This is a genomic window from Pseudomonas svalbardensis, assembly GCF_030053115.1.
In the GTDB taxonomy this organism is placed as follows: Bacteria; Pseudomonadota; Gammaproteobacteria; order Pseudomonadales; family Pseudomonadaceae; genus Aquipseudomonas; species Aquipseudomonas svalbardensis.
This window is the reverse complement of record NZ_CP125619.1, coordinates 182,672-296,025: the sequence shown is the minus strand read 5'-3', so window position 1 is coordinate 296,025 and position 113,354 is coordinate 182,672. Positions and strand designations below refer to the sequence as shown.

Genomic DNA, 113,354 nt, shown 5'->3' with positions numbered 1-113,354 from the left:
ATACAGACCTCCGTCGAAACCGCCCCACGAGTTGAAGTCCCAATTCACACCACGGACTTCGCCACCGTTATTGATGACAAACGTCGGGCCGGTGTCGCGAACCCAGGCGTCGTCGCTGGACATTTCCACCACACGAATATTCGGCACGTCCAGACGGGCACGGGCGTTTTCGTATTGGCCGGCGGAAACCGCCACCGTCACCGGTTCGAAACGGGCAATGGCTTTGGCCACCGCGACGTGCGCGGCTTGCGCCGGTTTACCACCCAAACGCCAGTTGTCCGGGCGCTCGGGCCAGATCATCCAGGTCTGGGTTTGTGGCGCCCACTCGGCCGGCATGTAAAAGCCATCAGCGCGAGGGGTGCTGTTCAAAGTGGTCATAGCGATCAGGACTCCAGGGAACCGTCGAGGGTTTTGATAGCGCCGTACAGGTTCGGGCGACGATCACGGAACGAACCCCACGCGCTGCGGATGTGCTCCAGCTCGTCGAGGTCGAAGCTCTGAACCAGTATGCCTTCTTCGGTTTCGTTGAGCTCTTGAACCTTCTCACCGAACTGGTTGGCGATGAACGACGAACCGTAGAAGGTAATGTCGTAGCCGTCCTGCTCTTCGTTGCCGATGCGGTTGCTGGCGATCAGCGGCATCAGGTTGGCGCCGGCATGGCCTTGTTGCACGCGCTGCCAGTGATCGCGGGACGAAATGGTCTTGTCGTGTGGCTCGCTGCCGATGGCGGTTGGGTAGAACAGAATTTCTGCACCGAGCAACGCCATGCTGCGAGCGCATTCCGGGAACCACTGGTCCCAGCAGATACCCACGCCGATTTTCGCGTAACGGGTGTTCCAGACTTTGAAGCCGGTATCGCCCGGATTGAAGTAGTACTTTTCGTGGTAGCCAGGGCCGTCCGGGATGTGGCTTTTACGATAAACCCCGAGGTTGCTGCCATCGGCATCGATGATCGCGATGCTGTTGAAACGCGCGCGGCCCGCCAGTTCGTAGAAGCTGATCGGCAAAACGACTTGCAGTTCTTTGGCGACTTTCTGGAAGTGCTTGATGGCGACGTTGTCTTCAACGGTCGTGGCCAGCTGCAGGTAATCCGGGTTCGGCTTCTGGCAAAAGTACGGAGCCTCGAACAGTTCCTGGATCAGGATGATCTGCGCGCCTTTCGCCGCGGCCTCACGGACCAGCCTCTCAGCGGTCTCGATGTTGGCTTCAAGGTCCCAGGAACAAGCCATCTGGGTGGCGGCGACGGTAACGATACGGCTCATGAATCATCTCCGGGGCAATTGCTTTAGGGTCGAAGGTGGCATCGACCAATGACAGAAATGGGAAGCGCCGGGCGTGGTGAGTCCACACCGGGGCAGCGGTGACTTTATAGCCGATAATAATCGGCTTTTAAAGCGATAAATATTCCTTCTGTCTTATTTTTTGCGTAATAACCAGATAATAATCGAATTAAACATGTTCCTTGTGGGAGCGAGCCTGCTCGCGAAAGCGGTGGATCAATCAACACAGATGCTGAATGATTTACCGCCTTCGCGAGCAGGCTCGCTCCCACAGGGGTATATGTTTACAGACCTTCTGCGAGCACCCTCGACAGCATGTCCACGAAGAAATCCACGCTCCGGCGCGAGGTGACCATCGGCGGTTTGATTTTGAGGACGTTCAAATAATCCCCCGTCGGCTGCATGAAGATCCCCAGTTCGCGCAACCGATCACACAGCGCCGTGGTTTCTTCGGTCGCCGGTTCCAGGGTTTCGCGATTGCGGATCAACTCGACGCCCAGATAGAAGCCGGAACCATGCACCGCGCCCACCAACGGATGAATATCGATCAACGCTTCAAGCCGTTCCTTGAAATACCCGCCCACGACCTGAGCGTTTTCCCAGAGCTTTTCTTCCTCCATCACATCCAGCACTGCCATGCCGATCTGGCAACTGACCGGGCTGCCGCCGGCCGACGAGAAGAAGTAACCCTCGGCTTCCAGCGCTTCGGCGATTTCCCGGCGAGTGATCACCGCACCGAGCGGCTGGCCGTTGCCCATGCCTTTGGCCATGGTGATGATGTCCGGCACCACGCCCTGCTCTTCGAAACCCCAGAAAAAGTTGCCCATGCGACCGTACCCGACTTGCACTTCATCGGCGATGCAGACACCGCCCTGGGCACGAACCAGTGCATAAACCTGTTTCAAATACCCCGGCGGCAGCGAAATACCGCCGGCATTGCCGTACACCGGTTCGCAGATGAAACCGGCCAGCTGACGCTTCTGCTCGGCGATTTTCGCCAGGTTGTGTTCGACGCTGCGCACGTAGTCCGGCGCGCTATCCGGTCCACGGAATTCGCCGCGATAGGTGTTCGGCGCGGTGACCGGATGCACCCAGTCCGGGCGGCTGCTCAAGGCCTTGGGGTTGTCGGCAATCGAGGTCGAGACCGCGTCCGCGCCCACTGTCCAGCCGTGATAGGCCTCCAGCACGCTGAGCATGTCGCGACCGCCGCTGTAGGCCCATGCCAGGCGGATGGCCAGGTCATTGGCCTCGCTGCCGCTGTTCACCAGGAACACTCGGTCCATGGAATCCGGCGACAGTTTCAGCAAACGTTCGGAGAACTCGGCAATCGCCGCGTAGTTAAAACGCGAGTTGGTATTGAGCAGCGACCACTGACGACTGGCGACAGCGGCCATGCGCGGATGACCGTGGCCAAGCACCGCGACATTGTTGAGCATGTCTAGGTAGGAACGGCCTTGCATGTCGATCAGGTGATTACGCCAGCCGCGTTCGATACGCGGCGGGTCGACGTAATAGTGCTTCTGGGTACGGGCGAAACTGGCGTCACGACGCTCCAGCAACGTCTGCGAATCGAGTTCCACTTCGGCGTCACAGGCCAATCCCAGCAGCACCGCCGGTGACGGGCACAACGCTTGCCAGGCCGCGGCGCGAGACGGCGTACAAAACAAGGGTGCATTGAACGAAGCGCCTCGGCACAACTGGACGATCAGTGGCCCGCTGACCGAACCCAGCACCTGACCTTTGACCAGCGCTGCGCCCGTGTGCAGCGACGGCGTCACGCCCCACAGACGCACGCTCAGTTGCGGGCCGTCCAGTTGCAGCACACCTGCCGTCGGCTGATGCACCACCCCGGCAAACGGCGACTCGACCGCCGTGCCGTGGGGCACTCGCAACTCAACGTGCAATGGGCACGTGTCCGGCTCAGTGGCGCTGTCCGGCCGGGTGCGGGACAAGCGATATTGCCCATAACGACTGGCCGCCAGACCATGAGCCGCGGCGGCCTCGGTCAGCAGACGCTGATCGATCCCTTCCTGCTCCCAGTTACCGGCCTCGAAATGCGGACTGAGCACGCCCAAATCGATTAACGCAAACTCACGCCCCACCAGGCTCGGCAGCAGCGGCGCGAAGCCTTCGCTACCGATGCTCGGCAGGTTCTGGCCGACCGAGGCCAGGATCGCCGCTTCCATCAACGCCAACGGCACCGATGTGGCGACGCGGAAAATCTCCCATTCGTGGGTGAGGTTGTCGCGGCTGTATTCGTTGCCCGGATCAATGTTGACCTGCTGCTCGCCGCTGAGCACCAACACCGCCGCACGGGCAACGATCAACGGCCAGAGCGCCAGTAGCTCTTCATGCGTGAGCGGATTGACAGCGTGATAGGCCTGAACCGCCGGCAAAATGTAGAACGGATCGCCATCAGCGTGGTGCAGCAGCGCCGCGCAGGTCACCGACAGATCAGTGATGCGCCAGGTACGAACCAGGTCGCCGAAATCGATCACGCCCTGCAATTGCCACTGGCGTTGCGAATCTCGCTGCCACACCACGTTGTCGTCGGTGATATCCATGTGAATGGCCTGCACCGGCAGCTTATCCACAAGCGCCTGCAAATGACGCTCGGCCTGTTCAGCCACATCGGCGATCAGCCGGCGTTGCTGCTCGTCCTTGATGACCGGCAGCAAATGAGCGATCAACGCATTGGCGTGACGGGCGTCCCATTGAAGGGTGCGCTCAAGGCCCGGATGGTCGAAACCGGCCAGGGCCAGGTCCATTTCACCGCAGAGCCGACCGAAGCCGGCCACCACTGAACCGGGCAGATGATCCAGGTGTGTGAGCGACTGGCCTTCGATGTAATCGAGCAAGCGCACATGCACCGGTTGGCCGCCGACTTCCAGGGAGAGAAGGTCTGCGCCGTTTTTAGCGGGAATCACTCGCGGCACATGCACATCAGGGTGTTCACCCAAATGCTTGAGCCCAGCGTGCTGGGCGTGCAGCTCCAGCGCCGAGTAGTCGCCACGGCAGATTTTCAGGACAAAACGCCCCTGGTCGCTGTCGACCCGAAAGTTAAGATCCTGCTGGCTGCCAAGGGCCTGCAACCTTCCACTCAGGCCGTAATGTCCCTTCAACAGCTCAAGCGCTTGCTCCGCAGACACTTGCGGGCTGGGCAAACTGGCGCGATGAATCAACGTGGCGAGTGGCATACAACGACCCCTGAAATTTTATTAGGCGCTTATATCGCCACTGCTTGGGGCGATACGCAACCCCTTCGCCTGCCTGAAACCCTCCTGAGGCTCGACAAATCAGTTACCGGATCAGGAAAAAAAATCACTCCACTCGCACCGGCTGCCACTTTGCGCAAGAATGTCGCCCATCAACGCCTATTGCTGGAGAAAGACCATGAAAGTAGTCACCACCGACCTGCCCGGTGTTCTGATCATCGAACCCAGGGTATTTGGTGACGAGCGCGGTTTCTTCTATGAAAGCTTCAACGCCAAGGCTTTCAAAGAAGCGACTGGCCTGGAGACGAGTTTCGTTCAAGACAACCATTCCCGCTCGCAAAAAGGCGTATTGCGCGGCCTGCATTACCAACTGGAAAACACTCAGGGAAAACTGGTTCGCGTCACAGTTGGTGAAGTACTCGACGTGGCCGTAGACATTCGCCGCAGCTCGCCACATTTCGGCAAATGGGTGGCCGTGCGTCTGTCCGCCGAGAACCATCGCCAACTCTGGGTCCCGGAGGGTTTCGCCCACGGTTTCGTGGTGCTGAGCGAGTTCGCCGAATTCCTCTACAAAACCACCGACTACTACACCCCGTCCGCCGAGCGCTGCATTCGCTGGGACGATCCGGACCTGGCCATTGATTGGCAACTGGACGAAGCACCGAAACTGTCCCATAAAGATCAGGCCGCCGCGTTCTTCAAGGACGCTGACGTCTTTTCCTGAAACACCGTCTGAATCTTCGCCGCACAGGCGTGCCTGACCCACGGCGCGCAGACTGCGCCCGCAAGCCTAGGCATAATGCGCCTGTACCCACAGGCGCTCGATGCTCATGACTCCGACCCTCCCCCGCAGACCCCGCTGGCGCAGCCTGGCCCTGCTCGCGCTGTGCCTGGCGCCATTGCTGTGGCCGCTGGAGCATCTGGCCGAGCGTTACTACCGCAGCGAACTGGCCGGGCAGAACCGTCAGACCCTCGACCTTTACGTCGCCAACCTGCTGGGCACCCTGCACCGTTATGAAGTGTTACCGCAGATCCTCGGCGATCTTCCGGCCCTGCGAGCCGTCCTCGGCGCGCCCGACGATGGCGTCACTCAGGGCAACGCCAATCGCTTGTTGAAAAACATCAGCGCCCAGACCGGCGCCGAAGTCATGTACCTGATGGACACCACGGGCAAGACCCTGGCCGCATCCAACTGGGACAAACACGACAGTTTCGTCGGGCGTAATTTTTCCTTCCGGCCGTATTTCAGCGAAGCCATGGCCGGCCGGCTTGGGCGTTTTTTCGGTTTGGGAACGACATCGGCCAAGCGCGGCTATTTCTTCGCCGCCGCCGTGCGTAACGGCGAAAAGATCATCGGTGTGCTGGTGGTCAAGGTCGACCTGGACCATACCGAAAGCCTCTGGGGCAAAACCCCGGAACAACTGCTGCTGACTGACCATAACGGCGTGGTCATTCTCACGTCGCGGCCCGAGTGGCGATTCCGCTCGACCCGCCCGTTGAGCGAAGAAGAACGCAAGGCTATTACGGCGATGCAACCCTATCCGACTCGCGATCCCAAACCGTTGGAGCTCAACCCCAGCGCCTGGCTGACGCAGACCCAGCCAATCGCGGAAACCGGTTGGAACGTCAGCATCCTCGCCCCACGCACCTTGATCGATCGCCCGGTACGCACGGTCGTCGCCATCGGCGGCGCGACGTTGTTGGTGTTGATGTTGCTGCTGGGTCTGATGATGCAGCGACGCCGTCATTATCTCGAACGAATCGCCTTCGAAGCCAAGGCCCGTCGCGAGCTGGAAGGTCGGGTAGCCGAGCGGACCAGCGACCTCGAAGGCCTCAACCGTCGACTGAAACAGGAAGTGCTGGAACGCGAACAGGCTCAGCAAGAGCTGGTGCGCGCTCAGGATGATCTGGTACAGGCCGGCAAACTGTCGGCCCTTGGCACCATGTCGGCGAGCATCAGCCACGAATTGAATCAACCGCTGGCGGCGATCCGCAGCTACGCCGAAAACGCCGAAGTGCTGCTCGATCATCAGCGCACCGACGATGCGCGCGGCAACCTCAAGCTGATCAGCGAACTGACCGGGCGCATGGCCTCGATCATCGCCCACCTGCGCGCCTTCGCCCGGCGCGATCGCCACGCCCCGGAAAGCGTCGCCCTGCAACCGGCGCTGGACGATGCGCTGGCGCTGCTGGCCAAGCGTCGGCGCGGCATGGAAGTCGAGCTGATTCGCGATTTGCCGGCCGCCACCCTGTGGGTCGAGGCCGGGGAAACCCGTCTGCGTCAGGTGCTCGGCAATCTGCTGGCCAACGCCCTGGACGCCCTGACGGAAAAAGGCCCGCCGCGTAAGCTCTGGTTGAGTACCCAATCCACCGCCGACGGCGTCAATCTGTACATTCGCGACAATGGTCCCGGGTTTTGCATGGAAGCCCTTGGTCGTGCCAGCGAGCCCTTCTACACCACCAAGACCCGCACTCAGGGGCTTGGTCTGGGGTTGGCGATTTGCGAAACCCTGATGCGCGCCTTCGGGGGTGAACTGTCGTTCGCCAACCATAAGGAAGGCGGCGCCCTGATTACCCTGAAATTGCGTGCAGGCGCACCGGGTGTGAGCCTGCAACCGTCCGAGGACCGAAGTGCATGACCATCGACAACCGCATCCAGGTCGTGCTGATCGACGACGATCCCCACCTGCGTCAGGCCCTGAGCCAGACCCTGGACCTCGCTGGCCTGAAAATCCTGCCGCTCGCTGAAGCCCAGGGCCTGGCCGCGCAACTGGAACGCGACTGGCCCGGCGTGGTGGTCAGTGACATCCGCATGCCGGGCATGGACGGTCTTGAGCTGCTGACCGAACTGCATGCCCAGGATCCGGAACTGCCAGTGCTGCTGATCACCGGTCACGGCGATGTGCCGCTGGCGGTGCAGGCCATGCGCGCCGGGGCTTATGACTTTTTGGAAAAACCCTTCGCCAGCGACGCCCTGCTCGACAGCGTCCGCCGCGCCCTGGACTTGCGTCGATTGGTGCTGGACAACCGCAGCCTGCGTCTGGCCCTGAGCGATCGCAATGAGCTGAGCACCCGACTGGTCGGGCAATCAGCGCCGATGCTGCGCCTGCGCCAGCAGATCGGTGCATTGGCGGCGACCAAGGCTGATGTGCTGATCCTTGGCGAAACCGGCGCCGGTAAAGAAGTTGTCGCACGTGCATTGCACGATCTGTCGAGCCGTCGTAACGGTCCGTTCGTGGCGATCAATGCCGGCGCCCTGGCCGAGTCGGTAGTAGAAAGCGAGCTGTTCGGTCACGAGCCAGGCGCCTTTACCGGCGCGCAAAAGCGTCGCATCGGCAAGTTCGAATTCGCCAATGGCGGCACGTTATTTCTTGATGAAATCGAAAGCATGAGCCTGGATGTGCAGGTGAAATTGCTGCGTTTGCTGCAAGAGCGGGTCGTCGAGCGCTTGGGCGGCAATCAGCTGATCCCGTTGGACATCCGCATCATCGCCGCGACCAAGGAAGACCTGCGTCAATCCGCCGACCAGGGCCGCTTCCGTGCCGACTTGTATTACCGCCTGAACGTCGCACCGCTGCGTATTCCGCCGCTGCGTGAGCGCGGCGAAGATGCACTGATGCTGTTCCAGTATTTCGCCGACGAAGCCAGCGCCCGTCACGGTCTGCCACCCCACGAGTTGCAACCGGGACAACGCGCCCTGTTGCTGCGCCACACCTGGCCGGGCAACGTGCGGGAATTGCAGAACGCGGCCGAACGCTTCGCCCTGGGCCTGGAACTGGCCCTGGACAATAACGCAGCGGATGGCGCTGTCGGCATGACGGTCGAAGTGGTCAGCGGCGGTCTCAGCGAACAAGTGGAAAACTTCGAGAAGAGCTTGATCGCCGCCGAACTGGCGCGTTCTCACAGCTCGGTGCGCAGCCTCGCCGAAGCCCTTGGCATCCCACGCAAGACCTTGCACGACAAACTGCGCAAGCACGGGCTGAACTTCGCCGACGGTGGTAGCAGCCACACCGACGAGCTCGATTGAGCTACCGTCAATTCATCATCTTCAAACAAGAGATCCATGCATGAGCCGCGACAGCCGTCATCTGGAATCAGTCCTCCATCGCGACATTCCCCTGACGCGGGATATGGGCCTCAAAGTGCTCGATTGGCACGACCAGCAACTGCGCCTGCACTTGCCGCTGGAGGCCAACGTCAATCACAAGAGCACCATGTTCGGCGGCAGCCTGTATTGCGGCGCCGTGCTGGCCGGTTGGGGTTGGCTGCATTTGCGTTTGCGTGAAGAAGGGGTTGAAGGCGGGCACATCGTGATTCAGGAAGGGCAGATCAGCTATCCGCTGCCAGTGACCATGGACGCGACAGCGATTTGCCATGCGCCGAGTGCGGCAGTGTGGAAGAAGTTTTTGGCGATGTATGAGCGGTATGGACGGGCGCGGTTGAAGCTGCATTCAAGGATTGTGAATGTGGGGAGTGAGGAAGATGCGGTGACGTTTACCGGGCAGTACGTCCTTCACCGTTGAAGCAAAAGATCGCAGCCTCGTTTCACTCGACAGCTGCTACAAGGACGCGTTTCTCTGTAGCAGCTGTAGCAGCTGTAGCAGCTGTCGAGTGAAACGAGGCTGCGATCCCTTGATCTTCAGGTCCGCGCCAACGTCAACAATTTCTCGCGCCACGCAGCCTTCGCCGGCAGCGCCAGGAAAAATGCATTCAACAACGACTCCCGCGCCGGATAACTGAACGGCGCACCGCTCAAATCCAGCACCTCACCGCCCGCCCCTTCCAGCACGCCCTGTGCCGCCGCCGTGTCCCACTGCGAAGTCGGCGCCAACCGCGGATAACAATCCGCCGCCCCTTCCGCCAACAAGCAAAACTTCAGCGAACTGCCGATATTGGCCAATTGCAGTTCACCCAAACTGTCACTCAACCCAGCCAGTAAACGCTCCTGCTCAGGACTCGAATGCCGACGGCTGGCGACCACGGTAAACGCTTCACCCTCAGCAGGAACCTCGCGAACCTGAATCGGCGAAGGCGCCGCGTCTTTATCGCCACGCCACGCGCCCAGACCCGCACCACCGACGTAGAAGCGCCCGTTAGTCGGCATCGACACCACGCCAAACACCACTCGTCCCTGCTCGATCAGCGCGATGTTGACGGTAAATTCTTCGCTACCGGAAATGAACTCTTTGGTTCCGTCCAGTGGGTCCACCAGCCACCAACGCTGCCACCCGGCGCGCACGCTCTGGGGAATGTTGGCGTCTTCTTCCGACAGCACCGGGATGCTCGGGTCCAGCGCAGTCAGCCCGGCCAGGATCACATGGTGAGCGGCCATGTCGGCGGCCGTCACCGGAGAATCATCGGATTTTGCAGTCACGGCGACGTTGGCACGCCAAAACGGCAGAATCGCTTCACCGGCTTTCAGCGCCAGTTCAACAACAGGCGCCATCAACGGATGGGGGAAAATCATGGCTGGAACACTCCACGCTGAGTCAGTAGATCACGGGCCAGATACAGTGCTGCCAATGCACGGCCCTCAGTGAATCGCGGGTTCTGGGCCAGGGCCGACAATTCACGCAGGTTGATTTTGTCCACGCCCATCGGCTCAGGCTCATCGCCTTCAAGGCTTTCTTCGTACAGATCAGTGGCCAACACCACCTGGATCTTCTGGCTCATGTAACCGGGTGACAATGACAACTCAGTCAGATGCTCCAGTTGCCGGGCGCCGTACCCGGCCTCTTCCTTGAGCTCCCGCTCGGCCGCCGCCAGCACGTCCTCGCCCGGCTCGATCAAGCCTTTAGGCAAGGACAGCTCGTATTCATCGGTGCCGCCGCAATACTCTTCAACCAGCACCGCGTGGTCCGCATCCAGCATCGCCACAATCATCACCGCGCCATAACCGGCGCCCTTGCCCACCAGTCGCTCATACGTGCGCTCCACGCCATTGGAAAAGCGCAACTTCAGCTCTTCGACGCAGAACAAACGGCTGGTGGCGACGATCTCGCGGGCGAGGATGGTGGGTTTCTGGCGCATGAGCGGCTCCTTGGCGATAGCGCGTTACTATACCCGGCCTATCCTGATTGTTTACGTCGGATATCTTTTTTACCGCTGGAGAAGTTTTTATGTCCCTGCTGCCCTGGCGCGACATCGATACCGTTCTGCTGGATATGGACGGCACGCTGCTGGACCTGCACTACGACAACCATTTCTGGATGGAGCACCTGCCCCAGCGTTACGCCGAGTTGCACGGGGTGAGTCGGGCCATGGCCGAGATGGAATTGCAGCCGTTGTTCGAACGCAACGCCGGCCAGTTGCAGTGGTATTGCCTGGATTTCTGGAGCGCCGAGCTCAAACTGCCGGTGCGCGAACTGAAACTGGAAACCGCACACCTGATCGCCTTGCGACCGGATGCGGACACCTTTCTGGCCGCCATCAAACAGGCCGGCAAGCGCGTGGTGCTGATCACCAATGCGCACCGCGATTCGCTGTCATTGAAACTGGAAAGAATCGAACTGGCGCCGTACTTCGAGCGGTTGATCAGCTCGCATGATTACGGTTTCGCCAAGGAAAACCCGCAGTTTTGGGATGCCTTGCAGGCGGACATCGGCTTTGATCCGGCGCGCAGTCTGTTTATCGACGACACGTTGCCGATCCTGCGCAGCGCGCGGAATTTTGGGGTGGCGCATCTGTTGGCCGTGAGTGAGCCGGACAGCCGTAAAGGGCCGAAGGACACGGCCGAGTTTGCGGCGGTGGGGGATTATCGGGAGTTGATTGCCGGCCTTTGAGACCTTAGCGCCTGCTTCGCGAGCAGGCTCGCTCCCACACGGATCTGCGTCGTACACAAATGATGTGTTCACTGAAGGTCAATGTGGGAGCGAGCCTGCTCGCGAAAGCGGTCTTAAGGGTTACTCAGGAATCCGCAACGACTGCCCCGGATAGATCTTGTCCGGGTGAGACAGCATCGGCTTGTTGGCCTCGAAGATTTTGTTGTACTTGTTGGCGTCGCCGTACTCAGCCTTGGCAATCGCGCTGAGGGTGTCGCCCTTTTTAACGGTGACAAACCGCGCTGCCTGAGCAACCGGGCCCGTTACGGTGATCTGGTCATCCACGCTACCGACACCGGCAATATTGCCCACCGCCAGCAGGATTTTTTCCTTCTCTTCCTGACTGCCAACTTCGCCGGTCACGATGACCTTGTCGCCCTCCACCGTCGCCTGCACATTCGGGTTACCCAGGCCGACCTTACTGATGTGTTCCTTCAACTGCTCGCTGGCATTGGCGTTGCCTGGCGTCAGCAGATCGATAAGTTTTTCGCCTGCTTCTTTCACAAAGCTAAAAATACTCATGGTGCGCTCTCCTTGGGTTTTGGGTTCCAGACGCCAAAGCCTAGACCAAGGCTGTCACTTGCGGTTCCAACCCGACCAATGACGCCGCTTCCCCCCAAGCGCTAGAATCCGAACCTTCCCGCGCCCTGGAGCGAAGATGGACATCAAGCAACTGAAATTCCTCATCGCCCTCGACGAAACCCGGCATTTCGGCCAGGCCGCTGCGCGTTGTCACATCACCCAGCCGACCCTGTCCATGCGCCTACGCAGCCTCGAAGAAGAACTCGAGTTACCGCTGGTCAATCGCGGTCAGCGCTTCGAAGGGTTCACCGCGCCGGGTGAACGGGTGTTGGCGTGGGCGCGCACCGTGCTGGCGGCCTACGACGGTTTGCAGGCCGAGGCAGCTGCCTGTCGCGGCAATCTGGTCGGTACGTTGCGTCTGGGCGTGGTGCCGCTGTCGAGCTTCGATCCGCTGCCGCTGATGCAACGCTTGCACGCCGAACACCCGAACCTGCGCTTCGAACTTTCGGCCCTGAGTTCTGAACAAATCCTCGAACAACTGGCAAACAATCGCCTGGACCTCGGCGTTTCGTACCTGGAGCGACTGGACGGCGAACGCTTCGATTCCCTGGCGTTCAGCGAAACCCGCATGGGCCTGCTCTACGATCAGCGCTTCTTCAGTTTCGGCGAGGCGCCGCTGAGCTGGGAGTCGCTGATCGAACTGCCGCTGGGCATGCTCACCAGCGGCATGCATTTTCGGCAGTCCATCGACCACAACTTCCACAGCCGCGGCCTCACCCCACAACCCTTGTTGCAGACCGATGCCGTCCACCAATTGTTACAAGCAGTGCACGGCGGATTCTGCTGCGCCGTGATGCCACTGGATGGAGGCCTGGAAAAACTCACCGATCATTTGCGCCTGCACCCCATAGAAAATGCTCAAACCCTCGCCCGGCTGGGGCTGATCATGCGTCGCAGCGCCCCGCGTTCGGCGCTCGCGGAAGCCTGTTTCGCGATTCTTCAGCAATCGCTGCCGAGCTCTTGATCGACGTCATCTATCGGTAGATCAGTATTAGCGATTAGACGCGACAAGTTGACGCGCCTAGGCTTAAAGCAGCCTAAACCGTCGGTGATACCTCATGAACGCCAAGCACCCTGTCTGCGCGGCGCCAGCCCTCGAAACGCCAGCGCCCGCCGCAAGCCAGACGTACAGTTACTGCGACCTTCAAGACACCGAATCGGCCAGCACCGCGCTGGCCGAAGAAGTCGCGTTGGCGATTGCTTACAACGGCATCAGCCAGGCGGTCATGTTGGTGACACCGACCGATCTTGAAGACTTCATCGTCGGCTTCAGCCTCGGCAGCGGCATCATCGAAGACGCTTCCGACATTTATGACCTGCAACTCAGCGGCTCGGGTTCAGCGCAATACGCGCAAGTAACCATCGCCAACCGCGCCTTCTGGAACCTCAAGCAACAGCGCCGGCAAATGGCTGGCACCAGCGGTTGCGGGCTCTGCGGTGTGGAAGCGGTGGAACAGGCATTGCCAGACCTCAAGGTGTTGCCCGGCGCACCCTTGCCCCCCGCCGAATGGCTCGATGGTTTGCGTCAGCGCATCGGTGCGTTCCAGCCTCTTGGCCAGTACTCCGGCGCGGTGCACGCCGCCGTGTTTATGAACAGTCAGGGCCAATTGCTACTGGGCCGCGAAGACATCGGCCGACACAATGCCCTCGACAAACTGATTGGCGGACTGATCCGTCAGAAGATCCCGACCACCGGTGGGCTGGCGATTGTCACCAGCCGTTGCAGCCTCGAATTGATCCAGAAAGTGTTGCGCGCAGGTATCCAGACCCTGGTCAGCCTGTCGTCGCCCACGGGCCTCGCCGTGCAATGGGCCCGTCGCCACAACCTCAATCTCATCCACCTGCCGCAGCAAAGTGCGCCGCGGGTCTACAGCCCTGCGACGGAGAACCAAGCGTGAGTCAACATCGTCAAGCCGACCAGAAACCCGTCCCCCGCTACAAGCCCTACAAAGGCCCAGCCGGTGGCTGGGGCGCGCTAGCCAGCGTTGCCCGGGCCTGGTTAACCAGCGACAACGCGCTGAAAAACCTGCGCATGATGCTCAAAACCAACAAGAACGGCGGGTTCGACTGCCCCGGTTGCGCCTGGGGCGATTCCAATGAAGCCGGCATGGTGGCGTTCTGCGAGAACGGCGCCAAAGCGGTGAACTGGGAAGCGACCAAACGCCGTGTCGACGGTGCGTTCTTTGCCAAACACAGTGTCAGTTCGTTGCTGGAACAGAGCGACTACTGGCTCGAATATCAGGGCCGTCTGACCGAGCCAATGAGCTACGACGCCGAGACCGATCGCTACAAACCGATCAGCTGGGAAGCGGCTTTCGCCTTGATCGGCAAACACCTGCAAGGCCTGTCGAGCCCGGATCAGGCCGAGTTCTACACCTCGGGCCGCGCCAGCAACGAAGCGGCGTACCTGTATCAATTGTTCGTGCGTGCCTACGGCACCAATAACTTCCCCGATTGCTCGAACATGTGCCACGAGGCCAGCGGTGTGGCCATGGCGCAAAGTGTCGGCGTCGGCAAAGGCACCGTCACCTTCGACGACTTCGAACACGCCGACGCGATTTTTGTCTGGGGTCAGAACCCTGGCACCAACCACCCACGGATGCTCGAACCGTTGCGCGAAGCGGTGAAACGCGGCGCTCAGGTGGTCTGCATCAACCCGTTGAAGGAGCGCGGCCTGGAACGCTTCCAGCACCCGCAACACCCGATCGAAATGCTCACCAACGGCGACAAGCCGACCAACACCGCGTATTTCCGTCCGGCATTGGGCGGCGACATGGCGATCATGCGCGGCATGGCCAAGTTCCTGCTGCAGTGGGAGCGTGACGCACAGAAGGCGGGTGAGCCTGCCGTATTCGACCACGACTTCCTCAATGAACACAGTGTCAACGTGCTGGAATACCTGGGCATCGTCGACGACACCTCGTGGGAGCAGATCGTCGAACAATCCGGACTGACGCTGGTTGAAATCGAGCAAGCGGCGCGGATGTACGCCAAAGGCAAGAACGTGATCATGTGCTGGGCGATGGGCATCACACAGCATCGCCATTCGGTGGCGACCATTCAGGAAATCGCCAACCTGATGTTGCTGCGCGGCAACATCGGCCGGCCCGGCGCCGGTCTGTGCCCGGTGCGCGGCCACAGTAACGTGCAGGGTGACCGGACCATGGGCATCAACGAGCGTCCGCCCGTGGCGTTCCTCGATTCCCTGGAGCGTCGCTTCAAGTTCAAGGTGCCGCGTGAAAACGGTCACAACGTGGTCGAGGCGATCCATGCCATGGCCGACGGCCGCGCGAAAGTCTTTATCGGGCTGGGCGGCAACTTCGCCCAAGCCACCCCGGACAGCTCACGGACCTTCCAGGCCCTGAGCAACTGCGACCTGACCGTGCAAATCAGCACCAAGCTCAACCGCAGCCATTTGGCGCACGGTAAAGACGCGTTGATCCTGCCGTGCCTGGGCCGCACCGACATCGACATCCAGACCGAAGGCCCGCAGGCGGTGACCGTCGAAGACTCGTTCAGCATGGTTCACGCCTCCAACGGCCAGTTGCAGCCGCTGTCGAACCAGATGCGCTCTGAGCCGTCGATCATTGCCGGCATCGCCGCCGCGACCCTGGGCAGCAAACCGGTGGACTGGAACTGGCTGGTGGCCGATTACCGGCGCATCCGTGACCTGATCGCCGACACCATTGCGGGTTTCAAGGACTTCAACGAGAAGATCCAGAACCCGGGCGGGTTCTACCTCGGCAACAGCGCCGGTGCTCGCCGCTGGAATACTGCGTCGGGGCGCGCTAATTTCCGTCCGAACATCCTGCCTAAAGATCTGGTGCACGAACGCACTCGCGCCACCGGCGTATTGCCGGACCTTATCATGCAGTCGATGCGCTCTCACGATCAGTACAACACCACGATTTATGGGCTTGATGACCGCTATCGCGGCGTGAAAGGTCAGCGTGATGTGTTGTTCGTCAACGAAGCCGACATCATTCGCCTGGGGTTCAAGCCGGGGCAGAAGGCTGACATCGTTTCGATCTGGGATGATGGTCGTGAGCGTCGGGTGAAGGGCTTCACGCTGCTTGCGTTTGATATTCCTGCCGGGCAAGCGGCGGCTTACTACCCGGAAGTGAACCCGCTGGTGCCGCTGGAAAGCATCGGGGATGGCAGCCATACGCCGACATCGAAATTTGTGGCGATCCGGTTGGAAGCGGCGAGTGAAACCGGGTTGATTTTGGCGAAGTCGGCTTAACGCGGCGATCCGACGATGACGGAAGCATATTCAGCGAATCTTCCGGATCAATCACTTTCCAAACGCCCACAAAAAAGGCCGTTTTGCATGAAAACGGCCTATCCGAAGTAGCTAAAGACCGGCGAAAAACACTTAAGTTCCGGCTAAAAAACAGTAACTTATAGAAATGTGCTCAAGTCGTGTTACTCGTCGGATTTCGATTGTCACGACCATGACACAGCCTCAGGATCGCGCCGTCATCCCCTTGAGGTTCCTCTATGAAGTTCTCCTCGATTCTCTTGTTGTCCCTTGGCCTGGTCAGTGGCTTCGCTTCTGCCGGCGGCACCACCGAAGCAGGTGTGGGCGGCGCATTGGGCGGGGTTCTGGGCTCGGTCGTCGGTCAGTCATTAGGCGGCAATACAGGTTCCACCATTGGCGCGGCCCTGGGCGGCGCGGGTGGTAGTGCTGTTGGCGCAGACAAACGCAGCCGTGGCGAAGCCGCCATTGGCGGTGCGTTGGGCGCAGCAGGCGGTAACGTGGTCGGTCGCAGCATGGGCGGCACCACCGGCAGCCTGATCGGCTCCGCAGCAGGCGGCGGTGCCGGTGGCGCGCTGGGTAACTACATGGGCAACAAGAGCGATGACGATGATGATCGTCGCTCCTATCGTCGTGGTCATGATGATCGTCGCTACTACCGTGACGGACATCGGGGTCGCGGCCATGCCTACGGCCATCGCAAGCATAAACATCGCCATGACGACTGAGGCTTGAATCGCCTCGTTTACCGGTAGATCAAAAAAATCGCAGCTCAAGGGCTGCGATTTTTTTTGCCTGTCAAACCACCAACCGCTGCAGCGCCCCGCGCAACCCGGCAGGAATCGCCACCGGCTGATTAGAGGCCCGATCCACAAACACATGCACAAAGCGCCCTGCCGCGCAGGCTTCGTCTTCCCCGACCTTGAACACCGCCAGCTCGTATTGCACCGAACTGTTGCCCAACTTGCCCACCCGCAAACCGATTTCTATCCGGTCAGGGAAGGCAAGGGAAGCGAAGTAATCGCAGGCCGAACTCACCACAAAGCCAACTACTTCGCCATCATGGATATCCAGACCGCCGGCTTCGATCAGGTAAGTGTTCACTGCCGTGTCGAAGAAGCTGTAGTAGGTGACGTTGTTGACATGACCATAGGCGTCGTTGTCGTGCCAACGGGTGGTGATGGGTTGGAAGTGGAGATAGTCGGTGCGTTGATTCATGGGTGCTTCCCGTTTCGAATGATCGGGCTGCATTCCCACGCAGAGCGTGGGAACGATCACCCGCCGTAGAGTCTACCGATCCGCAAACCCTTTACCCACTGTCGCCAGCTCCCCGATCAATCGAGCCGGTGTCCACTGATCACCTTGCTTGGTTTCCAGCTGCAACAATCGCTGATGAATATCCACCAACCCCTGTTGGTCCGCCCAAGCCATCGGCCCGCCCTTGTCCGCCGGGAAGCCGTAGCCATTGAGGTACACCAGATCGATGTCGTGCGCCGATTCGGCAATCCCTTCCTGAAGAATCTTCGCCCCCTCGTTCACCAGTGCCAGCAAGCAGCGCTCCAGAATCTCCTCAGGACCGATCTCGCGACGCTGGAAGCCCAACCCTTCGCTGACCTTCAGCACCAGCGCATCGACTTCAACATCGTGCTCAGCCTGGCGACTGCCCGGCTCATAGTGGTAATAGCCATTGCCACTCTTCTGACCGAAACGACCCAACTCGCACAGACGATTGTCCACCTGAACCTCAGGCGCATCCTGCCCTTTACCGGCCAACTGCCGAGCGCGCCACTCCAGATCGATGCCGACCACGTCGTACATGCGGAACGGCCCCATGGCGAAGCCAAAACCTTGCAGTGCCGCATCGACCTGATAGGGATAAGCGCCTTCGAGCAACATCTTGCGCGCTTCGAGCACATACGGATGCAGCATGCGGTTGCTGATGAAACCATGGCAGTTGCCCGACACCACACTAACCTTGCCCATGCGTTTGCCCAGTGCCAGAGCAGCCTCAAGCACCACCGGTAAAGTCTGGGCACCGCGAACGATTTCCAGCAGTTTCATGATGTGCGCCGGGCTGAAGAAGTGCAGGCCCAGGACCTGTTGCGGACGGCGAGTAGCCGCAGAGATGGCATCGATATCCAGCGCCGAGGTATTGCTGGCCAAAATCGCTTCAGGTTTGAGCAGACCGTCCAGTTCACAGAAGATTTTCTGCTTGAGCTCGAGGTTTTCGTACACCGCTTCGATCACCAGATCGACATCGCAGATCGCCGCGTAGTCAGCAGCCGCCGTTACCCGCGCTATGCGAGCGTCCGCTTCGGCCTGATCGATCCGTCCCTGACGCACGTTGTGGGCGTAGGTGTCCGCCACGGCAGCCAGCGCCTGTTCAAGCATCTGTGGATTGTTATCGACCCACTGCACCGGGACGCCGGCGTTGGCCAGGCACATGACAATGCCACGGCCCATGGTGCCGGCGCCAATGACGGCGGCGCGCTGAATATTGAACGGTGTCTGGCTCATGGTTGTTCTCTTGTTGGCGATCCAAAGACAGCCTTCACCATAGTCAGCCACCGCGCATTTTTGAAATTTATTCCTGTGATGAGCAACATTCAGCGAATGGATCTACGCCGGCAAATGCGCCTCGGCCCACGTCCGGACTTCGGCATATGGATAATCCTCCAGCGCCGCAAACCCGGGAATTGACCGTGCCTTGAGCTTGGTGAACAGCGGCACGCCGATGCCGCATAAAAACCGCGTCACACGTTCCGCCGACGGCGTGTTGCCGGTGTACTGCTCATGCCTGTGGATAAAATCACCGCACAACGCATCGAAGTTTTTATCCACAAGCGCCGGTAATTCCGGTGGCGTCGGCAACCGCGCCACATCCCCGTGACACACCGAACAATGCCCGCACTGCTGCGGCGCATTTTCATCGCCGAAGTACTCGGCCAGGCGATAACCCAGGCAATGGTCCGTGGCGAACAGATCCAGCATGGCGTGAATCCGCGCGATCTCGGTGCGCTCGTGCCGGGTGAAGTAGGCGTGTAGCTCGGCACTCAGGGCCTGGCTGTTGAAGTCCGTTTGCAGCAGGCTGTAGACCTCGGTCATTTGCTTGCTTTCAAGCTCGACCCAGCCCTTTTCCTGGAAATAATCCAGAGCCTTCACCACCCGATTACGCTCGGCCTGATGCTGCTGATACAGCGCATCGAAATTCACCGTGGCCCAGGTCCTTGCGCGGCTCGAGGTCTGGATGATCGCCGCGACGAAGTCCTTGCGCTCACCCTCGAAGCGGGCCAGCAAAGCCTCGGGCTCCTGCAAGTACTTGAAGCGATATTCGGCGTAATAAGCGTAACGCGGGGCGATGATCCCGCGCAGTTCCAACTGCACCAGCAAGGTCTTGAGCGGCAATTGGCGGATGTTGCTTTGATCCGCCAACGGCCCCAACAGAAACTCCCACTGCCCCTCGGGCGCGGCGGCCTGCAACTCGTCGAGCACAAAGCGGATGCCATCCAGCTCAGGCGTATCGCCGTAGACGAAGTTTTCCAGCACGTTGAGGCTGTCGCGGTTGGCCAATACCAGGCAGTCGGACGGCTGCCCGTCACGCCCGGCGCGGCCGATTTCCTGGCTGTAGTTTTCGATGGATTTGGGCAGGTCAAAATGCACTACGTTGCGGATGTCGCTCTTGTCGATGCCCATGCCGAACGCGATGGTGGCAACGATGCAATTGGACTGCCCGCCCATGAATCGGCGCTGGATTGCTTCGCGCTGTTCGTGGGGCAAACCGGCGTGATACGCCTCGGCCTGAATACCGTTGCGGGTCAGATGTTCGGCAATGTGCTCGGCGGTTTTCTGCAGGGTGACGTAGACAATGCTCGGCTGGTCGGGACGCTGGCTCATCCATTCGACAAGGCGTCGGCGTTTGTCCTGACCGCGCACCGGTTCCACTAACAGATTGAGGTTCGGCCGATAGAAACCGGTGGTTACTACGTCTTCGGGGGCGATGGCGAACTTGGCCTCCATGTCAGCGATCACCTTGGGTGTCGCGGTGGCGGTCAGCAGCAGCGCCTGAGGGATGTTGAACTGACGCTGATAGTCGGGGAGCTTGAGGTAGTCGGGGCGAAAGTTGTGGCCCCACTCCGAGATGCAGTGCGCCTCATCCACCACCAGCAGCGAGATCGGCACCTGCTGCAAGAAATTGCGGAAACGCTCGTTCTTCAGGCGCTCCACGGAGATCATCAAAATCTTCAGCTCGCCAGACTTGGCCCGAGCCATCACATCGCTGGCGTCATCGCGGCTCTGGGCCGAATCGATACTGCCCGCCGCAATGCCGTGGCGCTGAAGGAACGCCAACTGATCCTGCATCAACGCCAGCAGCGGCGAGACCACCAGCGTCAGGTGCGGCAGCAGCAAGGCTGGCAATTGATAACACAGGGACTTGCCCGAGCCGGTGGGGAAAATCGCCGCCGCCGAACGCCCGGCCAACACCGCGCTGACCGCCGCTTCCTGGCCGGGCCGAAACTGTGGATAACCGAAAACCTGTTCCAGGGTGTTGTGCATAAGCTGTCACTCCGTTGACCGCTGCCATGCCAAAAGCCTAGCCGGCGATCGCAGCAAGTCGAGAAAAGGTCGGGGACCAAAACGATACGGGATGATACAGCTTCGAACGATCGTCAGCAGACGATGGCTAAGGCACCAACACCGCCACTCGCAGCTGCTCATTAAGCGCCTGCTCGTGAAACACCTGGCTCTTGCTCGCCCAAATGGCATGGGCCGGGCTGATTTCGCCGGTGAAGGCTGCCGCCAACTGACGCAAATCAGCGACGCTTCGCACGCGGGGGCAGAAGGGTTCACCGTCGCAGTTCTGACTGGCGCTGCGGTAGGTGATCAGCAACCGGTCCCACAGCCCGTCACGCACCTGCCTGACCGACTTGAGCTTCACATCCCGCACGCCCAGTCGTTGTTTCAGGCTCTGTTCGTCCAGCGCTTCGCTGGTCAGCAATGCCTTGCCGAACATCAGCACTTCAGCACGGAAAGCGGTGTCCATGCTCGCCTGACTGGTCAGCGCATCCGGCCAACCGGTGCGTTCCATATTGGCCAGGACCATCGAGTGACCGGCGTCAGCAGCATCTGCTGCGCGACAAATCCCGGCCCACAGCAACAAAATCGAGGCCATACGTAGCCATTGCATACTTAATTCCCTTTAAGCGTTGGACGGACGTTTCGAAACGTCCTACTGATTCTGGCGCGCACCATGCAGAGGTTTGTTGCGCTGCGCCTGACAAACCCGTAGGAAATTTGCCGTCTAAGGGTTTAGGCGTAAAAACCTTCGGGAGACGCGTAGGTTCGGTCCGAAAAGGCAGGTAAAACCCTACAAACCCTGTCCATCGAAGCCGTATTGCCGCGCGGCGCCGTGCCCTTCTATAGTCTGCGGCGCGGCTGAAAACAGTGACTCGGCCTGCCGGGAGCCACCTCCCGATTTCGCACAGGACGAACCCCGATGTTTACAGAACGCTATCGCCCGCTCAAATCCCGCTACAGCGACACCCCCGTGTTGGTCATCGATACAGAAGCCGACCCTCACGAAATCCTCGACGCCGCCCGCCAACGCATCCGCGCCGCCAGTGAACTGCTCGAAACGCTGTATTGCCTGTGCTTCAAACAGGCGGATGCGAGTGATATTCCCAACATCGTCAACGCGCTGTATCTGCTGACTCAGGATGGCAATGAATTGCTTGAAGTCGCACGGCAACGACTACCGAAACTCACCACTGATTAATGCCCCTACCAACATCCACTGTGGGAGTGAGCCTGCTCGCGATGAACGATAACGCGGTATGCCTGATAAAAATAAAAATGCCCGACACCAACAACCGCTCGAAAAAGCGAGAGAAATTGCGGAAGGCATAAGTCCGTAGGCAACGCCCTATCAAAGCTTCATCCCGGTCCTACAACAGAAGGCACCTTGTCGACTATCGCCGGCCGGCGACTCGCACCTATAGTTGGACTGTCGCTGCCAAATCAGCGTCTCGGGCTTGGTCACCCGAATAGAGAACTCATTTCGCTTCCGTTGTATGCTGCGGCACCTCAAGTGCCTGCACGCTATATGGTGGCTGTGTTCGGGACGCCTCAGGGCGTACCGGCAAAGTGAGTTCTCACCGGTTTGACCAACCCGAACACAGTCCGCCTCCCATCGCTTGGTCACGATGGTGGTGGTTTCTCCTGATGCACTTGAGAATTCTCACTATGAATAAGTTGAACCCATTCCCCGATCGCTACCGCCCACTCCAAACCAACCTCACCGATTCCCCGCCCCTGATCATCGACACAGAGGCCAATCCGCAAGACATCCTCGAAGCCGCCCTCCAGCGTATCCGAGCCTCCAGCGACCTACTCAAAACCCTACATTGCCAATGCTTCAAAAACGGTGACGTGGAAGACATCCCGCATATCACCCACGCCCTCTACCTGTTGACTCAGGACGGCTGCGACCTACTGAAAGTCGCCCAACAACGCATGATGGGCTGGAAAGCACCAACCTGACGCCGAGCGAAGATCGTTCCCACGCTCTGCGTGGGAACGCCTCAAGGGACGCTCCGCGTTCCAGCTCTAGAAAGGGACGCAGAGCGTCCCGGGCTGCATTCCCGCGCAGAGCTTTGGAACGACCAAAACCCGGGGGATAACCTTGAGCACATTTTTTGATGAGCTGTTGGAAAGCGTGCAACAAATGAACGCGATCGTACAAGGTGAGCGCCAGCCTTCCCGCGAATTCCATGTTCGCAGCTCTGATCGACATCCAACGCATCGCAAAATCAGGCTTAATCCGTCTCACGAAATGCCCCTAAACAGAAGACGCCCCATGAACCTTGCCCCCAACTTCCCCGACGACCACGCCATGCACCTGCTCATGCAGCTGCTGCACGAAGAACTCGGTCTCCCCGAACGCAAAACCATCAGCCTCACCACCTCGATCAATTTTGACCTGGGCTGCGACGGCGCTGATGCGCGAAACCTGATGGAAGCCTTGGAAGAACAGTTTGGAATCGACTTCATCGACTACGACGCTTATCGCTACTTCCAGCCGGAAGGGTTCGATGTGCATCTCAAGCGCAGGACAAAGGGTCGCGGCGACAAAGTTCCGCTGACCATCGGTATGCTTTACCAAGCGGTCAAGGTGCAGAGCTGGGATACACAGGAACTGGAAAGCCAATAAAGCAGAAGCTGCGACTGAAAATGCCCGCGTAACTGCAATTATTCTGGCGCTATCACTTTAGAAGTGAAGGAATATTAGCTGCATGGCTAGAAAGACAGCGCCATTGCTTCCTCGTACTAAACGACTGCTTACCGAGTTCGGCGAACGTCTGAAACTGGCCCGTTTACGTCGAAGGCTGACCGCTAAAATGGTGGCAGAGCGGGCCGGCATGTCTGTCATGACCTTGCGTGCACTGGAGTCGGGTGGTGCAGGGGTGACGATGGGGGCGTACCTGTCAGTGATGCATGTATTGAGTTTGGAGCAAGACCTGAACAAGGTTGCCGAATTCGACGAGATGGGACGCCGATTACAGGACGCTCAGTTAAGTCGAGCCCCAAGTCAAAAAACCAAAAAACCCAGGCACGAACAAGGCACAACTGCCGCCAAGCCATCCGGCTCACAGACAAGCAGCGTTACTCGTGAGTCGTATCTCGATGGATTCGATCCTCACGACTTCTCGCTGAATACCTACTCAATGTCCGCTTTATTTACTAGAAAAAAGAAGTTTGAACCCAACATCTAGCGATGTTAGATCGCCTGTGGGCGTGCATGTGTCTAACACCAGGAAACCTCTCCCCATCGATTACGACACCTATCGCTACTTCCAACCGGGAGGCTACGATGCGTTCCTCAAACGCAGAGCCAAGGGACGTGGTGACAAACTGCCACTAACCATCGCAACGCTCTACCAGGCCATCAAGGCCCAACGCTGGGACACTCAGATGCTGGAAAGCCTCTAACGTCCTCAGCGCACACCTATAAGGACATAGCGTGGACGTATTGATGGGTTTGCTTGCTGCCTTGCTTTGGGGCGGCACGGATTTTCTGGTGGGTTTGAACGCCCGCGCGGTCGGCGTTAAGCGCGCGGTGTATTTCGGTCAGGCACTGGGCTTCAGCATCATGAGCGTGTTGCTGATCGCCTTTCCTGCCTTCATTCTCAAATCAATGTCGGCATCGCTCGATGTCTGGCTGATCGGCATTGTCGCCGCTGTGTTGACCGTGTCCGGAGCTTTGGCCTTGTCCAAGGCGTTCGCCTTGGGCAAGGCCTCTATCGTCGCGCCGTTGGTGACCTCTTACGGCGTGGTCACCACGTTGCTGTCCTGGGCGGGCGGTGAACAGATCAGCCTGATCCAACTGCTGTGCATCGCGCTGTGCGTGGTCGGGGTCATCCTTTCCAGCATCCACTCTGACTCAAAACTTCCACACAGCACTCAAGCCAGCAGTTCGATTGCCTATGCACTGTTGGCGGCTGTTTTTTATGGCACCAGTTTCTGGCTGCAAGGCCGCTTCGTTCTACCGGTGCTTGGGCCGGTGACAATGCTTTGGCTGGCCTATCTGGTTGGGCTGACTGTGTTGGTTGTGATGGTGTTGAAGATCAAGGACGGCTTGAACATTCCGCCGTTGAAAAACTGTATGACGTTAACAGGCGCCAGCCTGATGAACCTCGGTGGGTTCTCGTCATTTGCTTGGGGCGCAGTAGCTGGGTCAGTTTCAGTGGTGACCGTGATTAGCACCTTGTCGGGCGGGATTGCGGCAATTTTTGGCTATGTTTTTTTCAAGGAGCGAATGGCCAAGGTGCAAGTGTTGGGCGTTGTTTTGGTCTTGGTCGGCGCGTTTATTTTGCACCTGAAAACCTGAGGCGAGCGCCCACAAAAAAGCCGCCTCAGGGGGTAATGCCGATCAGTTAAGCCCTCTTGCTTGACCTTTGGCCGCAAGAAATCAAAATCCGATGCCTGTACTGGCATCGGATTTTTTTATGCGTCTCGCTCGGGCCCTAGAACTGACCCACAATATCGCCTCCACCCCTAACTCAATCGAGGGACTGGATTCTTTACTCGATCCATCTTTGGTCGAGCAGGCACTTGAACAGGCCGGCGTGGCGACCCTGCGCAAGCGGCGTTTGCCGCTGGAAATGATGCTTTGGTGCGTGATCTCCATGGCGTTCTTTCGACGCATGTCGGCCTGGGATGTGGTCAGCCGCATGAACATCATGCTGCCGGGACAACGTCCGCTGGTGGCGCCCAGCGCCGTAGTCCAGGCCCGTCAGCGATTAGGCAGCGAAGCTGTACGACAAGTCTTCCATCTGACTCAGAAAAGTTGGCATGAGGCCGTGGATCACCCAACTTGGGCCGGTTTGCGCTTACTGGGTGTCGACGGCGTCGTCTGGCGAACACCCGATACCCCCGAAAACCGTGCGCGTTACGACTCCGCCAGCAACCAGCATGGCGACACTGGTTTTCCTCAGGTGCGCATGGTCTGCCAAATGGAGTTGACCAGCCACATGCTGATCGGCAGCGCGTTGGATGGCTATCGCAGCAACGAAATGAAACTGGCGGAGCAACTGATCGAAACCACGCCCGATCACTCGCTGACGCTGTTCGATCGCGGTTTTTACTCCTTGGGTTTGCTGCATCAGTGGCAGCAAGCAGGCATCGAGCGGCATTGGCTGATGCCTCTGCGCAAAGGTGCGCAGTACGAAGTGATTCAGCGCTTGGGGCGCCAGGACGCTGTGGTCTCGTTGAGCACTTCGCCGCAGGCCCGCACGCAATGGCCGGGGCTGCCGGAGCGCCTGACCGCGCGATTGCTGAGCAAAACCGTCAAGGGCAAGGTTTGTCAGATCCTGACGTCGATGGCCGACCCGCTGCGCTTTCCATCCGACGAGATCGTCGAGCTGTACAGCCAGCGATGGGAGATCGAACTAGGGTTTCGGGAGATGAAACAGACGCTGCTCAACAGCAGTTATACGCTGCGCAGCAAGACGCCCGAGATGATCGAGCAAGAGTTGTGGGGTGTGTTGCTGGGCTACAACTTGTTGCGCTATCAGATGGTGGAAATGAGCCGTCATTGTCCGGGTATTAACCCGTGCGAAATGAGCTTTACCGCGTGTACTTGGGCAATTTTAGGGTTTATCAACAGCGTTTCGGCCGACCGTTCCGGGAACATCCCCAAATATCTGGCCGAGCTGCACGCCTCTGCCCCGCATTATGTTCTGCCGCATCGACGGGAAGAGCGCATTTATCCCCGCGCCATAAGGCTCAAATCACCGAAATATCCGATCAGAAAGAAAAATGCCAGTCAGCTTAACTGACTGGCATTAGCCTCAGGGGGCGGCTTTTTCATTTCTCATACCACTGAATAAATCTAAAAAACTTTAATTTGTTTGCAATTCTTATGACGGACTCAAGCCGCTGAATCGTTCGACCTAAGAAATTACTCTGAGCCAACAAAAGGGCTTGAGACGAAAGTATTACGTTATTTGTTCATCGACTACTGGCGAATCAACATCAAACGAGCTTAACTGAGTTGAGTTGAAGTGCTGAATTCAAAACGACGCCTCTTGAAAGCGCGGTTGATTAGCCAAGGAACGGTAAAACCTATGCGAGTGAAGCTCATCCAAAACTGCCTATATAGCACTGCCTCTTACAATTTCACTAGTAATACCCCGCGCGCTGTCAATTATCTAAACATAACAATATTTTATTCGTCTAACGCAAAAAAACCATTTGACCTTCAACATTTAAAACTAACACCAACGACACCTAAAACCAATAGAGAATGAGATGAAATACACTACCGCACTAATAGCTTACTCAGGTGCTCATCACACCGAACATAACAAGATCCTTGCTGATCTACAGCACGAAAAAATAGATCAGAGAAACATAGATCTACCGTTAGCAGAGGGTGCACATTGTACGATAATCGAAGAGATCGATAATGAGATCAAGCTCATTGACCTCCTCATAGTTTACTTATCAAAACAAACAAAAGACCATCCATGCATGAACTACTGCATAGAAAGCGCCAACAAAAAGAACATAAGAATTATTGGTATTTGGCTAGATGATGCCGAACCTCAAGACTTGGGGGCGTGCATGGACCAATTGGGGGATGGCGTATGTGTATATGATGAGAACTTCATAGATAATATTATGAGTGAAACTCCTACATGGACTAATCCAGACGGCACGCCGCCAACAAAAAGAAAAATAAATAAACACATATGCGGTTGATATTATGAATATTTTTTCCTACGTTGTAGCCAGAGACTTCGGATTCGCTCCAAACCCGTTTGGAGGGTATTGCACGCTTGCCACCTGTAAACCACCAATAAGAGAGAGGGCCGAGGTAGGAGATATAATTATTGGAACGCGAGCATCTCCAAAAAATAATGAGATAGTCTATTTCATGGAAGTATCAGAGGTTTCAAACTTCCAACAATACTGGGAAGATCCACGCTTCAGAGTAAAGCGCCCTAATATGTTTGGCAGCAAAAAACAAGCCTTCGGAGACAACATATATCACTTTGAAGGTAACGACGTTATACAGGAAGACTCGCATCACACCCTTAATGATGGTACGCCCTGCCGTGAAAACATCAAAACAGATTTAAAGAGCAGAAATGTTCTCATAGGTGAGCGCTATGCCTATTGGGGTAAGTCTTCACTAGCTATTCCACCAGAACTATCAAATATAATAAAAAGAGGACCCGGGTTCAAACGACATTTTCCTGAATCCTTTAAATCAGATGTAAGAGACTGGTTATTAAGTCTCGACCAAGGATATTTCGGCCCTCCAATTTCCTGGTAGCGCAAAAGAAAGTTTAAAGGAGTAAACATGAGCAAAGAAATTGACTTCACGCTACACGAGTACTCATTGCGAATCAGGAAAACTGACAAACTTAAAGATATAAAACTATTGTTATTTGGTCTATATGGCGAAGTAGGCAGCATATTAACCACTGCTAAAAAACATAAAAGAGATGGCATGGCCTTTCATTATCAACGAGCCATCACGGAAGAATTAGGTGATGCTTTTTGGTATTTAGCGCGTATAACTGATGAATTAGGGTATAGGCTAGACCAGCTAATACCTGCATCATTTAAAACTCGAAAAACTACAACACTTTTCCCAACTGATCACCCTGACGGCCCTATCGCACATCTAACAACTTTCCCAAACCCCAAGTTCAGAACGGCCCTTCGCAATCTTGGAAAATCTGCTGCAAATATTCTGAAGTGCCAAACCAAATCAAAAAAAAACAAAAACCTGTTAAAAGGGTTCTTCAATGCCTATCTCAAAACAGTAAGAGCATCAAAAATAGGCTTTTCCGAAATACTCCGCTACAACCTAGATAAAACTGAAGGGCGCTTCTTGAAGCCAAAACGTAAAACGCTAAGGAGCTTTGACGAAAAATTCTCTAAAGATGAACAGATACCGACGAAATTTAAAATAGAAATATCCGAACGTAGCAACGGGAAAAGCTATTTAAAATGGCACAACGTATTTATCGGAGACCCTTTGACCGATAATATAAAAGACCCTGACGGCTATAGATTTCATGATGTGTTCCACATGGCGAACGCTGCAATCCTCAATTGGTCTCCAACTTTTAGATCACTTATAAAACATAAAAGAAAAAGCGATCCAAAAGCTGACGAGATACAAGACGGAGGAAGAGCAATTGTTATTGAAGAAGGTCTCACAGCTTGGATATTTTCAATTGCGAAAGAATCGAATTTCTTTAAAAACCAAGATAGGTTATCCTTCGACGTCCTAAAAAACATCCAGCAATTTGTTTCTGGCTACGAAGTCGAAAAATGCCCTTTAAAATTGTGGGAAAGGGCCATTCTAGACGGCTACAAGGTATTTAGAAAAATGAAAAAGAACAAAGGCGGAATAATTATAGGGGATCGAAAAAAACGAACCATTAGCTATAAGCCACTGAGGAAATAGATATGACCCCTTCAAACTTCGTTAACTCACTCAGTTCGCTGAAGCTGGACAACACATTTAATCCATATTCTGATTTTTGCGAAAAGTTTGACAAGCCAAATGCTCCAATCGAGCGCAGAGAGTCGTTGCTTAAGATAATTGAAGCAGCATCTAAAGTCGAAGTAGACTCCATATGGATTGGTCGAGATCTCGGATATCGCGGCGGACGCCGTACTGGTTTAGCGCTAACTGACGACGTCAATATAGATAGTCATGCTCATCGGTGGGGTTTGGATATTCCTAGGGTAACGAATGGTTCCCCCGTCGCAGAAAGAACCGCAGCTGTTATCTGGAGCGCCCTAAGCAAGATTAAGGAGAATATTTTTCTTTGGAATGTTTTCCCCCTTCATCCACACGAAAGTGGTGATCCTTTTTCGAACAGAACGCACAATACGTCAGAACGCAAAATTGGCGAAGAGCTTTTAAATGATCTTATAATTACATTAAGGCCACGCAGAATTATAGCAATTGGTAACGATGCAGCAGCTTCTGCCGAAAGACTAACAAGCAATATTGACATTTTTAAGTTTAGACATCCTAGTTATGGCGGGCAGAATATTTTTCTCGCGCAGATTGAAGACCTTTATAAAATCAGTATCGGCCAAAAACAAAACTCTCTTTTTTAATATTTAACGATTACGTAAAAACCTATTAAAGAAACCGACAATAATCCCACAAAAAAGCCGCCCCAAATGGGCGGCTTTTTCATTCGCTAAATCCAAGCCTTACAGCTTAGGCCCAGCAGCCTTGATCGCGTCGCTCACTTCAAACTTCTTGAAGTTCTCAACAAACAACCCAGCCAACGCTTTAGCCGCTTCATCGTAAGCAGCCTTGTCAGCCCAGGTGTTACGTGGGTTCAACAGGCCAGTCTCAACGCCCGGTACGGCCAGTGGCACGTCGAGGTTGATGGTGTCGAGGTGTTCGGTTTCAGCACCGATCAACGCGCCGCTCTGGATCGCTGCGATCACGCCGCGAGTGGTCGGGATGTTGAAGCGTTTGCCGACGCCGTAGCCGCCGCCGGTCCAGCCGGTGTTGACCAGGTAGACCTTGGAGCCGAAGCCGCGGATGCGTTTGATCAGCAGTTCTGCGTATTCGCCGGCCGGACGCGGGAAGAACGGTGCGCCGAAGCAGGTGGAGAAGGTCGACTTGATGCCGCTGCCGGAACCCATTTCGGTCGAGCCCACCAGTGCGGTGTAGCCGGACAGGAAGTGGTAGGCCGCTTGTTCTTCGCTGAGGATCGAGACTGGCGGCAGCACGCCGGTCAGGTCGCAAGTCAGGAAGATCACAGCGTTTGGCTCGCCACCGAGGTTTTTCTCGGAACGCTTGGCAACGTGCTCCAGCGGGTAGGCGGCGCGGCTGTTCTGGGTCAGGCTGACATCGTCGTAATCGGCGTGCTTGGCGTCATCGATAACGACGTTTTCCAGGACTGCGCCGTGCTTGATGGCTTTCCAGATGACCGGCTCGTTCTTCTCGGACAGGTCGATGCACTTGGCGTAGCAGCCGCCTTCGATGTTGAAGACAACGCCTTCGCCCCAGCCGTGCTCGTCGTCACCGATCAGGTAACGGCTTTCATCGGCGGACAGGGTGGTCTTGCCGGTGCCGGACAGACCGAAGAACAGGGTCACGTCGCCCGCTTCGCCGATGTTGGCGGCGCAGTGCATTGGCAGCACGTCGGCAGCCGGCAGCAGGAAGTTCTGCACCGAGAACATGGCTTTCTTCATTTCACCGGCGTAACGCATGCCGGCGATCAGCACTTTCTTCTGAGCGAAGTTGAGGATCACGCAACCGTCGGAGTTGGTGCCGTCACGCTCTGGCACGCACTCGAAGTTGGCAACGTTGAGCACTTGCCACTCATCACGGCCAGCCGGGTTGTACTTTTCCGGGTTGATGAACAGGCAACGACCGAACAGGTTCTGCCAGGCAGTCTGGGTGGTCATCTTCACGGCCAGGTAGTGGTCTTCGGACGCACCTACATGCACGTGGGAAACAAAATGCTCTTGCGCGTTGTTGAACGCCTCAACGCGAGCCCACAGGGCATCGAACTTGTCGGCCGGGAACTTGCGGTTGATCGGGCCCCAGGCGATGGCGGCTTGGGTGGTCGGCTCTTCAACGATGAAACGATCGACTGGCGAGCGGCCGGTGCGGTGACCGGTGCGAACAACCAGCGCGCCGGTATCGGCAAGCTCGCCTTCACCGCGACTCAGGGCTTCTTTTACCAGATCATCAACACTCAGATCGGTGTACACGGCGTTATTGGCTTGCGTCATGAGGTTCCCCGTCGGCCATTGGCCGAGTGTGCTCCAAACGTTTTGTAGTAGAAAGTCGTGCACTACTACCGCGAAAAAAGTGGGCCGGATTATGCCAGAAAAGCCCAAAAATAGTAGGGCCCTCCCGTCGTAACGGCGTTATTCCGGCACAAACCAGTGAATTTACCTGCGCTGAACCGTTTTAGTGACGGGTATCTGACGGCGTATCAACACCCGCGCCGGCGAATAATTGAGCGATATCGGCGGCGTCGAACAGGTAGCGCTCGTTGCAAAACTGGCAATCAATCTCAATGTTGCCGCCATGTTCGATCACGAGTGACTGGGCATCTTCCAGACCCAAACTGACCAGCGCATTGGCAGAACGTTCGCGGGAGCAGCTGCAACGGAAGCGTAGTTTCTGCACATCGAAAAGACGAACCTGCTCTTCGTGGTAGAGACGATGGAGGATGGTTTCGTTGTCCAGGCTCAGCAATTCATCGGCGGTCAGGGTGCTGCCCAGCGCGGTGATGTGCTGCCAGCTGGCGGCGCGTTCTTCTTCGTCTTTCAAACGATCAGCAGGCAGTTGTTGCAACAACAGGCCACGGGCGCGACGACCATCGGCGTACAACCAGAAACGCGTACCGACTTGTTGGGACATCACGAAGTAGTTAGTGAAGCACTCCGACAGGGTTTCGCCATCGAGGTCGACGATGCCCTGGTAACGCTGGCCCTGGGTCGGGTCGACGGTCAACGCCAATACGCCGTTGGGCATCAGGTCGGCGAGGGTCGCATCCGGCGCGATCTGCTCGGCTTCGTATCGGGCCAGGCCACGGATTTCGCGCTCGCTGGAGCACTCGATCATCAGCAGCGGAATCGGGCCTTCGGAACGGGCCTGGAGAATCAGCAAGCCATCGAACTTCAAAGTGCCGACCAACAACGATGCCGCCGCCATCAGCTCGCCGAGCAGTTGTGCAACCGGCTCCGGGTAAGGGTGTTTAGCGAGGACTTCGGCGTAGCTACGCTCCAACCCGACCAGCTCGCCGCGGGTGTCGCTGTCATCGAAGATGAAGCGTTGGGTGTAGTCGGTATCCGGTAAATCGGTCATAGGTCTGGGTATCTGAAGTAATGACAAAATGAATTCAAACAGTGAGAAATTGCGCCTCTGCGGCACCACTCGGGTGCGCAATGTTCAGCCGTGAGCCGCATTTTATGAACAATCCGGGTTTGTTCCAAGCAAGGTGGAATGTACGCCGGTTGGCTTATGCAATTTTTTGCCTCTGGTACTGCTGGCCTTTTGGTTATGGCCTACAGATCAGAGGCTGTGTTTGGTTTTCGACGAGTGGCGCTTTCACCCATCCAACGCGCTGCTGGCGATTAACCCGATATGGCTACACGTTTGGGCAATTGCAAGTCTGCGTCCCTCAATGCGGTGGTTGGGGTGATTCCGCTGTTTATCCGCATGTTGTTCGCCAAATTCGCCTGCCAGGCGAGTGCTGCGCGCTCGTTCGCGAGCAAGCCCGCACACATTAAACCGAGTCGCCGGGGAGTACGCGGTCAACTGTGGGTGCGGGCTTGCTCGCGAAGGCTGCTTCACAGGCAACACAGAAGCAACTGACTTACTCGTCGTTGCTGCTTCCACGAAACTTGAACAAATCCCGTCGCTGCTTCTTGCTCGGCTTGCCATCGGTGCTCACGCCCAGCGAACCAGCCTTGCGCATGGCCGCAGCCGCCTCGCGCTTGGCGATGCTGGCGTCGGTTTCAGCGTAGAGCGCCTGAGCCTCCGGTGCGCCACGGCGTACGATCGACAGCGCCTGAACCACCACTGTGCGTTCCTCGAACCCTGCGCGAATCTGAAACTCGTCGCCGATCCTCGGTTCCTTGCCCGGTTTGCAGCGCTCGCCCCGGCAATGCACCTTGCCGCTTTCTATCGCCGCTTTGGCCAAGGCGCGTGTTTTATAAAAACGCGCGGCCCACAACCATTTATCGAGACGAATCTTGTCGTCCTCTTCCTGTTTTTGTGCCACTTGAATTCCTCTTTTAGCCCATAGTCGGAACTGTACTACCGTTTCTGTCGGGCGCAAGAACTCGGCCCTCCAGATAGAATGTCGACTTGGCCGGCTCACCGGCATGGAGTGATTGAGTGACTATATTTCCGTCTTCATTGACCTCGCCCAAGGGAGGTTGCCAGGGTTGCCAGCAAAGCGAGCCTTTAGGCTTCGATTTTACCTTTGCCTACCAACCGATCGTCGATTTGCGAGATCAGTCGATTTTCGCCCATGAGGCGCTCGTGCGCGGTGTAAAGGGTGAGGGTGCACTGTCGGTTCTCGATCAGATCACCGAGGACAACCGCTACCGCTTCGACCAGCTCTGTCGGACCCGAGCCATTGAAGGCGCGGCGAATCTAGGGATGCAGACGCATCTGTCGATCAACTTCATGCCCAACGCCGTGTACCGCCCGGAACTGTGTATTCAAAGCACGCTGGAAGCAGCGAAAAAACACAACTTCCCCATCGACCGGCTGATTTTCGAAACCCTGGAAAGTCAGCACGTAGATAACTATCGCCATTTGACCAATATTCTGCGTGAATACCGCGAATTCGGCTTCAAGACCGCCATCGACGATTTCGGCGCGGGCTACTCGGGGCTCAATCTGCTGGCTGATTTCCAACCGGACCTGATCAAACTCGACATGGCACTGATCCGCGATGTCGACCGCGATCGTGTTCGTCAGGCTATCGTTCGAGGGATTGTCACAATCTGTGCGGAGCTGAACGTTACAGTCATTGCCGAAGGGATCGAAAGCGCCGGAGAACGGGATTTCCTGGCGGACTGTGGAATTTTTCTGATGCAGGGTTACTGGTTCGCCAAGCCCGCATTCAAAGCGTTGGCCCAGGTAACACCTGGGGCCTGGACGCGTTAATCGCCGGTTTTTCCTATTGAAGACATTTGACCATTTGACCGTTGTCGGTCTGCGCGAGTGGGTGGCGCTCCCGGATTTGGGAGTCGCGGGCCTGCGCGCAAAAATCGACACCGGCGCCAGCACCTCCAGCCTGCATGCCACCGATATCGAACCGTTCGAGCGCGACGGGGAGCAGTGGGTGCGCTTTACTGCTCACTTGGGCACGGTGGTGCAACTGCGTCACCGGCGCTGCGAAGCACCCCTGGTGACGATGAAAACCATCAAAAGCTCTAACGGCCACGCGCAGATGCGTTACGTGGTCAGCACCACCCTGGCCCTCGGTGATCGGGTCTGGCGGGTCGAGTTCACCCTCGCCTGCCGCAAGTCCATGCGTTATCGCCTGTTACTCGGTTCCAAAGCCTTGATCGACGGCCAGTTGGTGGTCAACCCGGGCATTAAGTACGTACAAGACAAGCCGGTGTTCCCGGTATCTACCTCCTCCACAGGTGTTGCATGAAGATCGCTGTGCTGTCGCGGAACCCACGTCTGTATTCCACTCGTCGTCTGGTCGAAGCCGGTACCGAGCGTGGCCATGAAATGGTGGTGATCGACACCCTGCGCGCCTACATGAACATCGCCAGCCACAAGCCGCAGATCCACTACCGCGGCAAGCCGCTGGAGGGTTTCGATGCGGTAATCCCGCGGATTGGCGCGTCGGTGACGTTTTATGGCTGCGCGGTGTTGCGTCAGTTCGAAATGATGGGGGTGTTCCCGCTCAATGAATCGGTGGCCATCGCCCGCTCGCGGGACAAACTACGTTCGCTGCAATTGCTGTCGCGCCGAGGAATCGGTTTGCCGGTCACCGGTTTTGCGCACTCCCCGGATGACATTCCCGACTTGATCGAGATGGTCAACGGTGCGCCGCTGGTGATCAAGGTGCTGGAAGGCACTCAGGGCATCGGCGTCGTGCTGTGTGAAACGGCGACGGCGGCGGAGTCGGTGATCGAGGCGTTCATGGGCCTGAAGCAGAACATCATGGTTCAGGAATACATCAAGGAGGCCGGCGGGGCGGACATTCGCTGCTTCGTGGTGGGCGACAAGGTGATCGCGGCGATGAAACGCCAGGCGAAGCCTGGGGAGTTTCGCTCCAACCTGCATCGCGGCGGCAGTGCCAGCCTGATCAAGATCACACCGGAAGAACGCATGACGGCGTTGCGTGCGGCGAAGGTCATGGGGTTGGCGGTCGCTGGTGTGGATATCCTGCGTTCCAATCACGGGCCGCTGGTGATGGAAGTGAACTCCTCGCCGGGACTTGAAGGGATTGAAACCACCACCAGCAAGGACGTGGCGGGGATCATCATCGAGCATCTTGAGAAGAATGGTGGGCCGAATATGACGCGGACCAAAGGCAAGGGTTGACACACTGATCGTTCCCACGCGCTGCGTGGGAACGATCGGGTTAGACGGCATCCCGCGGCAGCATCAACCCAAGCGGCAATCGCACTCGCGCTTCCAGCCCACCACCAGACCGATTGCGCAGTTCAACATTCCCGCCGTGCATCGAAGCAATCCGCTTCACGATCGCCAAGCCCAACCCGGTCCCCTTCCCGCCACGGGCTCGGTCACCCCGAGTAAACGGGTTGAAAATAGCCTCCAGCTCAGACGGATCAATCCCCGCCCCACGGTCCATGACACTCAGCACCACATACGGCGCGCTGGTATCGCCGGACACATAAGCCGCCACTTCGACACCGCTGCCGGCGTGATGCAAGGCGTTGCCAATCAGGTTGTTCAACAGCCGCTTCATCGACACCCGACGCAACGGAAACGGCTGAATCGGCTCCAGGCGCAGGCGCACTTTCTCTTCGTTCTGGTTGTACGGCGCCGCGACTTCGCGCACCAGATCGCTCAGGTCCACCTCTTCCACCGACTCGTCGCGACCATCGCGAATGAACGCCAGGAACTGGTCGAGAATCGCGTCCATGTCTTCGATATCGCGGACCATGTCGTCGGTCAGATCGCTGTGGTCGCCCATGAGTTCCAGAGATAGCCGTAACCGGGTCAACGGTGTGCGCAGGTCGTGGGACACCCCGGCCAGCATCAATTCGCGCTCACGCCCCGCCTGTTCGACGTCTTCCGCCATCTGGTTGAAGGCGCGGTAAACCTCGGTCATTTCACTCGGCGTATCGCTGATCGGCAGACGCACGCTGCGGCCCTGGCCGAGTTGCCTCGCGGCATAGACCAGACGTTTCAATGGTTGATTGAGCTGACTGACGAAGATCCACGCCGAGGCGGTGGACAGCAGTCCGATCGCGAGAAACCAGCCGAGTACGTTCCAGATTTTCTGGCCGCGCAATGGATGCGGGTAAAGCGGCACTTTCAGCCAGCCATCGCCCAGGCTAGGCGCCCGAACCCACAGGGCCGGCGGCGAGTGCATGCGTAATCGCACTTCGGTGTCGTCACCCAGCTCCGCTTGCATCTGCCGCTGATAGATCTCGCTGTAAGGCCAATGTTGCTCGCCTTCCGGCACACCAGCGCCCACTACCCGGATCAGGGTCGCGGCATCGGCAATCTTCGTGCGGTTTTCTTCATCGGCCGCCCAATAAGCGCGCAGCGTCAGGGCGACGCCGTGGCTGTATTGGCGGTCCACCAGCACGTCTTCGTTCATCAACAAGTAAACCAGGGTCAGCGCCTTGGAGAACAGAACGACGATCAGCACCAGCCACAGGGTGCGGGAGAAAAAACTCTGGGGGAACCAAACGGGGGTTTTCATGGATAGCCGCTACACACTTGCAGGAGCGAGCGATGCTCGCATATTGCGGATCGCGAGTCTGCGAGCAAGGTCATCTGACCCGTTGCCCGCAAGACCCGCTCCTACAAATCGCCGTTCACTTGGTGGCGGCGCCATCCGGAACGAACACGTAACCCACGCCCCAGACAGTCTGGATGTAACGCGGTTTGGAGGGGTCGGGTTCGATCATCCGGCGCAGACGCGAGATCTGCACGTCAATGGACCGCTCCAGCGCGTCCCATTCGCGGCCACGGGCCAGGTTCATCAGCTTGTCGCGGGTCAGTGGCTGACGCGCGTTCATCACCAATGCCTTGAGTACCGCAAACTCACCAGTGGTGAGCATGTGCACTTCGTCGCCGCGCTTGAGTTCGCGGGTGGCCAGGGACAGTTCGTAGTCACCGAAGGTCACGCTTTCGTCTTCGCTGCCCGGTGCGCCCGGCACAGGAGTCGATTGACGACGCAGGACCGCTTTGACACGAGCCATCAGCTCGTCCGGGTTGAATGGTTTGGCCAGGTAATCGTCGGCACCCAGTTCCAGGCCCTTGATGCGGCTCAGCTCATCGCCCTTGGCGGTCAGCATGATGATGGGGATCTGGTTGTTCGCGGTGCGCAGGCGGCGGCAAGCGGTCAAGCCGTCTTCGCCGGGCAGCATCAGGTCGAGGACGACCAGGTTGAACACTTCACGCGCCAGCAGGCGATCCATTTGTTCCGTGTTCGGGACGGCGCGGGCGCGGTAGCCCTTGCTGACGAAAAACCGTTCCAGCAGGCTGCTCAGCCCTGGATCGTCGTCAACAATAAGAATTTTTTCGCCTTCAGCAATGTTTGCAGTGCTGCTCATTAGATGCTCCTTTGATCTCGGCGCGCATTATGGCGTAGCTGCCGTTATACGCACCGTGTGCATTGTTAGCAGATTTTTCCTTGATCGCCAGGAATCCGGCCTTTCTGCCTACAGCCTGCGATGCCCCCGAATGACAGAACGCTGGTTATAATGCGCGGCCTTTTGTGTCAGGCAACGTCTGATCATTACTGTAGGTGGCCGTTTTTTATTTTCATGGCGCCGGCAGTAATTGTTCGATTTCACGGGTCAACGGGATACCTGTTGATCCAGGTAGCGGCGCAGGCCAGGCCGCTCAACCAGACTCGCCGAGCCTTTATCTCTGCGCCTGCGAGCCTGCTTTCACAATTTGTCAGGTGGTTTTATGGACAGCATCAACAGCCGCATCGCCGAGGAACTCGGCGTACGCCCACAACAGGTCGAAGCGGCCGTCGCGCTACTCGATGAAGGCTCCACGGTGCCCTTCATCGCCCGTTACCGGAAAGAAGTGACCGGCAGCCTCGATGACATCCAGTTGCGTCATCTGGAAGAGCGTCTGCGCTACCTGCGAGAACTCGACGAACGGCGTATCAGCATCCTTGCCAGCATCCAGGAACAAGGCAAGCTGACCCCGCAACTTGAACGCGACATTAAACTCGCCGACACCAAAACCCGCCTCGAAGACTTGTACCTGCCGTACAAGCAGAAGCGCCGCACCAAGGGCCAGATCGCCCTGGAAGCCGGCCTCGGTGAGCTGGCCGACGGCCTGTTCAACGACGCGACCCTGACCCCAGACGTCGAAGCCGCGCGCTTCGTCGACGCTGAAAAAGGCGTGGCCGACGTGAAGGCTGCCCTTGAAGGCGCCAAGTACATCCTCATGGAGCGTTTCGCCGAAAACGCCGGCCTGCTGGACAAGCTGCGCAGCTACCTCAAGCAGGAAGCCACTCTGAGTGCCCGCGTGATCGCCGGCAAAGAAGAGGAAGGCGCCAAGTTCCGCGACTACTTCGAACACGACGAACCGCTGAAAAGCATGCCGTCGCACCGCGCGCTGGCGATTTTCCGTGGCCGCAACGAAGGCATTCTGAGTTCGGCGCTGAAAGTCGGCGACGAACTGCCGGGCGCCATGCACCCGTGCGAAGGCATGATCGGCCAGCAATTCGGCATCCAGAACCAGAACCGCGCCGCCGACAAATGGCTGGGCGAAGTGGTGCGCTGGACCTGGAAGGTCAAGCTCTACACCCACCTCGAAACCGACCTGCTGGGCGAACTGCGCGATGGCGCAGAAACCGAAGCGATCAACGTGTTCGCTCACAACCTGCATGACTTGCTGCTGTCGGCGCCGGCTGGCCCGCGCGCCACATTGGGCCTCGACCCGGGCCTGCGCACCGGTTGCAAGGTCGCCGTGGTCGATTCCACCGGCAAACTGCTGGATCACGCCACGGTTTACCCGCACGTGCCTCACAACAAATGGGACCAGACCATCGCGATTCTGGCGGCCCTGTGCGCCAAGCATGCAGTGGACCTGATCGCCATCGGCAACGGCACCGCCAGCCGTGAAACCGACAAGCTGGCCGCTGAGCTGATCAAAAAATACCCAGCCATGAAGATGACCAAAGTCATGGTTTCCGAGGCCGGCGCATCGGTTTACTCGGCGTCGGAACTGGCTTCGAAAGAATTCCCGGACCTCGACGTGTCGATCCGTGGCGCCGTGTCGATTGCCCGTCGCCTGCAGGATCCACTGGCTGAGCTGGTGAAGATCGATCCGAAATCCATCGGCGTCGGCCAGTACCAGCACGACGTGTCGCAGCTGAAACTGGCGCGTGGCCTGGATGCAGTGGTCGAAGACTGCGTGAACGCCGTGGGCGTGGACGTGAACACCGCCTCCGTGGCGCTGCTGGCCCGCATCTCCGGCCTCAACGCGACCCTGGCACAGAACATCGTCAGCCACCGCGACGAGCACGGCGCGTTCAAGACTCGTGCTGCATTGAAGAAAGTCGCTCGTCTGGGCGAGAAAACCTTCGAACAGGCCGCTGGCTTCCTGCGCGTCATGAACGGCGACAACCCGCTGGATTCGTCTGCGGTTCACCCGGAAGCCTATCCGCTGGTCCAGCGCATCGCCGCTGAAACCGACCGCGACATTCGCTCGCTGATCGGCGATGCCAGTTTCCTCAAGCGTCTTGATCCGAAGAAGTACACCGACGAAACCTTCGGTCTGCCAACGGTCACCGACATCCTGCAAGAGCTGGAAAAACCTGGCCGCGATCCACGTCCCGAGTTCAAGACCGCCGAGTTCCAGGAAGGCGTCGAAGACCTCAAGGACTTGCAATTGGGCATGATCCTCGAAGGCGTGGTGACCAACGTGACCAACTTCGGTGCATTCGTCGACATCGGCGTGCATCAGGACGGTTTGGTGCACATCTCTGCGCTTTCGGAGAAGTTCATCAAGGATCCGCGTGAAGCGGTGAAGGCTGGCGACGTGGTGAAAGTGAAGGTCATGGAAGTCGACATCCCGCGCAAACGCGTTGGCCTGTCGATGCGCATGAGCGACACGCCGGGCGAGAAAATCGACGGTGCCCGTGGTGCACGTCCGGGTTCGGCGCCACGCCAGTCCCAGAACACCGCACCGCGTAAAGAAACCACGGCGGCGGCTCCGGCCAACAACGCCATGGCTTCGCTGTTCGCCAACGCCAAGCAGTTGAAGAAACGCTGATGAACATCCCGGCCGGGCTGACCGAAAGCGCTTTTTTCAAGTTGCTGGGGTGTCGCTTGCACAGTCTGGAAGCCGGGGTGGCGCAAGTCTCCCTCGGGCTTGCGCCAGAACTGCGCAATCGCGGCGGCAAGCTGCACGGCGGGGCCTTGTTCAGTCTGGTGGACATTGCCATGGGGCTGGCCTGTTCCAGCACCCATGGTTTTGACCAGCAGAGCGCGACCATCGAGTGCAAGATCAATTACATTCGCGCCGTCGCAGACGGTGAAGTGATTTGCACGGCGCGGGTGATCCACCCGGGCCGCCGCACGCTGGTGGTTGAAGCCGACGTGATGCAAGGCGACAAACTCGTCGCAAAAGCACAAGGCACGTTCGCTGTCCTGTAGATGAATGTCATCAATTTGAGTTAATTTCGGCGCTACGAAAGCTGCGTCGGGATTTTCTGTGGGAGCGGGCTTGCTCGCGAAAGCGGTGTTTCAGGAAACATTCAAGTCGCCTGACACACCGCCTTCGCGAGCAAGCCCGCTCCCACAGGGGATTGCGGCGATCAAACCTTGGCCGGCTGACAACAGTCCCGAGAGGTTCCCAAACCAGGCGAAAACGCCAGTTTCAACTTCACCCTTGTAGACCGTCTTGCCCACCCCCATATTGGGGCGACTGACGCGTGAAGGAATCCAACTTGAGCGAACTTCTCAACCGCCGCCTGGCTCTGCTCGGCGAGCGCGCTAACCTCTCTCTGCTCGAACAGTGCCTTCACGGCATCGAACGTGAATGCCTGCGCGTGACCGGCGAAGGTCGCCTGGCGCAAACGCCGCACCCGGAAGAATTGGGTTCCGCGCTGACCAACGAACAAATCACCACCGACTATTCCGAGTCGCTGTTGGAGTTCATCACGCCCGCCCTGCCCGACCCGGCAGACACCCTGGCGAGCCTGGACAAGATCCACCGTTTTGCCTACAGCAAGCTCGGCAGCGAGTACCTGTGGAGTCCATCGATGCCGTGCCCGTTGCCGGCCGAGGAAGACATCCCGATTGCCTATTACGGCACCTCCAACATCGGTCAGCTCAAGTACGTCTACCGCAAGGGCCTGGCCCTGCGGTACGGCAAGACCATGCAGTGCATCGCCGGGATCCACTACAACTTTTCCCTGCCGGAAAAGCTCTGGCCGCTGCTTAAAGAGGCTGAAGGCTTTGTCGGCACCGACCGCGATTATCAGTCGTCGGCCTACATCGCGCTGATCCGTAACTTCCGTCGCTACAGCTGGCTGCTGATGTACCTGTTCGGTGCTTCGCCTGCGCTGGACGCCGGTTTCCTGCGCGGTCGTTCGCACCAGTTGGAACAACTGGACCCGGACACCTTGTACTTGCCGTACGCCACCAGCCTGCGCATGAGTGACCTGGGTTACCAAAGCAACGCCCAGGCCGGTCTGACGCCGTGCTACAACGACTTGGCGAGCTATACCGATAGCCTGCGCAAAGCGGTCGCAACACCTTACGCGCCGTACGTCGAAATCGGCACGCATCAGGACGGTGAGTGGGTTCAGCTCAACACCAACATCCTGCAAATCGAAAACGAGTACTACTCCAACATTCGCCCGAAACGCGTGACCTACACCGGCGAACGGCCGATCCAGGCGCTGGTGGCCCGCGGCATTCAGTACGTTGAAGTGCGTTGCCTGGACATCAACCCGTTCCTGCCGATGGGCATCGACCTGCCGGAATCGCGGTTCCTCGATGCGTTCCTACTGTATTGCGCGCTGAACGACAGCCCGCTGCTGACCAATACCTCGTGCGGCAACGCAACTTCGAACTTCCTCAGCGTGGTCAAGGAAGGTCGCCGTCCGGGCCTGCAATTGCAACGCGACGGCCATCCGGTGGACCTGAAAGAGTGGGCCAGTGAGTTGCTGGAGATGATTGCACCACTGGCGGCGATGCTGGATCAGAGTCATGGCGGCGATGCACATAGCAAGGCACTGGATGCGCAGCTGGCCAAGGTCAAGGATCCATCGCTGACGCCATCGGCCCAGGTGCTGGTGGCAATGGCTGAGCACAAGGAGAGCTTTGCTCAGTTCTCCCTGCGTCAGAGCCAGGCACATGCGGAGTTTTTCCGCAGCGAGCCGCTTTCAAGTGAAGATCAGGCGAAATTTGAAGACCGGGCGCGTTCGTCGCTGGCCGAGCAGATTGAGCTGGAGCAGAACGAAGTCGGCGATTTCGATGTGTTTGTCGGGTCGTATCAGGCGAGCATTCTGGCGATCAGCAACTAACCTGCAATCGCAGGTCACCTGTGGGAGCGGGCTTGCTCGCTCCCACATGGATAACGATGTACTACTCTCTCTTAGAATTTTCCGCTCATAAGCTCATTCGAAAAAGTTATTTATTTTCGGATTCTTATATCATTTAGTCTCCTTTTCACGCCGACTCTCGGTCGCCTGACAAGGAGCTTCTCAATGAAACTGACTTTCCCCCTTCGCCTGCTGGCGGCCGCGTCTCTGGCTGCGGTGAGTTTCTTTGCCCAAGCGGCTGACGTCACCGTCGCCTACCAGACCACCGTAGACCCGGCGAAAGTCGCCCAGGCCGACGGCGCGTACGAAAAAGCCACCAACGCCAAGATCGACTGGCGCAAATTCGACAACGGCGCCGACATCATCGCCGCCATCGCTTCTGGCGACGTGCAGATCGGTTACCTCGGTTCCAGCCCCCTGACGGCGGCAATCACCCGCAAAGTCCCGGTAGAAACCTTCCTAATCGCCACGCAGATCGGCGCCGCTGAAGCCCTGGTTGCCCGCGACGGTTCCGGGATCAAAACCCCGCAGGATCTGATCGGCAAGAAAATCGCCGTGCCGTTCGTTTCCACCGGCCACTACAGCCTGTTGGCCGCGCTGAAGCACTGGAACATCGATCCATCGAAAGTCACCGTCCTCAACCTTGCCCCGCCTGCCATCATTGCCGCGTGGAAACGCGGTGACATCGACGCCACCTACGTGTGGGACCCAGCCCTTGGTGTCGCCAAGGAAAACGGCAAAGTGCTGATCACTTCCGGCGAACTGGCCAAGTTCGGCGCGCCGACCTTTGATGCGTGGATCGTGCGTAAAGACTTCGCCGAGAAGCACCCGGAAATCGTCACCGCGTTCGCCAAAGTGACCCTCGATGCCTACGCCGACTACCGCAAAGACCCGAAAGCCTGGCTCGCCAACCAATCCAACGTCGACAAGCTGGTGAAACTCTCCGGCGCCAAGGCCAGCGACATTCCATTGCTGCTGCAAGGCAACGTCTTCCCGCTGGCGGCTGATCAGGTGATCACCCTCGGCGCACCGACCACCAAAGCCATCACCGACACCGCCGCGTTCCTGAAAGAACAAGGCAAGGTTGAAGCCGTGCTGCCGGACTACGCCCCCTACGTCAGCGCAAAATACATCACCAACTGATCGGAGTTAACCGCGATGGCTTTGCTTCAGCTGGAGCGCATCAGCGCACAGTACCCCGGCGCCGCCGAACCGGTACTGGCGGATATTTCTCTGAGCCTTGGGCCCCAGCAATTGCTGGTCGCCCTCGGCCCGTCCGGCAGTGGCAAGACTTCGCTGTTGAACTTGATTGCCGGTTTCGTCGAGCCTAGCGCCGGGCGTATCACGCTTGATGGCGTGCCGGTCAAAGGCCCGAGCGCCGAACGCGGCGTGGTGTTCCAGGACGATGCCCTGCTGCCCTGGCAGGACGTGCTGGCCAACGTCGGTTTCGGTCTGGAACTGGCCGGCATTGCGCGGGAAAAACGTGAACTGCGCGCCCGGGAAATGCTCGCACTGGTGGACCTTTCCGGCTTCGAAAACCGTCGAATCTGGCAACTCTCGGGCGGTCAGAAGCAACGTGTCGGCCTGGCCCGTGCCCTTGCTGCTGATCCGCGCGTTTTGCTGATGGACGAACCCTTCGGCGCCCTCGACGCCTTCACCCGCGAACAGATGCAGGAGTTGCTGCTGCAAGTCTGGCAGCGCACCGCAAAACCCGTATTTCTGATTACTCACGACATCGAAGAAGCGGTGTTCCTCGCCACGGACCTGATTCTGCTGGCGCCAAACCCAGGGCAAATCGTCGAGCGCCTGAGCTTGGATTTCGGTCAGCGTTACGCCGCCGGGGAGTCGGCTCGATCGATCAAGTCCGACCCGCGCTTTATCGAAACCCGCGAACACGTGCTCGCCAAAGTGTTCTCCCAACGCAGCACCGCCCAGCGGCAGGAGACCGTATGAGCAGCTATGAGATTCCGGCCGTCACGGTCAAACCGCACTCGACGGTGATTCCTGTTCGTCGCAGCCTCAGTACTCGCTGGATCAGTCTGCTGACACTCGTCGCACTCGTGGTTATCTGGTGGGCCGTCACCGCCACTGGAATGATCGAACCGCTGTTCCTGCCGCCACCCTCCGCCATACTGCAAAAAGGCTGGCTGCTGGTGACCACCGGCTACATGGATTCAACGTTGTGGCAGCACCTTAGCGCGAGTCTCAGCCGAATCGGCCTGGGCCTGGGCTTTGCGGTGCTGACCGCCGTTCCCGTTGGAATCGCCATCGGCCACAATCGCATCGCTCGCGGCATTCTCGATCCGCTGATCGAGTTCTACCGCCCTATTCCACCGCTGGCTTATCTGCCGCTGATCGTGATTTGGTGCGGCATCGGTGAGCTATCGAAAGTCTTGCTGATCTACCTCGCGATTTTCGCCCCGATCGCCATCGCTACCGCGACCGGCGTGCGTACCGTCGACCCGGCCAAACTGCGCGCGGCACAGTCGTTGGGCGCGACCCGGGCGCAGTTGATTCGCCATGTGATTCTGCCGAGTGCGCTGCCGGATATTTTGACCGGTGTGCGCATCGGTCTGGGTGTAGGTTGGTCGACATTGGTCGCCGCCGAATTGATCGCCGCCACCAGTGGTTTGGGTTTCATGGTGCAGTCGGCCGCGCAGTTCCTGGTCACCGATGTGGTGGTGCTGGGAATTCTGGTGATCGCGCTGATCGCCTTCTCCATGGAAATGGGCTTGCGCGCCCTGCAACGCAAACTGGTGCCGTGGCATGGCCAGGCTCACTAAGACGTTTTGATCGCACTGACTACGCCGACAGCTCGGCGCCCCGGATTGAAGAGAAAGACCATGAGCAACCTGACAATCGTCCCCCTAAGCTCGGCCCTCGGCGCGCAAATCAGCGGCGTCGACATCAGCCAGCCGCTGAACCTGGAACAGCGTGACGCCATCGAGCAGGCGCTGCTCAAACATCAAGTGTTGTTCTTTCGCGATCAGCCGATCACACCGCAGCAGCAGGCACGTTTCGCCGCCAATTTCGGCGACCTGCACATTCACCCGATTTACCCGAATGTGCCGGAACAGCCCGAAGTGCTGATCCTCGACACCGCCGTCACCGACGTGCGCGACAACGCGATCTGGCACACCGACGTGACCTTCCTGCCGACTCCGGCCCTGGGCGCGGTGCTCAGCGCCAAGTTGTTACCGGAGTTTGGTGGCGACACGCTGTGGGCCAGCGGTATCGCGGCGTATGAAGCGCTTTCAGCGCCGATGAAAAACATGCTCGAAGGGCTGACGGCCACCCACGATTTCACTCGTTCGTTCCCGCTGGAGCGTTATGGCAACACGCCGGAAGCCTTGGACCAGTGGGAAGAAGCGCGCAGGAAAAACCCGCCGCTGTCACACCCGGTGATTCGCACTCATCCGGTGAGCGGACGCCGGTCGTTGTTCGTCAATGAAGGCTTCACCTCGAAGATCAATGAGCTGTCGGAAACCGAAAGCGAGGTGATTCTGAAGCTTCTGTTTGCCCACGCGACACGGCCGGAATTTACCATTCGCTGGCGTTGGCAGAAGGACGACGTAGCGTTTTGGGATAACCGCGTGACACAGCATTACGCCGTAGATGATTACCGGCCGGCTCGGCGGGTGATGCAGCGGGCGACGGTGTTGGGGGATGTGCCGTTTTTCCGGTAACCCGATCGCCCGATCGTTCCCACGCAGAGCGTGGAAACGATCAGTTAGAGGTCATTCAGCCGTCGAAGGCTTCTCCCAAAGATTGACCCCGCCCTCTTGGGCAAACCGGTCAATTTCCGCCAATTCCTCCGCACTAAAGCTCAGATTCTTCAACGCACCGACGTTCTCGATAATCTGCTCCGGCCGGCTCGCACCGATCAGCGCCGACGTCACGCGCGGATCGCGTAACGTCCACGCCAGTGCCAGCTGCGCCAGGCTCTGACCGCGACGCTTGGCGATCTCATTTAGCGCACGCACATGAGCGATGTTGGCTTCGGACAGGTGCGATGTCTGCAACGAACCACCGCCCGGACGATTGACCCGCGCGTCCGCCGGCACACCATTGAGGTACTTGTCGGTCAACAACCCCTGGGCCAATGGCGTAAACGCAATCACGCCCGTACCGAGTTCGTCCGTGGTATCCAACAGGTCTTTTTCCACCCAACGATTGAGCAGGTTGTAAGCCGGTTGGTGAATCAGCAACGGGACTTTCCACTCTTTCAGCAGCGCGGCCATTTCACGGGTTTTAACGCCCGAGTACGAGGAGATACCGATGTACAACGCCTTGCCCTGTTGCACGGCGGTGGCCAGTGCGCTGGCGGTTTCTTCCAGCGGCGTGTCCGGGTCGAAGCGGTGGGAATAGAAGATGTCCACGTAGTCCAGGCCCAGGCGCTGCAGGCTCTGGTCGAGGCTGGCCAGCACGTATTTACGTGAACCGCCGCCCTGACCATAAGGGCCGGCCCACATGTCCCAACCGGCCTTGCTCGAGATAATTAGCTCGTCGCGATACTGCTTGAAGTCTTCACGCAGCAAACGACCGAAATTGATCTCGGCGCTGCCATACGGGGGGCCGTAGTTGTTGGCCAGGTCGAAATGGTTGATACCAAGATCGAACGCGGTACGCAGCAACGAACGCTGGGTATCGATCGGCGTGCTGTCGCCGAAGTTGTGCCACAGGCCCAAGGACAGCGCCGGCAGCACCAGACCGCTGCGACCCACGCGGCGGTAAGGGATGGAGTCGTAGCGGTTTTCGGCAGCGGTGTAGGTCATCGAATCCTCTCTTGTCTGTCTTGAAGTTGGTATCGACTGCTTCGCAAGTTGCCCAGCATACGCCCAGACAAACGCCGATGAACCTCGGACTCGATAAAATGCTGAAACGTTTCATATACTTCATCTTTGCTGCCAGTTGATCGTTCCACTCTGCGTAGGAGCGATCAACATTTACGCCGACAACTCACGCAGGGCAGCGGCAGCCAAAAAGCCAGACCTTGAGCTGTACCGCTGATCCCGCCTGACTGTTTGATCAATACGCTCAAGCAACTGCTCAGGCAGTGTGGCATTGAAGCGCACCGACTTTCCGAAGTAAGGCGTGATATCGAATTCGACCACACCCCACACGCCGCCGGCGTAATCAGGGTTATCAAGATGAGCGTCGATCTCATGCACCTGCGGCAGTGGATCGCCATCGGCCACCAAGCCTTCGTAGTGCAACGACAGCGCTTCCTTCACGTTTTCAAATGCCTGCGCCACAGTACCGCCTGCGGAGAAACAACCCGGCACGTCCGGGATAATTACTCCGTATTCTGAGTCGGCATCCTTGTGCAGAACGACCGGGAATTTCATTTCGCTAAGTCCTTCCTGTGATGTGGCCCGCTCGGGGCTTTCGTATCCGGTGTCGGGGCTCATTTCAGACCCGCCTGTTTCAATATGCTGTTGATCGTTCCTTTTGGAAGATCCGAGTCCGGGTGCTTTATCGTCACCCTCCCTGGCTTGCACGGATGCTTGTACTGATGATGGCTGCCTTTCACGGCCACCAGATACCAACCATCCTCCTCGATCATCCTGATCATTTCCCGACTTCGCATCACCTTCGTCCTTGTGGGCAGCACCTGCTGCGTACACTACGCGACGAAGCTTCATGCCAATACACACCATACACACTCTGATAAATATTAGCCTATCGTGCAGAGGCCTGATTTCCCTATAGACCAGCGGCTACTGTGCGATCAAGGCAGATGTAGCGAACGCCGACGACGTACGCCGGATGTTCGACGAGACCGAAACGCAACTGGGCAAAGTCGATGTGCTGGTGAACAACGCCGGCATCCTCAAAGTCCTGCCGCTGGCGCAACACACGGATGAGCTGTTCGATCAGAACTTCAACATTCATGCTCGCGGCACGTTCAAGATGGCCCCGCTGGAACGCCTGGCTCAGCCAGAAGACATCGCCCGCGTTGTGTCGTTCCTGGTCGGGCCGGATTCGGGTTGGGTCAACGGGCAAATCCTGCGCGTCAGCGGCGGGCTAGTTTAACTATGCTCACTTGACACCGCAGCGCCCCTATCGCGAGCAGGCTCGCGCCCACAGGATTGCGACGATCTTGTGGGAGCGAGCCTGCTCGCGAAGGCGGCCCCAAAAACAACACACATTCGAAGGGCGGAACACATCATGCACACCACGATCATCATCACCTTCGGCCTGATCCTCCTGGCGCTGATGCTGTTCATCGGCGAGAAAATCGGCTTTAGTCGCCAAGTCCTGGCCTTCAGCTTTGTCGTGCTGTGGCTGGCGCTGACGCTGATCAACGGCGCGGTCGGCATGGTCAATGCCGGCCAGCCGTTCAGCACGGAACTGGTGGTCGGCAGCGCCGTGTTCGGTGTACCGGTGGCGGCGCTGGTGTTGTTCATGGTGTTGACCACCGAGACGTGAGTGTTCGATCAACGCACCAAATGCAAAAACTGCATGTGCCGCTCGTACTGATCAAGGATGTCGTTGATGATCTGCTCCTTGGTGTAACCCACCAGATCGTAGTCCTGACTGCCCTCGCTCAAGTGCACTTCAGCCCGGTAATAACGACGGTTGTTGAGTTCCTTGGAACCCATGCCGCCACGGGCAAAGGACGGCGTGAAGTAGCCACGCATCTGCACCTGATAGATAAACGGATGCTCCTCGCCGTGACCGATTTCCAGGCTGACGTTGTCGTTGGCCGGGTCCGGCTGAGTGACCACGTTCAAACCCTTCTCGACGAACACCGCCGAGACGTCTTCAATCGCCGGGCGCACCGTCGTATCGAGGAAGCGGTAAACCTCATCGCGAGATGGGAAATGCACGGCCTGAGTCAAGCGTTGACGCCAGCCGCCACGTCTCGATCCGGATACCGGTGCCAGGGAATGCATCTGCGCGATCTGCTTCTGCGACTCCAGGTAGAACGCTTTGTGCAGCCCCCACATCATCAGCAGCAAGATCATCGAGAACGGCAACGAGGTCAGTACCACCGCCGACTTCAATGCATCAATGCTGCCGGAGAACAGCAGCGCACTGGTCACCAGCGCGGTCATTGCGCCCCAGAACACTCGCAGCCATTTCGGCCCGTCTTCATCGGGATTACCGCCCTTGGCGGACAGCGTCGACAGCACCACGGTGCCCGAGTCGGCAGACGTCACGAAGAACACGAAGCTGATGAACACCGTGACCGCGATGACGGTTTTGCTCCACGGGTAGGTTTCCAGCAGCAGGTAGAGGGTCATCGACGGGTTGTCGATGGCCGACATACCGAGGGCGCTCATGCCGTGGTTGAGGACTTGATCGATGGCGCTATTACCGAAGATCGACATCCACGCGAGGGTGAAGCCGAGCGGAATCAGCAGCACGCCAAAGACGAATTCGCGAATGGTCCGGCCACGGGAAATCCGCGCGATGAACAGGCCCACGAACGGCGACCATGCAATCCACCAGGCCCAATAAAAGACCGTCCAACCGCCCAGCCAGTCACTGGGTTTGTCGTAAGCGTACAGGTCGAAACTCTTCATCGGCAACGCGCCGAGGTAATCGCCGATGTTCTGGATCAAGGTGTTGAGCAAATGCTGAGTGGGGCCGGCGAACAACACGAACAGCAGTAGCGCGCAGGCCAGCAGCATGTTGATGTCGGACATCACCCGCACGCCTTTATCGACGCCGGACACTGCAACGATGATCGCCGCACCCATCATCAACGTGATCAGACCGACCTGAACCCACTGGGTGTGAGCGATGCCGAACAGGTAATCGAGTCCCGAATTGAGGTGCAACACGCCAAAGCCCATGTCGGCGCCGAGGCCGAACACCGTGGCGATGATGCCGAAGCCGTCCACTGCGTAGCCGATCGGGCCATTGATGCGCTTGCCAATCAGCGGATAGAGCGCCGAACGCAGGGCTAGCGGCAGGTTATGCCGATAAGCGAAGTAGGCCAGCGCCATGCCGACAAAGGCGAACACGCCCCAGCCGTGCAGGCCCCAGTGCAGAAACAGAATCTGCATCGCCTGACGCGCCGCATCCGCCGTGCCCGCTTCGCCTTGCGGAGGTTGCGCCAAATGGGTCAGCGGTTCGGATACGCAAAAGAAAAACAGCGTGATGCTGATCCCGGCAGCGAACAGCATGCCGGCCCAGGACAGGTAACTGAATTCGGGTTCGTCGTGGTCGGCACCGAGCTTGATCTTGCCGTAGCCAGACAAGGCGGTGACCACCACGAAGACCAGATACAGGGTCATCGCGAGCATGTAATACCAGCCGACCGTGTTGGCCGCCCAGTTTTGCGCTTCCAGCAGCCAGGCACCGGCCTGTTCAGGCAAGGCAATAACCACAATGCCGAACAACAGAATGAAACCCGCGGCAAAGTAGAACACCGGCGGATTCATGCGGACCTGACCGCTAGCGGGGGTGGGCGATGCACTCATGAAAGGTGCACCTCGAGGGGGTGAAACAGGGCAATCAATAACGGACTCGGCAAAGGCAAGCCTCCTGTTGTGAGCGGGCAGCAAACCGGCGGTTAACTTGAATGAGCGTTCAAGTTAAACATGAATAGGGTGCTAAGGACTAATCGCAAGGCTCGGCGGCACTATTCGTACGCTAGCTCAAGGAAGGGTATGACGTGGGGTTTGGGGGATTCGTTCAGTGGAAATTGGCGAAATGCCATTATCTCTGTACAGATCTGAGATCCACCCCTCACCCTTACCCTCTCCCAAAGGGGCGAGGGGACTGACCGAGGTGCTTAGTAGACATTCTGCGACCTGAAATCCCGAGTCGAACTCAGGATTTGAAAAGCATGGAGATCGACCCCCTTTCCCCCTCTCCCCACTGGGGAGAGGGCTGGGGTGAGGGGTGGATCTCAAATCAGACAACGATTCTACCGCCCTACTTCTGCGTCCCGTCATCATGCTGCAGATTCGCTTGAGTCAGGTTGCTCCCCGCCGGCACGCTGCGGGTCAGCCAGACATTACCGCCAATGGTCGACCCCTCGCCGATGGTGATCCGCCCCAGAATCGTCGCACCGGCGTAGATCACTACGTCATCCTCGACAATCGGATGTCGCGGCTGCCCCTTCTGCAATTGACCGTCTTCATCCGCCGGGAAGCGCTTGGCGCCCAACGTCACGGCCTGATAAATCCGCACACGCTCGCCGATGATGGCGGTCTCGCCGATCACCACACCCGTCCCGTGATCGATGAAGAAGCTGCGACCAATCTGCGCGCCAGGGTGAATGTCGATGCCAGTGGCCGAGTGGGCGATCTCCGCGCTGATCCGTGCCAGCAGCGGCAAACCGGACCTGTACAAATGATGGGCCAGACGATGGTGAATCACCGCCAGAATCCCTGGATAGCACAGCAACACTTCATCGACACTGCGAGCCGCTGGATCGCCGTGATAGGCCGCCAGCACGTCGGTGTCGAGCAGACTGCGCAGCCCCGGCAATGCGAGGGCGAAGTCCTGAATGATCTGAATCGTTTTGGCCTCGACTTCAGTGTCGGCCTGGGCACTGTGGCGAGCGGCGTAGCGCAATTCGAATCGCGCCTGAGCCAGCAACGCGTTCAACGCAACGTCCAGCGTGTGGCCGACGTAGAAGTCTTCACTCTCCTCGCGCAAATCCACCGGGCCGAGGCGCATCGGGAACAACGCGCCACAGAGGGCTTCGAGAATCTCTGCCATGGCCGCTCGGGAAGGCAACTCGCGACCGCCCTGTTCGGTGCTGGCGCGACCATTTTGTACGCGCCACTGATCACGCGCCGTGCGCAGTTGGCTGACAATGGTCTGCAGTTGCCAATGACTGGAACGCTCGCTCACGGTAAAAACTCCTCACGGGCGGCCGGACTGTCTGGCCGCGTTAACCGCGATTACTTTACGGCATGGTCTGGAAGCCGAATTAAGAACCGATTGTGCTGTGCTCAGCACTTTTGGGCATAAGGCGATTGGCAGTTGCCCCGCTAAATAGGCGTGCCTATAGTCCTGTCATCTCCCTCCGCCAGTACGGACCCCATGATCAAACAACAGCTTGCCCGCTTTAACCGCCTCGACCTGCTCGGTCATCCTACCGCCCTGGAAAAACTCGAACGCCTGTCGGCCTGGTTGGGCCGCGATGTGTACGTCAAGCGTGATGACCTGACGCCGCTGGCGATGGGCGGCAACAAGCTGCGCAAACTCGAATACCTGGCGGCCGATGCACTGGCACAAGGCGCCGACACCTTGATCACCGCTGGCGCGCTTCAGTCCAACCACGTGCGCCAGACTGCCGCCATTGCGGCCAAGCTTGGTCTGAGCTGCGTTGCGTTGCTGGAAAACCCTCTCGGCACCGACGACGCTAACTATGTCGGTAACGGCAATCGACTGTTGCTTGACCTGTTCGATGCCAAGGTTGAGTTGGTGGAGAACCTCGACAATGCCGACGAGCAATTGCAGGCTCTGGCCGACCGTCTATGCAACAACGGCAAGAAGCCGTACTTGGTGCCGATTGGTGGTTCCAATGCGCTGGGTGCTTTGGGTTATGTGCGTGCCGGGCTGGAACTGGCTGAGCAGATCAAGGACACCGGGCTGACATTTGCCGCCGTGGTTCTGGCCTCGGGCAGTGCCGGGACCCACAGCGGTCTGGCGCTGGCGTTAAGTGAAGTACTGCCGGATTTGCCAGTGATTGGTGTCACGGTTTCCCGTAGCGATGAAGATCAGCGCCCGAAAGTCCAGGGCCTCGCCGAGCGCACTGCAGAGCTGCTGGGCGTGAGCCTGCCAGCGAGTTTCAAGGTCGAGTTGTGGGACGAGTATTTCGGCCCGCGCTATGGCGAGCCGAATGCCGGGACACTGTCGGCGGTGAAGCTGGTGGCGAGTCAGGAAGGGCTGTTGCTCGATCCGGTCTATACCGGCAAGGCCATGGCGGGTTTGCTCGATGGCATCGGCCGCCAGCGCTTCAATGACGGCCCGATCATCTTCTTGCACACCGGTGGGGCACCGGCGTTGTTTGCCTACAAAGACTTTCTTTAACGACCAGGCTGATCATCGTTCCCACGCCTGCGTGGGAACGATCAATATTCGATTAAAGAATAACAAACTTAATATTTATTATTTTCCTATCTAAAAGCCTCGTCATATAGTCGCGCCGCAGGCGAATTTGCAGCGAGACGCATACGATGCTTTAGGGCAGGATATCGCAGTCGTTCAATTCCCGAATTTGCCAACATTCCTAAAGCGTCTTCCATAAGAAAACACAGGGGCTTGTCATGAATTTTTCTGCACTACGTCGAAACCTGCTGGTTGGTTCGTTGGGCCTGGCGCTGAGCGCCGGTCTGTTGGGGCAAGCAGTTGCCGGTGAGCAGCTGCAAAAAATCAAAGACGCTGGCGTTATCAACGTCGGTCTGGAAGGCACTTATCCACCGTTCAGTTTCGTCGACGCCGACGGCAAGCTGGCCGGCTTCGAAGTCGAGTTCTCCGAAGCCCTGGCCAAAGAGCTGGGCGTGAAGGTCAAACTGCAACCAACCAAATGGGACGGCATCCTCGCAGCCCTGGAATCCAAACGTCTGGACGCCGTGATCAACCAGGTAACCATCTCCGAAGAGCGCAAGAAGAAGTATGACTTCTCCGAGCCGTACACCGTTTCCGGGATTCAGGCGCTGGTGCTAACCAAGAAGGCTGCGGAGCTGAACATCAAGACTGCCGCCGATCTGGCCGGCAAAAAAGTCGGTGTAGGCCTGGGCACCAACTACGAGCAGTGGCTCAAGGACAATCAGCCAAAAGCCATCATCAAGACCTATGACGATGATCCGACCAAGTTCCAGGATCTGCGCGTCGGCCGCATCGACGCCATTCTGATCGACCGCCTCGCCGCGCTGGAATACGCCAAGAAGGCCAAGGACACTGCCGCCGCCGGCGAAGCGTTCTCCCGCCAGGAAGCTGGCATCGCCCTGCGCAAAGGCGAGCCTGAGTTGCTGGCAGCAGTGAACAAGGCCATCGACAAGCTGCGTGCCGACGGTACGCTGAAAAAGCTTTCGGAAAAATACTTCAGCGCTGACGTCACTAAATAATGGAAGAAGCTTTCCAACTCGCGCTGGATTCCGCGCCCTTCCTGCTGAAGGGCGCGTATTACACGGTAATCTTGAGCTTGGGCGGGATGTTCTTCGGCCTGGTGATGGGCTTCGGCCTGGCATTGATGCGACTGTCGCGCTTCAAACTGGTGAGCTGGATCGCCCGCATCTACGTGTCGTTCTTTCGCGGCACACCGTTGCTGGTGCAACTGTTCGTGATCTATTACGGCTTGCCGCAATTGGGCATCGAACTTGATCCGCTGCCGGCGGCCCTGATCGGCTTCTCGCTTAACATGGCGGCCTATGCCTGCGAAATCCTCCGCGCCGCGATCAGCTCCATTGAGCGCGGTCAGTGGGAAGCCGCCGCGAGTATCGGCATGACCCGTGCGCAGACCCTGCGTCGGGCCATCCTGCCGCAAGCGATGCGCACGGCCCTGCCACCGCTGGGCAACAGCTTCATTTCGCTTGTGAAGGACACCGCGCTGGCAGCCACTATTCAGGTGCCGGAACTGTTCCGTCAGGCGCAGCTGATTACCGCCCGTACCTTTGAAATTTTCACCATGTACCTTGCCGCCGCGCTGATCTACTGGATTCTGGCCACGGTGCTTTCGCACCTGCAGAACCAGTTGGAAGCACGGGTCAATCGGCACGACCTGGAGTCCTGACCCAATGATTGTCGTGGAAAAACTGACAAAGCAGTTCAAGGGTCAAGTGGTGCTCAACGGCATCGATCTGCAAGTGAAGGAAGGCGAGGTGGTGGCGATCATCGGGCCTAGCGGCTCGGGTAAAACAACGTTCCTGCGTTGCCTGAATTTCCTGGAAGAACCCACCAGCGGCCGGATCAAGGTCGGTGACATCGAGATCGATGGCAGCCGCCCGTTGAACCAGCAGCAGAGCCTGGTACGACGGTTACGCCAGCACGTAGGTTTCGTGTTCCAGAGCTTCAACCTGTTCCCCCATCGCACCGCCCTGGAAAACGTCATCGAAGGCCCGATCGTGGTGAAAAAAATCCCACATGCCGAAGCCGTTGCCTTGGGTAAAAAGCTCTTGGCCAGGGTTGGCCTGGCGGGCAAGGAAGACGCTTACCCGCGACGCCTTTCCGGTGGTCAGCAACAGCGTGTGGCGATTGCCCGCGCGCTGGCGATGGAGCCGGAAGTGATTCTGTTCGACGAACCTACCTCAGCCCTCGACCCGGAGCTGGTGGGTGAAGTACTGGCGACCATCCGCAGCCTCGCCGAAGAGCGACGCACCATGGTCATCGTCACCCACGAAATGGGCTTTGCCCGGGACGTGGCGAACCGCGTGGTGTTTTTCGACAAGGGTGTGATCGTCGAACAAGGCGAAGCCAAGGCGCTGTTTGCCAACCCGAAAGAAGAGCGGACTAAGCAGTTTCTCAGCAAGTTCCTGAATAACGCTCACCACTGAAATATCGCTTCACTACTTGTCAATTTCCATGGACGGAAGTGACAACCACCCCTACTAACAAAACCTCTCGATATATTCTCTTCGCTTATTCATCCACCCGAACAATAGATAATTTTTTATTGCTGCGTGCGGTACATATATATGTCCTGCAACAGAATAACCTCGCCTAAAATCCGCCAAACCCAGCGCCCTCACCGAACCGGCCTTCCCCGTCAGCAGAGCGCTGAAAGCCCATAAAACAAGGTAAAAGTCGACAGAGCGGTGCAGCTTATTAACTTCAACACGTAGGATTTTTCTGAATAACACTAGATCCAACACTTAACTAGCAAACTCTATTGACACCTATTCAAGCGCACTCTTATCTAGTCTCCAACAGGCGTTAAACCTCAAACTCATTCATTATTTAATCTCACAAATAGCGAATAACTTTGTTGCTCGGTAATTCACGCCTTTCAAACTTTCAGAAACGGACTTTCGCTGCAAGGCTTCAAGGAGAACCCCCATGACAAGCACTTCGAACAAACCCGAGCTTGCGGCCCCGACCCTGGCGCAATCTCACAAGACCTGCATCAACATCACCTCGGCGGCGCGCCTGCTGATCGATGTGGCGCCCTACTCCGGCATGGACGAAGGCGACCTGATCGAATTGTTCTGGGACAACTGCTACGTGGCCTCCAGAGTGCTGACGGCCAACGATGTCGGCCAACCGGTGCAACTGCGTGTGCCCGAGAGCTTCATCGCCAATGGCACCTCGCGCGTTCACTACCGGATCATGCAGATCGGGCAAGGGCCAACCCTGTCCGCCGCCAGACGGGTGCAGATCAAACTCGACTGCCCCGGCGGCCAACCGTCTGCGCTGTGCGGCGATGAAAACCAGAGTCTGGAGCCCGTGAATATCCCCGAGACCATTCGCCGTCAGGGAGTCAATCCGAACCAGATCAAGCGCGGCGTTCCATTGACCATCGAGCCTTACCTGAACATGGCCGCCGACGACGAAATCACCCTGCGCTGGGGCGATGTGCGCATGGATCTGCCACGACTCAAGGCCGGCGATGTCGGCCAGCCGATCCAGGTCTGGGTGCCGCCGGCGATCATTCTCGAAGCCGGCGAAGACCTGCGGCTGGAAGTGACTTACTGCATCCTCGACCGGGTGGGCAACAACTCCCGCTGGGCACCACCGCGCAGGCTGAAGATCGGTTGCGCCAATCCCTATTTGAAGGCCCGGCCAAAGGAGATACTCATGGCCGCCGAACCCCGCAAACACTGAGATCCCTGTAGCAGCTGGCGAAGCCTGCGTTCGGCTGCGCAGCAGTCGTAAATCCTGAGTCCGCGATTAACCTGAATGACCGCGACGCCTGATTTCACGACTGCTACGCAGCCGAACGCAGGCTTTGCCAGCTGCTAGAAGGATCTGTGAGACCCCTTCTATGCTTATTCCTAAAAGTTAGTTTATTAATTTTTTATACACGCTTAGGGTATATGTACCGGACCACCGGACATTCTTGTTTTCGTTCGTCGCAACCCTCGCGACGTTTCCATGAGATGTGAGGTAGGTATGGTCCGGAACACAATCACCCCAGTGCAGATCGCCAGGGCATTGCGTGCAGCCAAGGAGCGGCACTGATGTCCAGTCTGGCAGATGCAATCGTCCAGAGTGATCTGGATATCGCCCCCCTGTTGTTGCCCGCGCAGGTCTTGCGCAACGACGCACAAGCCATCAAGGCCGCCCATGAGCTGGCGCAAGTCGCTCGCCTGCAAGCAGCCAAACGCGACCAGCAGCGCAAGCTGCCATGGTCGGAAATCGAACAGTTCACCCGCAGCGGCCTGGGCAGCATTGCCATCCCGCGTGAGTACGGTGGCCCGCAGGTTTCGTTCGTCACGGTTGCCGACGTATTCGCGATCATTTCCGCTGCCGACCCGGCATTGGGACAGATCCCGCAAAACCAGTTCGGCATTCTCAACCTGGTGCTCGGCAGCGCCACTGAATCGCAGAAAAAACAGCTGTTCAAAAGCGTGCTTGACGGCTGGCGAATCGGTAACGCGGGACCTGAACGCGGTACCAAAAACACCCTTGAACTCAAGGCGCGAATCACCGCCAACGGCGACGGCTTCGTCCTCAACGGGCAGAAGTTCTATTCCACCGGCGCCCTGTTCGCCCACTGGGTCGCCGTCAAGGCGCTGAACGACGATGGCAAGCAGGTTCTGGCCTTCGTCCGCCGCGGTACACCGGGCCTGCGCATCGTGGATGACTGGTCGGGCTTCGGCCAACGCACCACCGCCAGCGGCACCATTTTGCTCAACAACGTGCAGGTCGACGCCGAGCTGGTGGTGGATAACTGGAAGATCAATGACAGCCCGAACATTCAGGGTGCCGTGTCGCAGCTGATTCAAGCAGCCATTGACGCCGGCATCGCCCGGGGCGCCATCGACGACGCCATCGATTTCGTGAAAACCCGTGCACGGCCGTGGATCGACGCCAAGGTCGAACGGGCCAGCGACGACCTCTATGTGATCGCCGACATCGGCAAACTGAAAATCGAACTGCACGCCGCCGAAGCGCTGCTGCGCAAAGCCGGGCAAGTGCTCGATCAAGTCAACGCCGCGCCCCTCACCGCCGAGTCCGCCGCGCGCGCGTCGATTGCCGTGGCCGAAGCCAAAGTGCTGACCACCGAGATCTCGCTGCTGGCCAGCGAAAAGCTTTTCGAACTGGCCGGCAGCCGCGCGACCCTCGCCGAATTCAACCTCGACCGCCATTGGCGCAACGCCCGCGTGCACACGCTGCACGATCCGGTGCGCTGGAAATATCACGCAGTCGGCACCTATCACCTGAACGGCACTTTGCCCGCTCGGCATTCCTGGATTTAACGACCAGAACACTTTTGACCAGATCTCTGGAGAAACACATGACTCTTTCTCACCACGTCGCGGTCATAACCAGCGATGAGCAAGCCCTGATCGTCGCCAGTGACCTGGCCGAAGATTTCAAACGCGACAGCGCCCTGCGCGACCGCGAACGCCGTTTGCCACACCCGGAACTGGAAGTGTTTTCCCGCTCGGGTCTTTGGGGCATCAGCGTGCCAAAAGAATATGGCGGCGCCGGGGTTTCCAACGTCACCTTGGCCAAGGTGATCGCGCTGATCGCCCAGGCTGACGGTTCCCTCGGCCAGATTCCGCAGAACCATTTCTACGCGCTCGAAGTGTTGCGGGTGAATGGCAGCGAAGAGCAGAAAAAACGCCTGTACGCAGAAGTGCTGGCCGGCCAACGCTTCGGCAATGCCCTCGCGGAACTGGGGACCAAAACCGCCCATGACCGCGTCACCAGCCTGACCCGCGGCGGTGACGGCTATCGCATCAACGGCCGCAAGTTTTACGCCACGGGCGCTATTTATGCTCAGCGCATTCCGACGTCGGTCGTGGACGAAAACGGTGTTCAGCAACTCGCTTTCGTCCCTCGTAACGCCAAGGGTCTGACGGTGATCGACGACTGGAGCGGCTTCGGCCAGCGCACCACCGGCAGCGGTTCGGTGGTGTTTGAAGACGTCTACGTCGCCGCCGAAGACGTGATCCCGTTTCAGAGCGCGTTCGAGCGCCCGACCACCGTCGGCCCGCTGGCGCAGATTCTTCATGCTGCTATCGACACCGGCATCGCCCGCGCCGCCTATGAAGATGCGCTGCATTTCGTACGCACCAAGACCCGGCCGTGGATCGATTCCGGCAACGACAAAGCCACCGAAGACCCACTGACCATCAAGAGCTTCGGCCACTTGAGCATTCGTCTGCACGCCACCGAAGCCTTGCTGGAACGCTCCGGCGAATTCCTCGACAAGGCTCAGGCCAAGACCAACGCCGAGACCGTCGCCGCCGCGTCGATTGCCGTCGCCGAAGCCCGCGCCATCAGCACCGAGATTTCCCTCGCCGCTGGCAGCACGCTGTTTGAACTGGCCGGCAGCCAGGCAACCCTGATCGAACAGGGTCTGGACCGTCACTGGCGCAACGCTCGGGTACACACGCTGCACGACCCTGTGCGCTGGAAGTATCACGCGGTCGGCAATTACTACCTCAACGATGAAAACCCGCCACTGCGGGGGACCATCTGATGGCCGATGCCAAAAAGAAGATCCTGCTCAACGCGTTCAACATGAACTGCATCGGGCACATCAACCATGGTCTGTGGACGCATCCCCGGGACACTTCAACCCAATACAAAACGATCGAATACTGGACCGAACTGGCGCAATTGCTGGAGCGCGGACTGTTCGATGGCCTGTTCATCGCTGACATCGTCGGCGTGTACGACGTCTACCAAAACTCGGTGGACGTACCGCTCAAAGAGTCGATCCAGTTGCCGGTCAATGACCCGCTGCTGTTGGTCTCGGCCATGGCCGCGGTCACCAAAAACCTTGGCTTCGGTCTCACCGCCAACCTGACTTACGAACCGCCGTATCTGTTCGCCCGACGCATGTCCACGCTCGACCATCTGAGTCGCGGCCGGGTCGGCTGGAACATCGTCACCGGCTACCTCGACAGCGCCGCCAAGGCCATGGGTTTGAGTGAACAGGTGGAACACGACCGTCGTTACGACCAGGCCGATGAATACCTGCAAGTGCTCTACAAACTCTGGGAAGGCAGCTGGGAAAACGGCGCGGTGCTTAACGATCCGCAACAGCGGATCTATGCGCAGCCCGAGAAAGTGCACAAGGTCGAGCACAAGGGCGAGTTCTATCAGGTCGAGGGTTATCACCTCTGCGAGCCGTCGCCGCAGCGCACACCCGTGCTGTTCCAGGCCGGCAGTTCGGATCGTGGTTTGCTGTTCGCCGGGCGACATGCCGAGTGCGTGTTCATCAGCGGCCAGAACAAACCATCGACCAAGATTCAAGTGGACAAGGTGCGCGCCAGTGCCGTTGAGGCCGGGCGCAATCCTGAGGACATCAAGGTGTTCATGGGGCTGAGCGTGATTGTCGGCGCCACCGAAGAACTGGCCTGGGCCAAGCACGCCGAGTACTTGAGCTACGCCAGTGCCGAGGCCGGCGTGGCGCATTTCTCGGCCTCCACCGGGATCGATTTTTCCGAGTACGAAATCGACGAACCAATCCAGTACGTGAAGAGCAACGCGATCCAGTCCGCCACCAAGAACCTGCAAAACAACGACTGGACCCGCCGCAAATTACTCGAGCAACACGCGCTTGGTGGTCGCTACATCACGGTGGTCGGTTCGCCTGAGCAAGTGGCTGATGAGCTGGAATCGTGGATCGCGGAAACCGGGCTGGATGGCTTCAATCTGACGCGAATTGTCACGCCGGAAAGCTATGTGGATTTCATTGAGCTTGTGATTCCGGAATTGCAACGCAGAGGGTCGTACAAGACCGCTTACGACCCTGGCAGCCTGCGGGAAAAACTGTTTCACGGTGAAGCGCATTTGCCAGAGCAACATACCGGATCTGCGTTCCGACGCTAAAAGCTTCGCGGGCAAGCCTCGCTCCTACAGGTTTTACATCGCCCGTGCGATCACAGTTCCCCCGTAGGAGCGAGCGGTGCGGCGATCCGACTTGCCCGCGAAGAGGCCCGCCCAAACACCACACATTCATGCACTGACTGGAAACCCCACCATGACCAAGAAACTCCTGACCCACCCAGTCAAAGCACTGGCCCTGGCCCTCGGCCTTTTCAGCTCCATCACCTTCGCCGCCGACGCGCCGCTGAAAGTCGGCACCACCGCCGCGTTCGCCATTCCCCTGGAAGCCGCCGTCGAAGAAGCCAAGAAACAAGGCCTGCAAGTCGACCTGGTGGAGTTCAGCGACTGGATCGCGCCCAATGTCAGCCTCGCCGCCGGCGACATCGACGTGAACTACTTCCAGCACGTCCCGTTCCTGGAAAACGCCAAGGCCGCCGCCGGTTTCGACCTCGTGCCGTTCGCGCCGGGGATCATCAACAACGTCGGCCTCTACTCGAAGAAATACAAAAGCTTCGATGAACTGCCAGAAGGCGCCAGCGTGGCGATCGCCAACGACCCGATCAACAGCGGTCGTGGTTTGCAACTGTTGGCCAAAGCCGGACTGATCACCCTCAAACCGGGTGTCGGCTACAAAGCCACCGAAGAAGACATCATCGCCAATCCGAAGAGGATCAAAATCCTTCAGGTCGAAGCCGTGCAACTGGTACGCGCCTATGACGACGCCGATCTGGTCCAGGGCTACCCGGCCTACATTCGCCTGTCGAAGACCTTCGATGCCGGCTCCGCCCTGCTGTTCGACGGCCTCGATCACAAGGAATACGTGATCCAGTTCGTGATCCAGCCAAAAAGCAAAACCGACCCGCGCCTGATCAAGTTCGTCGACATCTACCAGCATTCGCCGGCCGTTCGAGCCGCGCTGGATAAAGCCCACGGCAAGCTCTACCAAGCTGGCTGGGAAAGCTGAATATGACGACCTCTACCCTACGGCGACTGGACATTCCAAAGCCCCCCCATACCCCAGAGCATGCTATACAAACCGAACTGCACCCAGACCTGAACCGTGCTCACGTACGCTTCATCGGCCTGGGCAAAACCTACAACGGTCAGCAAGGTCCGGTCGCCGCGCTGCACGGCATCGACCTGGCGATCCAGCGCGGCGAGGTGTTCGGCATCATCGGCCGCAGCGGCGCCGGCAAGTCATCGCTGATTCGCACCATCAACCGCCTGGAACAACCGAGCACGGGCCGCGTGTTGATCGATCAGGTCGACATCGGCGAGTTCGATGAAGACCGCCTGGTGGCGCTGCGTCGGCGCATCGGCATGATCTTCCAGCACTTCAATCTGATGTCGGCCAAGACGGTTTGGCAGAACGTCGAATTGCCGCTGAAAGTCGCCGGTGTGCCCAAGGAAAAACGCGAGCAGAAAGTCCGCGAATTGCTCGAGCTGGTGGGCCTGCAAGAGAAACACAAGGCCTACCCGGCGCAGCTTTCCGGCGGGCAGAAACAGCGCGTCGGCATCGCCCGCGCCTTGGTGCATGACCCGGCGATTCTGCTGTGCGACGAAGCCACTTCGGCACTGGACCCGGAAACCACGCAATCAATCCTCGGCCTGCTGCGCGAGATCAATCAGCGCCTGGGCCTGACCATCGTGCTGATCACCCACGAGATGGCGGTGATTCGCGATATCTGTGATCGAGTCGTCGTGCTGGAACACGGGAGAATCGTCGAACAAGGGCCGGTCTGGGAAGTCTTTGGCAACCCCCAGCACGAGGTCAGCAAAACCTTGCTCGCGCCGTTGCAACACGGTTTGCCGGAAGAACTGCAAAGCCGCTTGCAGGCACATCCACAGTCCTCGGACGCCGCTGTTGTGCTGCGTTTGCAGTTCACCGGCAGCGCCAGCGACGAGCCCGACTTGGCCGCGTTGTTCAGTGCCCTCGGTGGTCGCGTGCGTTTGCTGCAAGGTGGCGTGGAACGGATTCAGGGCCATGCCCTCGGGCAATTGCTGCTGGCGGTGACCGGTTCGTCCCTCGGCGCAGAGGAATTGCGTCAACGCGCCGGCAACTGGGCGCAACAGGTGGAGGTGCTGGGTTATGTGGTTTGATCGCTTGCTGCAAGGCTTCATCGACACCTTTTTGATGGTCGGCGTGTCGTCATTGATCTCGCTGCTGGCGGGCATTCCGCTGGCGGTGATCCTGGTCACCAGCTCCAAGGGCGGCATCTATGAAGCGCCAGCGCTGAACCGCGCGTTGGGTGCGTTCGTGAACTTGTTTCGCTCGATTCCGTTTCTGATTTTGATGGTGGCGCTGATTCCGTTCACGCGGTTAATCGTCGGCACCACGTACGGCGTTTGGGCGGCCGTGGTGCCGCTGACCATCGCCGCTACACCGTTCTTTGCGCGCATTGCCGAAGTCAGTTTGCGTGAGGTTGATCACGGGTTGATCGAAGCGGCGCAGGCGATGGGTTGCCGGCGCTGGCATATCGTTTGGCATGTGTTGTTGCCCGAGTCGCTGCCGGGGATTGTCGGCGGTTTCACCATCACCCTGGTGACCATGATCAACTCATCGGCCATGGCGGGGGCAATCGGTGCGGGTGGGCTGGGGGACATCGCCTATCGGTATGGGTATCAGCGGTTTGATAGCCAGATCATGTTGACGGTGATTGTGTTGCTGGTGGTGTTGGTGGCGGCGATTCAGTTGGGTGGGGATCGTTTGGCTCGGGGATTGAACAAGCGCTGAGTCTGGCTCAAGTCATTGGGTGTCAGTGATATCGCTTTCGCGAATGGCTGCGCAGCAGCCTTCTGCCTCATGGCGTATATTCGGCAAATCCCAATCGCCTGCGCAGCCGACCATGAAACAGACCCCCACCGACCTTGAGCAGATCACCTCCACCACCCTGGGCCATTACAACTCGGTGGCCGAAAGTTTCCGCGAAGGGACTCGCGATCATGATGTCAGCCAGAACATTGATGCGCTGCTGCGGCATATTCAGGGCAAGGCGCCGTTCGAGATTCTTGATTTTGGCTGCGGGCCGGGGCGTGATTTGCAAACCTTCACGCGCATGGGCCATACCGCTGTCGGGCTTGATGGCTCGGAGAAGTTTGCGCAGATGGCGCGCGAAGACAGCGGCTGTGAGGTCTGGCAGCAGGATTTTCTGAAGCTGGATTTGCCGGCTGAACGCTTTGACGGGATCTTCGCCAATGCGGTGTTGTTTCATATTCCGCGTCAGGAATTGCCTCGGGTGTTGAAGGAATTGTGTCGGACTTTGAGGCCGGGTGGGGTGTTGTTCAGTTCCAATCCGCGTGGCGAGAATCAGGAAGGGTGGAATGGGCCGCGTTATGGGGCGTATCACGATCTTGAGACGTGGCAGCAATTGCTGACGGCGGTGGGGTTTGTAGAGCTGGAGCATTACTACCGGCCGGCGGGGTTGCCGCGGGAGCAGCAGCCTTGGTTGGCGAGTGTTTGGCGTAAGGGGTGACATTGTGTGTGTCATGAAGATCCACCCCTCACCCCAGCCCTCTCCCCAAGGGGGAGAGGGAAAAGGGAGCAGATCTTCAAGCTTTTCAAAACCTGAGTTCGACTCTATTTCCTCGGTCGCAGAATATCTAAAAACCAACTCGGTCAGTCCCCTCTACCCCTTGGGGAGAGGGTTAGGGTGAGGGGTGGGTCTCAAGCCGATCACCTTTCTTCGGTTCGCGGATTTTGTACCAAGCCACATAAAGCGCCGGCAAAAACAGCAACGTCAGCAACGTCGCAATAATAATCCCGCCAATCATCGCGTAAGCCATCGGCCCCCAGAACACTTCCCGGGCGATCGGAATCATCCCCAGGCTCGCCGCCGCTGCCGTCAGCAAAATCGGTCGGCGACGATGCTCCGTGGCTTGCACCACGGCATCCCACGGTGCATGACCGTCCTTCTCCAAGGCCTCGATCTGCGTCACCAGAATCACCGAATTGCGGATGATGATGCCGATCAGCGCAAGAATGCCGAGGATCGCCACAAAGCCCATCGGCGTGCCCGTCGGGATCAGCGCCAGCACCACGCCGATCAAGCCGAGAGGCGCGACGCTGGCCACCAGGAACAGCTTCTGCACGCTGTGCAACTGGATCATCAGGAAGGTCGCCATCAAAAACAGCATCAACGGCACAACCTTGGCAATCGGCCCCTGGGCCTTGCCGCTTTCCTCCACCGTGCCGCCGGTGGCGACCTTGTAGCCCACCGGCAAACTGGCGGCGAATTTATCGATGTCGGGTTGGAGTTGTTTCACCAGGTCGGTCGGCTGAATTTCGTCACGCACCGCAGCCTTGATGGTGATTGTCGGTTTGCGGTCGCGACGCCAGACCAGCGGTTGCTCAAGTTCATAACGCACGGAAGCGAAAGCCAGCAGCGGAATCGACGTGCCGCCCGGCGTGACGATCTGCAAATTCTGCAGGGTTTCCGGGGTGCCGCGTTCGGCGTCTTCCGCACGCCCCACCACGTTGATCAGGTAGATATCGTCATCGACCTGAGTCACCGGCACACCGACCACGATGCTGTTCATCAGGTTGGCGACGTCTTCCGATGACAGCCCCAATTGCCGTGCCTTGTCCTGCGCGATGTCGATGCGCAGAACTTTACCCGGTTCGTTCCAGTCGTAAATGATCTCGCCAATGTGCGAGTTTTTATCCAGTTCGGTGGCCAGGGCGATGGCGTGTTTACGCACCTGATCGACGTCCTTGCCGCTGACCCGGTACTGAATCGGCCGCCCCACTGGCGGGCCCATTTCCAGCGCCTGGACGTAGCTGCCGATACCGACGAAGTCCTTGCGCAGCCGCTCACGCAAGCGCTGACTCAGGGCCGTGCGCGACTCCAGGCCTTTGCTGACGATCACCAATTGCGCGTAGTACGGGTTCTGTAATTGCTGGTCGAGGGGCAGGTAGAAACGGATCGCACCTTCGCCGATGTAGGTGCTCCAGCGCACGATGTCTGGGTCGTCCTTGAGCGTTGCTTCGAGCTTGTCCACAGCTTTGCGGGTCTCGGCGATCGAGGCGTTTTGCGGCAGGTTCAGGTCGACGAGGATTTCCGGGCGGTCCGAGGACGGGAAGAACTGGCTCTGCACAAACTGCATGGAAAACACCGACGCCACGAACAGTGCAATGGTTATGCCGATCGCCCACCAGCGATTGCGCATGGCCCAGAGCATGCCGTAATTGAAAGTCCGACCGATGCGTCCCGGTTCTGCGTCGTGAGGTTTCACTTTGGCGCTTAGGATGTGCACGCCGATCACCGGGGCGAACAGCACCGCGACAATCCACGACACGATCATGGCCACCGCGATCACCGCGAACAGCGTGAAGGTGTACTCGCCGGCCGAGCTGGCGTTCAGGCCGATGGGCACGAAACCGGCCACCGTCACCAACGTACCGGTGAGCATCGGGAACGCGGTCGAGGTGTAGGCGAACGTAGCGGCCTGCTCCTTGGTCTCGCCCATTTCCAGACGCGTGACCATCATCTCGACGGTGATCATCGCGTCGTCCACCAACAAGCCGAGGGCGATGATCAGGGCGCCGAGAGAGATCCGTTGCATGGTGATGCCGCTGTATTCCATGAAGACGAAGACCATCGCCAGCACCAGCGGAATCGAGCAGGCCACCACCAATCCGGCGCGCACACCGAGGCTGATGAAACTGACGATCAGCACGATCACCACCGCTTCGAACAGTGCGCTGGTGAAGCCGCCGACGGCTTTTTCCACCACTTCGGCCTGGTCGGAAACCGTGTGCACACCGACGCCCACCGGCAAGTCCGCGGTCAGGTCGGTCATGCGCTGGTGCAAAGCCTTACCGAACACCTGAATGTTGCCACCCTTCTTCATCGCAATGGCGAGGCCGATAGCAGGGTGGCCGTTGAAACGGAATTCCGGCGTCGCCGGATCGACATAGCCACGGCTGATCTCGGCGACGTCGGCCAAGCGGTAGAAACGATCGTTGAGTCGCAGGTTGACGTTTTCCAGGTCTTTCTCGGAGGCAAACTGCCCGGACGTGCGCACGGAAATCCGCTCGGGACCTGCCTCGATTACACCGGCCGGGGTCACCGCGTTTTGCGATTGCAGGCTCTGCACCACCTGACGCTGATCGATACCCAGCGCCGCCAGTTTGCGAGTGGAGAAGTTCAGGTAGAGGACTTCATCCTGCTCGCCGACCATCTCGACCTTGCCCAGCCCCGGCACTTCGCGGATCTCGGCGCGGACTTGCTCGACGTAATCGCGCAATTGGCGCATCGACAAACCGTCGGCGGTAAAGGCGTACACCGAGCCGAACACGTCACCGAATTCATCGTTGAATCCCGGCCCTTGCAGGCCTTGAGGGAAGTCGCCGCGAATGTCGTTGATCTTCTTGCGCACCTGATACCAGATTTCCGGAATGTCCTTGGCGCTGGTGGTATCACGCAAGTTAACGAAAACCGTCGACTCGCCGGGTCGGGTGTAGCTTTTCACGTAATCGAGAGAGTCGAGTTCTTCGAGTTTTTTCTCGATCCGGTCAGTGACCTGCTTGAGGGTTTCCTCCTGGGTCGCGCCCGGCCAGCGAGTCTGGATCACCATGGTTTTGATGGTGAACGACGGGTCTTCCTCGCGGCCGAGGTTCATGTACGAGAACACGCCCATTAGCAGCGCGACGAACATCAAATACCAGACAAACGACTGATGCTTGAGGGCCCATTCGGATAAGTTGAAACTCCCTTTCATTGCGGGCTGTCCTCATCGATTTTTACTTTCTGCCCCGGTTTCAGGCTATTCACGCCGGCACTGACCACCCGCTCGCCGGACTTCACACCGCTGGCCAGGACCATCGTTGAGTCAGTGCGGCTGACCAGGCTGACGTCTCGCGGGGAAACGGTTTGGGTCTGCGGATCGATGACCCAGATTCGCGATTTTCCATCGACTTCCTGTAGCGCGGTCAGGGGCAGTTCGATACGCGGTTTGATCGCGGAGCTGAGGGTCACGCTGATCGCCGTACCCAGGCGAAACCCCGTTGGCGTGTCGGTCAGTGTCAGGCGGGCGCGACGGGTGCGGGTCGCGCTTTGAGCCTGGGGTTCGATTTCGCGAACGATGGCAGTGGTGGTGATGCTCGGATCGAGCTGAACGGCAACCTGAAACACCACGTCTTCCGGCAACTGGTCGACCAGGGTGTCCGGCAGGTCGATCACCGCTTCCTTGATGTCCGGCTGCGCCAGGGTCACCACTTGCTGGCCGGCGCTGACGACTTGCCCGGCTTCGGCGTTCCACGCGGTGACCACAGCTTTGTGATCGGCGCGCAGTTCGACGTAGTTGAGCTGGTCCTTGGCCTGATCGACCGCAGCCTTCGCTTGATCGAGGGAGGCCTGGGTGGTTTTGAGGTCGGTCTGTGCGATGTCGAGTTGCGCCTGGGCGCCCACGCCACGATCGAACAACTCTTGCTGACGCCGGGCGTTGGCCTGGGCGTTGATGAGTTGCGCCTGGACGCTGGCCAGATCACCCTGAGCGGAACGCAACTGGTTCTGCTGATCGGTGGGGTCGAGCGTGGCGAGCAGCGCGCCCTTATCGACTTCGGCACCGACATCGACATTACGGCTGGCGATACGTCCCGGCACCCGGAAGCCGACATTGCTTTCATAACGGGCCTGGATGCTGCCGGCGAAGCGGCCCAGGCTTTCTTCGTCCAGGGACTGGACCTTGATGGACAACACCGGGCGCACTGGCTCCGGAGGCGGTTCTTTTTCCGAGCAGGCCACCAGCATCACACCGGCGCAAACCAGTAACAGACGCTTCATGGCTGGGCTCCCTCGGCTAAATCCTTATAGGTGTTTTCGGCGATCTCCACCTTCACGCCGGGGTGCAGCAACTGGCCGCCGGCGATGACAACTTTTTCGCCACCCTTCAGGCCGGCGCTGATGATCACTTTGCCAGTCAGGTAGCGGCCTACCGTGACGGTGTGCAGCTGTGCCTTGCCCTCGCCGTCCACCAGCCACACGGCCGGGTCGCTGAGATTTTTCGTCAGTGCCGACCAGGGCAGTTCGACCGCCGATTTGCCTGGCGTCTTGGCCGTGGCACTCACCACCGAACCGAGCTGCATGCCTTCCGGTAGTCCGTTGAGAGTGACTTTGACCTGCACCGTGCCGGTCTGCGCGGAGACGGCCGGGGTGATTTCCCGAACGGTACCGGTGGTTTTGATCGCGGGGTTGTCGAGCAGGCTGACGACTACCGTTTTACCCTCTGGTGGCTCTGTCAGCAGCGATTCGTAGACGTTGAACACTGCGTCGCGCTCACCGTCCCGGGCCAGGCTGAAAATCGGCACAGTGGCCTGCACCACCTGGCCGACCTCGGCCTGGCGTGCGGTAATCACCCCCGGCGCGTCGGCGACCAACGCGGTGTAGCTCAGTTGTTCACGGGCGTTGGCCAGTTGCGCCCGAGCGGCAGTCAATGCGCTCTGACTGCTGCGCAAGGCGGCTTGGGCGGAATCGAACTCGCTTTGGCTGGTGTAGCCCTTGGGCAGAAGTTTTTGCTGGCGAACGAATGCGGCGGCGGTCTGTTTGACTCGGGCCTGTTCGGCAACAACCTGCGCCTGAGCCGAGTCGACGTTGGTTTGCAGGTCCTTGGGATCGAGTTTTGCCAGTACCTGTTTGGCCGAAACCCGATCACCGACATCGACTGTACGCTGGATGATCTTGCCGCCAACGCGGAACGACAGGTCGGTCTGGACCCGCGCCTGAACATCACCGGTCAGGGTCACCGTCGCCGCGTAATCCGCAGGTTTTACCTCTTGCACGAATACCCGAGGGCGGTCCTTCTCGACCGGTTTTTTATCGCCACAGGCGCTCAGCAGGACAAGGAGGCTCAGGCCAACCACTATTTTCAATCCGGGACCAGCCATGCAAACTCCTTTGCGTTGTACGAACGTGCCAATGGCGATACGACTGTGAGCTTAGAACAGGGTTCCAAGGGTGCGTCTCACGGCTTCAAATAAAGCGATCACGCCGCGATCCCTGTAGCAGCTGGCGAAGCCTGTGTTCGGCTGCACAGCAGTCGTAAAATCAGAACTCGCGGTCCATCAGGCAGACCGTGCAAGCCGGATTTACGAATGCTGCGCAGCCGAACGCAGGCTTCGCCAGCGGCTACAGGGGGCACAGTGTTTCCGACAATAAGGCAAACTGGCGCACCACGCAGCAGGAAGCTTCCCATGCTCAAAACCCTCGCGGTGGCCAATTACCGCTCGATCAATAAATTGGTGATTCCGCTGGGCCGGTTGAACCTGATCACCGGCCCCAACGGCAGCGGTAAATCCAACCTCTACCGCGCGTTACGCCTGCTGGCGGAAACCGCTCAGGGCGGCGTGGTCAATGCATTGGCCCGCGAGGGTGGGCTGGATTCGACCTTCTGGGCCGGGCCGGAAAACATCAGCCGGCGGATGCGTAATGGCGAAGTCCCGGTCGAGGCTACGGTGAGACACGGCGTCAAACGACTGCGACTGGGGTTTGCCGGTGAGGATTTCAGCTATTCGATCAGCCTCGGGCTGCCCGATTCCAACGGCCACTTCATGCTGCCCGAACACAGTTCACCTATTCCGTCACGCTTCAACCTCGACCCGCAAATCAAGCGTGAATGCGTCTGGGCCGGGCCGATTTATCGGCCGGCCAGCCTGCTGGTGGATCGCGACGGCCCGATGATCCGTGCCCGAGCCAATCGCAGCTGGGATGTACTGGCCCAGCACACGCCGAATTTCGACAGTCTGTTCGATCAGGTCGGCAGTTTGCGTTCTTCGCCGGAGGTTCTGGAGTTGCGCGAGTTCATCCGTCGCTGGCGCTTCTACGATCACTTTCGCAGTGACGCCGACGCACCGGTTCGCCAACCGCAACTGGGCACCCGCACGCCGGTGCTGCACCACGACGGTCGCGACCTGGCGGCAGCCTTGCAGACCATCATCGAAATCGGCGATCCCGAAGCCTTGCAGGCGGCTATCAGCGATGCCTTTCCCGGCGCGCGACTGAACATCGAACCGCTGCAAGGTGGACGGTTTGCGATCGAGTTTTATCAGGAAGGATTGTTGCGGCCGTTATCCGCCGCCGAGTTGTCGGACGGGACGTTGCGCTATCTGCTGCTGGTCGCTGCATTACTGACCCCTCGGCCGCCGACGCTGATGGTGCTGAACGAGCCGGAAACCAGTTTGCACCCGGACCTGTTGCCGGCGTTGGCGCGGTTGATTATCCGGGCGTCGGAGCAGTGTCAGGTGTGGGTGGTTTCTCATGCGCGGCGGTTAATTTCGGCGTTGCAGGAGGACCCGGAGTGCAATTGCATTGTGCTGGAGAAGAGTCTTGGCCAGACCGGGATTGTCGGGCAGCGGATGCTGGATGAGCCGGCGTGGTATTGGCCGGATTGATTGGCTGGGCTTTAGATCCACCCCCTCACCCTAGCCCTCTCCCCAAGGGGCGAGGGGACTGATCGAGTTGTACTTTCGAGCTACATCGACCTGAAAGCCCGAGTTGAACTCAGGTTCTGAAAGGCCCCCTGTCGTGGTCAACTAATTCCGGACACCTCGATAGGTGATTTTGATGCCATCGCCCGTTCATAAACTGTCGGTGGCAGATATCCCAGTTTCGAGTGCAGCCGTTCGTTGTTGTAAAACCCAACGATGTACTCAGTGATGTCGCGTATCGCCTCGCCATGGTTGGCGTAATCACGTCGCCATACCCGCTCCATTTTCAAGCTCAGGAAGAAGCGCTCCATCACTGCGTTATCCCAGCAGTTACCTTTACGGCTCATGCTTTGCTGCATGTCACTTCTTGCCAGCAGCGCTCTGTAGCTCGCACTCGCGTACTGGCTGCCGCGATCCGAGTGGGCGATCAAGCCGGGTGGCGGTTGACGTTGAGCAACCGCCAGCTGCATTGCACTGCACACCAGTTCAGCGGGCATGTTCGGCGCCATTGACCAGCCCACTACCTTGCGTGAGAACAAGTCCAGCACCACAGCCAGATACAACCAGCCACTGCGGGTTCGGATGTAGGTAATGTCTGCTACCCAGGCCTTGTTCGCCGCCTCGGGTTCAAATTGGCGGTTCAATACATTTTCAGCAATCGGCAGGTCATGTTTGCTGTCGGTGGTGTGCACAAATTTACGCTTCCAGGCCGAACGCAGGCCGTTGACGCGCATCATGCGGCGAATCTTGTAAATGCCTACTTCCATACCCTTTGCACGTAACGCTTTACGCAATGGGCGACTGCCATAGCAGCCGCCACTTTCAGCAAACGACGCCTTGAGTTGCAGAGCAACGGGGCAGATCGATGCAGGAGCCTCAGCGCGCTTGTTGGCCTCGTAGAAGCCGGATCGACTAACCCCCAACAAACGACACACATACGCCACCGAATAAGCCTTCTGTTGCAGCTGCCGAACCAAGCGGTACGTTACTTCAGCTCGCGGGCAAAGAAGGCGGTGGCTTTTTTTAATACATCGTTATCCATCTTGAGTTGACGGTTTTCTTGCTCCAACTGACGAATACGCTGTTGCTCAGAGGTCAGCGGCTTGCCGATCCCGGCTTGTCCCAACTTCTCGGCCTCATACTGTTGTACCCAGCGTCGAACGGCCGTATCACCAATATCAAGATCACGACAAACCTGTGAAACACTCAGGCCCTGGTCCTTGATCATCTTTACAACTTCCAGCTTGAAGCTGTCGTCGAATACTTTACGTTTGTCGGTCATGGAGAACTCCTCAATAGGTGCATTTTCCACCTATCGGGGTGTCCGGGGAAATTAGACCACTGCACCCAATCTGCTCCCTTTCCCCCTCTCCCCCGTGGGGAGAGGGCTGGGGTGAGGGGTGGTTTCCAGCCTCACCGAATAATCAGCAGATCACCCCTGCCACTTCCCTCCCTCGACAATCACGCTCTCAGGCTTGATGTCATCGCTCAGCTCTTTACGCACATATTGGTCATACAGTTTGAGCAAAAACTTCTCTTCACCCAGCTTCGCCAACTCGACATTCACCCAATCACGCAGCTCGATATTGCCCTTCTTCACCGCCGGCGAAATCGGTGCTTCAGCGCCCAAGGTCTGGGTCAGCACGCGATAGCCAGGGTTCTGCTTCGCCCAGCTGAACAGCACCAGATTGTCCTGCGCATACGCATCGCCCCGTCCATTGGCCAATGCTTGCAGAGACTCGGAGTTTTTCTCGAACTTGAGCAGTTTCCAGTCCGGATGATTCTTGGTCAGCCAGATATCGGCCGTAGTGCCGGTGGTGACGATGGTGGTGCGAGTCGCCAGGTCATCGAGGTTCTTCACAGTGCTTGCCTGTGGCACCAGCGCCTGCACCGCAACTTTGAGGTTCGGATTGGTGAATTCCACCGCTTCCTTACGCTCGGGGGTAACGGTCATGTTGGCCAGGATCAAATCGACCTTGTCGCTTTGCAGGAACGGAATCCGGCTCGCCGGTTCTACCGCGACAAACTCGACCTTGTTCTCATCGCCCAGCAGGTCTTTGGCGAATTGACGGCCGATGTCGGTATCGAAACCGACGTAACGCCCGGCTTCATTGACGAAACCAAACGGCGGTTTATCGGTGAAGACACCGACGATCAACTTGTCCCGTGCTTTGATTTTTTCCAGATAGCTGGCACTGGTGGCCGCCGGTTTGGTGGGTTCTTCGGTTTTGTTGCAACCGGCCAGCAACGCGAGGCCGAGCAGCGGGAGTAGCAGCAGTGAAGTCTTGGCAGTTTTCATAGCAGTTCCAGTTCCTTTGTTTGAGTCGTTTTGGGTAGTGCGGCGACGTAGGAGAACTTCTCCAGGAACTGCTGCGCTCGTGCGGTTTGCGGGTTCGTAAAGAAAATCTCGGGAGGGTTTTGCTCAAGGATTCGCCCGGCATCCATGAACACAATCCGGTCAGCCACGGCGCGGGCAAACGCCATTTCGTGGGTGACGATCAACAGGGTCATGCCCTCGCGGGCCAGTCCCTGGATGACTTCCAGAACTTCCTTGACCATTTCCGGGTCGAGGGCGGCGGTGACTTCATCGAACAACATGACGTTCGGGTTCATGCACAGCGAACGGACGATGGCGATGCGTTGCTGCTGGCCACCGGAGAGCTGACGCGGGAAGGCATCGCGCTTGTCCGAAAGGCCCACGCGCTCAAGCAACGCTTCAGCCTGGGCGCGCGCCTCGCGGCGTTCGCGCTTCTGCACTTTGACCGGGCCGAGCAGCAGGTTGTCGAGCACGCTCATGTGCGGGAACAGGTGGTAACTCTGGAACACCATGCCGATCTGCTGCCGCACGTCGCACCAGTCGGTGCCTTTGTCCAGCAACTCACGTCCAGCAAAATTCAAGCGGCCGCTGTGTGCGACTTCAAGACCGTTGAGGCAGCGCAGCAATGTACTTTTGCCGCAGCCGCTGGGGCCGAGGATGACGATCACTTCGCCTGACCTCACTTGCAGATCGATCTCTTTGAGCACCTGTTGCTCGCCGAAAAATTTGTTGAAACCCTTGAACTCGATCAATGCGCTCATGCTTGCGTCCAGCGCCGCTCCAGCACGCGCGAGGCGGCCGAGAGCGGGTAGCAGATGAAAAAGAAAAACAGGAACAGTGCGCCGTAGATCAGCACTGATTCGTAGGTGCGCTCGATGATCTGCTGGCCGACCTTGATCACGTCGACCACGCCGATCAGCACCGCCAGGGAGCTGGTCTTGATGATCCGCGTGTAGACGTTGATGGTCGGTGGCGTCATGCGTTTCAGCGCTTGTGGCAGCAACACGTAGCCGTAGAGTTGCGGACCGTTCAGGCCAATCGACAACCCTGCTTCACGCTGCCCGCGTGGCAACGAGTGCAACGCACCGCGCACCACTTCGCCGACTTCGCTGGCGCCCCACAGCGACAACACCAGCACCGCGCACCAGAAGCTCGGAATGCTCAGGCCGAAGAAAATCGGTAGACCGAAGAACAGCAAATACAGCCAGACCAGCACTGGGATCGCGCGGAACAGTTCCAGATAAACGCGCAGGATTGCGTTCAGCCATTTCGAATTCAGCGTGCGCAAAACGCCATAGAGCACGCCGCCAACGGTGCTGATGGCGATGCTCAGGAAAGAGATCGACAAGGTTTGCGCAGCGCCCTTGCCTAGTTGCGGCAGTGACACCCAGAGCAACTCAAGACCCGAACTGGCCATGCTGGAGCCTCCTTTCCAGACGGCTGAGCAGTAGCGACAGCGGTAGAAACAGCAGCACGCAAATCAGCGTCAGCACGGCGAGCATTTCGTAGGTTTTGTAGTAGAGCGCGATGTAGCTTTTGGTGGTGTAGAGAATCTCCGGTACCGCCACCGCCGAGACCACGGTGGTTTCCTTGAGCAGGAAAATGAAATTGGCGAACAGCGACGGCAGGCTAAGGATGCCGGCTTGCGGCAGGATCACGTAGCGCAGCAATTGCCCGTGGGACAGGCCGATGGAGCGGCCGGACTCGAGCTGCGCCTGAGGGACCGCGTCGACGCCGGCACGCAGCACTTCGGTGAGGTAGGCGCCACCGAGGAAGGTCATGGTGATGATCGCCGCCGCAAAGCCCGAGACCTTGATGCCCAGCGCCGGCAAGGCGAAGTAGACGAAGAACAGTTGAATCAACAGCGGGGTGTTGCGCGCCAGTTCCACATACAGCCCGACCAGACGCTGCAAGTAAGGCGTGCGGAACACCAGAATCGTCGCGTTGATCAGCGCCACCAGCAACGACGTGCCGATAGCGATGAAGCCAACCTGCAGCGTCACGCCCACGGCTTTAAGAAACGCCGGCAGGGTGCTGAGGATAAATGCGTAATCGAAGTTCATTGAACATCCTGGACGCCGCGGGGTAAGCGACGGTGGTGCAGTCCATAAGTGGTGGATAACCATCCGGCAGGCACTGACTTTAAAGGTATAAAAAGAAGAATTTAAATACCGTTAAAGCATATTGATATCACGCAAAAAACTATCTACCGAATTTGCTGTGGTAACGGAAGACGACTATTTTTCTTTGCGTTGTAGGAAGGATCTTTTTTTCAGAATACCCCTCCAAGGACGCACAACTTTTGGCCAGACTCCCCGGCCGAACCATCACAAGGAAGAGAAAATGGCTGACGTAAAAGTGCCACAGCGGCTGGATCCGCAGGACATCGTGAAGTTGTTGATGGCGTTGCGCAGGGCGTTGAAGGCCAGGGTGGCCTGAACCTTAAAGCAAAAGATCCTGGCGCAATAAAAAAACGCCGACGCTCTATCAGCCGTCGGCGTTTGAAACCTTGAAGGGGTTTACCTCGCGAATCAGAACGCCGGCAATACCGCGCCGCTGTACTTCTTGGCGATGAATGCTTTCACTTCAGGACTGGTCAAGGCCTTGGCCAGTTTCTGGATGGCAACGCTGTCCTTGTTGTCCGGACGAGCCACCAGGAAGTTCACGTAAGGCGAATCTGCACCTTCGATCACCAGCGCGTCTTTAGCCGGGTTCAGACCTGCTTCCAGTGCGTAGTTGGTGTTGATCATGTCCAGGTCGACCTGGTCCAGAACACGCGGCAGCATGGCCGATTCCAGTTCCTTGAACTTGAAGTTGTGCGGGTTCTTGGCGATGTCTTTCGGGGTGGCCAAGGCGTTTTTCGGGTCTTTCAACTCGATCAGGCCAGCCTTCTGCAGCAGGATCAGGGCGCGGCCGCTGTTGCTGCCTTCGTTGGGGATAGCGATGGTTGCGCCGTCTTTCAGCTCAGCCAGGGTTTTGACTTTCTTCGAGTAGCCGCCGAACGGTTCGACGTGTACGCCGATCACGGTCACCAGGTTGGTGCCTTTGCCTTCGTTGAAGCTTTTCAGGTACGGCAGGGTCTGGAAGTAGTTGGCATCCAGACGCTTCTGATCGACCTGTACGTTCGGCTGAACGTAGTCGGTGAAGACTTTGATTTCCAGGTCCACGCCTTCTTTGGCGAGGGTGGGTTTGATCAGTTCCAGAATCTCGGCGTGTGGAACCGGGGTCGCCGCAACCACCAGTTTCTCGCCAGCCTGGGCCAGGCCCGCGGTCAGGGCAGCCGCCAATGCGGTGAACAACAGAACCTTTTTCATGCAGTGTCCTTATCGAAAATCGCGGTCGTGATCGACGACGGCTTGTTTAGTACGAGTGCCAGTGAAGTGCTATCGCTGGCGTGACGCGGACAATACCGGGATTTTTTATTCCCGAACAATATCTTTTATTCACTTTCATATTCCATTTTGTTCATACAGCTCTAGTTCGCGGGTTACCTGTAGGAGCGAGGCTTGCCCGCGAAAACGTCCTTCCTGACACACCGCATTGCCTGCTTCGCGAGCAAGCTTCGCTCCTACAGAAGCGCGGTGTTTTTGAGGAGTTGTTTCAAAGCTTCTTTCTCTGCGGTGGAACCGCTGCCGAGAATTTGCTTCAGTTGCCGCTCGATCTGTAACAGTGAGGTGGGCGCCTCGGGCAGATTCAAATGCTCCGGCAAAATCTCATCGCCGGTGCTGACCAACAATGCAAAGTGAATGACGTTCTCCAGCTCCCGAGTGTTGCCCGGCCAACTGTGTTGCTCTAACAAATGCTGCGCGGCTTCGCTGATCAGCGGCACCGGCAGGTCCAGACGCTGGCTATAGATGCCGAGGAAATACTCAGACAGCGACAGAATATCGCCCACCCGTTCACGCAAGGCCGGCAGTTCGAGCTGGCCTTCGCTGAGGTAGTGGTAGAGCCGCTCATGGAATTTTCCGGCGGCCACCGCTTGGGCCAGGTCGATGCTGGTAGCGGCGACCAGACGCACGTCCACCGGGCTTGGTTAGTGAGCGCCGACACGCGTGACTTCGTGGTTTTCCAGCGCCGCGAGCAATTTGATCTGGATCGGCAGCGGCAGGTCGCCGATTTCATCCAGATAAAGCGTCCCGCCGTTGGCAGAACCGAACCAGCCAGCGCGACTGCTGGCCGATCCGCTGTAACTGCCAGCGGCATAACCGAACAATTCCGCATCGGCGTAAGTCGGACTGATCGCGCCACAATTGACCGACACGAACAACCCGCCGCGATCACTCGCGCGATGGATGTGCCGCGCGAGCAACTCCTTGCCGGTGCCGGTTTCGCCACGGATCAACACCGAGATCGAGCGCGGTGCCAATAGCTCCAGCTCCTGGCGAAGCTGACGGGAACGCGGATCGACAAACACCAGCGCCTTGGCGCGAATGCTCAGGGGACTTTTTTCTGCGTCGGGGAAGGTCAGCAGCGGCTGACCGAAGGCTTCAAAACTCATGGCAGACTCCCGCCCTAAACCGCCGGGAGACGGGGGGCGTTGTTTTAAAAAACAAAAGCAAAAAAGAAAAGGTTCAAGCGCGGCGCAGGGCGTGGTGTTCCATTCGGTTTTGCAGGCGATAGAGATAAGCAAAACCCTGCTCCCAGCGTTGGTGACCAGACTTCACGTTGATGTGTCCGGCACCCGACAATATCCCCGCCTCGGCGCCCCAGTGACGTGCCAGTTCCAATGCACGCGAAGTGCTCACGGCGCTGTCGTTGTCGGAGCTGACAACCTGACTCGGGAACGGCAGCAGGTGGGTCGGAATCGGTGCGAAATTGCGCAGGGCCGGTGCGCAGGCCGCACGCTCGACGTCCGCCGGGGCGACCAGCAAGGCGCCGCGAACCTGACGCAAAAACTGCACGGGCGCGGTGGCCGCCCAATGCGCGACAGTGATGCAACCCAGGCTATGGGCGATCAGGATCACCGGCGTGCTGTCGGCGGCAATCGCCTCAGCCAGTGCCGCGACCCAGTCTTCACGACGCGGCGTCAGCCAGTCGGCCTGCTCCACCCGCGCGCTGTTCGGCAGGCTGTTCTGCCAATGGCTTTGCCAATGATCTTCTGGCGATCCTTGCCAGCCCGGCACAATCAGGTAGCGAATTGATTCGTTGCGCATGGGGGAACTCTCCTGCTGCGTGTCTGTTCCTGAGCAAGTATAGGGAGGAGAGTTATATTCGTTAAGGAATAAGAAGCTATTTATTAAGACCTACATAGAATATGAAGCAGTTTTGAATAGACAAAAAAAGGGACCGCACCCTGCCAAGGAGACGGCCCCGGAAACTCAAAATCTGCTAGCGCTAATCAACATCACTGGATGCGATGATTGGCCGAAACGGTTATCTAATAAAGGAATATTTAATTACTTTATTAGATCCAAAACGCATATATCAATCAGCGATACAGTAACCACCAAGCAACCCTGCTTGCGTCATAACCTATCGCCCTTTTGGGTCAGATTGATGACGGGCGCCTTTGCCGTTTTGAGTTTCCGAGAACATCGATCAAGCCTGAGCGGCACGAACCTCCTGCGCCTCTGTTGTTTCCTTGCGCACAAATCGATTCGCCCGCCCAAACGTCCCGAAATCATTGAACCGCACGCCCATCTCGCGCATCACTTTATGCGCCACCGGCACGGTCATCTGACGGATGTAAAACGGTTCCTTCACTACAAAATGATGAATCCCGTGAGTGCTGCCGAAGTTGAAGCAGAACGCTTGCAACGGCCACATCCACCACGGGTTCAGCACCTGGGTCTGCTGGATTACATTGCCCGGCTCCACGTCACCGTAGTAGTGCATGTTCGAGCTGACGAAATGCAGGCAAAAGGTACGCAACACGTTCGGGCCGATGATCACCACGGCAGCGATATCGATGACCTGCATCACCGACAAAGTAGTTGCCGACCATTCGATAGGCGTACCCAGCAGATGAGCGATGCCGTTCGCCGCGTGAAAGCCGAGAAACATGTACCAAGCCCCCCAATGCACCAGCGCGAGTGGTGCGTAGACCCTCAGGGTGCGCTTGATGATGCTGATCTTGTGAGCCCAGGTCTTGGCCCGCAGCATACGGATGAACGCTGACATCACGTTGTCGCCGACCATCAACAGCCGCGCGAAACCCCAGGGTTCGCCGTTGGTGATGGCGCGCTCTTCCAGGTCGGCTTGCGTGCCGGAGACTTTGTGGTGATTGAGGTGCAGATGCCGGCGAATCCACGGATTGATCGTGCTCGGCCGCGCCAGCCACACCAGTACCATCATCAGGTTGTGCGGTACGAGCTGTTTGCGGAAGTACATGCTATGAATCAGGTCGTGTTCCAGCTCGTGAGTCAGCGAGGCAAAAAATGCGTTGAGCAACAGGCATGCCCACCACGCTATGTGCCCGGTCATGTAGAGCGTTGCCGAGCCAATCATGCCGACCAGCGCGAAGGCCAGAATGCCCGCGCCCAGGGCGTCCTGATGGTTGAGAATCGGGTAGCGCTGACGCAGTTCGACCCCCTTGGCCAGCACCACTTGGCGAATATGCGCTGATCGCTGAGCTGCATTCAGTCGCTGGGGACTTGCAGAAGTACCGTGCATGCTTCCATCCTCTGGTTATTGATGTTCGCATCCTGCCTTGTGAACCCTCGCAAAGCGGTAGCCGTGAACGCCAACCTGTTGACCGGAAGCGCCAATCAGCATGACTGAACCGACCTCCCTCGCCAGCTGGACCCGCGCCCTGCGCAAGCAACTCGATGCGCTGGGCCTCGACAGCACCGCCCTGTGCCAACAGGCGGGGCTCGACCCGCAACTGATGGACGACCCGAACGCCCGTTACCCGTTGTCCGGCACCACGCGCCTGTGGGAAATCGCGGTACAGGTCAGCGGTGATCCGGCGATTGGTTTGCGGGTATCGCGCTTCGTCAGCCCCACCACGTTTCACGCGCTCGGTTATGCGCTGGTGGCCAGTGGTAGTCTGCGAGAAGTGTTCGAGCGCATCGTGCGTTATCACCAGGTGGTCAGCGATGCCCTGGATCTGGAACTGACTCGCGCCGAGGACCGCTACCGCTTCCGCCTGAAGATCCCGCCAGGCAATCCGGCCCCGGCCTTCGAAGCCATCGACGCCTTCACGGCGATTTACGTACGCACCTGCCGCAATCGCCTGGGCCGCGATTACGCCCCGCTGGCGGTGTACCTGCGCCGCCCGGAGCCGGCGGACCCGCATCAATGGCACAAAGTCTTCCGCTCACCGGTGTATTTCGCCGCCGATGAAGACCGACTGGAATTCGCCGTCGTGGACTTCGACAGCCACCTGGACGACGCCAACCCGGAACTGGCCGAGCACAACGAAGCCGTGCTCAAACGCACCCTCGCCCAACTCAAACCCCTGACCTGGGAACGCAAGGTTCGCGACGCCATTGAGGAGCAATTGCCGGAAGGTGAGCCCAGCGCCGAACACATCGCCCAGGCCTTGCACCTGAGTTTGCGCAGCCTGCAACGGCATCTGGCGGACGAGGGTTACCGGTTCGATACGCTGCTCAACGAGAGTCGCGAGAACCTGGCGCTGCTGCATCTGCGCGATCCGCAATGCTCATTGAGCGAGATCAGCTATCTGCTGGGATTTGCGGACACGAGCAGCTTCAGCCGCGCCTTCAAGCGCTGGACCGGGATGACACCGGGGCAATTTCGGGATGGGTTGCGGTGATCAGCTTTTGACCAAGCTGCGTACTACACCTGATTTCCACTGCTCGATCATCGCTTCGCCAACCATGGCAAAGGCGCCATTTTCCCTGATGTAATCAACCATTTCCGCCTTCGCGACCTCCATTCCATGAGCGACTTGCTGCAGCAGTTCATTGCACCGTCCCTCGGTCAGGTTGCAAGCCGACCGACCAAAACGCATCAGCATTTTGTATTTGGGCCACGCCTTTGATCCGCCTAACAGCAACGCCATACTGTCTGCCTTGATGTAGACCGAAGTCGTGACGATGTCATAGGCCGGAGCCAGTCTGATTTGCGCATCAGCCCCGCAATGTTCGTACAGCACACCGAAGTTCTTGAGGTGAGCATCGCCATTCTTCAGAGCGGATGACAACGCCACTATTGTGAAAAAAGACTCAAGGGCGTCGTTGAGCAACGGCGGGGAGACAAACTCCTTGATCTGCCTCACGGCGCCTTCGTACGAACCATCGTACTTGGCCTTCGAAGGCCAGGCATTGAGCACGCAGAAATCCTCAAAGCCCAGATAACCTCTTTCATTCAGATCGAAACGTTCGACGACCAGAAATTTACCGTGATCGCTCAGTTCGAAAACCGGCACTTCAAGACCCGAATGCAGCGCAGCCCTCATGCAGAAGTATTCGTTGGCAGCGAGTTCAGGGTATTCCTCAGGCCGAAACGATTTGACCAGATGCGTTGCCCCTCGATGGGTCAATCGGTCGACAGTTGTCGCACTGTCACGGATAAGCACCTTCGGCTGCACACCGGAAACGCCCGAATATTGGCCATAGGTGTGCAGCAGATCTTCGAACAAACCTTGCGCACCGTCATAAACCAGCAGATCTGCAAGGCTGGTTTCTGGAAGCCGGTCACTCACCTCTTGCGCGTTTGCAATCCCCACTCGCCCAAGCTGGTGCGGGCCGACGATCGCCAGCATCGCGAAGTCGTCAAACCCTCGAATCGCTTTGCTGAAGCGACGAGTCAACTCATCGCGCAGAGAACCTTCCGGTAGATTCATTTCAAAAACCGGCGGGACACCTCGCTCCCACGTGTAGCTCTCGAGGCGAGCGGGCATGGTCAATGAGACGGCATTTTCTTCTAGCGCGCCTTCGGCGTAGGCAAACACTGAATCAATGCGCGACTGACCACGGCCGAGGGTTCCGACCGTTGTGCCGGAAACACTGATGTGCAGCCTGTCCTTTTCCTGCTGCTCACCCATGGAAGTTGACCTTTTTGAGGGTCTCCAGTGTAGGACGCGTCGACCGCCGCGGCACGGCCGTCAGTTCGTACCCGAAGCCATTGAGGATCGCTTCAACCTTGCGCAGGCCAATTTCGGAAATGGTGTTGTTCTCGATACCCGAAATCGTGGAACGGCTCATGCCGTACTGCTTTGCCAGGTCTTGTTGAGACATCTTTCGCTCTTTGCGCAGCAACCTGATCAATTCGCCGAGGTATTCCATCCCACCCACCTGCATCATATACAGTGCATATTTACTGAAATAACCTATTTGCATTGTATTTAATGCATAACTAAGTCGAAGTCTAGCTCATAGATTGATCGGACCCGGTCTCAGCGCCCCTGATCCCGCCGCAACAACTTGCGCACTCGCTTCACCAGTTCACTCACGGCAAACGGCTTGAGCAGGTAATCATCCTCATGCAACTCGAGATCGCGCAGGCGATCCTCGATGCCGTCCTTGGTGGTCAGGAACAGCACCGGCGTCTCGCCGAGTTTGCGGATCTGCTGCAGCAACTGCCATCCATTGAGCCCGGGCAGCATCACGTCGAGGATGATCAGCTCGTATTTGCCGGACTCGATAAAGCGCCGGCCGTCCATTCCGTTGACCGCCACATCCACCGAATAACTTGCCTCGCTCAGGCCCTTGGCCAGGACTTTGGCGGTCTCAGGTTCGTCTTCCACTAACAGCACACGCATGGCACACCTCGATTGTCGTCATCACAGGCTAGGCGCCTTCGCGTCCAAAGCCCACCACTAACACCGGGTTTTAGATAATCGCCAACATCCGCAATCGTTGCGCATCCAGAATCTCGATCTCGCCGTACTTGAGATTCACAATCCCCCGCCCCTGCAAGTCCTTGAGAATCTGGTTGGTGGTCTGGCGCGACAGCGACAGCATCGACGCCAGTTGCTTCTGGGGCAGTTGCAGGACCCGGCGCGGTGGATCGATTTCGCCATAGCCCTCGGCAATCATCAGCAGGCGATGGGCCAGGCGCGCCGGGGCTGGCATCAGGCTCAGCTGTTCAAGGTTGATGAAGGTCAGGCGCAGTTTGTGGCTCATCAGCAGCGCCAGTTGCCGCCAATGCAGCGGTTGATCGTCAAGCAGCTTTAACAACACCGTTTGCGGGATGTGCAGCAGGACGCATTGATCGGCACCGTACGCATCGTGGGTGCGCGGCTGACCATCAAACAGACAGATTTCGCCGAACCAGTGGGGCGACTCCACCAGGCTCAACAGCGCCTCCTTGCCCTGCTCGCTCACTGCGCCGATCCGCACCGAACCTTCGAGCACCGCGTACAGCCCGCACGGTGGATCGCCGCGCTTGAACAGCCGCTGGCCCGGCGACAACCGCCGCACGCGGGCGGCAGACAGCAGACTATCCTGTAAGGAAACAGGTAAATGGCTGAACCACTGGCCGCTCATCAGGCGTGGACGCCAGACCTGCATATCCATGAAAACTCCTAGAGATTGTCGCCTGCCTGACAGAGCGAAATGTGGACCCGGGGCATGATCCATCACCCAACAGGAGGAATAACAATGAAAAGCCTCGTCGACCATCTCAGTCAATACGCTGCCTACCACCGTGACCCGCGCAATATTGCCAGCCACTTTATCGGTATTCCGCTGATCGTTGTCGCCGTTGCGGTGCTGCTGTCACGGCCCGAGTGGCCGCTGGCCGGGGTTTGGGTGTCACCGGCAGTGCTTTTGGCGCTGGCTTCGGCGTGGTTTTATCTGCGACTGGAGTTTCGGCTGGGCGTGCTGATGACCGTGTTGCTGGGTCTTTGTGTTTGGCTGGGTCATGTGCTCGCGCAGCAAAGCACGCTGGTCTGGCTGGCGAGCGGCATCGGGATGTTTGTGGTGGGTTGGGCGATTCAGTTTGTCGGTCATCACTACGAAGGACGCAAACCGGCGTTTGTCGATGATGTGACGGGGTTGATTGTCGGGCCGTTGTTTGTGGTGGTTGAGCTGGCGTTTTTGCTGGGGTTGCGGCATGACCTGAAAGAGCAGATCGAGGCGCGGGTGGGGGTGGTGCGTCTTCGTCAGAAAAACGCTGCGGCGTAAGACGTCATCGCGAGCAGGCTCGCTCCCACATTGGATCTATGGTGTGCATAGAACCCCTGTGGGAGCGAGCCGGCTCCGGGCGGCGTTCCGACGATGCTTTTGCTTTAGATGTTGGCGAGCTTCTGCCAGACCTTGGGTTTGAAGAACAAGGTTTCACCCTTCGCCAACCCGATCAGGCTGTCGTGATCTTTCACCACTTCAGCTTCGATCAATTCGCTCTGGCCTTCGACCTTCAACGTCACCCGTGTCGTCGCGCCCAACGGACGAATATCCCGCACCTCGGCCGCGTGGTGATCTTCCAGCTCATGACGCGACAGCGACACTTCGTGCGGACGGAACAGCACATGGTTGTCTTCACCCAGATGCAACCGGTTCGAGTCACCCAGGAAGTGATAAACGAAATCGCTGGCCGGGTTTTCGTAGACGTCGCCCGGTGAGCCGATCTGCTCGATCACGCCCTTGTTCATCACCACGATGCGGTCGGCGACTTCCATCGCTTCTTCCTGGTCGTGAGTCACGAACACCGAGGTCAGGTTGATGTCTTCGTGCAGCCGCGCCAACCAGCGACGCAGTTCTTTACGGACCTTGGCGTCGAGGGCGCCGAAGGGTTCGTCGAGCAGCAGGACTTTCGGTTCAACCGCCAAGGCACGAGCCAAGGCAATACGTTGACGCTGACCGCCAGAGAGTTGTTCCGGGTAGCGATCCGACAGCCAATCCAGTTGCACCATGTTCAGTAGCTCGTGGACTTTCACCGCGATCTGGCTTTCGCTCGGGCGCTGGTTTTTCGGCTTCATGCGCAGACCGAACGCGACGTTGTCGAACACGGTCATGTGGCGGAACAGCGCGTAGTGCTGGAACACGAAACCGACGTTGCGATCACGCACATCATGGCCGGAGACGTCTTCACCGTGGAACACGATGTTTCCCTTATCCGGGGTTTCCAGACCGGCGATGATCCGCAGCAGGGTGGTCTTGCCGCAGCCAGACGGGCCAAGCAGCGCCACGAGTTCGCCGCTTTGAATGTCCAGGCTGATGTTGTCCAGCGCCTTGAACGCGTGAAAATTCTTGCTGACGTTACGCACTTCGATCGACATGACTTATTCCTCCGCGGCGCTGGCGCGCAGGCGGTTAATACGGTTTTCGCTCCACTGCTTTAGCAGCAGGATGAAGAGCGCCAGGATCAGCAACAGGCTCGCCACGGCGAACGCGGCCACGTGGTTGTATTCGTTGTAGAGGATCTCGACGTGCAGCGGCAGGGTGTTGGTCACCCCGCGAATGTGCCCGGAAACCACCGACACCGCACCGAACTCACCCATGGCCCGCGCCGTACACAGCACCACGCCGTAGATCAGACCCCATTTGATGTTGGGAACGGTGACGTGCCAGAACATCTGCCAGCCATTGGCCCCGAGCAAGCGCGCGGCCTCTTCTTCCTGCGTGCCTTGTTCCTGCATCAGCGGGATCAGCTCGCGCGCCACGAACGGCACGGTGACGAAGATCGTCGCCAGCACGATGCCCGGCAACGCGAAGACGATCTGGATGTCATGGTCCTGCAACCACGGACCAAACAGGCCCTGAGCACCGAACATCAGCACGTAGACCAGACCAGCGATTACCGGCGACACCGAAAACGGCAAGTCGATCAGAGTGACCAGCATACTTTTGCCACGGAACGAGTACTTGCTCACGCACCATGCAGCGCTGACACCGAACACCAGGTTCAGCGGCACTGAAATCAGCACGGCAATCACCGTGAGTTTCAGAGCCGACAAAGCGTCGGGCTCAAAGATCGCGGTGAAGAACGCACCGAGGCCATTTTTCAGGCCTTGGGACACCACGATGAACAGCGGTAAAAACAGAAACAACGCAAAAATCAGCCAGCCAAGGCTGATCAGGATTCGCCGAGAAGTGGCACTGCCACGGCGGGCAGCGTTGGCCGAGGAAGCGGCGCTAATAGACGATTGGGACATTTTCGCGCCTCCTTATGGGGTTTCGATGCGCCGCTGCAGCAAGTTGATCAGCAGCAACAGGACGAAAGAAACCACCAGCATCAACACACCAATGGACGTGGCGCCGGTGTAATCGTACTGGTCGAGTTTGACCATGATCAGCAGCGGCAGGATCTCGGTTTTCATCGGCATGTTGCCGGCAATGAAAATCACCGAACCGTACTCGCCGACTCCGCGGGCAAAGGCCAACGCGAAACCGGTCAGCCAGGCTGGCAGCAGCGCGGGCACCAGAATATGGCGGAAAACCTGCAAGGGTTTCGCACCAAGGCACGCGGCTGCTTCTTCAACTTCACGTGGGATATCGGCCAGTACTGGCTGTACTGTACGTACCACGAATGGAAGTGTAACGAACGTCAGTGCGAGCGTGATGCCGAGGGGGGTATACGCGATCTTGAAACCCAGGTCCGCCGCGAATTGACCGACCAAACCGTTAGGAGCGTACAGCGCGGTGAGTGCGATACCGGCCACGGCAGTGGGCAGCGCGAACGGCAGGTCGATCATCGCATCGATGATCTTGCGACCCGGGAACGTGTAGCGCACCAGCACCCAAGCCAGCAGCGTGCCGATGATGCCGTTGATGATCGCGGCATAGAACGCGGTGCCGAAGCTGAGCTTCAACGCCGCCAGCACCCGTGGTGCCGAGATGATCGCCCAGAACTGATCCCAGGTGAGTTGGGCGGCATGCACGAACATCGCCGCCAGTGGAATGAGCACAATCAGGCTGAGGTACACCAAGGTGTAGCCCAGCGTCAGCCCGAAGCCGGGTATGACGGGGGAGATACGACGCGACATAAAAGTCCTTGGTTGAGAACGCGCAAAGCCTCGAATCGGAATTCGAGGCTCGTTTATGGCTTATTTCAGGTTATTGCGCCTGATAAATCTGGTCGAACACGCCACCGTCGTTGAAGAATTTCGGTTGAGCGGTTTTCCAGCCGCCGAAGTCCTTGTCGATGGTCACCAGGTCCAGTGTCGGGAACTGTTTGGCGTACTTGGCGGCAATATCCTTGTCACGTGGACGATAGAAGTTTTTTGCCGCGATTTCCTGGCCGGCCGGGCTGTACAGGTGCTTGAGGTACGCTTCGGCGATCTCGGTGTTGCCCTTTTTCTCGGCGTTCTTGTCGACCACGGCTACCGGAGGTTCGGCGAGGATCGACAGCGAAGGCACGACAATGTCGAACTTGTCAGCGCCACCGTCTTCTTTCAGGGCCAGGAAGGCTTCGTTTTCCCAGGCCAGCAACACGTCGCCCTGACCGTTGTTGACGAAGGTGATTGTCGAACCGCGAGCACCGGTGTCCAACACAGGAACGTGTTTGAACAGGGTTTGCACGTATTCCTTGGCTTTCGCTTCGTCACCGCCATTGGCTTTCAGGCCATAGGCCCACGCCGCGAGGAAGTTCCAGCGTGCGCCGCCGGAGGTTTTCGGGTTCGGGGTGATGACTTCCACGCCGTTTTTGGTCAGGTCGCCCCAGTCCTTGATGCCTTTAGGGTTGCCCTTGCGCACCAGGAACACGATGGTCGAGGTGTAAGGCGTGCTCGCTTCCGGCAGACGCTTCTGCCAATCCGCCGGCAGGGTCTTGCCGAGTTTGGCGATTTCGTCGATGTCACCGGCCAAGGCCAGGGTCACCACGTCGGCACGCAGACCGTCGATCACTGCCCGGCCCTGCTTGCCTGATCCACCGTGGGACTGCTGGATTTTCACGCTGTCGCCGGCGTGGTCTTTCTGCCAGAACTTGACGAATTCGGCGTTGTAGTCCTGATACAGCTCGCGAGTCGGGTCGTACGACACGTTGAGCAGTTCGTAATCCTTGGCAACCGCGGAACCCGCAAAAAGGGCACTGGCCAGGGCGGCCAAAGCGAAATGACGAATCGACGACATGGTGAAAGCTCCTGGAATTCTGATTGTGTTGGCTTTTTCTTATGGTGTGCTGGAATCGGGTTGCCGGTTTTCTAACTCGGTTTGTTGCTTGGATTCTGCAACCGGAATTTCTCTTTGCGTTCGATCTGGACCACCTGGGCGTTGTGCACGGTGATTTCCACTGCGCCAAAACGCAGATCGCGCAGGGCGCTCTGGATCTCACGCAAAATGGTTGCTTCGTCCTGGCCGTCAACGCTACGCAGGGATGCGCTCATGGTGCTGCTCCTTCAACTAGAGGTTGCCTGGCAGTGGCGAGACTGCTTGCGGCGTGAGAGCAATAGTAGTGACGTGCGGATATTCTTAAAAAGACTATTTAAGAATGTTTATATAACCAGAATGCTGAGCATTTCCACGCTCTGCGTGGGAACGATCAGTGCTGGAGAATCTGTGGAACACGATCCCACTCCAACTGCCCGGCCGGCACCGGCCGCCCAAACCAGTAGCCCTGCCCCAGATCGCAGCCGTGTTCGAGCAGGAAACCCGCCTGCTCGACCTGCTCGATCCCCTCGGCATGAACCTGCATCTCCATGCTCTGGGCCAGCGCAATGATCACCCGCACAATCGCCGCGTCATCTTCATCCCACGGCAACCCGGCAACGAAGCCCTGATCGATCTTGAGTTTCTGTACCGGCATCCGTTTTAGGCGCAGCAACGACGAATGGCCTGTACCGAAGTCATCGATGGCCAGCCGAACTCCTAATTCACGCAACCTGTGCATCTGCTCCAGCCCGACTTCCGGGTCATCCATCACAGCACTCTCGGTGACTTCCAGCTCCAGACAGGCAGGATCCAGCCCGGTTTCGTTCAGCACCTTCGCCACCTGCCCAAACAGCTCACGGCGGGCAAACAATCGAGAAGAAACATTCACCGCGACAAACGACAACACCACCCCGGCCTGCTGCCACTGGCACATCTGCTCACACGCCTGGCGCATAACCCAGGCATCAATTTCGGCGATCAGACCGGTGCGCTCGGCAATGGGAATGAATTCTGCCGGCGACACCAACCCTCGCCGTGGATGCTCCCAGCGCACCAATGCCTCGACGCCGATCAGGCGGCTGGTCTTGAGGTCGTGAACCGGCTGGTAATAAACCCGCAACTCCTGCTGCTCCAGCGCACGGCGCAATTCGAATGCCGTCTCGACCCGTTGCTGGGCATGGACGGTCAATTCTTCGGTATAGAGGGCGTAGCCGTTACGGCCAGCACTCTTGGCCTTGAACAGCGCCGAGTCGGAATTGCGCAACAGCTGCTCGGAGCTCAAGGCGTCGTCGGGGAATAGGCTGATGCCGACGCTGATATTGACGAACAACTGATGCCCGTCGATCTGGAACGGCTCTTTAAGGCCATCGATGATCTGCTGAGCCAGCGCCGCCGCGTACACCATTTGCGGACAGCTTTCAGCCAGCACGGCGAACTCGTCACCGCCAAGGCGCGCCAGCGTGATTCCCGGACCGACCATCGCATTCAAACGCTCGGCAACGCCCTTGAGCAACTGGTCCCCCACGCTATGCCCTAGGCTGTCGTTGATCATCTTGAAGTGATCAAGATCGATCATCAGTAACGCGCAGCCGCGCTTGTGAATCTGCGCTGCAGCCAGGGCCTGCTCGGTGCGGTCGGTGAACAGCAAGCGGTTGGGGAGGTCGGTCAGCGGATCGTAGTGAGCCAGATGCGTCAGTTCATGTTCGGAGTTCTTGATTGCGCTAATGTCGGAAAACACTGCCACGTAATGGCTGCGCCGCCCCCTCTCGTCGTCAATGACGCGGATGGTCTGCCACTGCGGGTAGATCTCGCCGCTTTTGCGGCGGTTCCAGATTTCCCCACTCCACTCGCCCATGCTGTTGAGTGTCGCGAACATCGCCTGGTAGAAAGCCGGCGGATGATGACCAGACTTGAACAGGCTGGGGCGCTGGCCGAGCACCTCCTCGCTCTGATAGCCGGTGATTGCCATGAAGGCCCGGTTTACATGGACGATCAACCCTTTGTTGTCGGTGACCAGCACCCCTTCACGCGTGCAATCGAACACCGCGGCCGCCTGACGCAAACGCTCGTGGTCTTCATTGCGCTCACGCAATTTTGCGCCGATCCCCAGGCAACGGAACAATCGCGCCCGAGCTAGGAAAATCAACCCGGTGCTGAACACAACCCAGGCATAACCGTTGATCAGTTGCCAGCGCATTAGCGCTGCAGAACTATCGAAGAAACTGTTCAATAAATGGCCACTGAACTGCAGCCAAGCTACGGAAACCAGAAGGTAAAGCAGTGCTGCGCGCAAAGCATCGCGATAGGTAGCAGACATTCGGCTGTCCATGTCCCTTCAAAAAGGATGGAATTATAGTTTAAAGAAACATCCAGCCACTCTTATCTGAAAGGGCGACTGGTTTTATCTGTGAGCTTAGTGATAATGCAACGGCTGTTTTTTTCTTTATCGAGGGCCCAATAGCCTATGTGGTACGAAGGTTTTCTCGGCTTGTCGCCCTGGTCACTGGTGGCAGTCACCCTGCTGATGACCCACGTGACGATTATTGGCGTCACGGTCTATCTGCATCGTTATTCAGCCCATCGCTCGCTTGAGCTCAATGCCGGCCTGAAACATTTCTTCCGCTTCTGGCTGTGGCTGACCACAGCACAGAACACTCGTGAGTGGACCGCTATCCACCGCAAGCACCACGCCAAATGCGAAACCGTCGATGACCCGCACAGCCCGGTCATAAAAGGCCTGTCCACGGTTCTGCGCAAAGGCGCCGAGCTGTACCGTGCCGAGGCGGAAAACCCCGAGACCCTGCGCATCTACGGCAAGAACTGCCCCGAAGACTGGATCGAACGCAACCTGTACAGCCGTTTTCCGCTGCTGGGCGTGGCGATCATGGGCATCATCGACCTGCTGCTGTTCGGCACCATCGGCATCACCATCTGGGCGATCCAGATGATGTGGATCCCGGTGTGGGCTGCCGGCGTGGTCAATGGGCTTGGCCATGCTATCGGCTACCGCAACTTCGAATGCCGCGATGCGGCGACCAATCTGGTGCCCTGGGGCATCCTGATCGGCGGCGAAGAACTGCATAACAACCATCACACCTACCCTAATTCGGCAAAACTGTCGGTGAAGAAGTGGGAATTCGATCTCGGCTGGGCCTGGATCCAGGTCTTCAGCTTCCTGCGTCTGGCCAAGGTTCAGCGGGTTGCGCCAATCGCTCACCGGGTCGAAGGCAAAGGCAACCTGGACATGGACACCGCCATGGCGATCCTCAACAACCGCTTCCAGATCATGGCCCAGTACCGCAAATTGGTGATCGCACCGCTGGTCAAACAAGAGCTGGAAAAGGTCGATCACTCGGTCCGTCACCAGTTCCACCGTGCCAAGCGCCTGCTCTCGCGGGAAACCAGCCTACTGGATGACAAACACCACATTCGCATCCAGACCATGCTCGAGCACAGTCAGGCGCTGAAGGTAATTTACGAGAAACGCCTGGCCTTGCAGCAGATCTGGGTCAAGACCAGCTCAAATGGTCACGACATGCTGGCCGCCATCAAGGATTGGATACACGAAGCCGAAGCCAGCGGGATTCAATCCCTGCGCGACTTTGCCGATCAGTTGAAAACCTACTCCCTGCGCCCCGCCGCTGTCTGACGCCGTTGATCGGTGCGCCCCGTTCGTGGGCGCACCCTTCGGAACTTAGCTCCAAATCCCCTATCTCAAAGACACTTCGCCATCCAGGCGGGCAGGGACCTGTTATCAATTATTTCCTCCAACCACAGCGTGACGTGCCTGCTTGTGGCACCGGAAAAAATTGATAAAAGGCCCGCGTATTGGCCGCTTTCGAACCTCGAGCGGCACACGCCCTTTGAGATTTTGTGTCGATGGTCAATAAAAGCCTACAAGACTCATCCCTCCCGCAGTGGCCCGAGGCCGCGCAAACCTTGCTGGCGCTGATGCATGCACAAGGCGAAGTGGCGCGCCTGAGCGAACGCGAGCAGCTGTTCAGCGCTCTGCTGGTGAGCGTCAACGCGGTGCTTTGGGCCTTCGACTGGGAATCCCGTCGGGTGCTGTATGTCAGCCCCGCGTATGAACGGATTTTCGGCCGCTCCGCAGGCTTGTTGCTGTCCGACTACAACCAATGGCGCGACAGCATTTACCCCGACGATCTGGACTATGCCGAACGCAGCCTGGCCGAAGTACTGGTCAAAGGCGCCGATGAAGACCGCGAATACCGAATCATTGCCGCCGACGGCCAGATCCGCTGGCTCAGTGACAAGTGCTTCATCAACCGTCAAGCCGAACCGGGGCAACCGGTGATCATCGTCGGCATTGCCGAAGACATTACTGACAAGAAGCAGATGGAAACCGAGCTGCAACGCTTGGCCACCACCGACGTGCTGACCCAGAGCAGCAACCGCCGACACTTCTTCGACTGCGCCCACCGTGAATTCGAACAGGCACGGCACCAAGGCACACCACTGGCATTCCTGCTGCTGGACATCGATGACTTCAAAGTGATCAACGATTCCTACGGCCACCAGGAAGGCGACAACGTGCTGCAACGAATCGCCGAGAGCGGTCGCGCGACGTTGCGTCGAGGTGATGTGTTCGGGCGAGTTGGCGGTGAGGAATTCGCAGCAGTGTTTCCCGGCTGTGCGCCAGACATGGCCATGCAAGTGGCTGAGCGCCTGCAACGGGAGATTCAGCGATTGAGTTTCAGCCATGGCGACCAGACCTTCGGCATCACCGTCAGCCAGGGCCTGACCAGCCTCACCGCCGAGGACGAAAGCGTCGACAGCCTGTTTGCCCGCGCGGATGCGGCAATGTACAAAGCCAAACGCCAGGGCAAGAACCGCATCATCTCCGGCTAGGTTTTTGGATCTATTTCTTGCGCAAACGCATCAATTCCGGCAACCCGATCTTGAGCAACCGCGCCGTCCGGCTCTTCGCCAGGTCCTCAATGCCCTCATGCTCGGTCAGCCGCGCCAGTTGCGCAGCCATGTTCATCACCAGCGCTTCGCGGGAGTAAACCCCGCCACCGAGCTGGTAGACCGCCGCAATCAGCTCTCGCAGCTCCAGCGGCAGGCGCCAGCGAGTGCGAAGCGCTGAACCATAAGCCGCGCCGAATTCGGCCAGCGCCTCGCCAACCTCCTCCCATTCATCCAGCTCACCACCGGCCTGCTTCCATTCCTGCAAACACCGCAACAGCGCCAGGTCACCGAGGCGATGCAGCATACCGGCGCAATAACAGCGCTCTTGATCCAGATCCAGCAAGCGCGCCAGGGTCCGGCCATACTCGGCGGTGCGCAGCGACAACTCCCAATAGCGCTCGGCATAGTCGGCCAGAAGCGGATCGCTGAGGCGGGCACTGCGCTTGAGGGCCAGCCCCAGAATCAGGTTCATGCTTTGCCCGGTGCCGAGGCGATGCAGCGCCTGGGACAGGGTTTGTACGGCGGCGCCATGGTGCTGGGCCGCGCTGTTGGCGGCAGAAATCAGCACAGCGGTGACTTGCGGATCGGTACGGATCTCGTCATGCAGCAGTTTCAGGTCGAGGCCATTGGGATTGAGGCTGCGTTTGACCGCCAACTGTACGTCGGTCATCAGTGGTGCACCGTCGGCCAGCTCACGTCGACGCTCCAGGTAAACCGCCAACGTCGTGCCTGGCGACAGCGAAGGCGTTTCGCAAGACAGCTCTTCACCGGCGTTCAGCAGCAAGTCCTGCAGGCGGTGGGTCAGGCTTTCCATGTTCAGGGGTTTGGTCAGGTACGCCGCAGGCGCCAGGGGCAAGACTTCGCGCACACTGGCGCTGTCGTTGCGGCTGCTCATCAGAATGAACGGCAGTGGTGGATTACGTTTGCGTTGACGGACATTGCGCAAGACATTCAAACCATCGACGCCGGGCAACTCCCAGTCGACGATCACCAGGTCGTAAGGATTTTCCGCCAAGAGGTGCAGCGCTTCCTGACCATCGGCACACAGATCCAGCCGTGCGTCGCAGCGCACATTCAACAACACCTGCTTGAGCAGGTCGCGGGACCAGGGGTCGGCCTCGGCAATCAGCACACGCGGAGCAGCGGGTAACACCACAGCAGTCATTTACACACTCCAAAGTAGTGCTTGCACCTTAGTCAATGCTGGCCATTCGATACAGCGCATTTGCCATCGATGGGTTCCAGGGACACAAAAAAACCCGCCGAAGCGGGTTTTTTGTCGATCAGTTCACAAATCGGTCAGAGCTTGGAGATCACAGCTCGGAGAAGCACTCTTCGATGATCGCCAGACCTTTGTCCAGTTGCTCGTCCGGCGAAGTCAGCGGTACCAGAACGCGCAGAACGTTGCCGTAAGTGCCACAGGACAGCAGGATCAGCCCCTTGTCGCGAGCCTTGGCCACAACGGCGGCTACCGCTGGAGCGTTCGGCTTGTGGCTGTCGCCGTCGACGAACAGCTCAACCGCGATCATCGCACCCAGGGCACGGACTTCGCCGATCACCGGGTACTTGGCCTGAATGGCTTTCAAGCCAGTGACCAGACGCTCGCCGACAGCTTTGCAGCGGTCCAGCAGGTGCTCTTCTTCGAACACTTCCATCACGGCCAGAGCCGCGGCGCAAGCGATTGGGCTACCAGCGTAAGTGCCGCCCAGGCCGCCTGGAGCAATGGCGTCCATGTATTCGGCCTTTCCGCAAACACCCGCCAACGGGAAGCCGCCAGCGATGGATTTGGCGAAGGTGGTCAGGTCGGCAGCAACGCCCATCTGTTCCATGGCGAAGAAAGTGCCGGTACGACCAGCGCCGGTTTGTACTTCGTCAGCGATCAGCAGGATGCCGTGCTGGTCGCACAACGCGCGCAGACGCTTCATGAACTCTTTAGGCGCGACGTAGAAACCGCCTTCGCCCTGAACCGGCTCGATGATGATTGCAGCGATGTCACGCGGCTCGGCGTCGTTCTTGAAGATGCGCTCGATGCTGGCGATCGAATCGTCGATGCTCACACCGTGCAGTTCGTTCGGGTACAGCGCGCGGAAGATGCCGCCTGGCATCAGGCCCATGCCGGCCGAGTAAGGCACGACTTTACCGGTCAGGCCCAGGGTCATCATGGTGCGGCCGTGGTAAGCGCCGGTGAACGCGATCACGCCGGCACGGCCAGTGGCGGCACGTGCGATCTTGATGGAGTTTTCTACGGCTTCGGAGCCGGTGGTCACCAGCAGGGTTTTCTTGGCGAAATCACCCGGCACCTTGGCGTTGATTTTTTCGCACACTTCTACGTACGGTTCGTAAGCCAGCACCTGGAAGCACGTGTGGGTCAGCTTGTTCAGCTGCTCGGTCACGGCGGCGATGATTTTCGGGTGCACGTGCCCGGTGTTCAGCACGGCGATACCGCCGGCGAAGTCGATGAACTCGCGACCTTCAACGTCAGTCACGGTGGCGTTCTTCGCGGACTCGGCGAAGATCGGGTGAATCTGGCCAACACCGCGTGGTACAGCGGCTTCGCGGCGTTTCATCAGGGATGCGTTAGTCTTGCTCATAAAGTCCTCATTCACCGCTCATCGGGCGGCGTGGTTCAAGGAAAATGCGGCGGGGAGGCAACTACGGCAGCATGCGATGATCGACTGCCACAGCGTTCCCGGCCACAGAGAAAATTCCGTTTGTTGCACGCAAAGGGACAGCGCTCTCGTGCCCTTTGCGTTTGAAGCAATGCCTTGCCGGGCTTATCCCTTCGAGCTTAGATGCCCAGGCAGAGGTATTTGATTTCCAGGTAATCTTCGATGCCGTACTTGGAGCCTTCACGGCCCAGGCCCGACGCCTTGATGCCGCCGAACGGCGCGACTTCGTTGGAGATCAACCCGGTGTTGACGCCGACCATGCCGTATTCCAGGGCTTCAGCCACACGGAACACACGACCCAGGTCGCGAGCATAGAAGTACGAAGCCAAACCGAACTCGGTGTCGTTGGACATCGCGATCACTTCGGCTTCATCTTTGAAGCGGAACAGTGGAGCCAATGGACCGAAGGTTTCTTCCTTGGCCACGGCAGCGTTCTTCGGCACGTTGGTCAGGATGGTCGGCTCGAAGAAGTTGCCTTCCATGACCTTGCCACCCGCCAGAACGGTTGCGCCTTTGCTGATCGCGTCAGCAATGTGCTCTTGAACCTTGGCCACGGCTTTTTCGTCGATCAGCGGGCCAGTGGTGGTGCCTTCTTCCAGACCGTTACCGATCTTGAGTTTGGCGACTGCCACTTTCAGCTTCTCGGCGAACGCGTCGTAGACCGAATCCTGAATGTACAGACGGTTGGCGCAGACGCAGGTCTGGCCGTTGTTGCGGTATTTGGAAATGATCGCGCCTTCGACGGCCTTATCCAGGTCCGCGTCGTCGAACACGATGAACGGCGCGTTGCCGCCCAATTCCAGGGACACTTTCTTGATGTCCTTGGCGCATTCAGCCATCAGCTGACGACCGATTTCGGTCGAGCCGGTGAAGGACAGTTTGCGCACGATCGGGTTGCTGGTCAGCTCGCTGCCGATGTCGCCGGCACTGCCGGACACCACGCTGAACACACCGGCTGGAATGCCGGCACGCTGAGCCAGTTCAGCCAAAGCGAATGCGGAAAACGGAGTTTGCGAAGCAGGCTTGAGCACCATGGTGCAACCGGCGGCCAGGGCCGGGCCGGCTTTACGGGTGATCATCGCGGCCGGGAAGTTCCACGGGGTGATTGCAGCGGTCACGCCGATTGGCTGCTTGATCACGATCAGGCGCTTGTCTGGCTGATGGCCCGGAATCACATCACCGTAGACGCGCTTGGCTTCTTCGGCGAACCACTCGATAAAGGAAGCGGCGTAAACGATTTCGCCCTTGGCTTCGGCCAATGGCTTGCCTTGTTCGAGGGTCATCAGGCGAGCCAGGTCGTCCTGGTTCTCGATGATCAGTTCGAACCAGCGACGCAGCTTGTTCGCACGGTCCTTGGCGGTCAGTGCACGCCAAGCCGGCAGCGCTTTGTCAGCGGCTTCGATTGCACGGCGGGTTTCGGCAGCGCCCATTTTCGGCACGGTGCCCAGAATTTCGCCCGTTGCCGGGTTGTTGACCTTGATCGTCTGACCATTGTCCGCATCAACCCAAGCGCCATCGATAAAGGCTTGCTGGCGGAACAACTGGGTGTCTTTAAGCTGCATGTCGGCTTTCCTTAACAGCACCGCGGCAAGCGCGGAGCGAATTATGATTGTAGAAAGGCGCCTTATAGGCTGCCGTCAGGGAAATCATTCACCGGGCTGAAGCACATAAATAGCGCACTGATTGAAACTCGTGCGGTTCAGCACCCAGACAAGAGCGTTTGAAATCTCAAACGAATCCTAGGATCAAAGGGGGTAAAGGACAATAGCCTGTTCGAAAAAAAGAACGAAAACGCCGCATTTGCCTAATTTTTCTGATCAACGTAGCAATCACAGGTTACGCTTTGGAAAACCGCAGGCGATTCAGCAGCATGGACGCCCGCAGCGCATATGAGTATCATGGCGCCCGCATTGCACCAGTAGCTCAGCTGGATAGAGTACTGCCCTCCGAAGGCAGTGGTCGTGGGTTCGAATCCCGCCTGGTGCACCATACGTAGAAACGAAAAAGCCTCAGATCTTAGGGTCTGGGGCTTTTTTGTGGGCGTCATGAAATGAATAGAGCAGTTTTGTCTGAAACAAAAACTGACGACACCCAAGTTACCGATGGTGGTGGATTTGTGGCTCGAGTGTTCAACTGTGTCAACGGCGTGGACCCTGTTCCAACCATCTCAATGACAAACCGGGGCTGATTGTGGAGCACCCAGATGATTGATCAAAAAGACAACGACCTTCCTTCTGCACCCCAAGGCGAACTGCTGCTGTTTCAAAGCGCTGATGGTCAGGTCCGCCTTGAATGTCGCTTCGGAGCCGATACGCTTTGGCTTTCCCAAGCGATGATCTGCGAGTTGTATGGTAAGGCCAAAGCCACCATCAGCGAGCACATCAGCCACATCCTCGCGGAGGGCGAGTTAGTGGAAGATTCAGTTGTTCGGTATTACCGAACAACTGCCGCTGACAACAAACCTTACAACGTCAAATACTTCAGCCTTCCGCTGATTCTCGCAGTGGGTTACCGAGTCCGCTCTAAACGCGGTACCCAGTTCCGTCAGTGGGCTACGCAGACTCTGCAGGAGTACCTGATCAAGGGTTTCGTGATGGATGACGAAAGGTTGAGAAATCCTCCTGTAGGACATTCACTGGTACCCGATTATTTCGACGAAATGTTGGAACGCATTCGCGATATTCGGGCCAGCGAGCGGCGGGTGTATTTAAGGGTAAGGGATATCTTCGCGATGGCTGCGGACTATGCGCCATCAAACAAAGAGACCACCGCGTTCTTCCAGATCATTCAAAATAAGCTGCATTTCGCCAGCACCGGACTGACGGCAGCCGAGTTGATTGCTCATCGCGTTGACGCTACCAAGCTGAATTTGGGTTTGACGGGGTTCAAAGGGGATGAGGTGCGCAAAAGCGATGTCACAATCGCCAAGAATTACCTTAATCAAGAAGAAATCAGTGCGCTAAATCGCATCGTCACCATGTGGCTGGATTTCGCAGAAGATCAGGCATTGATGCGCAAGCAGGTTTTCCTACGGGACTGGCAGGAAAAGCTGGACCAATTTCTGGAATTCAACAGTCGTGAAGTTCTGCAAGGTGCGGGAAAGATCAGTAAACAGGAAGCTGAAGAAAAAGCGCGGGCGGAATATGAACGCTATGCCGAGCAGCGCCGGAGTCTGAAAGAAACGGAGGGTGAAGGTTTGGGTATTGAGGCACTACGCAGCATTTCACAAACAAATCGCCACTAAGATGTGGAAAACTCGACTTGATCTGACAGTCACAACAGGAAACCCGGTAACTTTCAGACCGGGCCGCCTGAGCGCACACAAAACCGCCGAAGCGGTTTTTTCATTCTGTCGTCCAATCAAACTCGTCGTATTCATCATCCTCTTCATCCTCGATCACTTCATCATCAAGAACGTCTTCCTCTACCGCTTCTTCTGCCAGCTTCGCCAGCAGAAACTCCTTACGACTCTCAGTCACCGCTCGCCGTAATTCCTGCCCCTTCACCGGGCAGTTGAGCATTTGGGCGATGCGGTCGATTTTTTTCGCCATGGCTACCTCCAACGCATCGGCTATAGGCCGATAGTGCGCGCTTTCGGGTGTCGATGCCAAATGACTGACCGCTCTGCCTCTCAGTTTTTCTGCAAATCCTTGAGTCTGGCCGTGAGATTTTCCTTGGGAAAGCGTTTGTGCAATGTCGCCATCAGGTCAGCGGCCGCTTGAGCCTGACCAGCCTTTTGCAGGCGGATCACTTCCCTTAATTGATCGTCGATAAACTTTGCCGGAGCTATCGCCGGGCGTTTGCTGACCTTCGCTTCGTCAGCCATTTCAGCGCTGATCGATTCGCTCTGCGCTGGGGCAGCAAGATCGGCCATTGGGGCCGCAAGCTCTGGCGCGGACATGGCGCCGGCCGGGGCAGCCAGAGAACGCGCAGCCGATGACGGTGCTTCTTTTTTGGCGGCCGGTGCAGACGCTTTGGGGGCCGGGGCGAAGTCGTAGCTCGGCAGTTGCTCCTCCGTACGTTGCACCAGTGCAAGCATCAGGGCCACACCGACGAGGCTGGCAAATGCGACCTGCCAGCGGGGTTTCTGGCAGGCCTGGACCCAGCGTTTCCACAGACCTGGTTTCTGTGCAGGGGCTTCGCGTTGCGCTGTGGCCAGGATGAAAGCGTCGAGATGGGACGGTGGTTCGCCGCTCGCATGCTCGCGAAAATGCTGTAGCACTTGGTCTTCTGGTGTAGGTCGGGCGTCAGTCATGTCAATACCTCCTCGGCCAGCAGCCGACGCAGTTTTTGCTGGGCGTAGCGCAAGCGGCTTTTGACGGTTTCCAGCGGTGTTTCGGTGAGGGTGGCGATCTGCGGCAGGTCGAGATCGCCGTGAGCGCGCAGCAGGAACACTTCGCGCTGGTCAGCGGGCAGGTTTTGCAGGGCCGCTTCGAGGCGCTGGTTGTCTCGGCTCAGGCTCAGCAGTTGTTCGGGATCAGTAGCGTCATCGCTCAGCGCGTGGATCTGTTCGTCATAGCTGTCGTGCAAGGGGTAGTGGATTCCGTGTTTGCGCCAGTGATCGATCAGGCGGTTGCGGGCAATCTGGTAAAGCCAGGTACGAAAATTCGCCCTGCCTTGTGGCTGACTGGTGCTGCGGATCAGGCTCAGCCAGGTGTCCTGGTAAACCTCTTCCGCCAGCTCGGACTTGCCACTCAGGCCAAGCAGGAATCGGTAGAGCCCTTGGCGGTGACGGGCGTACAGAATCTCGAACGCCGGCCCGTCGCCTGCGCGATAACGGGCCAGTAGCGATTCGTCGCTCGATTCAGGCGCTGACATTTCAGTTGTAGCCTCCTTTAAGCGGCTCACTATTGGATGCAGTCGTGGTTCGCAGACTTTGCGCCAACTCCACCAACTGCACGAACTCTGCACGCAGACCAAATCGATCTTCGCCCCGCGCACCGCGCGCCAAAGCCTCGGTGTCCTTCAGGCTGAAATCGCCGGTATAACGCCCGTCCTTGAGCTGCTGGGAAAACGCCGCCACGGCCGCCGCAAATCTTAGGTCGTCACTGGCTTTGCCTTCAAAACCACCCGCAATCGGCCGCTCGATCAAGCGACTACTCCCACCCTCAGGTAGCTGATACCGCACTCGCAACATCGCCAGTTCCCCGGTCTTTTCGGAAACAACGGCCCCAGGATTGCCGTACCGCAGCGGCTCCAGCCAACCCTTTTCACCCTTGGGTACAATTTCGTACAACGCAGTCACCGTATGCCCTGCACCCACTTCACCGGCATCAACCTTGTCGTTAGCGAAATCCTCACGCTTCAACGCACGATTCTCATACCCCAACAGCCGATATTCACTGACCTGTGCCGGATTGAACTCCACTTGCAACTTCACGTTCTTCGCCACGACCGCCAGGGTCGAACCGAGTTGATCCACCAGCACCTTGCGCGCCTCGCGCAGGTTATCGATATAGGCATAGTTGCCATCGCCGGCATCGGCCAATTGCTCCATCAGGTGTTCATTGTAGTTATCCACACCAAACCCCAACGTGGTCAGGGAAACGCCGGTCTTGCGTTTATCCACAGCCATTTGCTTGAGGCTGTCGAAGTCGCTGATACCGACGTTGAAGTCACCGTCGGTGGCCAGCAGGATGCGGTTGATGCCCTTGGGAATAAACGCCTGCTGCGCCATCTGATAAGCCAGTTCGATGCCTGACGCTCCGGCGGTGGAGCCGCCTGCGGTCAGTTGATCAATGGCGGTACGAATCTTCGCTTTGTCACGTCCGGAGGTCGGCTCCAGCACCACACGCGAATCACCGGCATAGACGACTAATGAAACCCGGTCCTGCTCGCGCAATTGATCGACCAGCAACTTCAGGGTGCTTTTGACCAGCGGCAAACCTTCGCGTCGGTCCATCGAGCCGGATACGTCCACCAGAAACACCAGGTTCGCCGGGGCCAGTTCCGCCACCGCGCGGTCCGAGGCCTTGATGCCGATGCGAAGCAATCGGGTATGCGGGCTCCACGGCGACGGCGCCAGCTCTGTGGTCACGCCGAAAGGCGAGCCATCGGTGGGCAATGCGTAATCGTAGGGAAAGTAATTGACCATTTCCTCCAGTCGCACCGCACCTTCCGGTGGCAGGCGCCCCTGATTGAGCAAGCGGCGGACGTTGGCATAAGCACCGGTGTCGACGTCGGCGCTGAAGGTCGAGACAGGCGCTTCGGCCACGCTGTGAATCGGGTTATCCGCCAACGCTTGATACTGCTCCCGCTGCTCATCCCGATATCCATTCGGAGATGCCTCGCCCGCGGACATCAGTGCATAGCTCGCCATCGGCGCCGGACGCACGCTGCGCTTGGCCATCGTGGAGTCCGCCATGACAGCCTCGTTGCGCACCAATGCTTCAGCCGGCAGCGCAGCTTGAGCCGGTGGCGGAACCGAAGCGGAATCAGGCTTGGACGAAACGCCGCAACCGGCAATGGCCAGCAGCAACCCGGCGGCGAAACCCTGGGCGGCCGGGCGGAGGAAATGCAGAGGGAGGGACATGGGGGCTGACCTCAGGAGGAAATTGATCCATTCATCCTCTGAGACGGACAGCCCGGTAGATTCGGGTTAAGGCCGCTGAAAAAAACTTCAGCGGTGATAACGCCGTACCACACTGCTGTTTTTCAGCACATGGCCTTTGATTTTTTCCAGTAGCTGCGCGCGTGTCAGGCCGGCGGGCAAAGCTTCCGGCGCCAGGTCCAGGGCGTAGAGCTGGATGATGTAGTGGTGCGCGCTGTCGCCGACCGGCGGGCAAGGACCGACATAACCGGTGGTGCCTTTGCTGTTGGTGCCACCGACGCCTTCCAGGGCGGATTTTGCGCCGACACCGGCGGCAATCTGATGAGTCGTGGCTTTGATGCCGTAATGCACCCAGTGATCAACGCCTTGGCCTTTTTGGCCGTCAGGATCGTGCATGACAATGGCGTAACTGAGGGTGCCCGCCGGGCCGGCGTTCCAATTCAAGGCGGGTGACTGGTTGTGCCCACCACAATTGGGCGCATCGCTGGCGGCAGCCGAGGTGAACAGTCGATCGTCGGTGACACCCGGGATGTTCAAGGTGAAACGCTCCTGTGCCTGCGCCGGAAACTGCACGCAAAAGGCGACTGCAACGGCCGCCAGCCAAGGGTTCAGAGAGGTCAATCGGGTCATACCGGAGCACCTTGTGCGGGTGGGGCCGTCGTCGGCGTGCAAACTATAGCCGGACCGTTCATTCGGTGGCAGCGGGAATTGGCTGAACCTCCAGATAAGCGCCAAACTCTTAAGTGAAACGCTTGCCTGGAGAGTGATCATGGCACTGCACCGCGTCGCCCGTTTCGCCGATGTGTCCGAAAACCGGGGCCTTGAGGTCCAGATCGCAGACACGAAAATTGTCCTGCTGCGGGTGGGCGATCATCTGCGCGCCTTTCAGGGCGAATGCCCCCATGCCGGGGCGCCGCTGGCCGACGGTGCTCTGTGCCACGGACGTTTGATCTGCCCGTGGCACAAGGCTGCGTATCGGATCGAGGACGGTGCGCTGTGCGAACCGCCGGCCCTGGACAGCCTCAAGCGCTATCCGCTGGAAGTACGCGATGACGAGGTCTGGGTCGACGATCAGCCGATGTCGGACGCTCACACCCCACCGGCGGACGACGAGCGAACGTTTGTGATCATCGGTGCCGGTGCGGCAGGCACGGCGTGCGCGGCGGCGTTGCGCGAAAAGGGCTTCGGTGGCCGGGTGCTGTTGATCGACCGTGAAACCGACGCCGGTTACGACCGCACGGTCTTGAGTAAATTCGTGATTGCCGGGGAGATGCCGCTGGAAGAAGTCCCGCCGCTGCGTGATGAAAACTTTTACCGCGAACAGCGCATTGAGCGAATAAACGCTGAAGTGACGAGCCTGGACGCCGCGAACAAAACGTTGCGCCTGGCTGATGGTCAATCGCTGAGTTACGACGCTGCCCTGCTCTCCACCGGTGGCACACCCAATCCGCTTACGCTGCCTGGCGCCGATCTGCCGCAGGTGTTCGTGCTGCGTTCGAAGGATCAGGCGCAGCGGATTCTGGGCTCGGCAAAACCAGGCCAACGAGCGGTGATCATCGGCGACAGTTTTATTGCCATGGAGTCCGCTTCTTCCCTGCGTCAATACGGTCTGGAAGTCACCGTTCTGGCCCGCCACGCAGTGCCTTTTGCCAAACAGTTTGGCGATGCCGTCGGCAAATCGATTCGTGCCCTGCACGAGGCCAACGGCGTGGTGTTTCATACGGATGGCAACGCAACGCACATCGAAGGAACCGCCAGCGTCGAAGCGGTGCGCCTGGACAACGGTCAACGTTTACCGGCGGATCTGGTGTTGGTCGGCATTGGCGTCAGCCCGGCAACCGGCGCATTTACCGGCCTTCCCCTGGAAAAAGACCAGTCGCTGAAGGTCGACGGCGGAATGCGCGTGACCGATGGGCTTTGGGCCGCCGGCGATATCGCGACCTTCCCGCTCAACGGCCAGTCCCAACGGATCGAACACTGGCGCCTGGCACAACAACAGGCACGGATCGCTGCGATGAACATGCTCGGCGGCGACGAGCATTACCTCGACGTGCCCTATTTCTGGACCTGGCACTTCGGTAAAAACTACGACTACCTCGGCCACGCCGCGACCTGGGATGAGGTCGAGTTCAAAGGCGATCCTGACCATCCACCCTTTATCGGCCTGTTCGGCAAGGACGGGTTGGTGGTCGCCGCGGTGGCATGCGATGAAGAACGTGCAATCGCGCTGCTCGCCGAACGGATGAAACAGCCGCTGCCGGTGGATGAGGCGTGGCGGCTGATTCGGGACTTGAATTAGCGGCTGTTCCCCCCGTTTCAAACGCCAGACAGCAAAACGCCCGGCGTCTGCGTTGCGCAGAGGCCGGGCGTTGGTCTGTAAGCCCTGGTTTTACTGGACGGTGACATTACCGCCGAATTTGCTCATGACAAACCCGACAAACTCTTCGACGGTCATCTTCTGGCCGTTGAATTCCACCTGATTACTGGCGTAGTGCAGTTTGGCGACGATGTCGTTGCCCTCCAGTTTTGCCAACTGCGTGCCGACTGCCATGCTGCCAAACATGTCGGCGGTGGCGGTGGCCTGATCGGCGATGAGCTTGGCGTCGGTCTGACCGTCGATTTGCGACTGCACGCTCAGCAGGTCAACGAGCATTGGCTTGGACACTTTCACGTTGACGTCAAGCAGCGCGATCAGTTGTTGGGTCAGCTGGTCCGGCGGCAGGTCCATGGATTGTGGTTTGGTCAGGTCGAGCACCAGGTTGGCGCGGCTTTCGCCATTGGGGGTGTTGAACGACAGATTCTCCAAGGCGACCTGCGGGCCGGCGGCCAGCAGTTTCTCCAGGCCGGTTTTGACCTGCGCCTCTTCGGCCGGGGTCAGGACCAGCTCTGGCGCCGGTTCACCCGCAGCCACGGCCTCAGCGGCGGCCCTCTCGTACGGTTGCAGTTTGGTCTGGTAAATCTGCATCAGCGACATTGTTGCCGGGATGTCGAGGTTCTTCAGGCTCATGGCCATCTGCGCAGACCCGACAGCCTTGCCGTTCAGGGTCACCTCCCCCACCTTGTAATCGGCACGCCCCGAAGCGCTGGTGCCGGATTCCTCGGTCTGGTTCTTCATTTCAAACTTCTTGAAACCCAAGACTGACTGCTTGGCGCCGAAGGTGGTCTTGCTGTCGGTCAGCTCGACGGTGTTCTCGCCGGTGTAGTAGCCGTAGGTACTTTTTGTCAGGTTGCTGGCCAGGGTCAGACCGTTCAGTTCGACCTTCACCGGCGTCTGATCTTCAGCCACCGTGCTCAGTGTCAGGCTGTCCATGTAACCGTCGGCCTTGACCTTCTGCGCTTGAGCGCTGGCGGCGACATCGAGGTTCAGCCCGGAAAACTTCAGGCTGGACTTGTCGTCAAGCGCCACGTCCAGCGGCAGCAATTTCAGGGTGCCGTTGGTGGCATTGTCGTAACCGATGTTGACCACGCCCGTGAGTGGCGATTTGTCCTTGGCAGCGGCGAACCATTTCTCGGTGGTCGGCGTTCTTTCAAGTTCGTAGTGACTGGTGGCCAGAACCGGCAGCCACTTCAGCGACACCAGGCGTGAAAACGGCAGCGGGCCGTGCTCGATGCGATCGACGAACAGCAACTCCACCGGTGCTTCACCGAACATCTCGCCTTCGCCCTTGAGGCGGTAGTGCGCGGTGCTGCTGAACACATGGCGTTCCAGCGACACCAGCTCCAGCGACGCCGTGCCGTTGGAACCGACCAGCGCGGTTTGCAGCTCTTTGTTGGCGTCGGCGATCGAGGTGTTCAGCACACCTTCGAGTTTGGTGCCGGTGTACCAGGCACCGCCGGCGCTGATTGCACCGATGGCAACGACGATTCCAAGAAGCACGCCTGCAGATTTATTCATGAATGACCCGATCAATGTCCGTTGTTGAAGGTGTGGTCGTCTTCCCTGAACCCATGACGGGTTACGGTCACGACTGCGTTAAAAGTGCGATGGAGATTAGCATCAGGCGCACGGGGCGACCCAATGATTAAAGGTAAAGAGTGTCTATGGACCGTGCGCGGGGGTTGAGAGTTTCGGCGGGTATGAAATCGCCATCGCGAGCAGGCTCGCTCCCACAGGGACACGCGGTCAATTGTGGGAGTGAGCCTGCTCGCGAAGGCATCAGTCCTGCCAATACAGGTTCAGGAATACTGCACTTCACTTTCATCAAGCTGATGGGTAAAGCTATTGATACTGCGAAGGTTGCCAAGGTTGCCAAGGTTGTGGTTTTTCAGTAAGGCTGCCATCAACCCCAAGTTTTTTGCCGTTCACTTCAATGTCCTTAATCGTCCAGTACTCGAACGATGCGTCTCTTGAGTAGGCCGCCCAATAAATACTCAACTTCCCATTACTTGCTGACTGGAAGGTTCCTCTTCGCGCTCCATCGGTGTCGTGAAAATAGATACTGTCGCCCGGTGAAACATTTTTGAATGAGTCGTCCGTGAAGGCCATATTCTTTTGCTCCATTGTGATGTTAGGAGCTTTAATCATTGACCCTTTGAAAGATGCACACCACTGTCATAAATGACAGTTATTAATAGTTTTTTTGAATTAAAACCCGAAGTTTTATAGCGATACACCATCCATCTTATGAATACTGCACTTCAATTTCATCCAGCTGATGATCAAAGCTCTTGAGCCGTGCGGTCCATGTATAGACCAGCACTTCGAAGTCGCGATTGATCACCGCCGTGCCGCTTGGGGATTCCGAGCGCGGGTCGCAGAAGTCCAGTTGATAACGTTCGCGGGCCATGGCGGTGGCGACATCGGAGAGTTCCCTGGCGTTATTGAGCCAGTGCAAGCCCTCCTCGGACACTTGCTTGTCCAGCGCCTGGCATTGTTTTTTCAGGGTTTCGAGGCTTTTTTCCAGCGGTGTGCCGGTAAGTTCGCCCATGACTTCCTGGAACGTACGCCCCGGCTGCCAGTAACTGCCCCAGAAATACCGATCGAACACCGTTTCGACACGGCGCAGCGCGACCTTGGTGTCCCAGATCAGCACCAGGGTCTTGCCTTGTTCGAGCTGTCTTTTTTTGATGCGCTGACCCTGAACCGAAGCCCAGGCCACCACCACGATTGCCATCACGGCAATCAGTGCCACGGCGCTGTCGAGAAACACCAGCGCCTTGTCGATCTGGTGGGCCAGCATGATGCCGTAGAAATAAGTGGCCGATAGCAACACCAATGCCGCTATAGCGCACCAGAAGCCGGGAGCATAAGGGTTTTTCATTATTGGAATCCCCATGACCAACGCGAGCCTTGATTGATGAGTTCGACGCGCGACCTCATCAACTCAAAGCATAGCAACGGCCTCAGGGTTTGCCGGAGTTCGTGCCTTGCGTTCGTCCGCTTTCCCAGCCGCCACCCAAGGCCAGGAACAAATCGATCTGGCTCATGGCAACCTGCGTGCTGGCGGAAGCCAGTTGCGCCCGCACGTCGGTGTAGGTGCGGGTCGCTTGCAGGTCCGCCAGGAACGATGCGCGGCCGGCCTGAAAGAAGCGGTGAGTCTGGTCTGCCGCCAGTTGCGCCGATTGCTCGGCGTCGGCCAGTGCGTCGCGACGTTGCAGCAACGCGGAGTACTGGGCCAGGCCGGTCTGAGTTTCGCGAATGGCGTTGAGCACCACGCCATCGAAATGCGCCAGTGCGCCTTGGGTGGCGGCTTCGGCCGCGCGGATTCGCGCCCGGGAGCCGTTGGACGGCACGGTCCAGGTCAGCAACGGCCCGAAACCCCAGCGATTGGTTGCCGGTTTGCCGAGGTTTTCCAGGATACCGACGGTACCCACGGTCGCGCCGATGCTGATGTCCGGGTACAACTCGCCCGTGGCGATGCCGATGCCGGCGGTCGCGGCAGCCAATCGTCGCTCAGCCTGCCGCACATCGGGACGGCGCTTGAGCAACGTCGCGCCGTCACCGACCGGCAACAATTGCGCAATTTTCGGCAGTTCGGCGCAGCGGTCGGTGCCGGCCGGCAGTTGATCCAGCGGTTTGGCCAAGAGCATCGACAACCGGAACAACCCGGCCTGACGCGCCGCCTCATAACGCGGCATGTCGGCGCGCAAGGATTTGAATTGGGTTTGCGAGCGGGTGACCTGGGTTTCATCGCCACGCCCGGCGTCGCGCAAGCGCTGGATCAGCGTAGTGCTCTGGGCTTGCAGGTCGAGGGAATGCTGGGCGATTTCATACTCTTCATTGGCCGCGCAGATTTGGGTGTAAGCCCGAACGACATCGGCCACCAAGGTAATCCGCGCGGTATCGGCTGCGGCTTGAGTCGCATCGGCATTGGCTTTGGCCGCTTCGATACCGCGCTGCAACGTGCCGAACAGGTCGAACTGATACGAGGTGGTAATGCCAATGTCGCCGACGTTGGCCACCGGCACTTTCTCCGGCAGCAGGAATGCTTCGCCGGACTCCTGCAAACGCTGGGCTCCCATCTTCACCCCGCCGCTCCAGCCACCGGCCGCTTGAGCTTCATCGACCTGCGCGCGCGCTCGGGAAAGGTTCGCCGCCGCCACGCGTAAATCAGTGTTGGAGGCCATGGCCTGCTGGACCAATTGATCGAGGCGCGGATCCTGATACAAGCGCCACCAATCGCTGGGCACCGGCGCCGAGATGACATTTTTGCCGTTCACCGCCAAGTCGCCCTGCAAGTCTTCACGGTGTGCGGCGGCCTCGTCCGGCAAGTGATAATCCGGCCCGACCACCTGACAGGCCGATAGCAACAGGCCTAACCCGGCGATAGCCAAACCCGAGGCCCTGCTCATTTCGCGGGCTCCTGGGTTTGATCGTCAATGATCGACACCGTGGCGGTACGCCCGGCAATCATGCGGAAATCCGCCGGCACGTCGTCGAAGGCGATCCGCACCGGAATCCGCTGGGCCAGCCGCACCCAACTGAACGCCGGGTTGACGTTGGGCAGCAAGTTGCTGCCGCTGCTGCGGTCGCGGTCTTCGATGCCGGCGACGATGCTTTCCACGTGCCCACGCAGGCGAGCCCGGTCGCCGACAACGCGAATATCGACGCTCTGACCGACATGAATGCCGTCCAGTTTGGTTTCTTCAAAATAACCGTCGATGTGAAACGAATTGCTGTCCACCACCGACAACACCGGACGCCCGGCAGTGACGAATTCCTGGTTACGCGGCGCACGGTCGTTGACGTAGCCATCCACCGGGCTGCGGATGGTCGAGCGGTCAAGGTTGAGCTGAGCGCTGTCCACCGCCACCTGAGTTTCCATCAACGCCACCTCGGCGCGGGCCACCCGGGACTGGCTCTCTTCCAGCTGCTCACCCGGCACCAGATTGCCGAGGCCACGGTTACGCTTGGCTTCGCGTTGCGCCTGAGCCAGGGTTTCCTGACGGTCGGCGACCGCCGCCTTGGCCTGACGCAGGGCCAGTTTGAAACGGTCCTGATCAATGCTGAACAACACCTGGCCGCGCTTCACTAATTGGTTGTCACGCACATCGACTCGCTGGATCAGCCCGGACACGTCCGGCGCGATCTGCACGATATCGGCACGAATGTGGCCGTCCCGGGTCCAGGGCGCAAACATGTAATACATCACCATGCGCCAGACCACGACAACGGCGAAGGTCACGATCAGCAGGGTCAGCACCACGCGACCGATGGTCAAAAAAGGTTTTTTCATGTCATCAGGTATCGACTGAGTGAGTCCACGGCGCCGAGCAGCACAGCGTAGAGAGCCACGTTAAACAATGCCCGGTGCCAGACCAGACGGTAAAAGTGCAGACGCGTCAGCAACCCGTGCACCAGCAGGAAAAACACGTACGTAATGCCCATCAGCACCAGTAGCGTGGGCAGAAACACCCCGCTGATATCCAGATCACCGATCATAAAGGCGCTCCATCGATGCCATGGGGAAGCGGTTCTTCGAGCTCGCCGGCGCCGACGAATTCCACCCCTGGCAGCAGCGACAGACGCAGGCCGCTCAAGGCATGCAGCAGATGCAGACGCGCACCTTCATCGCACTCCGTGTTGAGGGCACGGCGGGTGCGATCCAGGGTCATCAGCAACGGACTCGGCGCCGGCAAACGTTCGCCAGCCTTGAGGCAGGCCTTGAAATACTCACCGACCTCGGCCACCACCTGGTGCAGCAGCACTTGCGGTGCGCCGAGTACTCGCGGTGTATAGGCGAGCAAATCCAGCAGGTTCAGCGCCACGCGCACTTCCCGCAAGGCGATGCCCGTGTCCTGGCCGGTCATGGCCAGGCGCGGCAAATGCTGCATCAGGCGATCGAGCATCTGCACACCCAAGTGCCGGTGCTCAGACAACGTCGCCGGTTCGGTGAGGCTGACAATGTCGCGCCAGCTGAAACGGGTCAGGCGCTTCGCCGCCAGTTCGGAGCCGAACGGCCGGGCGATCAGGGTCCAGACGAAGGCGAACAACAAGCCCACGGGACCGGCCAGGTTGGAGTTGGCGAAGCTGAGGAAGTCCGCGTCGTAGGCGCCCTGAATGCTGATGAAGGACGAGGTGTTGACGAGGGTCAGCAGCATGCCCAGATAGAACTGCGGCTTGACCGTCAGGGTGCCGATGCAAATGAACGGCACGGCAAACGCCAGCACCAGCATCGGGAAGTCATGCAGGTTGGGCAGGACCAGAAACAGATAAAGACTGGCGAACAACACCGACATCGCCGTCCAGAAAAAGAATCGGTAGATCTGCGGCGCCGGGTCGTCCATCGAGGCGAAAAAGCTGCACGCCACCGCCGCCAGAATCACCGCGGCGCCGCCGTCGGTCCAGCCGAGCAGAATCCACAGCACCGAAGCGACGATGATGGCGGTGACCGTGGACGCCGCCGAATAGAGCATCAGCCCGCGGTCGAGAAACGGCGACAGCCGACCGAGCCGCCAGTGCCGATACACCGCGCGCCAACTGTCCTGGCTTTCGCACTGGATGGCGTACTGCAGGCTGCGGCAGTCTTGCCACACATCGATCCACTCGCCGAGGCGGTATAAGGCGTTGGAAAACAGCAGCTGCTTGCGATCATCCAACGCTTCGGCGGACGGTTGCAGGGCTTCGAGTTGGTCTTTCAGCGTCTGCCAGCGGGCGAGGTCGGCATCTTTGTGGCCGAGCCATTCGGTGGTCGCGGCCAGCAGCGGCGCGAACTTATCCACAAGCTCGGGCGTGCGCCGCTCAAGGGCATAGAGCGCGTCGTCGAGGGCGTCGATCACTGGTAGCAGGTGAATCATGCGACCGCGCAGTTCCTTGGTGTTTCGCACCGTTTGCGGCCGCGCGCCTTCGTGAGGGAGCTGTCCGATCATCAACTCCAATGTGTTGAAGGTCGCGACCATCGAGGAGCGCAGCGCGCTGACTTCGTCCGGTTGCACGTTGCGGCTGAGGAAACGCAGGCTGTAAGTCGAAGCATCGGCAAACCATGTGTTCACCGAATCGTTGAACACCGGCGCCAACCGCCGGGGCCAGAACATGGCGCCAACCACTGCCGCCACCGCGATGCCGAGGAAGATTTCTTCCGTCCGCGCTTCGGCCACGTCCCACACCCCCAACGGGTTATCCACCACCGGCAGAGCAATCAGCGGCAAGGTGTAACCGGCGAGCATCAGGGCGTAACTGTTTGCCGTACGCAGGTGCAGAGACAGAAACAACAGAATCCCGGTCCACAGCGCGATGACCACCACCAGCACATAGGGG

The 113,354-nt window shown here is 58.5% G+C and carries 105 protein-coding genes, 1 tRNA gene and 4 pseudogenes (2 of these 110 running past the window's edge); 53 read left to right on the top strand and 57 right to left on the bottom strand.

Going from position 1 to position 113,354, the window contains the following annotated elements; genetic code table 11:
- From aguA to QFX16_RS01345, 3 genes are all read right to left on the bottom strand, one after another.
- Positions 1-378 carry the 5' end (the start) of an agmatine deiminase gene (gene aguA, locus QFX16_RS01355; RefSeq protein WP_283182531.1) on the bottom strand. 729 nt of this gene lie to the left of the window's left edge, so the window shows 378 of its 1,107 coding nt (coding positions 1-378); its start codon is at positions 376-378; the stop codon falls past the left edge of the window.
- Between the two features lie 5 nt (positions 379-383).
- Positions 384-1,262 carry an N-carbamoylputrescine amidase gene (aguB, locus tag QFX16_RS01350; protein ID WP_283182530.1) on the bottom strand — a complete coding sequence of 293 codons (879 nt, stop codon included), beginning with the start codon at positions 1,260-1,262 and terminating at the stop codon, positions 384-386.
- 302 nt (positions 1,263-1,564) lie between these two features.
- Complete coding sequence (locus QFX16_RS01345) at positions 1,565-4,477, bottom strand: aminotransferase (RefSeq protein ID WP_283182529.1); 2,913 nt, start codon at positions 4,475-4,477, stop codon at positions 1,565-1,567.
- Between the two features lie 196 nt (positions 4,478-4,673).
- On the opposite strand from QFX16_RS01345, the gene rfbC reads away from it, so the two are divergent.
- The 4 genes from rfbC (at position 4,674) to QFX16_RS01325 (ending at position 9,018) form a co-directional block, all read left to right on the top strand.
- Positions 4,674-5,219, top strand: coding sequence for a dTDP-4-dehydrorhamnose 3,5-epimerase (gene rfbC / locus QFX16_RS01340; RefSeq protein ID WP_283182528.1), 546 nt, complete (start codon positions 4,674-4,676; stop codon positions 5,217-5,219).
- A 106-nt stretch (positions 5,220-5,325) separates the two neighbouring features.
- On the top strand, positions 5,326-7,134 hold the full coding sequence (locus QFX16_RS01335) for a sensor histidine kinase (protein ID WP_283182527.1): 1,809 nt from the start codon (positions 5,326-5,328) through the stop codon (positions 7,132-7,134).
- Entirely contained in the window at positions 7,131-8,522 is a 1,392-nt protein-coding gene (locus tag QFX16_RS01330) for a sigma-54-dependent transcriptional regulator (protein WP_283182526.1), read from the top strand. Before QFX16_RS01335 ends, QFX16_RS01330 begins: the two co-directional genes overlap by 4 nt.
- A 40-nt stretch (positions 8,523-8,562) precedes the next feature.
- The gene (locus QFX16_RS01325; protein ID WP_283182525.1) at positions 8,563-9,018 is read left to right on the top strand and encodes a YiiD C-terminal domain-containing protein; all 456 of its coding nucleotides are present in this window, start codon (positions 8,563-8,565) and stop codon (positions 9,016-9,018) included.
- 116 nt (positions 9,019-9,134) lie between these two features.
- Here QFX16_RS01325 and cysQ read toward each other — a convergent pair whose 3' ends face one another.
- Positions 9,135-9,962 carry a 3'(2'),5'-bisphosphate nucleotidase CysQ gene (gene cysQ / locus QFX16_RS01320; RefSeq protein WP_283182524.1) on the bottom strand — a complete coding sequence of 276 codons (828 nt, stop codon included), beginning with the start codon at positions 9,960-9,962 and terminating at the stop codon, positions 9,135-9,137.
- Positions 9,959-10,525, bottom strand: a complete 567-nt coding sequence (gene nudE / locus QFX16_RS01315; RefSeq protein WP_033058385.1) for an ADP compounds hydrolase NudE — start codon at positions 10,523-10,525, stop codon at positions 9,959-9,961. Before nudE ends, cysQ begins: the two co-directional genes overlap by 4 nt.
- Before the next feature lie 89 nt (positions 10,526-10,614).
- Between nudE and yrfG the strand changes: the two genes are divergently transcribed.
- Positions 10,615-11,277: a GMP/IMP nucleotidase gene (gene yrfG, locus QFX16_RS01310; RefSeq protein ID WP_076029028.1), complete on the top strand. Its 663-nt coding sequence runs from the start codon at positions 10,615-10,617 to the stop codon at positions 11,275-11,277.
- Positions 11,278-11,397: 120 nt separating this feature from the next.
- Here yrfG and lysM read toward each other — a convergent pair whose 3' ends face one another.
- Complete coding sequence (lysM, locus tag QFX16_RS01305; RefSeq protein WP_283182523.1) at positions 11,398-11,838, bottom strand: peptidoglycan-binding protein LysM; 441 nt, start codon at positions 11,836-11,838, stop codon at positions 11,398-11,400.
- A gap of 136 nt (positions 11,839-11,974) precedes the next feature.
- Between lysM and QFX16_RS01300 the strand changes: the two genes are divergently transcribed.
- From QFX16_RS01300 to QFX16_RS01285, 4 genes are all read left to right on the top strand, one after another.
- On the top strand, positions 11,975-12,862 hold the full coding sequence (locus tag QFX16_RS01300; protein WP_008149327.1) for a LysR family transcriptional regulator: 888 nt from the start codon (positions 11,975-11,977) through the stop codon (positions 12,860-12,862).
- A 94-nt stretch (positions 12,863-12,956) separates the two neighbouring features.
- On the top strand, positions 12,957-13,796 hold the full coding sequence (gene fdhD, locus QFX16_RS01295) for a formate dehydrogenase accessory sulfurtransferase FdhD (RefSeq protein WP_283182522.1): 840 nt from the start codon (positions 12,957-12,959) through the stop codon (positions 13,794-13,796).
- On the top strand, positions 13,793-16,141 hold the full coding sequence (locus QFX16_RS01290) for an FdhF/YdeP family oxidoreductase (protein ID WP_283182521.1): 2,349 nt from the start codon (positions 13,793-13,795) through the stop codon (positions 16,139-16,141). The genes fdhD and QFX16_RS01290 overlap by 4 nt, the downstream gene beginning before the upstream one ends.
- Positions 16,142-16,398: 257 nt before the next feature.
- A complete protein-coding gene (locus QFX16_RS01285) occupies positions 16,399-16,884 on the top strand; it encodes a glycine zipper domain-containing protein (RefSeq protein ID WP_283182520.1) in 486 nt (161 codons plus the stop codon).
- A 70-nt stretch (positions 16,885-16,954) separates the two neighbouring features.
- Here QFX16_RS01285 and QFX16_RS01280 read toward each other — a convergent pair whose 3' ends face one another.
- The 4 genes from QFX16_RS01280 to QFX16_RS01265 form a co-directional block, all read right to left on the bottom strand.
- Positions 16,955-17,374 carry an acyl-CoA thioesterase gene (locus QFX16_RS01280; RefSeq protein ID WP_283182519.1) on the bottom strand — a complete coding sequence of 140 codons (420 nt, stop codon included), beginning with the start codon at positions 17,372-17,374 and terminating at the stop codon, positions 16,955-16,957.
- A 72-nt stretch (positions 17,375-17,446) separates the two neighbouring features.
- A complete protein-coding gene (locus tag QFX16_RS01275; protein WP_283182518.1) occupies positions 17,447-18,673 on the bottom strand; it encodes a 3-hydroxyacyl-CoA dehydrogenase in 1,227 nt (408 codons plus the stop codon).
- 102 nt (positions 18,674-18,775) lie between these two features.
- Positions 18,776-20,710 carry a RecQ family ATP-dependent DNA helicase gene (locus QFX16_RS01270; protein ID WP_283182517.1) on the bottom strand — a complete coding sequence of 645 codons (1,935 nt, stop codon included), beginning with the start codon at positions 20,708-20,710 and terminating at the stop codon, positions 18,776-18,778.
- Between the two features lie 127 nt (positions 20,711-20,837).
- Positions 20,838-21,341 carry a polysaccharide deacetylase gene (locus QFX16_RS01265; protein WP_283182516.1) on the bottom strand — a complete coding sequence of 168 codons (504 nt, stop codon included), beginning with the start codon at positions 21,339-21,341 and terminating at the stop codon, positions 20,838-20,840.
- A gap of 309 nt (positions 21,342-21,650) precedes the next feature.
- Between QFX16_RS01265 and QFX16_RS01260 the strand changes: the two genes are divergently transcribed.
- From QFX16_RS01260 to QFX16_RS01210, 11 genes and pseudogenes are all read left to right on the top strand, one after another.
- Complete coding sequence (locus tag QFX16_RS01260) at positions 21,651-21,929, top strand: hypothetical protein (RefSeq protein ID WP_283182515.1); 279 nt, start codon at positions 21,651-21,653, stop codon at positions 21,927-21,929.
- 467 nt (positions 21,930-22,396) lie between these two features.
- On the top strand, positions 22,397-22,693 hold the full coding sequence (locus QFX16_RS01255; RefSeq protein ID WP_008149304.1) for a hypothetical protein: 297 nt from the start codon (positions 22,397-22,399) through the stop codon (positions 22,691-22,693).
- Between the two features lie 316 nt (positions 22,694-23,009).
- Positions 23,010-23,363 (top strand): DUF1493 family protein, encoded by a 354-nt coding sequence (locus QFX16_RS01250; protein ID WP_283184503.1) that lies wholly within the window; start codon positions 23,010-23,012, stop codon positions 23,361-23,363.
- A gap of 82 nt (positions 23,364-23,445) precedes the next feature.
- Positions 23,446-23,925, top strand: coding sequence for a helix-turn-helix domain-containing protein (locus tag QFX16_RS01245; RefSeq protein ID WP_283182514.1), 480 nt, complete (start codon positions 23,446-23,448; stop codon positions 23,923-23,925).
- Positions 23,926-23,980: 55 nt separating this feature from the next.
- Positions 23,981-24,142 (top strand): annotated as a pseudogene (locus QFX16_RS29620) (DUF1493 family protein); the annotation flags it as partial.
- 43 nt (positions 24,143-24,185) lie between these two features.
- Positions 24,186-25,040 (top strand): DMT family transporter, encoded by an 855-nt coding sequence (locus QFX16_RS01235; protein ID WP_283184501.1) that lies wholly within the window; start codon positions 24,186-24,188, stop codon positions 25,038-25,040.
- A 118-nt stretch (positions 25,041-25,158) separates the two neighbouring features.
- Entirely contained in the window at positions 25,159-26,490 is a 1,332-nt protein-coding gene (locus QFX16_RS01230) for an IS4 family transposase (RefSeq protein ID WP_283182513.1), read from the top strand.
- A gap of 472 nt (positions 26,491-26,962) precedes the next feature.
- Positions 26,963-27,415 (top strand): TIR domain-containing protein, encoded by a 453-nt coding sequence (locus QFX16_RS01225; RefSeq protein ID WP_283182512.1) that lies wholly within the window; start codon positions 26,963-26,965, stop codon positions 27,413-27,415.
- 4 nt (positions 27,416-27,419) lie between these two features.
- A complete protein-coding gene (locus QFX16_RS01220; RefSeq protein ID WP_283182511.1) occupies positions 27,420-27,992 on the top strand; it encodes an Nmad2 family putative nucleotide modification protein in 573 nt (190 codons plus the stop codon).
- Between the two features lie 27 nt (positions 27,993-28,019).
- Positions 28,020-29,138 (top strand): nucleoside triphosphate pyrophosphohydrolase family protein, encoded by a 1,119-nt coding sequence (locus QFX16_RS01215; RefSeq protein WP_283182510.1) that lies wholly within the window; start codon positions 28,020-28,022, stop codon positions 29,136-29,138.
- A gap of 2 nt (positions 29,139-29,140) precedes the next feature.
- Complete coding sequence (locus QFX16_RS01210) at positions 29,141-29,803, top strand: uracil-DNA glycosylase (protein WP_283182509.1); 663 nt, start codon at positions 29,141-29,143, stop codon at positions 29,801-29,803.
- Between the two features lie 99 nt (positions 29,804-29,902).
- Here QFX16_RS01210 and QFX16_RS01205 read toward each other — a convergent pair whose 3' ends face one another.
- Positions 29,903-31,444, bottom strand: a complete 1,542-nt coding sequence (locus tag QFX16_RS01205) for a phosphoenolpyruvate carboxykinase (RefSeq protein ID WP_283182508.1) — start codon at positions 31,442-31,444, stop codon at positions 29,903-29,905.
- Between the two features lie 181 nt (positions 31,445-31,625).
- Positions 31,626-32,528, bottom strand: a complete 903-nt coding sequence (gene hslO / locus QFX16_RS01200) for an Hsp33 family molecular chaperone HslO (RefSeq protein ID WP_283182507.1) — start codon at positions 32,526-32,528, stop codon at positions 31,626-31,628.
- Between the two features lie 104 nt (positions 32,529-32,632).
- Here hslO and QFX16_RS01195 point away from each other — a divergent pair.
- Positions 32,633-32,873 (top strand): annotated as a pseudogene (locus tag QFX16_RS01195) (phosphatase PAP2 family protein); the annotation flags it as partial.
- A 166-nt stretch (positions 32,874-33,039) separates the two neighbouring features.
- Here QFX16_RS01195 and QFX16_RS01190 read toward each other — a convergent pair.
- Positions 33,040-33,447, bottom strand: a complete 408-nt coding sequence (locus QFX16_RS01190) for an RNA-binding S4 domain-containing protein (protein ID WP_283182506.1) — start codon at positions 33,445-33,447, stop codon at positions 33,040-33,042.
- Positions 33,448-33,563: 116 nt separating this feature from the next.
- On the opposite strand from QFX16_RS01190, the gene rimA reads away from it, so the two are divergent.
- Genes rimA through rimK form a run of 3 tightly spaced genes read left to right on the top strand, consistent with a single transcriptional unit; the run spans position 33,564 to position 35,741 of the window.
- Complete coding sequence (gene rimA / locus QFX16_RS01185; protein WP_283182505.1) at positions 33,564-34,343, top strand: S6 modification regulatory phosphodiesterase RimA; 780 nt, start codon at positions 33,564-33,566, stop codon at positions 34,341-34,343.
- A gap of 16 nt (positions 34,344-34,359) precedes the next feature.
- Entirely contained in the window at positions 34,360-34,839 is a 480-nt protein-coding gene (gene rimB / locus QFX16_RS01180; RefSeq protein WP_008149289.1) for a retropepsin-like aspartic endopeptidase RimB, read from the top strand.
- A complete protein-coding gene (gene rimK / locus QFX16_RS01175; protein ID WP_283182504.1) occupies positions 34,836-35,741 on the top strand; it encodes a 30S ribosomal protein S6--L-glutamate ligase in 906 nt (301 codons plus the stop codon). Before rimB ends, rimK begins: the two co-directional genes overlap by 4 nt.
- Before the next feature lie 40 nt (positions 35,742-35,781).
- Here the strand turns inward: rimK and QFX16_RS01170 are convergent, their stop codons facing one another.
- Together QFX16_RS01170 and ompR are read right to left on the bottom strand one after the other, a co-directional pair.
- Entirely contained in the window at positions 35,782-37,095 is a 1,314-nt protein-coding gene (locus tag QFX16_RS01170) for an ATP-binding protein (protein ID WP_283182503.1), read from the bottom strand.
- 115 nt (positions 37,096-37,210) lie between these two features.
- Positions 37,211-37,951 (bottom strand): osmolarity response regulator transcription factor OmpR, encoded by a 741-nt coding sequence (gene ompR / locus QFX16_RS01165; protein WP_027922237.1) that lies wholly within the window; start codon positions 37,949-37,951, stop codon positions 37,211-37,213.
- 361 nt (positions 37,952-38,312) lie between these two features.
- Here ompR and QFX16_RS01160 point away from each other — a divergent pair, with 361 nt between their 5' ends.
- The 7 genes from QFX16_RS01160 to tauD all read left to right on the top strand — a co-directional run bounded on the left by QFX16_RS01160 (position 38,313) and on the right by tauD (position 46,601).
- Positions 38,313-40,637, top strand: a complete 2,325-nt coding sequence (locus QFX16_RS01160; protein WP_283182502.1) for a Tex family protein — start codon at positions 38,313-38,315, stop codon at positions 40,635-40,637.
- Complete coding sequence (locus QFX16_RS01155; RefSeq protein WP_283182501.1) at positions 40,637-41,020, top strand: PaaI family thioesterase; 384 nt, start codon at positions 40,637-40,639, stop codon at positions 41,018-41,020. The genes QFX16_RS01160 and QFX16_RS01155 overlap by 1 nt, the downstream gene beginning before the upstream one ends.
- A gap of 293 nt (positions 41,021-41,313) precedes the next feature.
- A complete protein-coding gene (gshA, locus tag QFX16_RS01150; RefSeq protein WP_283182500.1) occupies positions 41,314-42,897 on the top strand; it encodes a glutamate--cysteine ligase in 1,584 nt (527 codons plus the stop codon).
- A gap of 183 nt (positions 42,898-43,080) precedes the next feature.
- The gene (gene tauA, locus QFX16_RS01145; RefSeq protein WP_008149275.1) at positions 43,081-44,058 is read left to right on the top strand and encodes a taurine ABC transporter substrate-binding protein; all 978 of its coding nucleotides are present in this window, start codon (positions 43,081-43,083) and stop codon (positions 44,056-44,058) included.
- Between the two features lie 15 nt (positions 44,059-44,073).
- Positions 44,074-44,868: a taurine ABC transporter ATP-binding subunit gene (gene tauB / locus QFX16_RS01140; protein ID WP_283182499.1), complete on the top strand. Its 795-nt coding sequence runs from the start codon at positions 44,074-44,076 to the stop codon at positions 44,866-44,868.
- On the top strand, positions 44,865-45,698 hold the full coding sequence (gene tauC / locus QFX16_RS01135) for a taurine ABC transporter permease TauC (protein ID WP_283182498.1): 834 nt from the start codon (positions 44,865-44,867) through the stop codon (positions 45,696-45,698). The genes tauB and tauC overlap by 4 nt, the downstream gene beginning before the upstream one ends.
- 60 nt (positions 45,699-45,758) lie before the next feature.
- Positions 45,759-46,601 (top strand): taurine dioxygenase, encoded by an 843-nt coding sequence (gene tauD / locus QFX16_RS01130; protein WP_283182497.1) that lies wholly within the window; start codon positions 45,759-45,761, stop codon positions 46,599-46,601.
- 51 nt (positions 46,602-46,652) lie between these two features.
- On the opposite strand, the gene mgrA is transcribed toward tauD, so the two are convergent.
- The 3 genes from mgrA to QFX16_RS01115 form a co-directional block, all read right to left on the bottom strand.
- Positions 46,653-47,690 carry an L-glyceraldehyde 3-phosphate reductase gene (gene mgrA / locus QFX16_RS01125; RefSeq protein WP_283182496.1) on the bottom strand — a complete coding sequence of 346 codons (1,038 nt, stop codon included), beginning with the start codon at positions 47,688-47,690 and terminating at the stop codon, positions 46,653-46,655.
- Between the two features lie 171 nt (positions 47,691-47,861).
- Entirely contained in the window at positions 47,862-48,326 is a 465-nt protein-coding gene (locus QFX16_RS01120; protein ID WP_283182495.1) for a type II toxin-antitoxin system HicB family antitoxin, read from the bottom strand.
- Positions 48,323-48,505, bottom strand: coding sequence for a type II toxin-antitoxin system HicA family toxin (locus QFX16_RS01115; protein WP_046045491.1), 183 nt, complete (start codon positions 48,503-48,505; stop codon positions 48,323-48,325). Before QFX16_RS01115 ends, QFX16_RS01120 begins: the two co-directional genes overlap by 4 nt.
- Positions 48,506-48,642: 137 nt before the next feature.
- Between QFX16_RS01115 and QFX16_RS01110 the strand changes: the two are divergent.
- Together QFX16_RS01110 and QFX16_RS01105 are read left to right on the top strand one after the other, a co-directional pair.
- A pseudogene (locus QFX16_RS01110) lies at positions 48,643-48,951 on the top strand (SDR family oxidoreductase); the annotation flags it as partial.
- Positions 48,952-49,086: 135 nt separating this feature from the next.
- Positions 49,087-49,347: a hypothetical protein gene (locus QFX16_RS01105; protein ID WP_095127627.1), complete on the top strand. Its 261-nt coding sequence runs from the start codon at positions 49,087-49,089 to the stop codon at positions 49,345-49,347.
- Positions 49,348-49,355: 8 nt separating this feature from the next.
- Here QFX16_RS01105 and betT read toward each other — a convergent pair whose 3' ends face one another.
- A complete protein-coding gene (gene betT, locus QFX16_RS01100; RefSeq protein ID WP_283184499.1) occupies positions 49,356-51,311 on the bottom strand; it encodes a choline transporter BetT in 1,956 nt (651 codons plus the stop codon).
- 496 nt (positions 51,312-51,807) lie between these two features.
- Positions 51,808-52,734, bottom strand: coding sequence for a serine O-acetyltransferase EpsC (gene epsC / locus QFX16_RS01095; RefSeq protein WP_283182494.1), 927 nt, complete (start codon positions 52,732-52,734; stop codon positions 51,808-51,810).
- 192 nt (positions 52,735-52,926) lie between these two features.
- Between epsC and QFX16_RS01090 the strand changes: the two genes are divergently transcribed.
- The 12 genes from QFX16_RS01090 to QFX16_RS01035 all read left to right on the top strand — a co-directional run bounded on the left by QFX16_RS01090 (position 52,927) and on the right by QFX16_RS01035 (position 65,306).
- Positions 52,927-53,919 carry a D-cysteine desulfhydrase gene (locus QFX16_RS01090; protein WP_283182493.1) on the top strand — a complete coding sequence of 331 codons (993 nt, stop codon included), beginning with the start codon at positions 52,927-52,929 and terminating at the stop codon, positions 53,917-53,919.
- A 236-nt stretch (positions 53,920-54,155) separates the two neighbouring features.
- A complete protein-coding gene (gene tcyJ, locus QFX16_RS01085; RefSeq protein ID WP_283182492.1) occupies positions 54,156-54,956 on the top strand; it encodes a cystine ABC transporter substrate-binding protein in 801 nt (266 codons plus the stop codon).
- Positions 54,956-55,621, top strand: coding sequence for a cystine ABC transporter permease (tcyL, locus tag QFX16_RS01080; protein WP_033058489.1), 666 nt, complete (start codon positions 54,956-54,958; stop codon positions 55,619-55,621). Before tcyJ ends, tcyL begins: the two co-directional genes overlap by 1 nt.
- A 4-nt stretch (positions 55,622-55,625) precedes the next feature.
- The gene (gene tcyN / locus QFX16_RS01075) at positions 55,626-56,381 is read left to right on the top strand and encodes an L-cystine ABC transporter ATP-binding protein TcyN (RefSeq protein WP_283182491.1); all 756 of its coding nucleotides are present in this window, start codon (positions 55,626-55,628) and stop codon (positions 56,379-56,381) included.
- A gap of 502 nt (positions 56,382-56,883) precedes the next feature.
- Positions 56,884-57,648 (top strand): hypothetical protein, encoded by a 765-nt coding sequence (locus QFX16_RS01070; protein ID WP_283182490.1) that lies wholly within the window; start codon positions 56,884-56,886, stop codon positions 57,646-57,648.
- Positions 57,649-58,004: 356 nt separating this feature from the next.
- Entirely contained in the window at positions 58,005-59,246 is a 1,242-nt protein-coding gene (locus QFX16_RS01065; RefSeq protein ID WP_283182489.1) for an SfnB family sulfur acquisition oxidoreductase, read from the top strand.
- Positions 59,247-59,284: 38 nt separating this feature from the next.
- Positions 59,285-60,478: an SfnB family sulfur acquisition oxidoreductase gene (locus tag QFX16_RS01060; RefSeq protein WP_283182488.1), complete on the top strand. Its 1,194-nt coding sequence runs from the start codon at positions 59,285-59,287 to the stop codon at positions 60,476-60,478.
- A complete protein-coding gene (locus tag QFX16_RS01055; RefSeq protein ID WP_283182487.1) occupies positions 60,478-61,836 on the top strand; it encodes an LLM class flavin-dependent oxidoreductase in 1,359 nt (452 codons plus the stop codon). The genes QFX16_RS01060 and QFX16_RS01055 overlap by 1 nt, the downstream gene beginning before the upstream one ends.
- A gap of 151 nt (positions 61,837-61,987) precedes the next feature.
- Positions 61,988-62,797 carry a MetQ/NlpA family ABC transporter substrate-binding protein gene (locus QFX16_RS01050; RefSeq protein ID WP_283182486.1) on the top strand — a complete coding sequence of 270 codons (810 nt, stop codon included), beginning with the start codon at positions 61,988-61,990 and terminating at the stop codon, positions 62,795-62,797.
- 2 nt (positions 62,798-62,799) lie between these two features.
- Positions 62,800-63,933, top strand: a complete 1,134-nt coding sequence (locus QFX16_RS01045) for a methionine ABC transporter ATP-binding protein (RefSeq protein ID WP_283182485.1) — start codon at positions 62,800-62,802, stop codon at positions 63,931-63,933.
- A complete protein-coding gene (locus tag QFX16_RS01040; RefSeq protein WP_283182484.1) occupies positions 63,923-64,567 on the top strand; it encodes a methionine ABC transporter permease in 645 nt (214 codons plus the stop codon). Before QFX16_RS01045 ends, QFX16_RS01040 begins: the two co-directional genes overlap by 11 nt.
- Before the next feature lie 112 nt (positions 64,568-64,679).
- Positions 64,680-65,306: a class I SAM-dependent methyltransferase gene (locus tag QFX16_RS01035; protein WP_283182483.1), complete on the top strand. Its 627-nt coding sequence runs from the start codon at positions 64,680-64,682 to the stop codon at positions 65,304-65,306.
- 172 nt (positions 65,307-65,478) lie between these two features.
- Here the strand turns inward: QFX16_RS01035 and QFX16_RS01030 are convergent, their stop codons facing one another.
- The 3 genes from QFX16_RS01030 to QFX16_RS01020 are packed head-to-tail and all read right to left on the bottom strand — an operon-like array spanning position 65,479 to position 70,717.
- The gene (locus tag QFX16_RS01030; RefSeq protein ID WP_283182482.1) at positions 65,479-68,553 is read right to left on the bottom strand and encodes an efflux RND transporter permease subunit; all 3,075 of its coding nucleotides are present in this window, start codon (positions 68,551-68,553) and stop codon (positions 65,479-65,481) included.
- The gene (locus tag QFX16_RS01025) at positions 68,550-69,617 is read right to left on the bottom strand and encodes an efflux RND transporter periplasmic adaptor subunit (protein WP_283182481.1); all 1,068 of its coding nucleotides are present in this window, start codon (positions 69,615-69,617) and stop codon (positions 68,550-68,552) included. Before QFX16_RS01025 ends, QFX16_RS01030 begins: the two co-directional genes overlap by 4 nt.
- The gene (locus QFX16_RS01020; protein WP_283182480.1) at positions 69,614-70,717 is read right to left on the bottom strand and encodes an efflux RND transporter periplasmic adaptor subunit; all 1,104 of its coding nucleotides are present in this window, start codon (positions 70,715-70,717) and stop codon (positions 69,614-69,616) included. The genes QFX16_RS01025 and QFX16_RS01020 overlap by 4 nt, the downstream gene beginning before the upstream one ends.
- A 306-nt stretch (positions 70,718-71,023) precedes the next feature.
- Here QFX16_RS01020 and QFX16_RS01015 point away from each other — a divergent pair, with 306 nt between their 5' ends.
- Entirely contained in the window at positions 71,024-72,220 is a 1,197-nt protein-coding gene (locus QFX16_RS01015; RefSeq protein WP_283182479.1) for an AAA family ATPase, read from the top strand.
- Between the two features lie 137 nt (positions 72,221-72,357).
- Here QFX16_RS01015 and QFX16_RS01010 read toward each other — a convergent pair.
- The 9 genes and pseudogenes from QFX16_RS01010 to QFX16_RS00970 form a co-directional block, all read right to left on the bottom strand.
- Positions 72,358-73,538, bottom strand: a protein-coding gene (locus tag QFX16_RS01010) for an IS3 family transposase (protein ID WP_283180883.1) whose coding sequence is annotated in 2 segments (ribosomal slippage) — positions 72,358-73,283 and positions 73,283-73,538 — 1,182 coding nt in all. Because the reading frame shifts where the segments join, the coding sequence is not laid out codon by codon here.
- A 150-nt stretch (positions 73,539-73,688) separates the two neighbouring features.
- The gene (locus tag QFX16_RS01005) at positions 73,689-74,555 is read right to left on the bottom strand and encodes a transporter substrate-binding domain-containing protein (RefSeq protein WP_283182478.1); all 867 of its coding nucleotides are present in this window, start codon (positions 74,553-74,555) and stop codon (positions 73,689-73,691) included.
- Positions 74,552-75,334 (bottom strand): amino acid ABC transporter ATP-binding protein, encoded by a 783-nt coding sequence (locus QFX16_RS01000; protein ID WP_283182477.1) that lies wholly within the window; start codon positions 75,332-75,334, stop codon positions 74,552-74,554. Before QFX16_RS01000 ends, QFX16_RS01005 begins: the two co-directional genes overlap by 4 nt.
- Positions 75,331-75,990, bottom strand: coding sequence for an amino acid ABC transporter permease (locus QFX16_RS00995; RefSeq protein ID WP_223415282.1), 660 nt, complete (start codon positions 75,988-75,990; stop codon positions 75,331-75,333). The genes QFX16_RS01000 and QFX16_RS00995 overlap by 4 nt, the downstream gene beginning before the upstream one ends.
- The gene (locus tag QFX16_RS00990; protein WP_008148239.1) at positions 75,971-76,636 is read right to left on the bottom strand and encodes an amino acid ABC transporter permease; all 666 of its coding nucleotides are present in this window, start codon (positions 76,634-76,636) and stop codon (positions 75,971-75,973) included. Before QFX16_RS00990 ends, QFX16_RS00995 begins: the two co-directional genes overlap by 20 nt.
- 468 nt (positions 76,637-77,104) lie before the next feature.
- Positions 77,105-77,887, bottom strand: coding sequence for a MetQ/NlpA family ABC transporter substrate-binding protein (locus tag QFX16_RS00985; protein ID WP_046052269.1), 783 nt, complete (start codon positions 77,885-77,887; stop codon positions 77,105-77,107).
- Between the two features lie 254 nt (positions 77,888-78,141).
- Positions 78,142-79,071 (bottom strand): annotated as a pseudogene (locus tag QFX16_RS00980) (sigma 54-interacting transcriptional regulator).
- Between the two features lie 73 nt (positions 79,072-79,144).
- A complete protein-coding gene (locus tag QFX16_RS00975; protein ID WP_283182476.1) occupies positions 79,145-79,726 on the bottom strand; it encodes an alpha/beta hydrolase in 582 nt (193 codons plus the stop codon).
- Between the two features lie 385 nt (positions 79,727-80,111).
- Complete coding sequence (locus tag QFX16_RS00970) at positions 80,112-81,185, bottom strand: fatty acid desaturase (RefSeq protein ID WP_283182475.1); 1,074 nt, start codon at positions 81,183-81,185, stop codon at positions 80,112-80,114.
- Positions 81,186-81,285: 100 nt separating this feature from the next.
- Between QFX16_RS00970 and QFX16_RS00965 the strand changes: the two genes are divergently transcribed.
- On the top strand, positions 81,286-82,290 hold the full coding sequence (locus tag QFX16_RS00965) for an AraC family transcriptional regulator (protein WP_283182474.1): 1,005 nt from the start codon (positions 81,286-81,288) through the stop codon (positions 82,288-82,290).
- Here the strand turns inward: QFX16_RS00965 and QFX16_RS00960 are convergent, their stop codons facing one another.
- From QFX16_RS00960 to QFX16_RS00945, 4 genes are all read right to left on the bottom strand, one after another.
- Positions 82,291-83,523 (bottom strand): type II toxin-antitoxin system HipA family toxin, encoded by a 1,233-nt coding sequence (locus QFX16_RS00960; protein WP_283182473.1) that lies wholly within the window; start codon positions 83,521-83,523, stop codon positions 82,291-82,293.
- A complete protein-coding gene (locus tag QFX16_RS00955; protein ID WP_283182472.1) occupies positions 83,516-83,764 on the bottom strand; it encodes a helix-turn-helix domain-containing protein in 249 nt (82 codons plus the stop codon). The genes QFX16_RS00960 and QFX16_RS00955 overlap by 8 nt, the downstream gene beginning before the upstream one ends.
- A gap of 110 nt (positions 83,765-83,874) precedes the next feature.
- On the bottom strand, positions 83,875-84,240 hold the full coding sequence (locus tag QFX16_RS00950; protein WP_283182471.1) for a response regulator: 366 nt from the start codon (positions 84,238-84,240) through the stop codon (positions 83,875-83,877).
- A 70-nt stretch (positions 84,241-84,310) separates the two neighbouring features.
- A complete protein-coding gene (locus QFX16_RS00945) occupies positions 84,311-84,997 on the bottom strand; it encodes a Crp/Fnr family transcriptional regulator (protein ID WP_283182470.1) in 687 nt (228 codons plus the stop codon).
- An 84-nt stretch (positions 84,998-85,081) separates the two neighbouring features.
- Between QFX16_RS00945 and QFX16_RS00940 the strand changes: the two genes are divergently transcribed.
- Complete coding sequence (locus QFX16_RS00940; protein WP_283182469.1) at positions 85,082-85,606, top strand: Mpo1 family 2-hydroxy fatty acid dioxygenase; 525 nt, start codon at positions 85,082-85,084, stop codon at positions 85,604-85,606.
- 104 nt (positions 85,607-85,710) lie between these two features.
- Here the strand turns inward: QFX16_RS00940 and QFX16_RS00935 are convergent, their stop codons facing one another.
- The 6 genes from QFX16_RS00935 to dibA all read right to left on the bottom strand — a co-directional run bounded on the left by QFX16_RS00935 (position 85,711) and on the right by dibA (position 91,826).
- Entirely contained in the window at positions 85,711-86,700 is a 990-nt protein-coding gene (locus QFX16_RS00935; RefSeq protein ID WP_046047288.1) for a sulfate/molybdate ABC transporter ATP-binding protein, read from the bottom strand.
- 3 nt (positions 86,701-86,703) lie between these two features.
- Positions 86,704-87,576: a sulfate ABC transporter permease subunit CysW gene (gene cysW, locus QFX16_RS00930; protein WP_129439493.1), complete on the bottom strand. Its 873-nt coding sequence runs from the start codon at positions 87,574-87,576 to the stop codon at positions 86,704-86,706.
- Between the two features lie 12 nt (positions 87,577-87,588).
- Positions 87,589-88,407: a sulfate ABC transporter permease subunit CysT gene (cysT, locus tag QFX16_RS00925; RefSeq protein ID WP_283182468.1), complete on the bottom strand. Its 819-nt coding sequence runs from the start codon at positions 88,405-88,407 to the stop codon at positions 87,589-87,591.
- Between the two features lie 70 nt (positions 88,408-88,477).
- Positions 88,478-89,491, bottom strand: a complete 1,014-nt coding sequence (locus QFX16_RS00920) for a sulfate ABC transporter substrate-binding protein (RefSeq protein ID WP_283182467.1) — start codon at positions 89,489-89,491, stop codon at positions 88,478-88,480.
- Positions 89,492-89,562: 71 nt separating this feature from the next.
- Complete coding sequence (oscA, locus tag QFX16_RS00915) at positions 89,563-89,745, bottom strand: sulfur starvation response protein OscA (protein WP_007945260.1); 183 nt, start codon at positions 89,743-89,745, stop codon at positions 89,563-89,565.
- 155 nt (positions 89,746-89,900) lie between these two features.
- Positions 89,901-91,826, bottom strand: a complete 1,926-nt coding sequence (dibA, locus tag QFX16_RS00910; RefSeq protein WP_283182466.1) for a phosphodiesterase DibA — start codon at positions 91,824-91,826, stop codon at positions 89,901-89,903.
- Positions 91,827-91,973: 147 nt separating this feature from the next.
- On the opposite strand from dibA, the gene desA reads away from it, so the two are divergent.
- Both desA and QFX16_RS00900 read left to right on the top strand, forming a co-directional pair.
- Positions 91,974-93,158 (top strand): delta-9 fatty acid desaturase DesA, encoded by a 1,185-nt coding sequence (desA, locus tag QFX16_RS00905; RefSeq protein ID WP_283182465.1) that lies wholly within the window; start codon positions 91,974-91,976, stop codon positions 93,156-93,158.
- Between the two features lie 230 nt (positions 93,159-93,388).
- The gene (locus tag QFX16_RS00900; RefSeq protein ID WP_283184498.1) at positions 93,389-94,378 is read left to right on the top strand and encodes a GGDEF domain-containing protein; all 990 of its coding nucleotides are present in this window, start codon (positions 93,389-93,391) and stop codon (positions 94,376-94,378) included.
- Positions 94,379-94,388: 10 nt separating this feature from the next.
- On the opposite strand, the gene QFX16_RS00895 is transcribed toward QFX16_RS00900, so the two are convergent.
- From QFX16_RS00895 to gabD, 3 genes are all read right to left on the bottom strand, one after another.
- Positions 94,389-95,603, bottom strand: coding sequence for a response regulator (locus QFX16_RS00895; protein ID WP_283182464.1), 1,215 nt, complete (start codon positions 95,601-95,603; stop codon positions 94,389-94,391).
- 148 nt (positions 95,604-95,751) lie between these two features.
- Complete coding sequence (gabT, locus tag QFX16_RS00890) at positions 95,752-97,029, bottom strand: 4-aminobutyrate--2-oxoglutarate transaminase (RefSeq protein ID WP_033058568.1); 1,278 nt, start codon at positions 97,027-97,029, stop codon at positions 95,752-95,754.
- Positions 97,030-97,226: 197 nt separating this feature from the next.
- Entirely contained in the window at positions 97,227-98,669 is a 1,443-nt protein-coding gene (gene gabD / locus QFX16_RS00885) for an NADP-dependent succinate-semialdehyde dehydrogenase (RefSeq protein ID WP_008148203.1), read from the bottom strand.
- Positions 98,670-99,019: 350 nt separating this feature from the next.
- Here gabD and QFX16_RS00880 point away from each other — a divergent pair.
- Together QFX16_RS00880 and QFX16_RS00875 are read left to right on the top strand one after the other, a co-directional pair.
- Positions 99,020-99,096 (top strand) — tRNA-Arg (locus QFX16_RS00880).
- A gap of 214 nt (positions 99,097-99,310) precedes the next feature.
- Positions 99,311-100,351 (top strand): virulence RhuM family protein, encoded by a 1,041-nt coding sequence (locus tag QFX16_RS00875; RefSeq protein ID WP_283182463.1) that lies wholly within the window; start codon positions 99,311-99,313, stop codon positions 100,349-100,351.
- 100 nt (positions 100,352-100,451) lie between these two features.
- Here QFX16_RS00875 and QFX16_RS00870 read toward each other — a convergent pair whose 3' ends face one another.
- The 5 genes from QFX16_RS00870 to QFX16_RS00850 all read right to left on the bottom strand — a co-directional run bounded on the left by QFX16_RS00870 (position 100,452) and on the right by QFX16_RS00850 (position 104,287).
- Entirely contained in the window at positions 100,452-100,718 is a 267-nt protein-coding gene (locus QFX16_RS00870) for a hypothetical protein (protein WP_283182462.1), read from the bottom strand.
- Positions 100,719-100,738: 20 nt separating this feature from the next.
- Positions 100,739-101,362, bottom strand: coding sequence for a hypothetical protein (locus QFX16_RS00865; protein ID WP_283182461.1), 624 nt, complete (start codon positions 101,360-101,362; stop codon positions 100,739-100,741).
- The gene (locus QFX16_RS00860; protein ID WP_283182460.1) at positions 101,359-101,925 is read right to left on the bottom strand and encodes an RNA polymerase sigma factor; all 567 of its coding nucleotides are present in this window, start codon (positions 101,923-101,925) and stop codon (positions 101,359-101,361) included. The genes QFX16_RS00865 and QFX16_RS00860 overlap by 4 nt, the downstream gene beginning before the upstream one ends.
- Before the next feature lies 1 nt (position 101,926).
- Positions 101,927-103,639, bottom strand: coding sequence for a vWA domain-containing protein (locus tag QFX16_RS00855; protein ID WP_283182459.1), 1,713 nt, complete (start codon positions 103,637-103,639; stop codon positions 101,927-101,929).
- Between the two features lie 87 nt (positions 103,640-103,726).
- On the bottom strand, positions 103,727-104,287 hold the full coding sequence (locus QFX16_RS00850; protein WP_283182458.1) for a YbhB/YbcL family Raf kinase inhibitor-like protein: 561 nt from the start codon (positions 104,285-104,287) through the stop codon (positions 103,727-103,729).
- 139 nt (positions 104,288-104,426) lie between these two features.
- On the opposite strand from QFX16_RS00850, the gene QFX16_RS00845 reads away from it, so the two are divergent.
- Positions 104,427-105,956: an FAD-dependent oxidoreductase gene (locus QFX16_RS00845; protein WP_283182457.1), complete on the top strand. Its 1,530-nt coding sequence runs from the start codon at positions 104,427-104,429 to the stop codon at positions 105,954-105,956.
- A 90-nt stretch (positions 105,957-106,046) separates the two neighbouring features.
- On the opposite strand, the gene QFX16_RS00840 is transcribed toward QFX16_RS00845, so the two are convergent.
- From QFX16_RS00840 to QFX16_RS00810, 7 genes are all read right to left on the bottom strand, one after another.
- Positions 106,047-107,552 carry a YdgA family protein gene (locus QFX16_RS00840; protein ID WP_283182456.1) on the bottom strand — a complete coding sequence of 502 codons (1,506 nt, stop codon included), beginning with the start codon at positions 107,550-107,552 and terminating at the stop codon, positions 106,047-106,049.
- A 324-nt stretch (positions 107,553-107,876) separates the two neighbouring features.
- Positions 107,877-108,143, bottom strand: coding sequence for a hypothetical protein (locus tag QFX16_RS00835; protein WP_283182455.1), 267 nt, complete (start codon positions 108,141-108,143; stop codon positions 107,877-107,879).
- Between the two features lie 136 nt (positions 108,144-108,279).
- On the bottom strand, positions 108,280-108,918 hold the full coding sequence (locus tag QFX16_RS00830; protein WP_283182454.1) for an NADH:ubiquinone oxidoreductase subunit N: 639 nt from the start codon (positions 108,916-108,918) through the stop codon (positions 108,280-108,282).
- Between the two features lie 82 nt (positions 108,919-109,000).
- A complete protein-coding gene (locus QFX16_RS00825; RefSeq protein WP_283182453.1) occupies positions 109,001-110,449 on the bottom strand; it encodes an efflux transporter outer membrane subunit in 1,449 nt (482 codons plus the stop codon).
- A complete protein-coding gene (locus tag QFX16_RS00820) occupies positions 110,446-111,333 on the bottom strand; it encodes an efflux RND transporter periplasmic adaptor subunit (RefSeq protein WP_283182452.1) in 888 nt (295 codons plus the stop codon). The genes QFX16_RS00825 and QFX16_RS00820 overlap by 4 nt, the downstream gene beginning before the upstream one ends.
- Positions 111,330-111,539 (bottom strand): DUF1656 domain-containing protein, encoded by a 210-nt coding sequence (locus tag QFX16_RS00815; RefSeq protein ID WP_283182451.1) that lies wholly within the window; start codon positions 111,537-111,539, stop codon positions 111,330-111,332. The genes QFX16_RS00820 and QFX16_RS00815 overlap by 4 nt, the downstream gene beginning before the upstream one ends.
- A protein-coding gene (locus QFX16_RS00810; RefSeq protein ID WP_283182450.1) for an FUSC family protein crosses the window boundary here: on the bottom strand, positions 111,536-113,354 show its 3' portion. Its footprint extends 254 nt past the window's final position; only the last 1,819 of its 2,073 coding nucleotides appear in the window; the start codon falls outside the window, past its right edge; its stop codon occupies positions 111,536-111,538. Before QFX16_RS00810 ends, QFX16_RS00815 begins: the two co-directional genes overlap by 4 nt.

Bases quoted from the DNA above. Each gene is read 5' to 3' on its own strand.
- QFX16_RS00945 (WP_283182470.1), bottom strand. From the start codon at position 84,997: ATGGATATGCAGGTCTGGCGTCCACGCCTGATGAGCGGCCAGTGGTTC.
- QFX16_RS01155 (WP_283182501.1), top strand. From the start codon at position 40,637: ATGAACATCCCGGCCGGGCTGACCGAAAGCGCTTTTTTCAAGTTGCTG.
- rimK (WP_283182504.1), top strand. From the start codon at position 34,836: ATGAAGATCGCTGTGCTGTCGCGGAACCCACGTCTGTATTCCACTCGT.
- oscA (WP_007945260.1), bottom strand. From the start codon at position 89,745: ATGAGCGCATCCCTGCGTAGCGTTGACGGCCAGGACGAAGCAACCATT.
- QFX16_RS00850 (WP_283182458.1), bottom strand. From the start codon at position 104,287: ATGACCCGATTGACCTCTCTGAACCCTTGGCTGGCGGCCGTTGCAGTC.
- QFX16_RS01285 (WP_283182520.1), top strand. From the start codon at position 16,399: ATGAAGTTCTCCTCGATTCTCTTGTTGTCCCTTGGCCTGGTCAGTGGC.
- QFX16_RS00845 (WP_283182457.1), top strand. From the start codon at position 104,427: ATGGCACTGCACCGCGTCGCCCGTTTCGCCGATGTGTCCGAAAACCGG.
- QFX16_RS01025 (WP_283182481.1), bottom strand. From the start codon at position 69,617: ATGAAGCGTCTGTTACTGGTTTGCGCCGGTGTGATGCTGGTGGCCTGC.
- betT (WP_283184499.1), bottom strand. From the start codon at position 51,311: ATGAATCCGCCGGTGTTCTACTTTGCCGCGGGTTTCATTCTGTTGTTC.
- nudE (WP_033058385.1), bottom strand. From the start codon at position 10,525: ATGCGCCAGAAACCCACCATCCTCGCCCGCGAGATCGTCGCCACCAGC.
- QFX16_RS00940 (WP_283182469.1), top strand. From the start codon at position 85,082: ATGAAAAGCCTCGTCGACCATCTCAGTCAATACGCTGCCTACCACCGT.
- QFX16_RS01270 (WP_283182517.1), bottom strand. From the start codon at position 20,710: ATGCACAACACCCTGGAACAGGTTTTCGGTTATCCACAGTTTCGGCCC.
- QFX16_RS01055 (WP_283182487.1), top strand. From the start codon at position 60,478: ATGGCCGATGCCAAAAAGAAGATCCTGCTCAACGCGTTCAACATGAAC.
- QFX16_RS01250 (WP_283184503.1), top strand. From the start codon at position 23,010: ATGAACCTTGCCCCCAACTTCCCCGACGACCACGCCATGCACCTGCTC.
- QFX16_RS01000 (WP_283182477.1), bottom strand. From the start codon at position 75,334: ATGAGCGCATTGATCGAGTTCAAGGGTTTCAACAAATTTTTCGGCGAG.
- QFX16_RS01115 (WP_046045491.1), bottom strand. From the start codon at position 48,505: ATGCGAAGTCGGGAAATGATCAGGATGATCGAGGAGGATGGTTGGTAT.
- QFX16_RS01070 (WP_283182490.1), top strand. From the start codon at position 56,884: ATGACAAGCACTTCGAACAAACCCGAGCTTGCGGCCCCGACCCTGGCG.
- ompR (WP_027922237.1), bottom strand. From the start codon at position 37,951: ATGAGCAGCACTGCAAACATTGCTGAAGGCGAAAAAATTCTTATTGTT.
- QFX16_RS01265 (WP_283182516.1), bottom strand. From the start codon at position 21,341: ATGCAATGGCTACGTATGGCCTCGATTTTGTTGCTGTGGGCCGGGATT.
- QFX16_RS00900 (WP_283184498.1), top strand. From the start codon at position 93,389: ATGGTCAATAAAAGCCTACAAGACTCATCCCTCCCGCAGTGGCCCGAG.
- aguB (WP_283182530.1), bottom strand. From the start codon at position 1,262: ATGAGCCGTATCGTTACCGTCGCCGCCACCCAGATGGCTTGTTCCTGG.
- QFX16_RS00815 (WP_283182451.1), bottom strand. From the start codon at position 111,539: ATGATCGGTGATCTGGATATCAGCGGGGTGTTTCTGCCCACGCTACTG.
- hslO (WP_283182507.1), bottom strand. From the start codon at position 32,528: ATGACCGATTTACCGGATACCGACTACACCCAACGCTTCATCTTCGAT.
- QFX16_RS01160 (WP_283182502.1), top strand. From the start codon at position 38,313: ATGGACAGCATCAACAGCCGCATCGCCGAGGAACTCGGCGTACGCCCA.
- QFX16_RS01215 (WP_283182510.1), top strand. From the start codon at position 28,020: ATGAGCAAAGAAATTGACTTCACGCTACACGAGTACTCATTGCGAATC.
- QFX16_RS01230 (WP_283182513.1), top strand. From the start codon at position 25,159: ATGCGTCTCGCTCGGGCCCTAGAACTGACCCACAATATCGCCTCCACC.
- QFX16_RS01220 (WP_283182511.1), top strand. From the start codon at position 27,420: ATGAATATTTTTTCCTACGTTGTAGCCAGAGACTTCGGATTCGCTCCA.
- QFX16_RS00950 (WP_283182471.1), bottom strand. From the start codon at position 84,240: ATGCGTGTGCTGTTAGTGGAAGACGAACCTGAGACCGCCAAAGTCCTG.
- QFX16_RS00830 (WP_283182454.1), bottom strand. From the start codon at position 108,918: ATGAAAAACCCTTATGCTCCCGGCTTCTGGTGCGCTATAGCGGCATTG.
- gabD (WP_008148203.1), bottom strand. From the start codon at position 98,669: ATGCAGCTTAAAGACACCCAGTTGTTCCGCCAGCAAGCCTTTATCGAT.
- QFX16_RS01035 (WP_283182483.1), top strand. From the start codon at position 64,680: ATGAAACAGACCCCCACCGACCTTGAGCAGATCACCTCCACCACCCTG.
- tcyL (WP_033058489.1), top strand. From the start codon at position 54,956: ATGGAAGAAGCTTTCCAACTCGCGCTGGATTCCGCGCCCTTCCTGCTG.
- cysQ (WP_283182524.1), bottom strand. From the start codon at position 9,962: ATGATTTTCCCCCATCCGTTGATGGCGCCTGTTGTTGAACTGGCGCTG.
- QFX16_RS00895 (WP_283182464.1), bottom strand. From the start codon at position 95,603: ATGACTGCTGTGGTGTTACCCGCTGCTCCGCGTGTGCTGATTGCCGAG.
- QFX16_RS00875 (WP_283182463.1), top strand. From the start codon at position 99,311: ATGATTGATCAAAAAGACAACGACCTTCCTTCTGCACCCCAAGGCGAA.
- QFX16_RS01020 (WP_283182480.1), bottom strand. From the start codon at position 70,717: ATGGCTGGTCCCGGATTGAAAATAGTGGTTGGCCTGAGCCTCCTTGTC.
- QFX16_RS01260 (WP_283182515.1), top strand. From the start codon at position 21,651: ATGTTTACAGAACGCTATCGCCCGCTCAAATCCCGCTACAGCGACACC.
- QFX16_RS00975 (WP_283182476.1), bottom strand. From the start codon at position 79,726: ATGCGCAACGAATCAATTCGCTACCTGATTGTGCCGGGCTGGCAAGGA.
- QFX16_RS01045 (WP_283182485.1), top strand. From the start codon at position 62,800: ATGACGACCTCTACCCTACGGCGACTGGACATTCCAAAGCCCCCCCAT.
- fdhD (WP_283182522.1), top strand. From the start codon at position 12,957: ATGAACGCCAAGCACCCTGTCTGCGCGGCGCCAGCCCTCGAAACGCCA.
- QFX16_RS00840 (WP_283182456.1), bottom strand. From the start codon at position 107,552: ATGAATAAATCTGCAGGCGTGCTTCTTGGAATCGTCGTTGCCATCGGT.
- QFX16_RS00965 (WP_283182474.1), top strand. From the start codon at position 81,286: ATGACTGAACCGACCTCCCTCGCCAGCTGGACCCGCGCCCTGCGCAAG.
- tauB (WP_283182499.1), top strand. From the start codon at position 44,074: ATGGCTTTGCTTCAGCTGGAGCGCATCAGCGCACAGTACCCCGGCGCC.
- QFX16_RS01120 (WP_283182495.1), bottom strand. From the start codon at position 48,326: ATGAGCCCCGACACCGGATACGAAAGCCCCGAGCGGGCCACATCACAG.
- QFX16_RS00995 (WP_223415282.1), bottom strand. From the start codon at position 75,990: ATGGCCAGTTCGGGTCTTGAGTTGCTCTGGGTGTCACTGCCGCAACTA.
- QFX16_RS01090 (WP_283182493.1), top strand. From the start codon at position 52,927: ATGATCAAACAACAGCTTGCCCGCTTTAACCGCCTCGACCTGCTCGGT.
- QFX16_RS01040 (WP_283182484.1), top strand. From the start codon at position 63,923: ATGTGGTTTGATCGCTTGCTGCAAGGCTTCATCGACACCTTTTTGATG.
- QFX16_RS01210 (WP_283182509.1), top strand. From the start codon at position 29,141: ATGACCCCTTCAAACTTCGTTAACTCACTCAGTTCGCTGAAGCTGGAC.
- QFX16_RS01300 (WP_008149327.1), top strand. From the start codon at position 11,975: ATGGACATCAAGCAACTGAAATTCCTCATCGCCCTCGACGAAACCCGG.
- rfbC (WP_283182528.1), top strand. From the start codon at position 4,674: ATGAAAGTAGTCACCACCGACCTGCCCGGTGTTCTGATCATCGAACCC.
- tcyJ (WP_283182492.1), top strand. From the start codon at position 54,156: ATGAATTTTTCTGCACTACGTCGAAACCTGCTGGTTGGTTCGTTGGGC.
- QFX16_RS01330 (WP_283182526.1), top strand. From the start codon at position 7,131: ATGACCATCGACAACCGCATCCAGGTCGTGCTGATCGACGACGATCCC.
- QFX16_RS00970 (WP_283182475.1), bottom strand. From the start codon at position 81,185: ATGCACGGTACTTCTGCAAGTCCCCAGCGACTGAATGCAGCTCAGCGA.
- QFX16_RS01325 (WP_283182525.1), top strand. From the start codon at position 8,563: ATGAGCCGCGACAGCCGTCATCTGGAATCAGTCCTCCATCGCGACATT.
- QFX16_RS00985 (WP_046052269.1), bottom strand. From the start codon at position 77,887: ATGAAAAAGGTTCTGTTGTTCACCGCATTGGCGGCTGCCCTGACCGCG.
- QFX16_RS01065 (WP_283182489.1), top strand. From the start codon at position 58,005: ATGTCCAGTCTGGCAGATGCAATCGTCCAGAGTGATCTGGATATCGCC.
- dibA (WP_283182466.1), bottom strand. From the start codon at position 91,826: ATGTCTGCTACCTATCGCGATGCTTTGCGCGCAGCACTGCTTTACCTT.
- QFX16_RS01015 (WP_283182479.1), top strand. From the start codon at position 71,024: ATGCTCAAAACCCTCGCGGTGGCCAATTACCGCTCGATCAATAAATTG.
- QFX16_RS00835 (WP_283182455.1), bottom strand. From the start codon at position 108,143: ATGGCCTTCACGGACGACTCATTCAAAAATGTTTCACCGGGCGACAGT.
- mgrA (WP_283182496.1), bottom strand. From the start codon at position 47,690: ATGACCTACACCGCTGCCGAAAACCGCTACGACTCCATCCCTTACCGC.
- tauA (WP_008149275.1), top strand. From the start codon at position 43,081: ATGAAACTGACTTTCCCCCTTCGCCTGCTGGCGGCCGCGTCTCTGGCT.
- QFX16_RS00920 (WP_283182467.1), bottom strand. From the start codon at position 89,491: ATGTCGTCGATTCGTCATTTCGCTTTGGCCGCCCTGGCCAGTGCCCTT.
- QFX16_RS00825 (WP_283182453.1), bottom strand. From the start codon at position 110,449: ATGAGCAGGGCCTCGGGTTTGGCTATCGCCGGGTTAGGCCTGTTGCTA.
- QFX16_RS00990 (WP_008148239.1), bottom strand. From the start codon at position 76,636: ATGAACTTCGATTACGCATTTATCCTCAGCACCCTGCCGGCGTTTCTT.
- QFX16_RS00955 (WP_283182472.1), bottom strand. From the start codon at position 83,764: ATGGAATACCTCGGCGAATTGATCAGGTTGCTGCGCAAAGAGCGAAAG.
- QFX16_RS01030 (WP_283182482.1), bottom strand. From the start codon at position 68,553: ATGAAAGGGAGTTTCAACTTATCCGAATGGGCCCTCAAGCATCAGTCG.
- QFX16_RS01105 (WP_095127627.1), top strand. From the start codon at position 49,087: ATGCACACCACGATCATCATCACCTTCGGCCTGATCCTCCTGGCGCTG.
- QFX16_RS01255 (WP_008149304.1), top strand. From the start codon at position 22,397: ATGAATAAGTTGAACCCATTCCCCGATCGCTACCGCCCACTCCAAACC.
- QFX16_RS01005 (WP_283182478.1), bottom strand. From the start codon at position 74,555: ATGAAAACTGCCAAGACTTCACTGCTGCTACTCCCGCTGCTCGGCCTC.
- QFX16_RS01060 (WP_283182488.1), top strand. From the start codon at position 59,285: ATGACTCTTTCTCACCACGTCGCGGTCATAACCAGCGATGAGCAAGCC.
- QFX16_RS01050 (WP_283182486.1), top strand. From the start codon at position 61,988: ATGACCAAGAAACTCCTGACCCACCCAGTCAAAGCACTGGCCCTGGCC.
- QFX16_RS01170 (WP_283182503.1), bottom strand. From the start codon at position 37,095: ATGAAAACCCCCGTTTGGTTCCCCCAGAGTTTTTTCTCCCGCACCCTG.
- tcyN (WP_283182491.1), top strand. From the start codon at position 55,626: ATGATTGTCGTGGAAAAACTGACAAAGCAGTTCAAGGGTCAAGTGGTG.
- QFX16_RS00865 (WP_283182461.1), bottom strand. From the start codon at position 101,362: ATGACTGACGCCCGACCTACACCAGAAGACCAAGTGCTACAGCATTTT.
- QFX16_RS00935 (WP_046047288.1), bottom strand. From the start codon at position 86,700: ATGTCGATCGAAGTGCGTAACGTCAGCAAGAATTTTCACGCGTTCAAG.
- QFX16_RS00860 (WP_283182460.1), bottom strand. From the start codon at position 101,925: ATGTCAGCGCCTGAATCGAGCGACGAATCGCTACTGGCCCGTTATCGC.
- QFX16_RS01205 (WP_283182508.1), bottom strand. From the start codon at position 31,444: ATGACGCAAGCCAATAACGCCGTGTACACCGATCTGAGTGTTGATGAT.
- QFX16_RS01335 (WP_283182527.1), top strand. From the start codon at position 5,326: ATGACTCCGACCCTCCCCCGCAGACCCCGCTGGCGCAGCCTGGCCCTG.
- yrfG (WP_076029028.1), top strand. From the start codon at position 10,615: ATGTCCCTGCTGCCCTGGCGCGACATCGATACCGTTCTGCTGGATATG.
- QFX16_RS00855 (WP_283182459.1), bottom strand. From the start codon at position 103,639: ATGTCCCTCCCTCTGCATTTCCTCCGCCCGGCCGCCCAGGGTTTCGCC.
- QFX16_RS01280 (WP_283182519.1), bottom strand. From the start codon at position 17,374: ATGAATCAACGCACCGACTATCTCCACTTCCAACCCATCACCACCCGT.
- QFX16_RS01235 (WP_283184501.1), top strand. From the start codon at position 24,186: ATGGGTTTGCTTGCTGCCTTGCTTTGGGGCGGCACGGATTTTCTGGTG.
- QFX16_RS01275 (WP_283182518.1), bottom strand. From the start codon at position 18,673: ATGAGCCAGACACCGTTCAATATTCAGCGCGCCGCCGTCATTGGCGCC.
- QFX16_RS00960 (WP_283182473.1), bottom strand. From the start codon at position 83,523: ATGGGTGAGCAGCAGGAAAAGGACAGGCTGCACATCAGTGTTTCCGGC.
- desA (WP_283182465.1), top strand. From the start codon at position 91,974: ATGTGGTACGAAGGTTTTCTCGGCTTGTCGCCCTGGTCACTGGTGGCA.
- QFX16_RS01345 (WP_283182529.1), bottom strand. From the start codon at position 4,477: ATGCCACTCGCCACGTTGATTCATCGCGCCAGTTTGCCCAGCCCGCAA.
- tauD (WP_283182497.1), top strand. From the start codon at position 45,759: ATGAGCAACCTGACAATCGTCCCCCTAAGCTCGGCCCTCGGCGCGCAA.
- QFX16_RS00820 (WP_283182452.1), bottom strand. From the start codon at position 111,333: ATGAAAAAACCTTTTTTGACCATCGGTCGCGTGGTGCTGACCCTGCTG.
- cysW (WP_129439493.1), bottom strand. From the start codon at position 87,576: ATGTCCCAATCGTCTATTAGCGCCGCTTCCTCGGCCAACGCTGCCCGC.
- cysT (WP_283182468.1), bottom strand. From the start codon at position 88,407: ATGTCGCGTCGTATCTCCCCCGTCATACCCGGCTTCGGGCTGACGCTG.
- lysM (WP_283182523.1), bottom strand. From the start codon at position 11,838: ATGAGTATTTTTAGCTTTGTGAAAGAAGCAGGCGAAAAACTTATCGAT.
- tauC (WP_283182498.1), top strand. From the start codon at position 44,865: ATGAGCAGCTATGAGATTCCGGCCGTCACGGTCAAACCGCACTCGACG.
- QFX16_RS01245 (WP_283182514.1), top strand. From the start codon at position 23,446: ATGGCTAGAAAGACAGCGCCATTGCTTCCTCGTACTAAACGACTGCTT.
- gabT (WP_033058568.1), bottom strand. From the start codon at position 97,029: ATGAGCAAGACTAACGCATCCCTGATGAAACGCCGCGAAGCCGCTGTA.
- QFX16_RS01225 (WP_283182512.1), top strand. From the start codon at position 26,963: ATGAAATACACTACCGCACTAATAGCTTACTCAGGTGCTCATCACACC.